This window comes from Sulfuricurvum sp. (genome assembly GCF_028713855.1).
Classification (GTDB): Bacteria; Campylobacterota; Campylobacteria; order Campylobacterales; family Sulfurimonadaceae; genus Sulfuricurvum.
Window position 1 is genome coordinate 1 of record NZ_JAQTNN010000001.1, and the last position, 115,343, is coordinate 115,343.

122 protein-coding genes and 6 tRNA genes (1 of these 128 running past the window's edge) are annotated in these 115,343 nt (G+C 43.7%); 87 read left to right on the forward strand and 41 right to left on the reverse strand.

What is annotated here, in order from left to right; translation table 11 throughout:
- Positions 1–11: 11 nt before the first annotated feature.
- The 26 genes from rpmA to PHI47_RS00130 all read left to right on the forward strand — a co-directional run bounded on the left by rpmA (position 12) and on the right by PHI47_RS00130 (position 20,274).
- The gene (rpmA, locus tag PHI47_RS00005; protein ID WP_015654103.1) at positions 12–269 is read left to right on the forward strand and encodes a 50S ribosomal protein L27; all 258 of its coding nucleotides are present in this window, start codon (positions 12–14) and stop codon (positions 267–269) included.
- 156 nt (positions 270–425) lie between these two features.
- The gene (obgE, locus tag PHI47_RS00010) at positions 426–1,523 is read left to right on the forward strand and encodes a GTPase ObgE (protein WP_299932106.1); all 1,098 of its coding nucleotides are present in this window, start codon (positions 426–428) and stop codon (positions 1,521–1,523) included.
- Positions 1,520–2,290: a glutamate 5-kinase gene (gene proB / locus PHI47_RS00015; RefSeq protein WP_299932109.1), complete on the forward strand. Its 771-nt coding sequence runs from the start codon at positions 1,520–1,522 to the stop codon at positions 2,288–2,290. The genes obgE and proB overlap by 4 nt, the downstream gene beginning before the upstream one ends.
- Positions 2,290–3,201 carry a methionyl-tRNA formyltransferase gene (fmt, locus tag PHI47_RS00020; RefSeq protein ID WP_299932112.1) on the forward strand — a complete coding sequence of 304 codons (912 nt, stop codon included), beginning with the start codon at positions 2,290–2,292 and terminating at the stop codon, positions 3,199–3,201. The genes proB and fmt overlap by 1 nt, the downstream gene beginning before the upstream one ends.
- Entirely contained in the window at positions 3,182–3,817 is a 636-nt protein-coding gene (locus PHI47_RS00025) for a biotin--[acetyl-CoA-carboxylase] ligase (RefSeq protein WP_299932115.1), read from the forward strand. Before fmt ends, PHI47_RS00025 begins: the two co-directional genes overlap by 20 nt.
- Positions 3,814–4,599 (forward strand): AAA family ATPase, encoded by a 786-nt coding sequence (locus PHI47_RS00030; RefSeq protein ID WP_299932118.1) that lies wholly within the window; start codon positions 3,814–3,816, stop codon positions 4,597–4,599. The genes PHI47_RS00025 and PHI47_RS00030 overlap by 4 nt, the downstream gene beginning before the upstream one ends.
- Before the next feature lie 9 nt (positions 4,600–4,608).
- Positions 4,609–5,451 (forward strand): ParB/RepB/Spo0J family partition protein, encoded by an 843-nt coding sequence (locus PHI47_RS00035; RefSeq protein ID WP_299932121.1) that lies wholly within the window; start codon positions 4,609–4,611, stop codon positions 5,449–5,451.
- 68 nt (positions 5,452–5,519) lie between these two features.
- Complete coding sequence (locus tag PHI47_RS00040; protein ID WP_299932124.1) at positions 5,520–5,942, forward strand: F0F1 ATP synthase subunit B'; 423 nt, start codon at positions 5,520–5,522, stop codon at positions 5,940–5,942.
- 8 nt (positions 5,943–5,950) lie between these two features.
- Complete coding sequence (locus PHI47_RS00045) at positions 5,951–6,466, forward strand: F0F1 ATP synthase subunit B (RefSeq protein ID WP_299932127.1); 516 nt, start codon at positions 5,951–5,953, stop codon at positions 6,464–6,466.
- A complete protein-coding gene (locus PHI47_RS00050; protein WP_299932130.1) occupies positions 6,467–7,003 on the forward strand; it encodes a F0F1 ATP synthase subunit delta in 537 nt (178 codons plus the stop codon).
- A 20-nt stretch (positions 7,004–7,023) separates the two neighbouring features.
- A complete protein-coding gene (atpA, locus tag PHI47_RS00055) occupies positions 7,024–8,541 on the forward strand; it encodes a F0F1 ATP synthase subunit alpha (protein WP_299932133.1) in 1,518 nt (505 codons plus the stop codon).
- An 8-nt stretch (positions 8,542–8,549) separates the two neighbouring features.
- Positions 8,550–9,437, forward strand: a complete 888-nt coding sequence (atpG, locus tag PHI47_RS00060) for an ATP synthase F1 subunit gamma (RefSeq protein WP_299932136.1) — start codon at positions 8,550–8,552, stop codon at positions 9,435–9,437.
- A 14-nt stretch (positions 9,438–9,451) separates the two neighbouring features.
- Complete coding sequence (gene atpD / locus PHI47_RS00065; protein ID WP_299932139.1) at positions 9,452–10,852, forward strand: F0F1 ATP synthase subunit beta; 1,401 nt, start codon at positions 9,452–9,454, stop codon at positions 10,850–10,852.
- Between the two features lie 27 nt (positions 10,853–10,879).
- Complete coding sequence (gene atpC, locus PHI47_RS00070) at positions 10,880–11,272, forward strand: ATP synthase F1 subunit epsilon (protein ID WP_299932142.1); 393 nt, start codon at positions 10,880–10,882, stop codon at positions 11,270–11,272.
- A 4-nt stretch (positions 11,273–11,276) separates the two neighbouring features.
- Positions 11,277–11,843: a MotA/TolQ/ExbB proton channel family protein gene (locus PHI47_RS00075; protein WP_299932145.1), complete on the forward strand. Its 567-nt coding sequence runs from the start codon at positions 11,277–11,279 to the stop codon at positions 11,841–11,843.
- A 3-nt stretch (positions 11,844–11,846) separates the two neighbouring features.
- On the forward strand, positions 11,847–12,236 hold the full coding sequence (locus PHI47_RS00080) for a biopolymer transporter ExbD (protein WP_299932148.1): 390 nt from the start codon (positions 11,847–11,849) through the stop codon (positions 12,234–12,236).
- A 40-nt stretch (positions 12,237–12,276) separates the two neighbouring features.
- A complete protein-coding gene (locus tag PHI47_RS00085) occupies positions 12,277–13,029 on the forward strand; it encodes a TonB C-terminal domain-containing protein (RefSeq protein ID WP_299932151.1) in 753 nt (250 codons plus the stop codon).
- Positions 13,030–13,032: 3 nt separating this feature from the next.
- Positions 13,033–14,280, forward strand: coding sequence for a Tol-Pal system protein TolB (gene tolB, locus PHI47_RS00090; protein WP_299932153.1), 1,248 nt, complete (start codon positions 13,033–13,035; stop codon positions 14,278–14,280).
- A gap of 54 nt (positions 14,281–14,334) precedes the next feature.
- Complete coding sequence (locus tag PHI47_RS00095) at positions 14,335–14,895, forward strand: OmpA family protein (RefSeq protein ID WP_299932156.1); 561 nt, start codon at positions 14,335–14,337, stop codon at positions 14,893–14,895.
- Positions 14,896–15,780 carry a tetratricopeptide repeat protein gene (locus PHI47_RS00100; RefSeq protein WP_299932159.1) on the forward strand — a complete coding sequence of 295 codons (885 nt, stop codon included), beginning with the start codon at positions 14,896–14,898 and terminating at the stop codon, positions 15,778–15,780.
- A gap of 72 nt (positions 15,781–15,852) precedes the next feature.
- A complete protein-coding gene (locus tag PHI47_RS00105) occupies positions 15,853–16,374 on the forward strand; it encodes a peptidylprolyl isomerase (RefSeq protein WP_299932162.1) in 522 nt (173 codons plus the stop codon).
- Positions 16,319–17,131, forward strand: a complete 813-nt coding sequence (locus PHI47_RS00110) for a Fis family transcriptional regulator (protein ID WP_299932165.1) — start codon at positions 16,319–16,321, stop codon at positions 17,129–17,131. The genes PHI47_RS00105 and PHI47_RS00110 overlap by 56 nt, the downstream gene beginning before the upstream one ends.
- A complete protein-coding gene (fabD, locus tag PHI47_RS00115; protein WP_299932168.1) occupies positions 17,131–18,063 on the forward strand; it encodes an ACP S-malonyltransferase in 933 nt (310 codons plus the stop codon). Before PHI47_RS00110 ends, fabD begins: the two co-directional genes overlap by 1 nt.
- Positions 18,063–18,821, forward strand: coding sequence for a nitrilase-related carbon-nitrogen hydrolase (locus PHI47_RS00120; RefSeq protein WP_299932171.1), 759 nt, complete (start codon positions 18,063–18,065; stop codon positions 18,819–18,821). Before fabD ends, PHI47_RS00120 begins: the two co-directional genes overlap by 1 nt.
- A 12-nt stretch (positions 18,822–18,833) precedes the next feature.
- On the forward strand, positions 18,834–19,526 hold the full coding sequence (locus PHI47_RS00125) for a 5'-methylthioadenosine/adenosylhomocysteine nucleosidase (protein ID WP_299932174.1): 693 nt from the start codon (positions 18,834–18,836) through the stop codon (positions 19,524–19,526).
- 16 nt (positions 19,527–19,542) lie between these two features.
- Entirely contained in the window at positions 19,543–20,274 is a 732-nt protein-coding gene (locus PHI47_RS00130) for an ATP-binding protein (RefSeq protein WP_299932177.1), read from the forward strand.
- Here PHI47_RS00130 and mutY read toward each other — a convergent pair.
- A complete protein-coding gene (gene mutY, locus PHI47_RS00135) occupies positions 20,269–21,216 on the reverse strand; it encodes an A/G-specific adenine glycosylase (RefSeq protein WP_299932180.1) in 948 nt (315 codons plus the stop codon). The two genes, PHI47_RS00130 and mutY, sit on opposite strands and share 6 nt — an antisense overlap.
- 38 nt (positions 21,217–21,254) lie before the next feature.
- On the opposite strand from mutY, the gene PHI47_RS00140 reads away from it, so the two are divergent.
- Positions 21,255–21,830, forward strand: coding sequence for a YigZ family protein (locus tag PHI47_RS00140; protein WP_299932183.1), 576 nt, complete (start codon positions 21,255–21,257; stop codon positions 21,828–21,830).
- Here PHI47_RS00140 and PHI47_RS00145 read toward each other — a convergent pair whose 3' ends face one another.
- Together PHI47_RS00145 and PHI47_RS00150 are read right to left on the reverse strand one after the other, a co-directional pair.
- Positions 21,831–22,796: a DUF3137 domain-containing protein gene (locus PHI47_RS00145; protein ID WP_299932185.1), complete on the reverse strand. Its 966-nt coding sequence runs from the start codon at positions 22,794–22,796 to the stop codon at positions 21,831–21,833.
- The gene (locus PHI47_RS00150) at positions 22,793–23,353 is read right to left on the reverse strand and encodes a LemA family protein (protein WP_366882301.1); all 561 of its coding nucleotides are present in this window, start codon (positions 23,351–23,353) and stop codon (positions 22,793–22,795) included. The genes PHI47_RS00145 and PHI47_RS00150 overlap by 4 nt, the downstream gene beginning before the upstream one ends.
- Before the next feature lie 92 nt (positions 23,354–23,445).
- On the opposite strand from PHI47_RS00150, the gene PHI47_RS00155 reads away from it, so the two are divergent.
- From PHI47_RS00155 to PHI47_RS00170, 4 genes are all read left to right on the forward strand, one after another.
- On the forward strand, positions 23,446–23,730 hold the full coding sequence (locus PHI47_RS00155; RefSeq protein WP_299932188.1) for a hypothetical protein: 285 nt from the start codon (positions 23,446–23,448) through the stop codon (positions 23,728–23,730).
- Positions 23,731–23,744: 14 nt separating this feature from the next.
- A complete protein-coding gene (locus tag PHI47_RS00160) occupies positions 23,745–23,945 on the forward strand; it encodes a hypothetical protein (RefSeq protein WP_299932191.1) in 201 nt (66 codons plus the stop codon).
- A 64-nt stretch (positions 23,946–24,009) separates the two neighbouring features.
- Positions 24,010–25,005 carry a MoxR family ATPase gene (locus tag PHI47_RS00165; protein WP_299932193.1) on the forward strand — a complete coding sequence of 332 codons (996 nt, stop codon included), beginning with the start codon at positions 24,010–24,012 and terminating at the stop codon, positions 25,003–25,005.
- A complete protein-coding gene (locus tag PHI47_RS00170; protein ID WP_299932196.1) occupies positions 25,005–26,153 on the forward strand; it encodes a VWA-like domain-containing protein in 1,149 nt (382 codons plus the stop codon). Before PHI47_RS00165 ends, PHI47_RS00170 begins: the two co-directional genes overlap by 1 nt.
- A gap of 57 nt (positions 26,154–26,210) precedes the next feature.
- Here PHI47_RS00170 and PHI47_RS00175 read toward each other — a convergent pair.
- The 7 genes from PHI47_RS00175 to PHI47_RS00205 all read right to left on the reverse strand — a co-directional run bounded on the left by PHI47_RS00175 (position 26,211) and on the right by PHI47_RS00205 (position 27,967).
- Positions 26,211–26,287, reverse strand: a tRNA-Asp gene (locus tag PHI47_RS00175).
- Between the two features lie 12 nt (positions 26,288–26,299).
- A tRNA-Val gene (locus PHI47_RS00180) sits at positions 26,300–26,375 on the reverse strand.
- A 31-nt stretch (positions 26,376–26,406) separates the two neighbouring features.
- Positions 26,407–26,483, reverse strand: a tRNA-Asp gene (locus tag PHI47_RS00185).
- Positions 26,484–26,495: 12 nt separating this feature from the next.
- Positions 26,496–26,571 (reverse strand) — tRNA-Val (locus tag PHI47_RS00190).
- 55 nt (positions 26,572–26,626) lie between these two features.
- Positions 26,627–26,702, reverse strand: a tRNA-Glu gene (locus PHI47_RS00195).
- 16 nt (positions 26,703–26,718) lie between these two features.
- A tRNA-Lys gene (locus PHI47_RS00200) sits at positions 26,719–26,794 on the reverse strand.
- Positions 26,795–26,875: 81 nt separating this feature from the next.
- Entirely contained in the window at positions 26,876–27,967 is a 1,092-nt protein-coding gene (locus PHI47_RS00205) for a CinA family protein (RefSeq protein ID WP_299932199.1), read from the reverse strand.
- Between the two features lie 98 nt (positions 27,968–28,065).
- On the opposite strand from PHI47_RS00205, the gene ileS reads away from it, so the two are divergent.
- From ileS to PHI47_RS00255, 10 genes are all read left to right on the forward strand, one after another.
- Positions 28,066–30,840 (forward strand): isoleucine--tRNA ligase, encoded by a 2,775-nt coding sequence (gene ileS / locus PHI47_RS00210; RefSeq protein WP_299932202.1) that lies wholly within the window; start codon positions 28,066–28,068, stop codon positions 30,838–30,840.
- Complete coding sequence (locus tag PHI47_RS00215; protein ID WP_299932205.1) at positions 30,822–30,962, forward strand: hypothetical protein; 141 nt, start codon at positions 30,822–30,824, stop codon at positions 30,960–30,962. Before ileS ends, PHI47_RS00215 begins: the two co-directional genes overlap by 19 nt.
- Positions 30,959–32,299 (forward strand): Asp-tRNA(Asn)/Glu-tRNA(Gln) amidotransferase subunit GatA, encoded by a 1,341-nt coding sequence (gene gatA / locus PHI47_RS00220; protein WP_299932208.1) that lies wholly within the window; start codon positions 30,959–30,961, stop codon positions 32,297–32,299. Before PHI47_RS00215 ends, gatA begins: the two co-directional genes overlap by 4 nt.
- Before the next feature lie 4 nt (positions 32,300–32,303).
- Positions 32,304–33,749: an IMP dehydrogenase gene (guaB, locus tag PHI47_RS00225; RefSeq protein WP_299932211.1), complete on the forward strand. Its 1,446-nt coding sequence runs from the start codon at positions 32,304–32,306 to the stop codon at positions 33,747–33,749.
- A 100-nt stretch (positions 33,750–33,849) separates the two neighbouring features.
- Positions 33,850–35,115, forward strand: a complete 1,266-nt coding sequence (locus PHI47_RS00230) for an O-acetylhomoserine aminocarboxypropyltransferase/cysteine synthase family protein (RefSeq protein ID WP_299932214.1) — start codon at positions 33,850–33,852, stop codon at positions 35,113–35,115.
- A gap of 8 nt (positions 35,116–35,123) precedes the next feature.
- Positions 35,124–36,221, forward strand: coding sequence for a homoserine O-acetyltransferase (locus tag PHI47_RS00235; RefSeq protein WP_299932219.1), 1,098 nt, complete (start codon positions 35,124–35,126; stop codon positions 36,219–36,221).
- Positions 36,218–36,412 (forward strand): exodeoxyribonuclease VII small subunit, encoded by a 195-nt coding sequence (gene xseB / locus PHI47_RS00240; protein WP_299932222.1) that lies wholly within the window; start codon positions 36,218–36,220, stop codon positions 36,410–36,412. Before PHI47_RS00235 ends, xseB begins: the two co-directional genes overlap by 4 nt.
- Positions 36,412–37,203 carry a carbon-nitrogen hydrolase family protein gene (locus PHI47_RS00245; RefSeq protein ID WP_299932225.1) on the forward strand — a complete coding sequence of 264 codons (792 nt, stop codon included), beginning with the start codon at positions 36,412–36,414 and terminating at the stop codon, positions 37,201–37,203. The genes xseB and PHI47_RS00245 overlap by 1 nt, the downstream gene beginning before the upstream one ends.
- 1 nt (position 37,204) lies before the next feature.
- Positions 37,205–39,193 carry a sensor histidine kinase gene (locus PHI47_RS00250; protein ID WP_299932228.1) on the forward strand — a complete coding sequence of 663 codons (1,989 nt, stop codon included), beginning with the start codon at positions 37,205–37,207 and terminating at the stop codon, positions 39,191–39,193.
- Positions 39,190–39,867 (forward strand): ThiF family adenylyltransferase, encoded by a 678-nt coding sequence (locus PHI47_RS00255; RefSeq protein ID WP_299932231.1) that lies wholly within the window; start codon positions 39,190–39,192, stop codon positions 39,865–39,867. The genes PHI47_RS00250 and PHI47_RS00255 overlap by 4 nt, the downstream gene beginning before the upstream one ends.
- Here PHI47_RS00255 and PHI47_RS00260 read toward each other — a convergent pair.
- From PHI47_RS00260 to PHI47_RS00285, 6 genes are all read right to left on the reverse strand, one after another.
- Entirely contained in the window at positions 39,864–40,322 is a 459-nt protein-coding gene (locus tag PHI47_RS00260; protein ID WP_299932234.1) for a c-type cytochrome, read from the reverse strand. The genes PHI47_RS00255 and PHI47_RS00260 overlap by 4 nt on opposite strands.
- 124 nt (positions 40,323–40,446) lie before the next feature.
- Positions 40,447–40,647, reverse strand: coding sequence for a hypothetical protein (locus tag PHI47_RS00265; protein WP_299932237.1), 201 nt, complete (start codon positions 40,645–40,647; stop codon positions 40,447–40,449).
- A gap of 394 nt (positions 40,648–41,041) precedes the next feature.
- Complete coding sequence (locus PHI47_RS00270; protein ID WP_299932240.1) at positions 41,042–42,481, reverse strand: efflux transporter outer membrane subunit; 1,440 nt, start codon at positions 42,479–42,481, stop codon at positions 41,042–41,044.
- Complete coding sequence (locus PHI47_RS00275) at positions 42,474–45,605, reverse strand: multidrug efflux RND transporter permease subunit (RefSeq protein ID WP_299932243.1); 3,132 nt, start codon at positions 45,603–45,605, stop codon at positions 42,474–42,476. Before PHI47_RS00275 ends, PHI47_RS00270 begins: the two co-directional genes overlap by 8 nt.
- A gap of 96 nt (positions 45,606–45,701) precedes the next feature.
- Positions 45,702–46,832, reverse strand: a complete 1,131-nt coding sequence (locus PHI47_RS00280; RefSeq protein ID WP_299932246.1) for an efflux RND transporter periplasmic adaptor subunit — start codon at positions 46,830–46,832, stop codon at positions 45,702–45,704.
- On the reverse strand, positions 46,829–47,290 hold the full coding sequence (locus PHI47_RS00285) for a MarR family winged helix-turn-helix transcriptional regulator (protein ID WP_299932249.1): 462 nt from the start codon (positions 47,288–47,290) through the stop codon (positions 46,829–46,831). Before PHI47_RS00285 ends, PHI47_RS00280 begins: the two co-directional genes overlap by 4 nt.
- A 157-nt stretch (positions 47,291–47,447) precedes the next feature.
- On the opposite strand from PHI47_RS00285, the gene PHI47_RS00290 reads away from it, so the two are divergent.
- The 10 genes from PHI47_RS00290 (at position 47,448) to PHI47_RS00335 (ending at position 57,059) form a co-directional block, all read left to right on the forward strand.
- Positions 47,448–48,242, forward strand: a complete 795-nt coding sequence (locus PHI47_RS00290) for a polysaccharide deacetylase family protein (protein WP_299932252.1) — start codon at positions 47,448–47,450, stop codon at positions 48,240–48,242.
- 56 nt (positions 48,243–48,298) lie between these two features.
- Positions 48,299–49,435 (forward strand): succinyldiaminopimelate transaminase, encoded by a 1,137-nt coding sequence (locus PHI47_RS00295; RefSeq protein WP_299932255.1) that lies wholly within the window; start codon positions 48,299–48,301, stop codon positions 49,433–49,435.
- Entirely contained in the window at positions 49,432–49,896 is a 465-nt protein-coding gene (locus tag PHI47_RS00300) for a hypothetical protein (protein WP_299932258.1), read from the forward strand. The genes PHI47_RS00295 and PHI47_RS00300 overlap by 4 nt, the downstream gene beginning before the upstream one ends.
- Positions 49,893–51,203, forward strand: coding sequence for a UDP-N-acetylmuramate--L-alanine ligase (gene murC / locus PHI47_RS00305; protein WP_299932261.1), 1,311 nt, complete (start codon positions 49,893–49,895; stop codon positions 51,201–51,203). The genes PHI47_RS00300 and murC overlap by 4 nt, the downstream gene beginning before the upstream one ends.
- Entirely contained in the window at positions 51,190–53,436 is a 2,247-nt protein-coding gene (locus PHI47_RS00310) for an endonuclease MutS2 (protein WP_366882310.1), read from the forward strand. Before murC ends, PHI47_RS00310 begins: the two co-directional genes overlap by 14 nt.
- 275 nt (positions 53,437–53,711) lie before the next feature.
- Entirely contained in the window at positions 53,712–53,999 is a 288-nt protein-coding gene (locus PHI47_RS00315) for a hypothetical protein (protein WP_299932264.1), read from the forward strand.
- 139 nt (positions 54,000–54,138) lie between these two features.
- The gene (locus PHI47_RS00320) at positions 54,139–54,444 is read left to right on the forward strand and encodes a hypothetical protein (protein ID WP_299932267.1); all 306 of its coding nucleotides are present in this window, start codon (positions 54,139–54,141) and stop codon (positions 54,442–54,444) included.
- Positions 54,404–54,724 carry a type II toxin-antitoxin system RelE/ParE family toxin gene (locus PHI47_RS00325; RefSeq protein ID WP_299932269.1) on the forward strand — a complete coding sequence of 107 codons (321 nt, stop codon included), beginning with the start codon at positions 54,404–54,406 and terminating at the stop codon, positions 54,722–54,724. Before PHI47_RS00320 ends, PHI47_RS00325 begins: the two co-directional genes overlap by 41 nt.
- A 142-nt stretch (positions 54,725–54,866) precedes the next feature.
- The gene (locus tag PHI47_RS00330; protein WP_299932271.1) at positions 54,867–55,304 is read left to right on the forward strand and encodes a hypothetical protein; all 438 of its coding nucleotides are present in this window, start codon (positions 54,867–54,869) and stop codon (positions 55,302–55,304) included.
- A 243-nt stretch (positions 55,305–55,547) separates the two neighbouring features.
- Entirely contained in the window at positions 55,548–57,059 is a 1,512-nt protein-coding gene (locus tag PHI47_RS00335; protein WP_299932273.1) for a diguanylate cyclase, read from the forward strand.
- A 115-nt stretch (positions 57,060–57,174) separates the two neighbouring features.
- Here the strand turns inward: PHI47_RS00335 and PHI47_RS00340 are convergent, their stop codons facing one another.
- Positions 57,175–57,603 carry a hypothetical protein gene (locus tag PHI47_RS00340; protein ID WP_299932275.1) on the reverse strand — a complete coding sequence of 143 codons (429 nt, stop codon included), beginning with the start codon at positions 57,601–57,603 and terminating at the stop codon, positions 57,175–57,177.
- A gap of 11 nt (positions 57,604–57,614) precedes the next feature.
- The gene (locus PHI47_RS00345; protein WP_299932278.1) at positions 57,615–58,841 is read right to left on the reverse strand and encodes a porin; all 1,227 of its coding nucleotides are present in this window, start codon (positions 58,839–58,841) and stop codon (positions 57,615–57,617) included.
- Between the two features lie 420 nt (positions 58,842–59,261).
- Between PHI47_RS00345 and PHI47_RS00350 the strand changes: the two genes are divergently transcribed.
- The gene (locus PHI47_RS00350; RefSeq protein ID WP_299932281.1) at positions 59,262–60,212 is read left to right on the forward strand and encodes a tetratricopeptide repeat protein; all 951 of its coding nucleotides are present in this window, start codon (positions 59,262–59,264) and stop codon (positions 60,210–60,212) included.
- Between the two features lie 48 nt (positions 60,213–60,260).
- On the forward strand, positions 60,261–62,273 hold the full coding sequence (gene ligA / locus PHI47_RS00355; RefSeq protein ID WP_299932284.1) for an NAD-dependent DNA ligase LigA: 2,013 nt from the start codon (positions 60,261–60,263) through the stop codon (positions 62,271–62,273).
- Here ligA and PHI47_RS00360 read toward each other — a convergent pair.
- Positions 62,199–63,392, reverse strand: coding sequence for an NAD(P)/FAD-dependent oxidoreductase (locus tag PHI47_RS00360; RefSeq protein WP_299932287.1), 1,194 nt, complete (start codon positions 63,390–63,392; stop codon positions 62,199–62,201). The two genes, ligA and PHI47_RS00360, sit on opposite strands and share 75 nt — an antisense overlap.
- Before the next feature lie 145 nt (positions 63,393–63,537).
- Between PHI47_RS00360 and PHI47_RS00365 the strand changes: the two genes are divergently transcribed.
- The 13 genes from PHI47_RS00365 (at position 63,538) to PHI47_RS00425 (ending at position 74,910) form a co-directional block, all read left to right on the forward strand.
- Positions 63,538–65,808, forward strand: a complete 2,271-nt coding sequence (locus PHI47_RS00365; protein WP_299932290.1) for an EAL domain-containing protein — start codon at positions 63,538–63,540, stop codon at positions 65,806–65,808.
- Positions 65,805–66,515, forward strand: coding sequence for a TlyA family RNA methyltransferase (locus PHI47_RS00370; protein WP_299932293.1), 711 nt, complete (start codon positions 65,805–65,807; stop codon positions 66,513–66,515). The genes PHI47_RS00365 and PHI47_RS00370 overlap by 4 nt, the downstream gene beginning before the upstream one ends.
- Positions 66,496–67,323, forward strand: a complete 828-nt coding sequence (locus PHI47_RS00375) for a bifunctional riboflavin kinase/FAD synthetase (RefSeq protein ID WP_299932296.1) — start codon at positions 66,496–66,498, stop codon at positions 67,321–67,323. The genes PHI47_RS00370 and PHI47_RS00375 overlap by 20 nt, the downstream gene beginning before the upstream one ends.
- Positions 67,324–67,386: 63 nt before the next feature.
- The gene (locus PHI47_RS00380; protein ID WP_299932299.1) at positions 67,387–67,803 is read left to right on the forward strand and encodes a c-type cytochrome; all 417 of its coding nucleotides are present in this window, start codon (positions 67,387–67,389) and stop codon (positions 67,801–67,803) included.
- A gap of 202 nt (positions 67,804–68,005) precedes the next feature.
- Positions 68,006–68,683, forward strand: a complete 678-nt coding sequence (locus PHI47_RS00385; RefSeq protein WP_299932302.1) for a F0F1 ATP synthase subunit A — start codon at positions 68,006–68,008, stop codon at positions 68,681–68,683.
- Positions 68,684–68,692: 9 nt separating this feature from the next.
- The gene (locus tag PHI47_RS00390) at positions 68,693–68,971 is read left to right on the forward strand and encodes a hypothetical protein (protein WP_299932304.1); all 279 of its coding nucleotides are present in this window, start codon (positions 68,693–68,695) and stop codon (positions 68,969–68,971) included.
- On the forward strand, positions 68,968–69,519 hold the full coding sequence (locus PHI47_RS00395) for a thiamine phosphate synthase (protein WP_299932307.1): 552 nt from the start codon (positions 68,968–68,970) through the stop codon (positions 69,517–69,519). Before PHI47_RS00390 ends, PHI47_RS00395 begins: the two co-directional genes overlap by 4 nt.
- A 17-nt stretch (positions 69,520–69,536) precedes the next feature.
- Positions 69,537–70,967, forward strand: coding sequence for an Asp-tRNA(Asn)/Glu-tRNA(Gln) amidotransferase subunit GatB (gatB, locus tag PHI47_RS00400; protein WP_299932310.1), 1,431 nt, complete (start codon positions 69,537–69,539; stop codon positions 70,965–70,967).
- Between the two features lie 9 nt (positions 70,968–70,976).
- A complete protein-coding gene (locus tag PHI47_RS00405) occupies positions 70,977–72,536 on the forward strand; it encodes an ion transporter (protein ID WP_299932313.1) in 1,560 nt (519 codons plus the stop codon).
- Positions 72,533–73,234: an NAD-binding protein gene (locus PHI47_RS00410; RefSeq protein WP_299932316.1), complete on the forward strand. Its 702-nt coding sequence runs from the start codon at positions 72,533–72,535 to the stop codon at positions 73,232–73,234. Before PHI47_RS00405 ends, PHI47_RS00410 begins: the two co-directional genes overlap by 4 nt.
- Complete coding sequence (locus PHI47_RS00415) at positions 73,231–74,121, forward strand: NAD(P)H-dependent glycerol-3-phosphate dehydrogenase (protein WP_299932319.1); 891 nt, start codon at positions 73,231–73,233, stop codon at positions 74,119–74,121. The genes PHI47_RS00410 and PHI47_RS00415 overlap by 4 nt, the downstream gene beginning before the upstream one ends.
- Before the next feature lie 12 nt (positions 74,122–74,133).
- On the forward strand, positions 74,134–74,424 hold the full coding sequence (locus PHI47_RS00420; protein WP_299932322.1) for a Dabb family protein: 291 nt from the start codon (positions 74,134–74,136) through the stop codon (positions 74,422–74,424).
- Positions 74,425–74,523: 99 nt separating this feature from the next.
- Positions 74,524–74,910 (forward strand): hypothetical protein, encoded by a 387-nt coding sequence (locus PHI47_RS00425; RefSeq protein WP_299932325.1) that lies wholly within the window; start codon positions 74,524–74,526, stop codon positions 74,908–74,910.
- 24 nt (positions 74,911–74,934) lie between these two features.
- Here PHI47_RS00425 and PHI47_RS00430 read toward each other — a convergent pair whose 3' ends face one another.
- The 6 genes from PHI47_RS00430 to cobA are packed head-to-tail and all read right to left on the reverse strand — an operon-like array spanning position 74,935 to position 82,842.
- Positions 74,935–75,834: a D-hexose-6-phosphate mutarotase gene (locus tag PHI47_RS00430; RefSeq protein ID WP_299932328.1), complete on the reverse strand. Its 900-nt coding sequence runs from the start codon at positions 75,832–75,834 to the stop codon at positions 74,935–74,937.
- Between the two features lie 10 nt (positions 75,835–75,844).
- Positions 75,845–77,803, reverse strand: coding sequence for an ABC-F family ATP-binding cassette domain-containing protein (locus PHI47_RS00435; RefSeq protein WP_299932331.1), 1,959 nt, complete (start codon positions 77,801–77,803; stop codon positions 75,845–75,847).
- Between the two features lie 5 nt (positions 77,804–77,808).
- Positions 77,809–78,126, reverse strand: coding sequence for a hypothetical protein (locus PHI47_RS00440; protein WP_299932333.1), 318 nt, complete (start codon positions 78,124–78,126; stop codon positions 77,809–77,811).
- Positions 78,127–78,151: 25 nt separating this feature from the next.
- The gene (locus tag PHI47_RS00445) at positions 78,152–80,188 is read right to left on the reverse strand and encodes a molybdopterin-dependent oxidoreductase (protein ID WP_299932335.1); all 2,037 of its coding nucleotides are present in this window, start codon (positions 80,186–80,188) and stop codon (positions 78,152–78,154) included.
- Complete coding sequence (locus PHI47_RS00450; RefSeq protein WP_299932337.1) at positions 80,175–82,085, reverse strand: ferredoxin--nitrite reductase; 1,911 nt, start codon at positions 82,083–82,085, stop codon at positions 80,175–80,177. Before PHI47_RS00450 ends, PHI47_RS00445 begins: the two co-directional genes overlap by 14 nt.
- On the reverse strand, positions 82,063–82,842 hold the full coding sequence (gene cobA / locus PHI47_RS00455) for a uroporphyrinogen-III C-methyltransferase (protein WP_299932339.1): 780 nt from the start codon (positions 82,840–82,842) through the stop codon (positions 82,063–82,065). Before cobA ends, PHI47_RS00450 begins: the two co-directional genes overlap by 23 nt.
- Before the next feature lie 126 nt (positions 82,843–82,968).
- On the opposite strand from cobA, the gene PHI47_RS00460 reads away from it, so the two are divergent.
- Entirely contained in the window at positions 82,969–83,538 is a 570-nt protein-coding gene (locus tag PHI47_RS00460; RefSeq protein ID WP_299932341.1) for a bifunctional precorrin-2 dehydrogenase/sirohydrochlorin ferrochelatase, read from the forward strand.
- 3 nt (positions 83,539–83,541) lie between these two features.
- On the opposite strand, the gene PHI47_RS00465 is transcribed toward PHI47_RS00460, so the two are convergent.
- The 5 genes from PHI47_RS00465 to PHI47_RS00485 form a co-directional block, all read right to left on the reverse strand.
- Entirely contained in the window at positions 83,542–84,762 is a 1,221-nt protein-coding gene (locus PHI47_RS00465; protein WP_299932344.1) for an alginate export family protein, read from the reverse strand.
- 23 nt (positions 84,763–84,785) lie between these two features.
- Positions 84,786–85,586 carry an ABC transporter ATP-binding protein gene (locus PHI47_RS00470; RefSeq protein ID WP_299932347.1) on the reverse strand — a complete coding sequence of 267 codons (801 nt, stop codon included), beginning with the start codon at positions 85,584–85,586 and terminating at the stop codon, positions 84,786–84,788.
- Complete coding sequence (gene ntrB, locus PHI47_RS00475; protein ID WP_299932349.1) at positions 85,583–86,365, reverse strand: nitrate ABC transporter permease; 783 nt, start codon at positions 86,363–86,365, stop codon at positions 85,583–85,585. Before ntrB ends, PHI47_RS00470 begins: the two co-directional genes overlap by 4 nt.
- 16 nt (positions 86,366–86,381) lie before the next feature.
- Entirely contained in the window at positions 86,382–87,665 is a 1,284-nt protein-coding gene (locus PHI47_RS00480) for a CmpA/NrtA family ABC transporter substrate-binding protein (RefSeq protein ID WP_299932351.1), read from the reverse strand.
- A 213-nt stretch (positions 87,666–87,878) separates the two neighbouring features.
- Positions 87,879–88,304, reverse strand: a complete 426-nt coding sequence (locus PHI47_RS00485; protein ID WP_299932353.1) for an Rrf2 family transcriptional regulator — start codon at positions 88,302–88,304, stop codon at positions 87,879–87,881.
- A gap of 115 nt (positions 88,305–88,419) precedes the next feature.
- Between PHI47_RS00485 and PHI47_RS00490 the strand changes: the two genes are divergently transcribed.
- Together PHI47_RS00490 and PHI47_RS00495 are read left to right on the forward strand one after the other, a co-directional pair.
- Positions 88,420–89,145, forward strand: coding sequence for a hypothetical protein (locus tag PHI47_RS00490; RefSeq protein ID WP_299932355.1), 726 nt, complete (start codon positions 88,420–88,422; stop codon positions 89,143–89,145).
- A 240-nt stretch (positions 89,146–89,385) separates the two neighbouring features.
- On the forward strand, positions 89,386–91,620 hold the full coding sequence (locus tag PHI47_RS00495; RefSeq protein ID WP_299932358.1) for a diguanylate cyclase: 2,235 nt from the start codon (positions 89,386–89,388) through the stop codon (positions 91,618–91,620).
- A gap of 11 nt (positions 91,621–91,631) precedes the next feature.
- Here PHI47_RS00495 and PHI47_RS00500 read toward each other — a convergent pair whose 3' ends face one another.
- Together PHI47_RS00500 and PHI47_RS00505 are read right to left on the reverse strand one after the other, a co-directional pair.
- Entirely contained in the window at positions 91,632–93,269 is a 1,638-nt protein-coding gene (locus tag PHI47_RS00500) for a bifunctional protein-serine/threonine kinase/phosphatase (protein WP_299932361.1), read from the reverse strand.
- On the reverse strand, positions 93,270–94,547 hold the full coding sequence (locus tag PHI47_RS00505) for an MFS transporter (protein ID WP_299932364.1): 1,278 nt from the start codon (positions 94,545–94,547) through the stop codon (positions 93,270–93,272). It lies immediately after the preceding gene.
- Positions 94,548–94,714: 167 nt separating this feature from the next.
- Here PHI47_RS00505 and PHI47_RS00510 point away from each other — a divergent pair, with 167 nt between their 5' ends.
- Both PHI47_RS00510 and mscL read left to right on the forward strand, forming a co-directional pair.
- Positions 94,715–95,008: a glycine zipper domain-containing protein gene (locus tag PHI47_RS00510; protein WP_299932367.1), complete on the forward strand. Its 294-nt coding sequence runs from the start codon at positions 94,715–94,717 to the stop codon at positions 95,006–95,008.
- A 61-nt stretch (positions 95,009–95,069) separates the two neighbouring features.
- Positions 95,070–95,507, forward strand: a complete 438-nt coding sequence (mscL, locus tag PHI47_RS00515; protein ID WP_299932370.1) for a large conductance mechanosensitive channel protein MscL — start codon at positions 95,070–95,072, stop codon at positions 95,505–95,507.
- Positions 95,508–95,509: 2 nt separating this feature from the next.
- Here the strand turns inward: mscL and PHI47_RS00520 are convergent, their stop codons facing one another.
- Genes PHI47_RS00520 through PHI47_RS00540 form a run of 5 tightly spaced genes read right to left on the reverse strand, consistent with a single transcriptional unit; the run spans position 95,510 to position 100,448 of the window.
- Positions 95,510–96,067, reverse strand: a complete 558-nt coding sequence (locus tag PHI47_RS00520) for a hydrogenase-4 component G (protein ID WP_299932373.1) — start codon at positions 96,065–96,067, stop codon at positions 95,510–95,512.
- A 40-nt stretch (positions 96,068–96,107) separates the two neighbouring features.
- Positions 96,108–97,316 (reverse strand): ABC transporter permease, encoded by a 1,209-nt coding sequence (locus PHI47_RS00525; protein ID WP_299932376.1) that lies wholly within the window; start codon positions 97,314–97,316, stop codon positions 96,108–96,110.
- The gene (locus PHI47_RS00530) at positions 97,313–98,011 is read right to left on the reverse strand and encodes an ABC transporter ATP-binding protein (RefSeq protein ID WP_299932379.1); all 699 of its coding nucleotides are present in this window, start codon (positions 98,009–98,011) and stop codon (positions 97,313–97,315) included. The genes PHI47_RS00525 and PHI47_RS00530 overlap by 4 nt, the downstream gene beginning before the upstream one ends.
- Before the next feature lie 2 nt (positions 98,012–98,013).
- Positions 98,014–99,237, reverse strand: a complete 1,224-nt coding sequence (locus tag PHI47_RS00535) for an efflux RND transporter periplasmic adaptor subunit (protein WP_299932382.1) — start codon at positions 99,235–99,237, stop codon at positions 98,014–98,016.
- Positions 99,234–100,448, reverse strand: a complete 1,215-nt coding sequence (locus PHI47_RS00540) for a TolC family protein (RefSeq protein ID WP_299932384.1) — start codon at positions 100,446–100,448, stop codon at positions 99,234–99,236. Before PHI47_RS00540 ends, PHI47_RS00535 begins: the two co-directional genes overlap by 4 nt.
- A gap of 145 nt (positions 100,449–100,593) precedes the next feature.
- On the opposite strand from PHI47_RS00540, the gene PHI47_RS00545 reads away from it, so the two are divergent.
- Positions 100,594–101,478 carry a rhodanese-like domain-containing protein gene (locus tag PHI47_RS00545; protein WP_299932387.1) on the forward strand — a complete coding sequence of 295 codons (885 nt, stop codon included), beginning with the start codon at positions 100,594–100,596 and terminating at the stop codon, positions 101,476–101,478.
- A gap of 2 nt (positions 101,479–101,480) precedes the next feature.
- Here PHI47_RS00545 and PHI47_RS00550 read toward each other — a convergent pair whose 3' ends face one another.
- The gene (locus PHI47_RS00550; protein WP_299932397.1) at positions 101,481–101,636 is read right to left on the reverse strand and encodes a hypothetical protein; all 156 of its coding nucleotides are present in this window, start codon (positions 101,634–101,636) and stop codon (positions 101,481–101,483) included.
- A 73-nt stretch (positions 101,637–101,709) separates the two neighbouring features.
- Positions 101,710–102,357, reverse strand: coding sequence for a ferritin family protein (locus PHI47_RS00555; RefSeq protein ID WP_299932400.1), 648 nt, complete (start codon positions 102,355–102,357; stop codon positions 101,710–101,712).
- Between the two features lie 149 nt (positions 102,358–102,506).
- Between PHI47_RS00555 and PHI47_RS00560 the strand changes: the two genes are divergently transcribed.
- The 15 genes from PHI47_RS00560 to PHI47_RS00625 all read left to right on the forward strand — a co-directional run bounded on the left by PHI47_RS00560 (position 102,507) and on the right by PHI47_RS00625 (position 114,765).
- Complete coding sequence (locus PHI47_RS00560; protein ID WP_299932403.1) at positions 102,507–103,295, forward strand: hypothetical protein; 789 nt, start codon at positions 102,507–102,509, stop codon at positions 103,293–103,295.
- 57 nt (positions 103,296–103,352) lie between these two features.
- Positions 103,353–103,523 carry a hemin uptake protein HemP gene (locus tag PHI47_RS14545; protein WP_366882326.1) on the forward strand — a complete coding sequence of 57 codons (171 nt, stop codon included), beginning with the start codon at positions 103,353–103,355 and terminating at the stop codon, positions 103,521–103,523.
- A gap of 34 nt (positions 103,524–103,557) precedes the next feature.
- Positions 103,558–105,585: a TonB-dependent receptor gene (locus tag PHI47_RS00565; protein ID WP_299932406.1), complete on the forward strand. Its 2,028-nt coding sequence runs from the start codon at positions 103,558–103,560 to the stop codon at positions 105,583–105,585.
- 233 nt (positions 105,586–105,818) lie between these two features.
- Positions 105,819–108,110, forward strand: a complete 2,292-nt coding sequence (locus tag PHI47_RS00570; RefSeq protein ID WP_299932408.1) for a TonB-dependent siderophore receptor — start codon at positions 105,819–105,821, stop codon at positions 108,108–108,110.
- Positions 108,111–108,191: 81 nt separating this feature from the next.
- Positions 108,192–108,875, forward strand: a complete 684-nt coding sequence (locus PHI47_RS00575; RefSeq protein WP_299932410.1) for a Fe2+-dependent dioxygenase — start codon at positions 108,192–108,194, stop codon at positions 108,873–108,875.
- 25 nt (positions 108,876–108,900) lie between these two features.
- A complete protein-coding gene (gene exbB / locus PHI47_RS00580) occupies positions 108,901–109,323 on the forward strand; it encodes a TonB-system energizer ExbB (protein ID WP_299932413.1) in 423 nt (140 codons plus the stop codon).
- Positions 109,310–109,693, forward strand: a complete 384-nt coding sequence (locus PHI47_RS00585; protein ID WP_299932416.1) for a biopolymer transporter ExbD — start codon at positions 109,310–109,312, stop codon at positions 109,691–109,693. The genes exbB and PHI47_RS00585 overlap by 14 nt, the downstream gene beginning before the upstream one ends.
- Positions 109,690–110,367 (forward strand): energy transducer TonB, encoded by a 678-nt coding sequence (locus PHI47_RS00590; protein ID WP_299932419.1) that lies wholly within the window; start codon positions 109,690–109,692, stop codon positions 110,365–110,367. Before PHI47_RS00585 ends, PHI47_RS00590 begins: the two co-directional genes overlap by 4 nt.
- A 109-nt stretch (positions 110,368–110,476) precedes the next feature.
- Complete coding sequence (locus PHI47_RS00595) at positions 110,477–110,674, forward strand: hypothetical protein (RefSeq protein ID WP_299932422.1); 198 nt, start codon at positions 110,477–110,479, stop codon at positions 110,672–110,674.
- A gap of 34 nt (positions 110,675–110,708) precedes the next feature.
- The gene (locus tag PHI47_RS00600) at positions 110,709–111,953 is read left to right on the forward strand and encodes a M48 family metallopeptidase (protein WP_299932428.1); all 1,245 of its coding nucleotides are present in this window, start codon (positions 110,709–110,711) and stop codon (positions 111,951–111,953) included.
- Entirely contained in the window at positions 111,938–112,771 is an 834-nt protein-coding gene (prmC, locus tag PHI47_RS00605) for a peptide chain release factor N(5)-glutamine methyltransferase (protein WP_299932431.1), read from the forward strand. Before PHI47_RS00600 ends, prmC begins: the two co-directional genes overlap by 16 nt.
- Positions 112,764–113,246 carry a DUF4149 domain-containing protein gene (locus tag PHI47_RS00610; protein WP_299932434.1) on the forward strand — a complete coding sequence of 161 codons (483 nt, stop codon included), beginning with the start codon at positions 112,764–112,766 and terminating at the stop codon, positions 113,244–113,246. The genes prmC and PHI47_RS00610 overlap by 8 nt, the downstream gene beginning before the upstream one ends.
- The gene (locus tag PHI47_RS00615; RefSeq protein WP_299932437.1) at positions 113,243–113,995 is read left to right on the forward strand and encodes an ABC transporter ATP-binding protein; all 753 of its coding nucleotides are present in this window, start codon (positions 113,243–113,245) and stop codon (positions 113,993–113,995) included. The genes PHI47_RS00610 and PHI47_RS00615 overlap by 4 nt, the downstream gene beginning before the upstream one ends.
- Before the next feature lie 43 nt (positions 113,996–114,038).
- On the forward strand, positions 114,039–114,326 hold the full coding sequence (locus tag PHI47_RS00620; RefSeq protein ID WP_299932440.1) for a nucleotidyltransferase domain-containing protein: 288 nt from the start codon (positions 114,039–114,041) through the stop codon (positions 114,324–114,326).
- A complete protein-coding gene (locus PHI47_RS00625) occupies positions 114,319–114,765 on the forward strand; it encodes a HepT-like ribonuclease domain-containing protein (protein ID WP_299932442.1) in 447 nt (148 codons plus the stop codon). Before PHI47_RS00620 ends, PHI47_RS00625 begins: the two co-directional genes overlap by 8 nt.
- 6 nt (positions 114,766–114,771) lie before the next feature.
- Here the strand turns inward: PHI47_RS00625 and PHI47_RS00630 are convergent, their stop codons facing one another.
- On the reverse strand, positions 114,772–115,062 hold the full coding sequence (locus tag PHI47_RS00630) for a J domain-containing protein (protein ID WP_299932445.1): 291 nt from the start codon (positions 115,060–115,062) through the stop codon (positions 114,772–114,774).
- A gap of 11 nt (positions 115,063–115,073) precedes the next feature.
- Positions 115,074–115,343, reverse strand: partial view of a cell division protein FtsZ gene (gene ftsZ, locus PHI47_RS00635; RefSeq protein ID WP_299932447.1) — the end only. 861 nt of this gene lie beyond the right edge of the window; the window shows 270 of its 1,131 coding nt (coding positions 862–1,131); the start codon falls outside the window, past its right edge — the gene reads right to left on this strand; its stop codon occupies positions 115,074–115,076.

A 115,343-nucleotide genomic window follows, 5' to 3' on the forward strand; every position in this document is an offset into this window, starting at 1 on the left:
AGGAGGACAGCATGGCTCATAAGAAAGGTCAGGGTAGTACACAGAATAACCGCGACTCAGCGGGACGTAGACTCGGTGTCAAAAAATACGGTGGTGAATTCGTAAGAGCAGGTAACATCGTTATCCGTCAACGCGGAACAAAAGTTCACCCGGGTAAAAACATGGGTATGGGTAAAGACCACACGTTGTATGCATTGGTTGACGGTGTCGTTGCGTTCGAACGTAAAGACAAAAAACGCAAACAAGTTTCTATCATCCCTGCCGCTTAATTTTCTCATAGACTCACATCGGGCATTCGCCCGATTTTTGATACAATTTCCAAAATTATCTTTTTAATTGTGTACTTTTGTGATGAAGTATAGTGTTAAGCAAATAATAGTTGTCTCGTCACGAGGCAAACGTTCAAAACAACTTTAAGGACATCCATGTTTAGTGATAGTGTAGAAATTACCGTCTCATCCGGAAAAGGGGGAGCAGGGTGTGTTGCTTTCCGACGGGAGAAATATGTCCTTCAAGGGGGACCGAACGGCGGTGACGGCGGTCGTGGCGGTGATGTCTATTTTAGAGTGGATAACAATACCCATACATTGGCCCACTTTCAAGGGAATAAAAACCTAAAAGCTGATAAAGGGCAACCCGGTTCAGGCTCAAATATGGCCGGTAAAGCGGGCAAACGTCTTGTTGTTGTTGTTCCTCCTGGAACTCAGGTAGTCGACGTTGAGAGCGGTGAAGTACTCCTTGACTTACTCGAAGACGGTAAAGAAATCCTCTTTTTAGAAGGGGGACGCGGCGGTCTTGGAAATGTTCACTTCAAATCCTCTACCAACCAAAAACCGATGTACGCTCAACCGGGTGAGCCTGCGGTTACTCGCGTGGTAAGACTCGATCTTAAATTGATCGCGGATGTGGGACTGGTAGGATTTCCGAATGTCGGTAAATCGACGTTGATCTCTACTGTCTCTAACGCTCGTCCCGAAGTAGCCAACTATGAGTTTACGACACTGACTCCGAAACTCGGACAGATCAATATCGGTGAATTCGATTCCTATATTATGGCGGATATTCCAGGTATTATCGGCGGAGCATCTGAGGGCAAAGGGCTTGGGCTTAAATTCCTTCGTCATATTGAGCGAACCAAAACGCTTTTGTTTATGATCGATTTGGCATCGTACCATGAGCTTGAGTATCAATATGAAACCCTCAAGCAAGAGCTTGAAAAATTCTCACCTCTGTTGGCGGAACGAAATTTTGCGATTGCATTGACTCGTGCCGATGCGATGACTCCGGAAGAGGCGATCGAAAAAACCAATGCATTTTTAAAGCTGGTCAATCTTAATCCGGTTAAAAAAAGCCGATTTGCTTTCAGCGATGAGTATCCGGTGTATGAGCAGGAAGATTTTGACAAAGCATTTTATGATCGTAGCAAACCGGCATTTATCGCTCCGATTTCTTCGGCGATCAATCTCAATATCAAACCATTAACATACGCACTCTATCAAATGGTCGTAACGGAGCGCAAATGAAGCGAATCGTTGTCAAAGTCGGAAGTGCGGTTTTAAGCGAACAAAACCGTATCGCAAAAGATCGGATGCAAAATCTCGTCGATTTTATTGCGGAACTCAAAAAAAGCTATGAAGTTATCCTTGTCTCTTCGGGGGCGGTTGCGGCTGGCTATACAGAACTTAAACTCGATAAAAAGATTTTGGCGAACAAACAAGCCCTTGCATCCATCGGTCAGCCGATTTTGATGAACAAATACCGTAAAATGTTTGAACAGCATAATATTCTCCCTTCCCAAGTATTGGTCACGGCCGCCAATTTCAATACCATTGAAGAGTCCCAAAAAGCAAAAGATACCATTGAGACATTGCTTAAACACAATGTTATTCCTATCATTAATGAAAATGATGCAACGGCTACGGAAGAGTTGATTCTCGGCGATAACGATCAACTATCAGCCTATGCAGCGTATCATTTCGGGGCTGAACTACTGGTTATCTTATCCGACATCGATGCTTATTATGACAAAGATCCCCGCAGTCATAATGATGCGAAAGTTCGTACTCGAATTGAGAATATCACTACTGAGGAACTTTCTTTGGAAGTAACTCCGAATCATAATTTTGCGACGGGGGGGATAGTGACGAAACTCAAAGCGGCCGATTTCCTCCTCAAACGAGACGGTGCTATGTTTTTGGCAAGCGGATTTGATCTGAGTGACGCTAAAAGCTTTTTAATTGCCGGAGAACATCGCGGAGGCAGCCTGTTTAAAGCTGTTGAGGTGAATTAATGACCCGTATTATTTTTATGGGGACTCCCGATTATGCGTCTTCTATTTTGGAAGCTTTGATCACAGCCGATGATATTGAAGTTGTAAGTGTTTATACACAGCCTGATAAGCCGGTAGGCCGGAAAGCGGTATTGACTCCTCCAATCGTGAAAGTAGTGGCAGAAAAAGCAAATATCCCAGTACTTCAACCGGTTAGGCTACGTGATGAATCAGTGGTGAATGAGGTGTTGTCAACACCCTGCGATATGATTATTGTTGCCGCCTACGGGCAGATTTTGCCTAAAGCGATTCTTGAACACGCTCCGTGTGTAAACCTCCATGCCTCAATCCTTCCACACTATCGCGGTGCGAGTCCGATTCAACAAAGTTTGTTGAACAACGATACTCAAAGCGGCGTTACAGCCATGTGGATGGATGAAGGACTTGATACCGGTGCAATTATCAAAATCGAAATGCTCCCTATCGGTGCAGATGAAATGGTCTCCTCTTTATATGAACGTCTTACGGATACGGCAGTGAATCTTACGCTGGATGTTATTCGCAATTGGGATCGACGCAGTGCCGTGGAACAAAAGGATGCCGACTCAACAAGTTGTACTAAGATTACCAAATTAGACGGTTTGATCGATTTTTCGGATGCGCGCTCAATTTACAATCGCTATCGTGCATTTACGCCATGGCCGGGTATTTATCTTGATTCCGGTTTGAAAATCAAAGAGATGCGTTTGGAAGAATCAGAAAGCTGCGGGGTGGCAGGTACAATTATACAAATCGATAAAGAGAGTATTGTGGTTCAGTGCACAAAAGGCTCTCTTCGTATTATACGGGTTCAAGCTCCTTCCAAACAAGAGACATTAGTCGTTGATTATCTCAACGGAAAACGGATAGGGTGTGGACATACATTGGTTTGAGTCACTTGAATCGACTCAAAGCTATCTGGTAAATGAGCTTAAAGCGTCTACATTACATGCTCCGGTGTGTATAGGTACCTCGTCTCAAACGATGGGAAAGGGGTCACGCGGCAATAGCTGGATAGGAGAAGATGGGAACCTTTTTATCTCCGTTGCGATTGAACGTTCCATGCTCCCCTCAGATTTAAGACTTGAATCTTCGTCGATCTATCTGGCTTTTTTGATGAAAGAATGCTTAGTTTCTCTCGGCTCAAAGGTATGGCTCAAGTGGCCGAATGATTTTTATCTGGGTAATAAGAAAGTCGGTGGTGTCATTACGAATTTAGTAGGCGAAACACTCGTATGCGGGATCGGGATGAATTTAGTTTCTGCTCCCGAACATTTTGCAAAAATCGATATGGATATAACCCCATACGATTTAACAAAAGCATATAGTGAGTTGTTTAAAAATTTACCATCGTGGAAGCAGATTTTTAGTAATTACCAGATAGAATTTGAAAACAGTAGAGATTTTTTTACGCACGACAATAATGAAAAAATTGCATTAAAACGGGCCGTTTTACTAGAAGACGGATCCTTGGAATGCGATGGCCAAAGGATATTTAGTTTACGATGAGTGAAGTTATTGTTATCGCCAACCAAAAAGGGGGTGTGGGTAAAACCACAACTGCCGTCAACTTAGCCGCTTCCCTAGCTGTTGCTGAAAAAAAAGTATTGCTGATCGATGCCGATCCGCAGGCAAATGCAACAACCTCATTGGGGTATCATCGTAACAATTACGAGTTTAATATCTATCATGTTTTGATCGGTGCCAAAAAACTTCGTGAAATCATTTTAAAAACCTCATTACCGAAGCTTTTTTTGGCACCTTCGAATATAGGTCTTGTCGGTGTTGAAAAAGAGTATTACGATGCCGATAATGCCAAAGGGCGTGAACTGATCTTAAAACGCGCTATTGCACAGGTCAAAGATGAATACGACTATGTGATTATTGATTCACCTCCGGCCCTTGGACCGATGACGATTAATGCCCTTTCCGCATCCAACTCGGTCATTATTCCGATCCAATGTGAATTCTTCGCCCTCGAGGGATTGGCTCAATTATTGAATACCGTGAAGCTTGTCCGCAAAACGATTAATCCGAAGTTGACGATTAAAGGATTTTTGCCGACAATGTACAGTGCGCAGAATAATCTTTCGCGTCAGGTATTTGCCGATTTACGTCAACACTTTCAAGCTAAATTATTTAAATCGGGGGGGAGCGATGATTATATTGTTATCCCTCGTAATGTAAAATTAGCGGAATCTCCAAGTTTCGGAAAACCGGCAATTTTGTATGATGTAAAATCGAGCGGCTCTATGGCGTACCAAGATTTGGCACACGCCATCATCGCCTAAAGGAAAAGAATGGCGAAAGCATCTGCATTGGGACGAGGTCTTGGAGCGCTTCTAAGTGAAATCGAAGAAGCATATGATAATGAGCTTCCGAAGAAAGGGGGAGTCGAAGAGATTGCTGTAAGCAAAATTCGTCCTAATCCTTATCAGCCCCGTAAGCATTTTGATTCAGAATCATTGGCTGAACTTGCTGAATCAATCAAAACGCACGGTTTACTTCAGCCGATTGTGGTCAAAGAAGATCTTGACGGTTACATTCTCATTGCTGGCGAGCGCCGTCTTCGTGCCAGTAAATTAGCTAAGAATAAAACCATTAAAGCAATAGTCGTTTCCGTGAGTGACGAGCAGATGCGTGAGCAGGCATTGATCGAAAACATTCAGCGTGATGAGCTGAATGTTGTTGATTTAGCCCAAGCGTATCAAGAACTTATCGATATTCATGAACTAACCCATGAACAACTCTCTCAAACCGTTCATAAAAGCCGAACACAGATTACCAATACTTTGCGTCTTTTACAGCTGAGTGAAAAAGGGCGCAAAGCTTTGGTTGAGGGGAAAATTACCGCCGGTCATGCAAAAGTGATTATTGGGTTGGAACCGAATGAACAAACGATGATGATCGATTCGATTATCGGACAGAAGTTGAGTGTTCGTGATGTAGAGAGCATGGTTAAAAAAATCAAAGTTCCTTCAACGGCTCAACATCATTCAAATGAAATAGAAGAATTGAATTTTTCTGCACTGAAAAAACATTTGTCTTCTCTTGGTTATAAATGTGGCACAAAAGGTTACAAAGTTACCATTGAATTTGAAGATAATGGACAAATTGAATCATTTTTAGACCTACTTTCTTAATATCTCTTGACGTTTAACTGTCCCTTCAATTTATAAGTTGTATAATCACGCAACTTTTAGGAGGTGGTATGTTAGATATAAGTCCGATGCTGCTTGGCAGCACACTGATTGTCTTCCTTGTCCTTATTGCCCTACTAAACAGTTTGCTTTACAAACCTCTTTTCAGTTATATGGAAAAAAGGGATGCGGATCTTAAAAAAGATTTGGAACAAGTTGGAAACAACGATTCTGAAATTGCCGCATTTCATGCCAAAGCTGAAAAGATTATAAGTGATGCTAAACTGGAAGCAGCGGCATTAAGAGAAAAAGTTATTGCTGAGGCCAAAGCGCTGGCAAATAGCAAAATAGAGACAAAACGTGCTGAATTAGCACTTGAGTACATAACGTTCGAAGGCGAATTGTCGCAAGAGAGAACACGGTTGATTGCTGAGCTTCACAATGAAGTTCCAGCATTCCAATCTGCTGTATCAGCAAAACTAAGTAAGATATGAGGTACGCAATGGGTAAAATAATCGTTACAGTATTACTGCTCAGCGCATATCTATTTGGATCAGATGCTGGTGCAGAGGCTTCTACGGACATTGTTCAACGAACGGTAAACTTCCTGATTTTTGCCGGAATTTTGTTTTATGTTTTGGCTGAACCGCTTAAAAATTATTTTAGCGGCAGAAGTTCGGGGATTGCGGATGAACTTGAAAAAGTTCAAGAGCGTCTTCGAGAATCAAAACGTCTTAAAGAGGCGGCTGAACACAAAGTTGAAGAAGCAGAACGGTTCGCGAGCGAATTAGCTGAATCGAGTAAAAAAGAGAACAAACTTTTATCAGACAAAATTTTGTCTCATTGTGAGCAAGAGCTTGAGATTATTGAAAAGCAAAATGCATCACTAATGGAACTCGATAAACGTAAAATGGTTCGTGAAGTTGTTGCAGATGTAATGAATGATGTGATGAACAGCAGCAGTGAAGCTCTGGGCAAAGAAGCTATGACCGAAATCTTGAAAAAGAAGGTGGCTTAAATGCAGTATGAACTAATTGCAAAGCGTTATATTAAATCATTGATGAGTGTATGTGATCAAAATTCATTGGAAAACATTGCAGATTTATTTGCAAATGTTGCCAAAGCTTTTGAAAATGAAAAATTTCTCCTCATTATGAGTAGTAATGATGTTAAAAAAGAAGCTAAGCAACAATTAATTCTGGATATGGTTGCTCCCGCAAAGAGTACAACCGTGAACAACCTCATTAAATTATTGGCTGAAAACGGGCGTTTACCTTTAATCCCAGTTCTAGCGTCAGAGTTGAAACGCTCAATCGCAAGTTCAAAACGGATGTATAAAGGGCGTATCTACAGCAATAGCGTTGTCGATCAAGCTTCAGTTGATTTGATCGCACGTGATCTCGGTACTAAAACAAGTTCTACAATCACATTAGATTACGTTGCATCCGATTTTGATGGTATCCGTGTTGAAGTTGATGATTTGAACGTAGAGATTAATTTTTCAAAAAGCCGCCTCAATGCTCAACTCGTTGAGCACATTTTAAAAGCAATTTAACCCTCGGGAAAGGAGAAATAGTGGTAGCAAAAGTACAAGCAGACGAAATCAGTTCGATCATTAAAGAACGAATTGAGAATTTCGAACTTAATGTAGACATTAATGAAACCGGTAAAATCATCTCATACGGAGATGGCATCGCTCAAGTTTATGGCTTGAACAATGTAATGGCTGGAGAGATGGTTGAATTCGATGACGGTTCACGCGGTTTGGTCATGAACCTTGAGGAGAGCAGCGTCGGTGTTGTTATCCTTGGTAAAGGGAAAGATCTTCGTGAAGGTATGACCGTAAAACGTCTTGGACGTCTTTTACGTGTTCCTGTCGGTAAAGCTCTTCTTGGTCGTGTTGTAAATGCTCTTGGTGAGCCGATCGACGGAAAAGGGCCAATCGAAACAACTGAAATGCGTTTCGTAGAAGAGAAAGCTCCTGGTATTATGGCCCGTAAATCGGTGCATGAACCAATGGCAACCGGTATTAAAGCGATTGATGCTCTTGTTCCGATCGGACGTGGTCAACGTGAGTTGATCATCGGTGACCGTCAAACTGGTAAAACTACCGTTGCTTTGGATACGATCATTAACCAAAAAGGCAACGGTGTTCTTTGTGTTTATGTTGCTATCGGACAAAAAGAATCAACTGTTGCTCAAGTCGTTCGTCGTCTTGAAGAAGCTGGCGCGATGGATTATACAATTATCGTTTCTTCACCGGCTTCTGAAGCAGCAGCGCTTCAATTCCTTGCGCCGTATACCGGTGTAACAATGGGTGAATATTTCCGTGACAATGCACAACACGGTTTGATCATTTATGATGACCTCTCTAAACATGCGGTAGCTTACCGTGAAATGTCATTGATCCTTCGCCGTCCTCCAGGCCGTGAAGCATATCCGGGTGACGTTTTCTATCTACACTCTCGTTTATTAGAGCGTGCAGCTAAATTGAACGATGAGTTGGGTGCCGGTTCTTTGACCGCTCTTCCAATCATTGAAACTCAAGCGGGTGACGTTGCGGCGTATATCCCTACCAACGTTATTTCGATCACTGACGGTCAAATTTTCTTGGAAACAGACTTGTTCAACTCAGGTATCCGTCCTGCGATCAACGTCGGTCTTTCGGTTTCACGTGTCGGTGGTGCGGCGCAAATTAAAGCAACGAAACAAGTTGCCGGAACATTGCGTCTTGACCTTGCACAATATCGTGAGCTGCAAGCGTTTGCTCAGTTTGCATCTGACCTTGACGAAGTGAGCCGTAAACAGCTCGAGCGTGGACAACGTATGGTGGAAGTGTTGAAACAACCTCCGTATTCTCCACTTTCAGCTGAGAAACAATCATTGATTATTTTCGCAGGTAACGAAGGTTTCCTCGATGATATGGCTGCTTCTAACGTTGTTAGATTCGAATCGGATCTTTATCCGTTCGTAGAGGCATCTTATCCTCAAATTTTTGAAAATATCGCAAAAACATCTAAAATTGATGATGAAACGATGGCAATGATGAAAAAAGCACTCGAAGAGTTTAAATCTACTTTCGTTGCTGAATAAGGATCTTTATGGCTAACTTGAAAGAGATTCAACGACAGATTAAGAGCGTCTCCAATACGCAAAAAACTACCCGTGCAATGAAGCTTGTCTCTACGGCAAAGCTTCGTCGTGCGGAAGAGCTTGCAAAGCGCTCACGTCTGTTTGCCCAAAAAACGAATCAAGTGATAGCTGAAATCGCAGGTCGTATCAAATGCAATAAAGTAGGCGGGATTGAAAATCGCTGTTTTATTGAAAATGATGCTCCTGAAACGATCGATATTATTTTTGTAACTGCGGACAAAGGTCTATGCGGCGGTTTCAATATGCAAACCATCAAAGCGGTTAAACGTCTGATGAGCGGATACAAAAATAAAAATGTCAAAATCCGTCTTCGCGGTATCGGGAAAAAAGGGATTGAATTTTTTAGCTACAACCAAGTAGAGATGCTTGATGAAGTTAAAAATCTTAGTTCTGCTCCTGATATGCAACGTTCTAGCGAATTTATGACACGATCGATTGAAGATTTCAAAGAGGGTAAAATCGATGCTGTATACCTTGTGTATAACGGATATAAAAACGTAATTACCCAAGAGTTGCATGTTAACCGTGTACTTCCGGTCAATGTAGAAGAATATGATTGTGAAAAATCAAAAAATACTATGCTTGAACTTGAAGCGCAAGATGAAGAGAAAATGCTCGATTCATTGGTTACAAAATACGCTGAATACAATATGTATTACGCGTTAATTGATTCATTGGCAGCAGAGCACAGTGCGCGTATGCAAGCAATGGATGCGGCAACTAACAATGCGAAAGAGATGGTTAATTCGTTGAAAGTCAAGTTTAATAAAGCGCGACAAGAATCGATTACAACCGAACTTATCGAGATTATCAGCGGCGTCGAGTCGATGAAATAATTATGGAGGAAAGAATGATTGGTAAAATTGCTCAAGTAATTGGTCCGGTTGTTGACGTTGATTTTGAAGGGTATTTACCTGCGGTCAATGATGCAATCGAAGTAAGTGTAAGTGTAGAAGGGAATACGACTCGTCTTGTTCTTGAAGTAGCATCTCACCTCGGTAACGGTCGTGTACGTACGATCGCTATGGATATGTCCGAAGGTCTTGTTCGTGGAATGGCTGCTCATGCAACCGGCGCTCCGATCAAAGTTCCGGTTGGAGAAAAAGTTCTTGGACGTATCTTCAATGTAATCGGTGAAACCATCGATGGCGGAGATCAAGTAACTGATTGTGATACATGGTCTATTCACCGTGATCCTCCTCCATTAGTTGATCAAAGTACAAAAACTGAGATGTTCGAAACGGGTATCAAAGTTGTTGACCTTTTGGCTCCGTACGCTAAAGGTGGTAAAGTTGGACTATTCGGTGGTGCGGGTGTTGGTAAAACCGTTATCATCATGGAATTGATTCACAACGTTGCACACGGGCATGACGGTCTTTCTGTTTTCGCCGGTGTCGGTGAGCGTACTCGTGAGGGGAATGACCTTTACCACGAGATGAAAGAATCAAGCGTTTTGGACAAAGTAGCACTGTGCTATGGTCAAATGTCTGAACCACCGGGAGCACGTAACCGTATCGCTCTTACCGGTCTTACCATGGCGGAATATTTCCGTGATGAGAAAGGGCTTGACGTATTGATGTTTATCGACAACATCTTCCGTTTTGCACAATCAGGATCTGAGATGTCAGCACTTCTTGGACGTATCCCATCAGCCGTTGGTTACCAACCGACATTGGCTCGTGAGATGGGTGCTCTTCAAGACCGTATTACATCAACCAAAAAAGGTTCAATCACGTCGGTTCAAGCGGTATACGTACCTGCGGATGACTTGACTGACCCGGCTCCGGCTTCGGTTTTTGCTCACTTGGATGCGACAACGGTTCTTAACCGTAAAATCGCTGAGAAAGGGATCTATCCTGCGGTTGATCCATTGGATTCAACATCACGCTTGCTTGACCCGCAAATCATTGGTGAAGAGCATTACAATGTAGCACGCGGTGTTCAAAAAACACTTCAAAAATACAAAGATTTGCAAGATATTATCGCGATTCTCGGTATGGATGAGCTTTCTGAAGATGATAAATCCGTTGTTGAACGAGCACGTAAAATTGAGAAATTCCTTTCTCAGCCGTTCTTCGTTGCAGAAGTATTTACCGGTTCTCCAGGGAAATACGTTTCACTTGAAAACACCATCAAAGGATTCAAAGGAATTCTTGAAGGTGATTACGATCATATGCCAGAAGGTGCCTTCTACATGGTCGGTGATATGAATGAGGCGATTGAAAAAGCTGCTAAAATGAAAAGCAAGTAATTGCTTCTCGCCTTATAAGGAAACACAATGGAAACACTCCAATTAGAAGTGCTAACGCCAAGCGGGCCGATCTTTAACGGTCTTGCTAAAAGCGTCACCCTTCCGGGTGAAGAGGGAGAATTTGGTGTTCTCCCTGAACACGTCTCTTTGACAACATTGCTCCAAGCCGGAGTGGTTGACATTCAAAAAGAGAATGGTAAAACTGAATCGATTGTTGTAAACTGGGGTGTCGTCCAAATCACTGATAACAAAGTAGTGGTTTTGGTTGACGGTGCAGTCGCAATTCGCGGTGAAAGTGAAGGGGATATCGCTAAAGCACTTGATGAAGCGAAATCTCTAATCAACAGTGTTGCCGATTCCAGTGCTATGATCGCTTCGGTATCAGCACGTATTGAATCTGCGGCACACCATTTAGTTTAACTCTATGCTTCAGACATTTGCCAGTTTTTATGACAAAAGTCATCCGGTAACACTTATTGTGTTGCTGGTTCTTTCCCTTTATTTTATTTCTGTTAATTGGGTATTTTTCTACCGTTTTTTTTCTCTTAACCAATGGATCTCTTCTGAAAATCAATCTCTTGAATCACTTCTTATGGGATCACATCAAATTCCGGATTTCGCTTATTTGAGTCATTTTGCTAAATCATCTTCTCGTTTGTCAACATCTTTATTTGATATGGCAACGTATGCAGCAACCAAAGAAGCCACAAAAGGGTTAATGTTCTTATCCGTAGTCGCATCGACAACACCGTTTATCGGATTGTTCGGTACGGTTGTCTCTATCTTGGACACGTTTGATCATATCGGTCAAGCGAGCGGTACGATGAGTGTTATTGCTTCAGGTGTATCGGACGCACTGGTTGCTACGGCTTCGGGAATTTTTGTTGCCATTTTTGCCTATACGTATCATCAGATACTTAAACGCCGTGCGTTTGAGTTGACTGGCTTGATCCGTATGCAAGGTGATGCACTCCTGTCAAAAGAAGTATAAAACGTGTTTGATTGGGATGAAAAACCGGAACTGAACATCACACCGCTTGTGGATGTGATGTTGGTTTTATTGGCGATATTAATGGTAATTTCTCCTAATATCGTTTATGAAGAGCTGATTCGTCTCCCAAAAGGTTCTGCGCAAAAAGAGATTACAAAAAAAGAGTCAATAGAAATTTCGATTTCAAATGATAGAAATGTCAAAGTAGGGAATGATCAGTTTAAATTTGATACATTTGCTGATGATTTTATCCGTTTGGCACCTTCTTATAAGTCAGATTCTACCGTACGTATCAGTGCAGACGGGAGATTGAATTACAGTGATGTTATGAATGTTTTAGCGGTAGTAAAAAAAGCCGGCTTTCAAAATGTTTCTCTTGTCACAGCGCAATAATCAATTTATTTCTAAAGTTTTTACTATGAGGACTTTGTAAATGGATTTGAATCAAGAACGCTACTTTTTTATAAGCGGTTTGATCTCCCTTTCTCTTTTTGTTGCTTTTTTATTTTTAGCGGGATATAGCCTAATTGTGTCACCTAAAATTGAGCAATTTGCAATGGTACAAAGTGATGTAATTAATGTTTCGATTGCACTCTCTGAAATCAAGGCGACGGAACAGATTGATCCTGAGCCGAAAGTTGAACCGCTAAAGGCTGATCCCGTCCCTGATACAGCAACACAGCCAGTAGAACAACCGGAAAAAGTTCCTGAAATATCAGATCTTTTTGCGCAGGTCAAACCGCAAAAAATACCGAAGAAACCTCTCGAAGTGACAAAGCAAAATGAGCAGTTAAATGCATTGGAAAAAGAACTTTTGAAGCACAAAGAGACACCTCGATTTTCGGATAAAGTGAGTAAGGTTGAATTGGCGAAACCATCAGTAAAAATGGTTATTCAAGGGGGCTCAACCGGGCCGCTCGTTAACGAATACCATGCTAAGATTCAAGCGTTGGTTTATGCCAATTTTCATCCTCCTGCAGGCACGGCAGGTGAGGCGGCACGGGTCCGGATGAACATTAGTGCATCGGGTAAATTAATCGGATATAAGGTAATCAGTTATTCGGGCAATGGAACATTTAACGGTGAAGTTGACTGGTTAAGTGATCGGCTTAATGCACTCCGTTTTCCGGAACACCCCGAGGGGAAAGATACCGTATTAGAATTTATATTAACAGCTAAGGGGTAGTTTTTGAAAATCATTAGTATTTTTTTTATGTTGGTTCAGCTTTTATGGGGAACGGATGCCACTATTGAAATAGTTAAAGGGGTTGAGGGACTCTCTCCTTTGGCCATTGAAGACGCATCCCCCGTAAGTAATGAAATGTCTCAAAAAATTTTTCAGATGTTGGCGGCAGATATGAATGTTGTCTCTTTATTCACCGTCGATGAAAGTTATGCTACTGCTCCTTACGAGGCACTTACACCGGCGGCGAATCATAAAAATGCGCAGTATCTGCTCCGCTACCGTTTGGTTAATGATGGAATGGGAGGGATAAAAGCGGATATTAAATTACTCCGAAACGGCTCTGAAATGTTTATTAAGAGTTATGTCTTAAAACAGAGTGAAATGATGGTATTTTTATCGCATACGGTTGCCTACGATATAAATTCTAAATTAGGCGGATCACCGATCGATTGGATTAAACGAAAAGTTCTTTTTATTCGTCAAAGCAGTCCAAGACATTCGGATATTATTGCCGCAGATTACACACTTTCCTACCAAAAAGTAATTCTTAAAGGGGGAATGTACGGATTCGCAAAATGGGCGAATCGCGAACAAACTGATTTATACTATACAGCTCTTTCCGATTACAGACCTACCATTTATAAAATGAATCTCCTGAACGGAAATAAGGAAAAACTCATTAGTTCCGATGGAATGGCTGTATGTTCAGATGTAAGTGAAGACGGAAGACGTCTTTTGCTAACACTGGCACCCGAAGGGCAGCCGGATATTTATCTTTACGATTTGAATAATCAAAGTAAGACAAGAATTACCGATTATTCGGGGATTGATGTAAACGGACAGTTTATGGGAGACGGATCAATTGCCTTTGTTTCCAATCGTATGGGATATCCGAATATTTTTTCGACTCGCCCTAACAGCACGGCAGTTACACCCTTGGTGTACCAGGGTAAAAATAATTCTTCATTAAGCTCATACAAAAATTTTCTTGTTTATAAAGCGCGTGAAAACAGTGCAACGTTTACGGGCAATTCGTTTAATCTTCACTTGCTATCATTAAACTCTGGAGCCGTAAAACGGTTGACTGCGAGTGGTGAGAATGATTTCCCCCGTTTCTCAGCTGATGGTGAAGCGATACTGTATATCAAGCAGGAGGGTTCACGCAGTTCAATCGGTGTGATACGTTTTGGGGTTAATAAAAGCTTTGCATTTCCTCTTAAAATAGGAAGAATACAGTCAATCGATTGGTAGCGTTAATAATTTTTTCGGTATCATAACGCTATATTTATTTCCTGAGGAGATGTCATGATAAAAAATGTTGCTTTTTTAAGCGCAACGGTTGCAATGTTGATTTTGAGCGGATGTAGTTCAAAAGAGCCTGCAATTGATGCAACAGCAAACGGAAACGGAACGTCAGTTGGAACAGCAAATGCCAATACAAACGGTACGACTGGAACTGATAGTGGTGCGGTAATCGCTCCGATTACGAATGCGAATGCAAACGATGCCGGTGCGGCAGGTGCAAATGGTGCTAATGGATCTGACGGTCAATTGGTAAGCATTTTATTTGACTATGACAAATTTGATATTCGTGAAAATATGCAAGATTCTATGGCAAAAGATGCCCTTTTAGTTAAAGGCAAAACTTTCAAACTTGAAGGAAACTGTGACGAATTCGGAAGTGATGAGTATAACTATGCTCTTGGTCTTAAACGTACTAATGCGGTTAAATCAGCATTGGTAAACAGCGGTGTTAATGCTGATTCGATCACAATGGTAAGCTTTGGTGAAGGAAATCCGGTTTGTTTGGAAAAAACTCAAGAGTGCTGGGCAAAAAATCGTCGTGTAGACTTTAAACTTCCATAAATGCGCTCTTTTGTAACCCTTTCGCTTTTACTTTCAATTATCGCTTCTGCTGCCGAGCCCTCGGTATTCGGAGCAGGCGATCTGAATGCTCCCAACCCTTACGGTCTTACCCATGAAGAGAAATTGATTCTTGAAAATAAAAAAGAGCTTCAGAACGTAATCCAAAAAAATAATGCCCAAAACGCTAAGGTAGAAACGGTTACTGAACGGCTTGACGGTATGCAGGGGATTATTGAGGGATTGAGTCAAAGAAGTAATGAGAATACACTTGCACTACGAAATCTTAACGAGAAATATGCCGCAGAAAGCAATACATCGCTGAATGTAGAACAACTTGGAAAACAGGTTGCCGCCAATACTGAAAATATTGCCCAGTTTAAGACATTGCTTGAAGAACTGTCGCATGTTGTGGATGGGATCAATGCCAATTACGTTACCAAAGAGCAGTTTAGTGCATTGATCAAACAGCTCAAGGTGAGTGTACCTGGTACTTTGGCTGTATCAGCTCCTTCTGAAAAAATGGATAGTTCCTCGATAGAGCAGCAGGCAAATAAACTTTTTACACAAAAAAAATACCTTGAAGCACAAACTTATTTTGAAAAAATGGTTCAAAAAAAATATAAAACTTCCGAAGCATTATTTATGATCGGGGAGACTCTTTTTGAGAGACAATCCTACAAAGAGGCAATTTCATATTATAAAGATAGTGCATCTCGTAACGACAAGGCGCTCTTTATGCCTACTCTTTTACTTCATTCGGGTATTTCAATGGAGAAAACCGGTGATAGTGCCACCGCAAAAGCGTTTTATCAGGCAACCGTATCAAAATACGGCGGAAGTGGTGCTGCTAAAGAGGCGAACGAAAGACTCTCTAAGCTCAAATAGCTATATGGCTATTTTCAGAATGGTTAGAGGTAAATGTGCTAAAATCGCACAATCTAAATTTAAGGCATTAAAATGGCAATTGAAAATAATCAAATCGTATCGATTGAATACGAAGTACGTGACGGCGGAAACGTTGTAGATAGTAATGTCGGTGGTCATCCGTTGACGTTTATGTTCGGAAAAGGGCAAATTATTCCTGGTCTTGAAGCAGGTATCGCGCATATGAATATGGGTGATAAAGGTGACGTTCTCGTAAAAGCGGCGGATGCATACGGCGACTATAACGAAGAAGCGCAACAAGAACTTCCCCGTGAGCAATTTGCGGGAATCGATTTGAACGTAGGTATGACCCTTTACGGTCAAGGTGAAGACGGTGGAACGGTTCAAGTTATGGTTAAAGAAGTTCAAGAAGATACTGTCATCATTGATTTTAATCACCCGCTCGCAGGGAAAGATTTGATGTTTAGCGTTACTATTTCTAATGTACGTGATGCATCTCCTGAAGAGGCAATGACAGGTATTGCTGCTGAAAATAAAGTTGACGATAGCGGATGTTGTGGAAGCGGCGGTAATCACGGCTGTGGATGTCACTAATTTTTTAACGGCTTCAAACGCTTCGATCGAAGCGTTTAAAACGGCAAATTTACTCAAGGGTCTTGGCGTAAATGCTATTATTTTCGGAGAACGCGGCACGGGTAAATTAACCCTTGCCCGCTATATCCTTCCTCATGCACCTATTATTGATGCCGGTCATTTTGATGAGCTCTTAGACGCACTTGAATCGCACAGTGATGTAATTATTCATCGTCTCGATAATGTTGCCAATCTTAAACGTCTTATTGAAACAATCCAAAAAACACGCACTCGTGTTATTGCAACCGGTGGTTTCCGTTATTCCCAAGACCAATTGGATGAGATTTTTACAATACGGCTCGCTTTACCTCCATTGAGTGAGAGAATTGAAGATGTGGAGGTTTTGATTGATGCTTTTGTCAAAGAAGCACGTCAGACACTTGGAAAATCTGAGCCATTTGATCTAAGTGGATTTATCCCCGATCTAAGTGAAAATGCAATTTCACTGCGGCGGCAGGTTTATTTGCACTATCTTTTTGACAGCATCAACGAGAATGATTTGATGGGAATTATGGAGCATTATCTCATCGATAAACTGGGCAGCAATAATGACTATCGACAGTTTTTGCATCTGTATGAAGTGCCTCTTATCCGAGCGGGGATTAAACGGTATAAATCACAATTGCAGCTTTCAGAGCGCTTAGGGCTCAACCGAAATACGTTACGTAAAAAAATTGCGGATCATTCTGAGTATCAATTAGAAATCAAGGAGAATTAATGTCAAAAAAAATCGCAATGATTTTTCCCGGTCAAGGGTCTCAAAGCATCGGGATGGGGAAATCGTTTTATGAAAACAGTTCGCTTGCACGCGAAATGTTTGAAAAAGCCGGTGAACGGATCGGAGTTGATTTTACCAAACTTTTATTTGAAGCAAATGAACAACTGGATCAAACTGAGTATACTCAGCCTGCTATTTTACTTGTATCGATGATTGCCTATAAATTATTTCAAGAAGCGCACCCTACAACTGCCATAATGTTTTTAGGGCACTCTTTAGGTGAATTTAGTGCTTTGTGCGCATCCGGAGCGATTGATTATGTTGATGCGGTTGAGTTAGTACATCAACGTGGAAAACTGATGTCTCAAGCGTGCGAAAGCATTAATGCCGGAATGATGGCGATTTTGGGTCTTGATGATGCGGTCGTTGAAGAACTGTGTGCGAAAGCCAATGCTGAAGGTAAGCAGGTATGGCCGGCAAACTTTAATCAAAACGGACAATTGGTTGTTGCCGGTATCAAAGAAGACCTACAATCAATGGAAAGTGTCTTTAAAGAAGCAGGAGCGAAGCGCGCATTACTCCTTAATATGTCGATTGCCAGCCATTGTCCGCTTCTCTCATCGGCAATGGAACCGCTTGGCGTTGCGATGGAAAAAACGGTTTGTGATAGCTTTAGCGCTCCTATCGTTTCAAACGTGACAACTGAAAAATATGCGACTAAAGAGGATGCGTTAAAACTGCTCAAAATCCAGTTGATTCAACCGGTTAAATATAAACAATCGATCGAAGCAATCGCCGGTGAGATCGATGCAATGATTGAGTTTGGCAACGGGGCTGTACTCAAAGGTCTTAATAAACGTAATGCTCCGGATGTTGAGACATTCGGAATTTCAGATATGGATTCACTCGCCAAGGTATGTGAAGCACTGTAATGAAAATTTCACTCATTCAATCTGCACCAAAGCTGAACAGAATAAATCTAACAGAGGTGTTAGCCATCGTTGAAACGCATTCGGATGCCGATGTCGTAGTATTCCCTGAACTGGCTTTGAGCGGCTATATGCTTCAGGATAAGCTGTTTGAAGATGCGTGGAGAGTTGATGAACTGGAAGGGTTGGCACATGCCAGTCAAAAATGCGATATCGTGATTGGAGCGGCATTGTGGGATGACGGGCGTGTGTACAACAGTGCTCTTTATTTTTCCGAAGGCAAATTGATTCACATTCACCATAAAAATCACCTTCCGACCTATGGCATGTTCGAAGAGGGGCGGTATTTTGCATCAGGTGATGAGATACGCTCCTTTAAGACTCCGCAGGGCAATGCTGTGATGGTGATTTGTGAAGATATATGGCGTGCAGAGTCTATTGCCGCGATAGCCGCATCGGAGGCTGAGATTGTTTATGTTCTTGCAGCTTCTCCGGCGCGTGATTTTGGTGAAAACGGGATTGGTATTGAAGCCCAATGGAATGCGTTACTTACATCAACGGCCCTTTTAAGTCATAACTACGTTGTTTTTGTTAATCGCGTCGGATTTGAAGACGGTTTGGGATTCTGGGGTGGAAGCCGTGTTATCTCTCCTATTGGAGATATTGAGCAGGTACTACCGCTTTTTGATAGTGCGGCAGTATCGGTTGAACTGAATAACAGTCTCCAAAAAGTGGGACGTTATATAGCCAAAAATTTCTGATCAAGGGTTACAATGAAAATAGCCATTATGGGTGCAATGCGTGAAGAAATCGATCCGATTTTAGAAACAATCGGTGAATATACATCCGAAGAGCATGCCGGAAATATTTTTTATAAATGCAGTTATGCAGGGCATGACCTGACCATTGCGTATTCGAAAATCGGTAAAGTGTTTTCGGCAATTACCGCTTCGGTCATGATTGAGCGTTTTGGTGCACAGGCACTGCTGTTTAGTGGGGTTGCTGGAGGAATCAGCAAAGAACTCAAAATCGGTGATCTGATTATGGCAAGCGCTTTGTGTCAACATGATGTTGATATTACTGCATTCGGGCATCCGTTCGGGTTTATTCCGGAAGGATCGGTTATGATCGAAACGGACAATGATCTTCGCTCCCTTGCGGCAGAGATTGCGGTCGATATGGACGTTGAACTCTATGAGGGAATTATTGCCACGGGAGATCAGTTTGTCGCCAGCTCTGAGCGTAAAGAGTGGATTGAAAAAACGTTTAACGCTGATGCTTTGGAGATGGAAGGCGGTAGTGTCGCTTGCGTGTGCCACAATTTCGGCATACCGTTTTTTGTTCTTCGTTCTATCAGTGACAGTGCCGATGGAGAAGCAGGAGTTGATTTTGATACTTTTCTCCAAAGTTCGGCAAAAGTAAGCGCAAAATTTATTTTAGAGATGGTAAAACGAATTGGCGATTAAACTTAGCAAGAAGATTATGCGCCAAATTGGGCGTACCAATGGAACATTCGGGCTGATCGAAGAAGGGGATAAAATCCTCGTTGGACTGAGCGGCGGTAAAGATTCCCTCACAATGGTCCATGCAATGATGGAACAGCAGCGGCGTGCCCCGTTTAAATTTGAAATAGTTGCTGTGACGGTGACGTACGGTATGGGTGAAGATTTATCGGCGTTAATCGCTCATTGTACAGAACATGGAATTCCTCATAAGATACATGAGACCAATACCTATGAAATTGCAGGGGAAAAAATACGCCAAAATTCATCCTTTTGCAGTTTTTTCTCGCGAATGCGACGTGGTGCTTTGTACAGTGCTGCAGAGAAACATGGGTGTAATAAAGTAGCATTGGGGCACCATCTTGATGATGCGGCAGAGAGCTTTTTTATGAATATGATTTATAACGGTCATTTGCGTGCCCTTGCGCCGAAATATAAAGCTGGAAATGGGTTGATCGTCATTCGTCCGTTGATTCAATTACGTGAGCGTCAGCTTGCGGCTTGTGCTTTGGATAATGAGATGCCTACCATCGGAGATGAGGCGTGTCCGTCGATGCGGTTTGATGTCAAGATGCCTCATGCGCGTGCTTCTATGAAAACAATGCTGTTTGAGATGGAACAAAAATACCCGGATCTGTTTGTCTCAATCAACTCGGCATTCGGTCATATCAGTGATGATACTTTTTTTGACCCTTCACGGTTTAATTTATAACAAACTTACTACTTTATGGTCGGCGCGGCTGAGTGAGAGCTGTGCGATCTCTTCTTTACTGAACCATTCAAACCCTTCCTCATGCATATCATTAAGACTCAGATAAACGTCAGCTTCGAGGGTAAAATGGCTGTAGGTCTGTGTAATGTGTCCTAAGCTTTTGATATGAGAATTCCTTAATTCTTCACACTCGTAAAATCCCCATAGTCCCGATAAAAATCGTGTCTGACGCTGTATGAGAGCGTAACGGTTTTCTCTTTGGTAGACAATAATGTTTCGGTGTCGTATCGGTTTGGTTGTTTTATTTTTAGGTGTCGGATAGAGGAGGGGAGTGGACTTTCCTTGGCATGTTGTTTCAAAGGGACAAAATGCACATAATGGTTTTTTACTCAAACAAACTGATGCTCCAACATCCATCATCGCTTGATTAAACTCAAAGGGGTGGTCGAAATCGAAGAGGGTATAGGCATATTCCCACAGTCTTTTCTCATCACGCTCTTTTAGTACAAAATAGCGGTGCAAGATCCGTTTCACATTGGCATCCAGAATCGGTAATGGCTCTTTGTAGGCAAAAGAGGCAATCGCGTGGGCAGTGGAACGTCCGATACCCGGCAGTGCGATGAGTTCATGTGCCGTGGTTGGTAATTCTCTATTGCACAGTCGTGCAGCAGCATGTAGATTGCGAGCGCGGGTGTAGTATCCTAACCCTTCCCACATTTTTAGAACATCATCCACCTCGGCTTTGGCTAAATCATTAAGAGTTGGAAACCGCTCCAAAAAGGGGAAATAAAACCGCTCTAACACTGTTTTAACCTGTGTTTGCTGGAGCATAATCTCGCTGAGATAGATGTGATAGGGATTATTTGTCGTTCGCCATGGCAAATCGTGTCTGCCGTTTTTCTCGTACCAACGCAATAAAGAGTGTTGAGGGGTAAGTATCATGGCGATATTATATAATTGCACTATTAAGAAGGGGTTTTATGATAACGGTAAGTGCGATTAGTTCAGATACAATCGAGATCAAAGGGTCGAAATTTATCGCTCATCTCATGCCGATGTCAATGTATGCAGATGAGATGAAACGTTTGAAGGAACTTAATCCCAAAGCGGTTCATTGGGTAAGTGCATACCGTTATCTGAATAAATTTGATCAGATCGTTGAATACAGTGGTGATGATGGTGAGCCTAAAGGGACATCGGGTAAACCAACATTATCAGTATTACAAGGGCATGAACTTATCAATGCTGCTATTATCACGGTACGTTATTTTGGCGGGACGAAGCTGGGCCCCGGCGGATTGGTACGTGCCTATGCAGAAGCGGCGAATGCGGCGTACGCACAAGCAAAGTTCCTTCCCTATGAAAAATTATTTATCCAAAAAATCGAATGCGACTACTCGAGTGTCTCAATGGTTGAATATGAAAGCACTCAAAAAAATATCCGAATCCTCTCCAAAGAGTTCGGAGAGAAGGGGGCGATTTTTGAGATTGAGGGGACGGGGGAAAATAGTGAAGCCTTTTTTGCCGTTTTGGGACGCTCAATCCAAAAGCTCTAGTTATTCTTTACTCCACAATTTCTCATTGAGTTTCAACTCTTCTATTAGTCCTATTGTATTTTGGAGGGTATTTACATACTCCATTGCCTGTTTGTAGTCGAGTAGCGAGGTAAAGACAGCCGGTTCAAAGAGATCTTTCCCCGTCCCGATTCCTATATGGATATGGTTATGGACGAATGAGATAAACAAGGGATGAGAAACTCGACGCTGAAAATCTAAAATCCGTTTCATCATTGAGTGGGAGAGGATATAGTGTGTTTCGATTTGGTCGCTTCCATAGACAACAAAATATTTTTCAAATTCAGGATCATCAAGGCGGATGAGATCATCACGGCTGAAATTGATCGATTGGAGCCATCCGCCGATAAGTGAGCCGAAATTCTTTTCCGCTTGGTCGGGGAGGATTACCGTTTTACTTTTGAAATTTTTATTGAATTCGGAAACTAAAAAAAGCCCCCGAAAGAGGGTATGCCACTGAGTCCGTCCCTTCGAATCGCGGGTTTGATACTCGGCATGGACATCGGAAAATTCAAGCGGTACTCCATCGATGGAACCTTTAACATAATCGTTTCCGCTGTAGCGGTCTATGGAGTGCTGAAACAGATTGGAGCGTTCAAAAAGATATTGCGAAATCATAAAATCAGGGTTGTAAAGAAGATGGGGATCGATTGCACCGATAAGAGGTGTGATGACGCGGGCTTTAAAGTCTTTGGCGTATCCGCTGGTCATAAAACGGTAGGTGATTGAGGCAATAACGATGAATCCGATGACGACGGCGATCATAAGAGGGTGAAGTAAACCGAAGTTTTTCCCCATCCACAATGCGGTAATACTAAATACTACAAGACCCATTCCTCCGTACCATTTGAGCTGAGAAACGATTCGTTTACGTGTTTCTTCGAGCTCATTGAGGGATGGATAGAGTTCTTTGTAATAAAAACCGGTGAGTTCTGAGGTCGATTTCATCGATTAAAAAGGGCATTAACATCTACATTTTGCCGCTCAGTAGCGGTGATTTCAAATACGGCACGACGTTGTAGATTCATCCATCCCGCTATGAGGTTGGTCGGGAACATTTCGATGGCATTGTTGAGATCGGTAACCGCTTGGTTGTAGGCACGGCGTGCGGCGGAAATTTGCTCTTCGATTTCGTTGAGGGAGCGCATCAGGTGCATGACATTTTCGTTGGCTTTTAGATCGGGATAGGCTTCCATCGCTACGGTGATCGATCCCAATGCGGCGGAGAGTTTGGCATCGAGGGCAATTTTTTGATCTTCACTGATCCCCGGTTTCATGGCTTGCGCGCGAAGTTCGGTTACTTTTTCCAATGTTGATTTTTCATGTTCCATATACTGTGAAACAGAGGCAACAAGGTTAGGGATGAGGTCGAAGCGTTTTTTGAGTACCGCATCGACTCCGGCGAAAATATTATCGACCTGATTTTTTTTGCCGATAAGAGAGTTATACATTAAAATAGCGATTAAAACGACGACACCGAGAACGATTAGTAAAACACTCATCATATTTCCTTTGGATGTAATCCTCTATTTTAAGGGAACTTTTCTAAAAATAGGTTTATAGTATTTCAATTAAGTATGTTTAAAAGGAGGAAAGAATGAGAGTCAATTCCTATCTTTTTCAAAGTCCCTATTCACAGCCTGTTCAAGTGGGACGTCCTGATCCGATGGCCAAAGAACAAAAGGTGGAACTTACTTCGCAAAATCCGGTGCAAGAGCTTAAATCGACCGTTCCTGAACAGGCAAAGATCAAACCTACGCTAGATTCCGGAGTATCCATTAATATTACTGCGCTAGCGGGTAGTGAGGGGCAAAAAGCGGTGGATACCTTTAATAATGCAAATATAAAAGTTCAGGCACAAAGCACATATCAAAACAGTTAAATAATAGGATTTGAATGAAAAAATATATTAGTGCGTTATTGTTTATATCATTAGTATTATGTGGAAGTGAATTACCCAAAGAGGTAAAAAGTCATCAAAAGATTCAGAAACAAGTATTACAAGCGCCTCAAGCGATTAATATTAAATCCGTTAAGAAAAATGAAGAACAGATAAAAAGAAAGTCGTATCCACGTGGGGTCATCGAAACGCATTAAGAGTTGGTGTTTGATCGTACAATAATTGCAATCTCTTTGGCACTGATAGCCAAAGGAATATGTTATGAATCCTCAGAGTGCCAAACGATCTCTAGCCCATTTATGTGAACGTAAAGTTCCCGTTTTTTTGTGGGGCCCTCCTGGGATCGGTAAATCCTCCATTGTTGCTCAAATTGCTCGTGAAGCTGGGATCGGTTTTATCGATCTGCGTCTTTCTCTTTTAGATCCTACCGACCTTCGCGGTATCCCATTTTTTAACGCTAAAAACGATACTGCCATTTGGGCACCACCGGCATTCTTACCGGATGGAAAACAAGAACGGGGAATACTGTTTCTTGATGAACTAAATACCGCTGCACCGATGGTTCAGGCTTCGGCTTATCAGCTGATTTTAGATCGCAAGATCGGTGAATATCATCTACCCGATGGATGGGCGATTGTTGCTGCCGGAAATCGTGAGAGTGACCGTGGTGTTGTTTTTCGAATGGCCGCTCCGTTGGCAAATCGGTTTGTCCATTTGGAAATGGAAGCAAACGTCGAGGATTGGAGAAACTGGGCGATTGGCTCAGGAATCGAGTCATCCATTATCGCTTATATCTCACACCGTCCCGATGCCCTGTTTGTCTTTAATTCTGAAAGCAGATCTTTTGCTACACCGCGAACATGGCAGTATGTTCATGACATTATGGCCTCAAATCCTGAACCTGATTTAGTGATGGCGATGGTTTCAGGAGCAATCGGCGAGGAGTTAGCCGCGTCATATCTTGGATTTAGAATGGTTGCATCGCAGCTGCCTGATCTGGATGCGATACTAGATGGAACATGCTTTGATATACCGAGTGACCCTTCCGCCTTACATATCCTCTGCACCGCACTCACAATGCGGATTAACGACTATACGGGGAGCAAAAAACTGAATAATCTCATCAGCTATTCACTAAAACTCCCCGGAGAGTTTGCGGTGATGATTATCCAAGATCTTCGTGCCCGTAAAATCGAACTCGATCATGTCGAGAGTTGGCCATTGTGGATGCGTCAATTTAATACATTGCTACGATAATGTCACACGAACAACTGCTCCTCAAAGCAAAATCTCTTTTAACTGTCAAATATCCCTATTTCGGGATGCTCGCTTCGCGACTTAATTTTGAGCCTAGTGAGGGTGTTTCAGGATATGCCAGTAATGGAAAGCGGTTTATCTACAATGTCGCATTTTTAGAGCGTCGAAGTGTCGAGGAAGTGATGTTTATCCTCACCAATGCCGTAATGCACCATGTCCTCTCTCATCAGCAGAGAAAACTAAATCGCAGAGGTCGGTTGTGGCAGTTAGCGACCGATTATGCTATCAATAACTTACTCTTAAAAAGTGGTCTGCATATTCCTGTAGGGGCAAATTACAACAAAGAGTATGAGGAGATGTACGCCGAAGAGATCTATGATGCTTTGAAAAATGATTTGAATCACGGGGAAGAGGATGCATTCGGTGAAAGTGGTGATAGTGTGCCGCAATCAGAATCTATCTCTCAAGACGCAGATGACTTGTCAGGCTTTGCCAATATCGACGGGATAGCAGATGAGATGGATACCGCTGATGAGTCGCAGTGGCAATATGCAGCGTCGATCGCTCAGGAGGTGGCACAGCGCAAGGGGGCTATGCCGCTAGGGTTAGAGAGACTTGGAAAAAAGGTAAAGCCTAGTGAGGTGGATTGGCGGTTTGAGCTCTATAACGCCGTTAATCGTCACATGCGTAATAACTATGCCTTTATGCCTCCGAATAAAAAGCATATTCATCGCGGTATCGCCCTACCATCACTTACCAGCGATACCCTAAGTCTTTGTGTCGCGATCGATACCTCAGGTTCCATCGATGATCAACTTTTGGGAGCATTTATGGAGGAGTTTAAAACCATCATGCAAAATTTCCCCTCGCTCAAAATAGAGCTGATTATAGCCGATGCCAAAGTACACGCTCATCATACGTTTCAAGGGGGAGAGCGAATGGATTTCAGGCTTAAAGGAGGAGGGGGAACGGACTATCGTCCAACCTTTGACTACGTCGAAGCCAACTTGCCGATGACGACGATGTTGCTCTATTTTACTGATGGAGAAGGCTCATACCCGCGTATTCCGCCGAATTATGAAGTGTTATGGGCATTATCACGAAAAGCAAAAGTTCCGTTTGGACGGGGATTAGTCATTTTCGATTAAGAGCATAAATTATTTAAGTGAATTTTGAATTGTTAAGAAAGAGTTAGAAGGTAAAGGTGGCGCAGCGGACGGGACTCGAACCCGCGACCTCCTGCGTGACAGGCAGGCATTCTAACCAACTGAACTACCGCTGCAACCTAAACGAATGGTGGGAATTACAAGACTCGAACTTGTGACATCTACCTTGTAAGGGTAGCGCTCTACCAACTGAGCTAAACTCCCGAGAGTTTTAAAAAAAAATCGAAATAACATATGGCGCAGCGGACGGGACTCGAACCCGCGACCTCCTGCGTGACAGGCAGGCATTCTAACCAACTGAACTACCGCTGCAGCCAAAAATTATGGTGGGAATTACAAGACTCGAACTTGTGACATCTACCTTGTAAGGGTAGCGCTCTACCAACTGAGCTAAACTCCCAAATTAAGATGAAAATCATCTCATTTGTAAAATCAAATAACATTTTTGAAACAAGTGGCGACCCCTAAAGGATTTGAACCTCTGTTCCTACCATGAAGTGATAGTGTCCTTGGCCACTAGACGAAAGGGTCACTGAAATCAACAATATGGTGTCCCGTGATGGATTCGAACCATCGACCCCTTCATTAAAAGTGAAATGCTCTACCAGCTGAGCTAACGGGACCTCTTCAACCATCGAAACTCGGTGATTGTGAGGGCGAAATTATAGGGGAAAGAACTCAGTTTGTCAAGGAAAAATGAACGATTAACTAAAAAACAATTCTCGATCAACATTGAGGAGCATTTTTACCGCCATGAGAACACTTTGTTCTTGGATGTAATTACGATCTCCCTCGAAATGAAATCGCTCGGTATGAACCGATGTTTTAGAGCGTGCACTGATATAAACCGTACCTACCGGCTTAGCGTCTGTTCCTCCGGTAGGCCCAGCAACACCGCTGATGGCTAAAGAAAAATCGGCATAGCTGACGTTCATAGAACCTTCTGACATTTGGAGAACGACTTCTGCACTTACCGCTCCGTGGTCCTCGATAGAGTCATCATCGACGGCGAGCCAGTTCGCTTTTAGGGTATTGGAATAGGTGATAAGTGAACCCTCAAAAATATTGGATGCTCCGCTTTGGGAAGTAAAAAAGTGGGCTAAGGAACCTCCACTGCAGCTTTCGGCAAAGGAGAGCTTTTTATGATGGGAACTGAGCCGTTCGATGATAAATGCGGCAATATTCGTTGCACTGATTACTTTATGGTGCATAAGTCCGCGCGCGGAAGCGATGAACTGAGATAGGTTTCCGTGGCGGCGGGTATGAATACGGATTTTGAGCCACCCTTCAACGAGTTCACTAAATTCCAACTTTACATCGAAGTTCTGTGCTAACGGTTCGAGAAGGGTTTGGGCACTGAGAAGCTCTTCGTTAAAGAGGTGAATGGTTGCTTGACGTGATTCATCATCGATAAGAATCGGTGGAAGCGTTTTACCCTCTGTTGCCAAGATTACATTGATTTCAGAGCTGTTGTGACTCAGTAGATAGCTACCGTTTTCGAGGATACTGGCACGGGAGGGAATGAGCATCTGTTCTTTTAGTATTTGGTTATCAGCAGTAACTGTACTAAGGAGTTTCCCGACAATAGTAAAGGTATTTTTGCTTGTGATAATGATGAGCTTGGATTCGCTTTTTAAAAGCCCTTCGAGGTGTAAAAAAAGTCCCTTATCCGATTCTTCGAAATAACTGATTGAATCAATGGAAGCGAGGCGGTTTTTGATACTACGGAGTATATAACGCTCGAATGCTTCATTCAAAATCAGTCGATTACCTACGAAAATAACATCACGTTTCATGGTTTTCCCGAATATAAATTTGAGATAGTATAGCACAGTGACAGCAAAATTTAATCACCTGAGCGCTATAATGCACCACTTTTTATGTAAGGTAACAGATGGATTATAAAGAGACCCTCCTTCTACCTCAGACCGAATTTCCGATGCGCGGAAACTTGGTTCAAAATGAGCCAGCACGTTATGCTGCGTGGATTGCCAACGATGTTTACGGCAAGATGAAAGCTAATCGCAAAGGTGCAGAGAGCTTCACCTTGCATGATGGACCTCCATATGCCAACGGTCATACCCATATTGGTCATGCCCTCAATAAAATTCTCAAAGATATTATTGTCAAATACCACTATTTCAACGGTAAATCAGTCCGTTTTACTCCGGGTTGGGATTGTCATGGTTTGCCGATCGAACAGCAAGTTGAGAAAAAACTGGGCGGTAAACAGAAAAAAGAGCTTCTCAGCACCGCAGAAGTGCGCCAAATGTGTCGCGATCACGCAAGTGAATTTGTCGATATTCAACGCGCGGAGTTTAAAAAACTGGGTGTTATTGCCGATTGGGACAATCCGTATCTGACAATGGATTCCAAATTCGAAGCAAATATCTACCGTACTTTGTGCTCCGTTGCCAAAAAAGGGTTATTGATCGAGCGTTCAAAACCTGTGTACTGGAGCTGGGCTGAACGCACGGCGCTTGCCGAAGCGGAAGTTGAATACGAAGACAAAGAAGATTATTCGATCTACGTAGCCTTTGAACTAAATGATGATGCAAAAGTGCGTGCCGGGATCGAAGGAAATGCGGCTATTGTGATCTGGACTACAACACCGTGGACACTTCCGGCGAATACAGGAATTTCACTAAACCCGGATGAAATGTATGTTCGAACCAGCGATGGGTATATCGTGGCTGAAAAACGCTATAACGCACTTATCGAAGAGGGTGTATTCAGCGGCAGTATTGTTCAAAAAATCGAAGCGAAAAAGTTTGAAAATCTTTATGCGATCAATCCTCTGAACGGCCGTGGTTCGCACTTGGTCTTGGGTGAGCATGTTTTGATGGAGAACGGTTCTGGATGTGTTCATACGGCACCTGGTCACGGGGAAGATGACTACCGTATCGGTCTTCGCTACAATCTCGAAGTGGTAATGCCGGTCGATGAGACGGGATGTTATGACAATACGATCGTTCGTGAAAAACTTCTTCCCAATGCCGAAGAATTTGTCGGAATGCATATCTTTAAAGCCAATGAGCCGATTATTGCTCTTTTGGGTGAAAGTGCGTTAAAAGTTTCAAAATTCCGTCACTCCTATCCGCACTGCTGGCGTTCTCATACCCCATTGATCTACCGTGCAACGAAGCAATGGTTTATTAGTGTGGACGGGACTCCTGAAGGTGAAACAAAGACCCTTCGCGAGATTGCACAGGCTGAAGTGGCCAAAACAGCTTTTTACCCTGAAAGCGGACGTAACCGTTTAGGTTCAATGGTTGAAAATCGTCCCGACTGGTGTATTTCACGGCAGCGTGATTGGGGTGTACCGATCGCATTTTTTCGTATCAAAGCGACCGGTGAAGTAATTCTCGATGAGAAAGTTCTCAACTTTATCGCGATGATTTTCGAGATGCACAGTACTGATGCATGGTACTCTATGAGTATTGAAGAACTTCTCTATCCGGGATGTTCGTATAAAGCGGATGAACTCGAAAAAGTCTCTGATATTCTCGATGTATGGTTTGACAGCGGTTCAACGTGGAATGCGGTGCTTAAATCACGCAACTACGATGCAGGAACATATCCCGCCGATTTGTATATCGAAGGGTCAGACCAGCATCGCGGATGGTTCCAATCTTCTCTTTTCTTGAGTACGGCAGTTGAGCATATCGCTCCGTACAAAGCGCTTCTTACCCACGGGTTCACCGTTGATGAGAAGGGTGAGAAGATGTCGAAATCCAAAGGGAATGTTGTCGCTCCCGAATCGGTTCTTAAAGAATACGGTTCAGAAATTTTACGTCTGTGGGTGGCAATGAGCGATTATCAGGGAGATTTGAAAATCTCCGGTAATATCCTCAAACAAACGGCGGATCAATACCGTAAACTGCGCAATACCTTCCGTATTATGCTTGCCAATCTTGACGGACTCGAAGCGATTGTACCGTACAGTGAAATGGGTGAGATCGATAAATGGATCGTATCCAAAGCGAAAGAAGTATTTGATGAAACGCATCGTCTTTTCGGAGAATATAACTTTGTTCAAGGTATGAGCGGTTTGAATTATTTCATCGTGAATGAACTCAGCGGAGTCTATATTGATATTACCAAAGATCGTATGTACTGTGATGCAGAGAGTTCAATGGAACGTCGCTCCACTCAAAGTGCGATGGCGATTATCGCTAAATCAATGCTTGGACTTATCGCTCCGATTTTGACCTATACCGCTGACGAGATTTTTGAAAACGCTCCAGCGATTTTAAAAGGATCGGCAAACGATATTTTCGATGTTACCTATGTTTCTATCGAGAGTGTTGAGAGCAGTTGGGATGACGCAACGATGAAAGTTATCCGTGAAAAATTCAATGAAGTCGTGGACGGATTGAAAAAAGAGAAAGTGATCAAAAATACTCTTGAACTCGTTATCTCAACCACGTCATCGTGTGCTAAAGCGATGAAAAAAGCGGATATTGAAGAGTATTTGGTTATCTCTAAATGGTGTGCCTGTGAATTGAAAGATATTTTAGGATCGTTTGAGTATGAGGGGGATAGATTTAATATTGCCCTTGCGTCCAAAGCTAAATGCCCTCGCTGTTGGAAATATCACAGCGAAAAAGAAGAAATGGTATGTCTACGCTGTGCTTCTGTCGTTTCGAGATGGATGGTCGCGGAATGATCGATGTATCTCAACCTGTACCGATGAGCTTTGTTTTTGAAACGATCGGTGTAATTTTCGCTGTCATTGCCTTGGGTATTATGATGGTAAAACAAGCAAAACGTAGAAAGGAAAGTGTATGATAACACTCAAAGAGGCGTTAAAGCTCTCAAAAGAAGAACTTAACTCACTCAAAGAAGAGTTGAAAACCAAAATTGCCGCGAATCCAGATCTTAATGCTTATATCGATGTCCTAAACGTCGGTGAAGGGATTCCGATCGCGATAAAAGATAACATCCAAGTTACGGGATGGTCGGTAACATCTGGATCAAATATCCTCAAAGGGTATATTGCTCCGTACAATGCAACGGTTATTGAAAAACTATTGGCTGCCAATATGTCCCCGTTTGGGCGTACCAATATGGATGAGTTTGCGATGGGCTCAACCACTGAGAGCAGCTGTTACGGTAAAACGCTTAACCCTTTGAATCATAACTGTGTTCCGGGAGGAAGTTCAGGCGGTTCCGCTGCGGCTGTGGCAGCAGGACTTGCAGTTGCGGCTTTGGGAAGTGATACGGGTGGGTCGATCCGTCAACCGGCGGCATTTTGCGGAATCGTCGGGATGAAACCGACTTATGGACGTGTCAGCCGTTACGGTTTGGGTGCATATGCGAGTTCCCTCGATCAAATTGGACCGATGACCCAAAACGTCGAAGATGCGGCAATTTTGTATGACATTATTCAAGGTTACGATCCAAAAGATTCGACAAGTGCGGATCGTAATGACGAAACGGTGAGTGATAAGCTTGATGCTAACGTTAAACTCACGATCGCAATTGTCCCTGATTATGTCAAAGATGCCTCCGAAGATGTTCGCAAAGCGTATGCCAAAGCGGTAGAAGCGCTTAAAAATTCCGGACATACAATCGTCGAAAAATCGCTTATGGACCCGAAATACGATATCTCAGCCTACTATATTACGGCGACGGCTGAAGCAACGACAAATCTTGCCCGTTATGACGGTATCCGTTACGGTAATCGTGTAGAGGGTGATAATCTCAAAGATACCTTCCTTCAAACCCGTTCGCAAGGTTTCGGTGCCGAAGTGCAACGTCGTATTATGCTCGGAAACTTCGTCCTCTCTTCAGGCTACTATGATGCGTATTACGTTAAAGCGCAAAAGGTACGTACGTTGATTCAAGAGGAGTATAATAAGATCTTTGAAGAGGTCGATTTGATACTTACTCCAGTCGCTCCGCGAACAGCGTACGAATTCGGTGCTCTCAATGATCCGCTTGAGATGTATTTGAGCGATATTTATACCATTTCGGTTAATCTCGCCGGTCTTCCTGCGATCTCTTTGCCAATTGATACAGCTGAAAATGGGATGCCTGTAGGTCTTCAACTGATAGCCGCTCCGTATGCGGAGCAAACACTCTTTAACGGGGCACTTAGCCTCGAAACTCAATTACAAGGATAAACTCATGAATATTCGTAAACGCGCCCTCACTTTTGAAGATGTATTGCTCATCCCGAAATACTCTGAGGTTCTTCCTAGAGAGGTGAGTTTAAAAACCATGTTGACTCGCAATATTTCCCTTAATATTCCGATGGTCTCTGCGGCGATGGATACGGTAACCGAATATCGTGCGGCGATCGCAATGGCCCATTTGGGCGGTATCGGAATTATCCATAAAAATATGGATATTGAAACCCAAGTAAAGCAGATTAAAAAAGTAAAAAAATCTGAAAGCGGTATCATTATCGATCCGATTTTTGTCCATCCGAACGCTACATTGGAAGATGCCGAAGCCCTCATGAATGAGTTTAAAATATCCGGTGTTCCGGTTGTAGATGAACATAATAAATTGCTCGGAATCTTGACTAATCGTGATATGCGTTTTGAAAAAGACTTGTCGAAGTTGGCTATCGACGCGATGACTCCTATGCCGCTTATTACTGCAAAAGCAGGGATCACTTTGGCGGATGCTGAGCAAATGATGCACGTTAATAAAATCGAAAAACTTCCTATCATCGATGATAACGGGTTGCTAAAAGGATTAGTAACAATTAAAGACATCAAAAAGCGTATCGAATATCCTCATGCTAACAAAGATGATTTCGGTCGTCTTCGTGTCGGTGCCGCAATCGGTGTGGGACAGCTTGATCGAGCTCGTGCTCTTGTTGATGCCGGTGTCGATGTTTTGGTTCTCGATTCGGCTCACGGTCACTCAAAAGGGATTTTAGACACCGTTAAAGCAATCAAAAAAGAGATGGTCGTTGATATTATCGCAGGAAATGTTGCAACGGGTGAAGCGACATTGGCACTTATCGAAGCTGGTGCTGACGGTGTCAAAGTAGGTATCGGACCGGGGTCTATCTGTACGACCCGTATCGTAGCCGGTGTCGGCGTTCCTCAAATCTCGGCTATTGATGAGTGTGCAGCGGTAGGACGACAACATGGAGTACCGATCATCGCCGATGGCGGTATTCGTTATTCGGGTGACATTGCTAAAGCGCTTGCCGTTGGTGCGAGCGTTATTATGGCTGGCTCACTTCTCGCCGGAACCGAAGAATCACCGGGCGATACCATCATGTATCAAGGGCGTCAGTACAAATCATACCGCGGTATGGGTTCTATCGGTGCGATGACCAAAGGTTCAACTGATCGTTATTTCCAAGAAGGGACAGCGGCTGATAAATTGGTTCCGGAAGGGATTGAGGGGCGCGTACCGTTTCGTGGAAGTATTGCTGCGGTAGTTCATCAAATGATGGGTGGTTTACGCTCTTCTATGGGGTATTGCGGATCAGAGAGTATTGAAGCTTTCTGGGACAAAGCGGAATTTGTTGAAATTACCAGTGCAGGGCTTAAAGAGTCTCATGTTCATGATGTTATCATTACACAAGAAGCACCAAACTACCACGTATAAACTCCATTTATATGGCTTAATCCTACTAAAATAGTAGGATTACTTGGGAAAAGTGTAAAATCACGATACAATAATTTACAAAACAATGTAAAGGATGATTATGCAACTTCAAACTGAAGCGCTTCACGCAGGATATGACAAAGACTCTCAAAGTACGATGGCAGTGCCCATTTATCAAACGACTGCATACGAGTTTCGTGATGTTGAACATGCGGCAAATTTATTTGCTCTTAAAGAGTTGGGAAATATTTATACACGTCTGAATAATCCGACAACCGATGTTTTTGAAAAACGGTTTGCGCAACTTGAAGGAGGTGCTGCAGCTTTAGCCGGTGCAAGCGGTATGGCCTCTATCTTTTATGCAATTGCCAATGCGGCTGAATCGGGAGATAACATTATCTGTGCCCGTCAACTCTACGGCGGGACATTGACTCAAGCGTCGTACACGTTAAAACGTTTCGGAATTCAAGCCCGTTATTTCGATGTGCAAAATCCAATTGAGATCGAAGCACTGGTCGATGATAAAACCAAAGCGATTTTCTTTGAATCATTAACCAACCCTAGCATCGATGTGGCTGATATTTCTGCAATTACCGCGATTGCGAAAAAACACGGCATCCTCACTATCGTTGATAACACGGTAGCGACTCCGGTCCTTTGCCGTCCATTCGAACATGGTGTCGATGTCGTAGTTCACAGTGCTAGTAAATATACGACGGGACAAGGGCTTGCTATCGGTGGGATTATGGTTGAGCGTAACGGTTTGATCGATTTGATCAAAGGAAATGCACGCTATCCGCAGTTTAATGAGCCGGATGAGAGTTATCACGGTTTAGTCTATGTAGATGTACCGTTGCCTCTCTTTACCCTTCGTGCGCGTCTTTCGCTTTTGCGTGATTTGGGTGCAGTAGTATCCCCGTTTAACTCATGGCTTTTTATCCAAGGGATCGAAACACTCTCTCTTCGTATGCGTGAACATTCACGTAACGCTCAAGTGGTTGCAGAGTTTTTAGAGTCTCATCCGATGGTCAAAAAAGTGAACTATCCGGGGTTGAAAAGCAATAGCAATTATGCTAATGCACAGCGTTATTTTGATAACGGTATGGCAAGCGGCTTGCTTAGTTTTGAAGTGGAGAGTTTTGAAGCGGCGAAAAAAATCGTTGATGCTACAAAGCTATTTTCACTGGTTGTGAATATCGGCGATTCCAAATCAATCATTACCCATCCGGCATCGACAACTCATCAGCAATTATCTCAAGAAGAGTTAGTGGCATGCGGTGTCCCATCAGGGCTTATTCGTCTGAGCATCGGGCTTGAAGCATCGTCCGATTTGATTGATGATTTAACTCAGGCATTGAACGCGTAAAGGGTCTTATGTTAAATCTGCAAATTCACAGTGAGCATTTTACCAACCCTCTCTATTTGGAGAGCGGGCGTATCTTGGAACCGTATGACATCGTTTATGAGACGTACGGGGAGCTCAATGAAGCACGGGATAATGTGATTGTGATTTGCCATGCCCTCACAGGTTCTCATCATGCGGCTGGGACGTATGAAGGGGACAATAAAAGTGGTTGGTGGGATGGACTCATAGGTCAGGGAAAAGCGGTCGATACCGACAAATTTTTCGTGATCTGCACCAATGTTATAGGGAGCTGTTTCGGCTCAACCGGGCCGATGTCACCTCGTTATCCGTACAATGAACCGTACCGTTATAAATTTCCGGTTGTTACAATTTTGGATATGGTTAAAGCACAGCGGATTTTGTTTGACCGTTTGGGAATCCATCAGGTGCATGCCGTGATCGGAGGATCGATGGGAGGGATGCAAGCCCTCGCATTCGCTGTCTATTTCCCGAATTTCGCCAAAAAGATCATCGCTATGGCGACGACTGCAGCAACGCAAGCATGGGCGATAGCATTTAATAAAGTAGCCCAAGAGGCAATCCTCAAAGATCCTGAGTTTAAAAATGGCTATTATGATCCCGAGGTGATTCATGAAAACGGTCTTTCAGGTATGGCAATAGGACGTATGGCGGGACATATCAGCTTTTTGTCCCATCAGTCAATGGAGAAAAAATTCGGACGTGAATACAAACGAACGGACGGTTTGTATGAGCTGTTCGGCAAATTTCAGGTCGAGTCGTATTTGGAATATAACGGCTATAACTTTACAAAGTGGTTTGATCCACTATCGTATCTGTATATCACCAAAGCAATCAATATCTATGATCTCTCACGGGGATTTGATTCACTCGAAGAGGCGTTGAATAAGATTAATGCCGAACTTTATTTGGTAGGGTTTGAAAAAGATATTCTTTTTCTCCCCTCAGAGATGGAAGCGATACATACGTCTATGCGAGCATTAGGGAAAACCAACAGTGATTATCTAGAAGTTACGAGTGATTACGGTCATGACGCTTTTTTAGTGGAAATTGATAAAATAGAGAATTACATTCGGGAGGCACTATGAAGAGCGAAGAAAGTTTTGAGACGAAGATTAGCAATGCTAAAGCAGTTTTAGAAAAACTGATGGATCCTGCATTACCAATGAACGAGAGTGTCAAAGCGTATGAAGAGGGAATGAAAGAACTCCGCGCTGCGGAAACGATGCTCCAAAACGCTCAAATGCAGATCCAAATTATCAAGAATCAGGAGCAATAATGCGCGTAGCCATACTCCAACTTCCTTCCATCGGCATGGGGAGCAATAAACTCGAAAATTATGCTCGTGTCGCGAGTCAAAAAGGGGTAAAACTCATTTTAATGGGTGAATATCTCTTAAACCCATTTTTTAAAGAGTTGATTCAAACCCCTGTGAGTATGATTGCTGAACAAAGTACACATCAAATAGAAACACTAAAAGCACTGGCTCTCAAATACGATCTTACCTTTGTCGCTCCTATCGTCACGGTGAAGAAAAAAGAGTGTACTAAAATGATTGCAAAAATCAATGGACGAAGTGTTATGTATTATCCTCAGCAATTTTTGATCAACTACCCTCACTGGAATGAAGAAAAGTTTTTTAATAACCCGATAGAGGCGGTAAAGCCTCCTATGGTTTTTGCGTGTGAAGGGTTTAAATTTGCTGTTATGGGCGGTTTCGAGACCCATTTTGATCCGTTGTGGGAAGCTGTCAGTGCAAAAGCAGTCGACGTTGTATTAATCCCGAGCGCTTCAACATTTGAATCGCATAACCGATGGCGTGAGTTGATTAAAACACGGGCGTTTACCCACAATTGCTATATTTTGCGTGCCAATCGCGTTGGAGAATATTGTGATGAGAAACATGCATGGAAGTTTTACGGTGACTCAATGGTTGTCTCTCCTGATGGCGAAATAGAAGCAGATTTGGGGAATACCGAAGAACTTTTAATTATGGACTTGGATCGTAAAAGTCTTACCGAATCACGAAAAGGCTGGGGGTTTAAAGAGGCGTTACGAAAACGGAAATAGGGTGAAAAAGTTAATTTTTCTCATTATTATTTTTACCGCAAGTCTTTATGCTTACCTTTTGCCAGCAAATCAGTATATGTTGGTCCCGGTTGAGAAGTCCATATCGTACATGGAGGATAAGCAGGGAAATTTAACGTACCGGCAGGTACAACATGAGTCTTTTACTCCCTATAATGAAGAACACAGTATAAACTTTGGATTTACAAAATCCGTATACTGGTTTAAAATGGATATTCAAAACTTTTCTTCCGGCGACATCTGCTGGTGGATGAAAATCGATTATCCTCTTTTAGAGCTAATTGATATCTATCTTATTGCTCCCGATGATCATTTGATCAAACACCAACGGATGGGGACGTCTCAACCTTTTGCCTCACGTGAAATTGCATCTCATCATTTTATTTCTGAGCTTCCTCTTCATGATATTGCGAATGCAACTTTATTGATACGGGTTAAAACGCAAAGCTCGATGCAGCTGCCTCTCTTGATACTTCCCTCCAGTGGTCTCACGGAAGATATTGAGCAGAATAATTTGTTTGTGGGGATATATTACGGTATCTTTTTTATTGTTCTACTGTATAACATAGTTCTATTTGTATATACTAGAGACCGTAATTATCTCCGATACATCCTTTTTATCGTCTCTTTTATCCTTTGGCAACTCTCATTTGACGGTCTAGGGATCAAATATATTTGGGGAGATACACGGTGGTTGATTGATCATGGATCGAGTGCATTGATTGCTTTTACCGCGTTTTGTGCCCTCTATTTTAGCCGCCATTTTTTAAATACCCCTTTGTACTCACCCAAAACAGATAAAGTGATTGTTTTTGTTATGGTGATTAGTCTGTTGATGTCAGCAGCATCTTTGATATTTCCCTATGGAGATGTTATTCCTATCAATGCTGCTCTAGCTTCGTTGATACCGATTATTTTGTTGATTGCCGGATTGGCTGTTATGCGACACGAGTACAGAGCTGCCCGTTTTTATGTTGCCGGATGGAGTTCGTTTTTAATTGCAACCATCATTTTTGCTTTTAATAAATTTGATTTGATTCCTACTTTTTACGGTGTAAACCATGCACAGCAGATCGGATCGGCAATTGAGATGATTTTTCTTTCCCTTGCTCTTGCAGATCGGGTTTATCTTTTACAGCGCGAATACATCGGAAAGCTCAATCGGCTCAATGATATGCTTAGAGAAAAAGTTGAGATAGCCTTGAATGAAGCACGCCTTAAAGACCGTCTTTTCGTACAGCAATCCAGACTGGCGGCCATGGGGGAGATGATCGAACAAATTGCCCATCAATGGCGTCAACCGTTGCATACTCTGGCCCTCATCAATCAAGATATGTATGTCAAGCACAAACTTGGGGTATGCGATGACCTCTGCTTTGAAAAAAGTCATGAGAGTGTTGATGAACATTTACAATATCTTTCTAAAACGATCGATGATTTCCGTAATTTTTACAAAACCGATAAATCCAAATCACTTGAAGATATTGGGGATTTGGCACTGGATGCACTGCGGCTTAGTGACGTATTTTTAAAATATGCAAAGATTAAAACGGATTTGAATATTTCATCATCGCATAAAGTAAATATTGCCAAAAATGAAATGCTTCAGGTTTTGATGAATCTGATTAAAAATGCACATGATGCGATTGTGGAACAACGGATAACGGATGGAAAAATCAATATAAACGTTGAAGATGATGGTAGCGGTGTAAAAGTGAGTGTAGAGGATAACGCAGGAGGGATTCCTCCGAATGTAATGGAGAAAATTTTCGATATCTATTTTACGACAAAAGATCCGGAATATGGAACCGGGTTAGGATTGCATATGTCTAAATATATTATTGAAGAGAGTTTTGGTGGTAAAATAACGGTAGAAAATATTCCGGGAGGAGTCCGTTTTATTATTTTTCTTTTAGGGGAAGAGGGACAGGCATTACCTATTAACGATGATATTCACAGGAGAAACGTATGATACATTATTTCCACCGTCAAGTTCAATTATGGGGAGAAGAGACACAAAAGTCACTTCAGTTAAAACGAATTGCGATTATTGGTAGTGGCGGGCTTGGAAGCTCGTTAGCCTTTGCCCTGGGTGCATCTGGGATCGGAGAGATCCATATGGTGGATTTTGATGAAGTGAGTCTGCATAATATTCATCGCCAGATTGCTTTTAAAATGGGGGATGAAGGGAAATACAAGGCCGAAGTATGTGCAACATTGATTGAAGAACGCTGTCCTTATGTTAAAGCATTTGCGCACGTTTGTAATTTTGATGAATTTACCCAAAAAAATATAGAAGTAGATTTAATTATTGATGCTACCGATAACCTTCCCTCTCGCGGTGCAATTAATATGTATGCAAAAGGTAAAAATTTACCATGGCTTTATGGATCGGTTGAAGCATTTAACGGTCAGGTGTGCTTTTTTGAGGAAGCCTCGTTTAATGAGCTTTTTAAGATTACACAGAAAACTCCTGCCGGGATTGCTGCGCCGATTGTCATGCATATTGCATCACTTCAGGCAAACTTGGCATTACGCTATTTAGCAGGGCTTAGTGTTAAAAAAGACACGTTGTATTATCTTTTCTTTAATAATGAAGGAGAACTGGTAACGCAGAAATTCGCGTTACCTAAATGTGAAGCTTAAAGGGTAGAAATATATTTGGCTAATGCGTCGATTTGCACGTCATTAAGCCCTTTGGCTTGACCTTGCATAACAGCTTTCATCTCTTTGCCATATGTACCGGACTGGTACCCTTTTAGAGCATCTTTACTTTGAGTTTCTTTCCATCCTGCAATTATTTGTGACTTCCCTAATGCTGATTTCTCTGCTTTGCTTCCATGACAGGCAGCGCATTTCTGTCCAAATAATCCTCCGCCATCAACAGAAGCTGTTTCCGTAGTGACAGAGGCCTTTACTATTGTAGGTGCTGATGTGGTTTTGGCTGGTTCTGTAACAGGAGTTGAACTTTCATTAGCTTCTAATGCTGGAACGATTGACTGGGTTGTTGTTTGAGGTACTGCAGTCGCTACTTCTGTCTGTGTAGAATCACTGCATCCAATTAAAAGAAGGGAACAAAGAATGGGAAGAAAAGTTTTCATAAAGAATACTCCTAAAATAATTTAGGACAGTTTACGATAAGTTAGATTGATTTTGTTTTAAGAGAGAGAAGTAAAACGGGAAAGTTTCGCACCGAAGTGCGAAACACTCATACTAAGTAAAAACTTATTTAGCAGGAGTTGCAGCAGCGTCAGCAGCAGGCGCAGCAGCGTCAACAGGCGCAGCAGCGTCAACAGGTGCAGCAGCGTCAGCAGCAGGTGCAGCAGCGTCAGCAGCAGGTGCAGCTTCTTCAGCAGGCATAGCAGCTTCAGCTACTGGTGCAGCAGCTTCTTCAGTTTTAGCAGCATCGCTGCATCCGATAAACATTGCAGCTAAAAGTAGTGCAGAAACGATTTTCATCATGTAAGGCTCCTTAAAAAATATGACGGAAGTATACCACTACTCCCCCCATTCTTGTCAAGTGGTTTTGAGTAAATTTACAAATATTTTTTAGAAGTCCCTAAAATAGGGGGTTCTAAAAGATTATATTTTTATCAAATTAACCAAATAAAGGGGATAATCGGTGACAATCTAAAGATAAAATCTTAGTTTTTTTGGGTTTTTGAGCTCTGTTTACCTATGGTTGTCTTTTCAGAGGCATTTAAGGTTAAGGGAAAAGGTTGTTTTTACGATTAGAATTTACCCTTTTTGAGTAAATAAATTTTGTATTTTGAAAAATATACTACTACTCTGAGAGTAGTAATAATTAATCTTAGAGGTTTTAACGTCCGGCGGGAAGGAAATTAGGTAATGGAGGTGTTTGCTCCTGATTCCACCCTCCTCCTAACGCTTTATAGAGGGCGATAGTCGAAATGAGAGCGTTTTGTTTGGCAATGAGTAGCTGTTGAGATGCTTGCAGCCATTGTTGCTGAACCAAGAGCATATCACTATAGGCGATTGTTCCGACTTGATAGCGCAGTTTACTTTGCATAAGCGCTTTTTGTATTGCTGCTGCACGTGCTGTTTGAAATGTAATCTGCTCTTTAGCTTTAGAAGCTTGCCCGATTGCATTGTCTGTGTCGTTAAAAGCACTCACAATGGTTTTTTTGTACACGGCAAGGGTCTGGTTTCGATCTGCTTCTGCGGTTTTGATTTGTCCTGCTATTAAACCTGCTGAAAAAATAGGGATGCTAACAGAGGGTGCAATCTCCCATATTTTTGCGGGATTAGAAACGAAATTGCTTAATTCCATACTCTGAACTCCCAACATTCCTGTTAGTTTAATGCTGGGGAAGTATGCGGCTCGAGCAACACCGATTTGGGCATTCGCTGCAATCAAGTTTTGCTCTGCTGAAGCAATATCAGGCCGTTTGTTTAAAATATCAGACGGCAAGGCAGCAGGGACGTCAGGAAGAGCAATGGTTTTTAATGTTGACACCGTGACTTTCGACGGATTACGCCCTAAGAGGAGATTGAAAGTTGCTTCTTCAGCAATCTTGGTCGCTTCGAGTTGGGATAAGGTAGCTTTAGCACTTTCTACTTCTGAAAGCGATTGGAGCAACACACTCTCAGCAATAACACCGTGTTTGTATTTAAATTCATTAAGGTTAGCAATGTCCTGAGTGACTGTAGCGTTTTCACGTGCTAAAGCGATTTGTCCCTGAATCGATGAGAGTTTAATATAAGATGCCGCAACATTGGATACTATGGAGAGTTTGAGTGTTTGTGAAGCGTATTGTGTAGAAAGAAGTGTTGCGCGGGCCGCTTCATTAGCACGGCGTACTTTTCCAAACAAGTCAATCTCATAACTTGCTAGCGATAACGATCCGGCATAGGTCGATGTGATCCCTTCTCGGAGCTGATAACCACCGGTAGAAGCATTATCAACCGATTTCCGATCCAATGAGCTGGACGCATTAATCTGAGGATAGAGATACGATTTGGCCTGATCAAATTTTCCCAAAATAGCATCTACGGATGCTTGGGACGCTTGGATATCGTAGTTTGCGGAGAGTGCATTTTCTATCGATTGTGTCAAACTTGGATCATTAAACTGTTTCCACCATTGTGTATCCATCGTGTTTGTAACGGTTTTGTTAGTATCGTTATAGCTAAATGTATCAGGAACGATAATTTCAGGCCGTGCATAATCAGGGCCGATCGCACATCCTCCCAAATAGAGGGAAGATAGAACGGCAAGGCTTAGCGTATAGTTATTCATGGATAGCTCCTTTGTCCGGGGCAATTTTTTCTTTGATGGTTGAAACCCAATAATACAAGAACGGGATGAAATAACGCTCGATAAAGGTTGCCGCCAGCATCCCGCCAAACATGGCTACCCCGATCGAGAAGCGTCCCGCAGCTCCGGCACCGGAACTGAAGATGAGCGGCAACATCCCTGCCAAAAAGGCAAAAGAAGTCATCATCATCGGACGGTAACGCAAACGTGCCGCTTCCATCGCTGAATCATAAATACTCTTGCCGCTGTGTCGTTGCTCTTCGGCAAATTCGACGACCAAAATCGCATTTTTTGCCGAAAGGGCGATAAGTGTAAGCAATCCGATCTGGAAAAAGACGTTGTTATTGAGAAATGGAATCAACCATACTACCGTATATGCCCCCATAATACCATACGGTACGGCGAGCATAATCGAAATTGGCAATGTCCAGCGCTCATATAATGCCGCGAGGATAAGATAGACCATTACCAACGCAAATGCCATGATCATGAGTGCTTTGGAACCGACGAGTTTTTCTTGGAGGTATAGCCCTTCCCAGTCATAGCTTACAGTGGAGGGGAGAACACTATCCCCTTTGGCTTCCAAAATTTTGATCAGATCACCTGAACTGTATCCCGGTGCAGGTGAACCCATAACCGTAGTACAGAGAACACCGTTAAAGTGTTCGATCGACGAGGGTGCACTCGACATTTTAGCTGTGACAACGGAAGAGAGAGGGATCAACTGACCGCTGGAAGAGCGGACCCATGCACGTCCGATATCCTCAGGGGTTGCACGATAGGGTGAATCGGACTGCATCTGTACCCAGTAGGTTTTTCCGTTTTTATCGAACTGGTTGATATACATCGTTCCGATTGTCGCTTGGAGTGTTTGGAACACATCGCTGATGGAGAGTCCCATCATCTTCGCTTTTTCACGATTTACTTCAATAGAGAGTGTCGGAGTGTTAATATTCATCGTCGTCATCGGATTTTTCATACTCGGCTCGGTGCGCAAATCAGCGACAAATGCGTTGGTTGCATCAGCAAGGGAGTTAAAATCATTACTGCCCGGTTGCAGGAGTCGAAGGCTGAACATATCGGATGGTCCCATACCGCGAATCGACGGCGGAGGCATGGCGAATACTTTTGCCTCTTTGATACTACCGAGTTTTGGACCGAGCGAATTTAGGATACCAAAAACTGCCAATTCCTTTGTTGTTCTCTCTGACCACGGTTTGAGTCGGGTAAAAATAACGGCGGAGTTGGGCTCTTGGGAAAAGGTAAGGATGTTAAGCCCTGTGATAGCCGTGTATTTGTAAATACCCTCTTGTTTCCCAAGAATCGCTTCTACTTGTTTGACAACCTCTAAGGTACGGTTGGCCGTGGCCCCTTCAGGAAGGTTGACGCTGGTGATAAAGTATCCCTGATCTTCCATCGGCAAAAAGGCACTTGGAAGGGTTTTATGGAAAAATCCGATGAAAAAGTAGGTTGAAAGATAAATAATCAAAAAGATAAATGATTTGCGAATCATGAAACCGGATCGGCGGACATAATTATCGGTCATATTTGCAAATTTACGGTTAAACCAGCGGAAAAAGCGAGCCGGTTCTTTCTCATGATGTTTGAGAATCAGGGCACCGATAGAGGGAGCAAAGGTGAGTGCCATAAACCCTGAGAATACGACGGAGATCGCGATGGTTGCGGCGAATTGTTTATAAAGCTGACCCGTCATACCTCCCAAAAAGGTGGCAGGGATAAAGACGGCACACATAACGAGGACGATGGCGACAACGGGACCGGAGATTTGACCCATCGCCTTGATCGCCGCTTCACGAGGAGAGAGCTTCTCATGCTGGAGTATCCGTTCCATATTCTCAATAACGACGATGGCATCGTCGACGACAATTCCGATGGCGAGTACCAGCCCAAAAAGGGTAAGGGTGTTTATCGAATACCCTAAGAGATACATCCCGATAAAGGCACCCGTGAGAGAGATCGGGATTGAGAGGATCGGGATCATCGCGGCGCGGGAACTTTGTAAAAAGAGATAAATGACCAAGCTGACCAAAACGATCGATGCAAGAAGCGTAAAGACAACCTCTTCGATCGAAATTTTGACGAAATCGGTTGTGTCGTAGGGGATGTTGTACTCAATCCCTTTAGGAAATTTTTTGGAGAGTTTTTCCATTTTGGCGGCGACGGCGGCAGAGGTATCGAGTGCATTGGCATTGGTATCGGCAAAAATTCCGATCATTGCTGCCGGTTTACCGTTGACCCGTCCGAAAAATTCGTAGTTTTGGCTCCCGAGTTCAACACGTGCAACATCTTTAAGCCGAATCATAGAACCATCGGTTTTTGAGCGAATGATGATATTCCGGAACTCTTCCGGAGTCGAAAAACGTCCTTTTGAGGTAAGCTGAAGTGTCCACATTTGCTCATCGTTCGTCGGTGCTTGACCTAAACGCCCGGGTGAGACTTGGAGATTCTGATCTTTGATCGCCGTAGCGATTTCGGAAGTACTTATTCCCAATGATGCCATTTTGTCAGGATTGAGCCATACGCGCATCGCGTAATCACGTTGACCGAAGATTTGGCTTCTCCCCGCACCGGGGATTTTTTTAACCTCATCGAGGAGATTGGCGGAGATGTAGTTACTGATCCCTGTTGCATCATAGCTTCCATCCGGTGAGGTGATAGCCACGATCAGCAAAATATCGGAGGTTTTTTTCTGTACGGTTACCCCAAGATCACGGGTCGTTTGAGGAAGTTGCGCGATAACGGAGTTGATTCGATTTTGAACGTCAACGGCTGCCAAATCTTGATTGACTCCGATGTTGAACGTACAGGTGATCGTAGCGCTCCCCGGAAGGGCTGCCGCTTTGGAAGACATGTACATCAACCCGTCTGCTCCCGAGATTTGAGATTCGAGAGGCGTGAGAATGTTGTTCGCTATGGTTTGCGCATCGGCACCCGGATACTGTGCCGAGACGACAACGGTAGGAGGGGTGAGATTCGGCAACTGTGAGATAGGGAGCGTTTTAATCGCCACAAATCCCAGCAACATGATCATCATTGCGATAACAGTTGATAAAATAGGGCGGTTGATAAAATATTTACTAAACATTACTTATACCTTAATTTGAACGCTACAGGAATAAAATCCCTGTAGCTACGCTGGCCGCTATGGCACTAAAGCTTGCCTCTGACGAGTCAGAAGTTTTTATTTGCCGCTCGGAATGATTTCCGCTCCCGGTTTGAGTTTAGGAAGGGAGTCGGCAGCAATCTTATCACCTGCCGAAACACCGCTCTCGATCAGGATATTCTCACCGACCCATTCTCCTGCTATGACCGGTTTTGGGCTAACCGTATTATTGGCTTCGATGGCGTAGACAAATTTCCCTTTTTCACCCGTTAAAAGCGTTTTCTGAGGAACATATAGGGCGTTTTTCCACTCCATCCCTTTGACTTTGACTTGGACAAACTGTCCCGGGAGAAGTTTATGATCACTGTTGTCGATCACGGCGCGATAGGTGATGTTTCCGGTGGTCGAATCAACGAACGGTGCGACAAAATTGATCTCTCCTTTGCGTGCTAGGAGTGAACCGTCACTGAGAATCAGCTCGATTTCGTATTTACCGTCTTTTGGTGCGATGAGTTTACCTGCGGCAATCGCATTTTGTCGGGCAAGTTTTTCGTTTTCGCTAAAAGTAAAGTTAACGTACATCGGATCGGTTTGGTAGAGTGTTGTAAGTAACCCGTTTGCTCCGGCGGCGACGTAAGTACCGACATCGATTTTGGATTTATCGACAAATCCGCTCATCGGAGCTTTGATTACGGTATAACTGAGATTTAATTTTGCCTGTTCCAAGGATGCCTTCGCCGCAGATAGTGCCGCAGCAGCGTTTCGCTCGTTGGCAGTTGCGGTATCGAGTTCTTGCTGACTAGCTGCGTTAGCCTGTGCCAGCGGTTTGATTCGGTTTAAGATTGCTTTGGCATTGGTGTAGTTGGCGGATGCAAGTTCATAGGCCGCTTTGGCACTCTCAAGAGAATTTTTTAAATCCGATGGATCGATAACAAATAATGTATCTCCTTTGTTTACCGCTGAACCCTCAGTGTAGGAGCGCTTTTGGAGGTATCCGTTTACACGAGCGAAAACTTGTACGGTATTAAAGGCCTGAGTTTGCCCTGTTGCTCGCAGAACAGCCGGAAAATTACCGGCTTTTACTTCGGTAGTCGTTACGGGAACCGGACCTTCCGGCGGTTTCTCCATCCCTTTTGCTTTGGGGCGTTCGCATCCGCTCATGGCAATGATTAGAGCACTGGATAGGGCGATAGTGGTTAGACGATTCATTCGGATTCCTTTGAGGTGTAATTAAGCATGAGACACATTTGTTTTAAGACGCGTAGAGTAATGGCAAGTTCTTCGGGATCAATCCCTCGATGGATATAGCAAGTTGCTTCAGCTAAAACAGCCATCGTTGGTTTTTCTAAAGCAATTCCTTGAGGAGTAAGGGTGACAAGATTACACCGTTTGTCCTGACAGGCTATTGCTCTTTGAATAAGGGAGCGTTTTTCCAATCCTACGATCAGACGGGTAATACTTGTTTTGTCTTTACCGACAAAATCAGCAATATTTTGTTGGGTTGAGCTCCCTTCTTTCCATAAAAAGACCATCACTTTAAACTGTTCAATCGTCATATCGATTCCGTGTAAGGCAAGTTGACGAGTGAGAAAGTTGCGTGCGGCCATAGCGGAATGATTGGTCATACATCCCAATGATTCTTCGGTCGGGCATTCGCATCGATTCATGAAATTCTCCTAAATAGTTGAATATGCAACTAATTGATCGAATTCTATTTTATTTGGGTACTGAAAGTCAAGAGCAATATGTTAATAATGTTAATACTTAAGCTAATGATATGCGCTATAATCCGCCGATTTTTATATAACAAGGGTTTTAAAAAATATGTTTCGATTTATAGTAATTGTGTTTATGTTGATAGGCTCGTTGTGGAGTGCAGGATTAGAAAAAAAAGTTCCGATTTTGTGTTATCACCGTTTTGGTGCTGAGGTTGCTGATTCGATGACGATCAAAAACTCTTCGTTTTCGGAACAGATGGAGTGGCTTAGAACGCACGGGTATACGGTTGTTTCTCTCGATACGGCCATGGGCTATTTATCGGGTAAAGTGAAAACAATCCCTGCAAAATCGGTTGTTATTACGGTAGATGACGGACATAAAAGCGTCTACAGCGATATGGCTCCAATGGTCAAAAAATACAAAATTCCTGTTACTCTCTTTATCTACCCGAGTGCGATTTCTAACGCCAAATATGCGATGACGTGGGAACAGCTACGCGAGCTTGAGACGACGAAACTCTTCCGTGTCGAGTCACATACCTACTGGCATCCGAATTTCAAACATGAGAAGAAAAAACTCTCAAGCGAAGAGTATGCCAAATTTGTCGACAAACAGCTCGGCGGCGCGAAGAAAAAACTTGAAGAAAATATGGGACATGAGATCAAATATCTCGCATGGGTGTTTGGGATTTACGATGATGCATTACTCATCGATGCTAAGAGAGCGGGATATGCGGCGGCGTTTACAATTGATCGCAAGCATGCTGCTTCAAGCGCTAATATGATGACTGAGGGGCGTTATATGGTTATCAGCAAACACACGATCAAAGATTTCGAGAGAATGGTGGACGGGAGCGAAGATCGGATGCCCAAAGGTAAAAAAGAGGGTGCAAAGTATTAAATTACAGACTCTTATCGCTATAATATAGGCAACTATTCCATTATAAAGACCGTCCTTTGCATTTTGAACCGTACCCATTTGAAAAACTCAGCTCCCTTTTAGAGGGAATTACCCCCAATAGTGCCTATTCTCCGATCGCATTGACCATCGGTGAGCCGCAGTTCGAGACCCCTGCATTTATCCAAAAATCGATTTGTAAGCACTCCGAAGAGCTTCGCCGCTATCCGAAAACGGCGGGTGAAGCATACCTGAATGACTCGATGCGCGGTTTCGTCGAACGCCGTTTCGGGGTAAAATTGAAAGCCGATGAATTGGTCAGCTCATTCGGGACCAGAGAAGTGCTCTTTAATTTCCCTCAGTACTATTTGTTCGATAAAAAAGAGCCAGTCATGGCGTATACCAACCCGTTTTATCAGATTTACGAAGGGGCGGCGATTGCATCACGCGCAAAAGTAATTCACCTCAATTTGACGGAACAAAACGGCTTCAAACCGATCATTAATGAAGCTGAGCTCGCTGAATGCGATCTCGTGATTTTGAACTTCCCGAACAACCCTACGGCATCGATTCTCGGCCTCGAAGAGCTGGGACAATGGGTAAAACTTGCCCTCAAACACGATTTCTGTCTCATCAACGACGAATGCTACAGTGAGATCTATACGGCTGAAAAAGTCCCTTCGCTTCTCGAAGCTTCGGTATATGTCGGTAATACCTCATTTAAAAATGTCCTCGTCATCAATTCGATCTCCAAACGCTCTTCCGCACCGGGACTTCGCAGTGGATTTATTGCGGGGGACGCGGAGATTTTAAAAGGGTATGCACAGTATCGCACCTACGTTGGATGCGCTTCACCTCTACCGCTTCAAGCGGCTTCGGCGATGGCATGGGCGGACGAGTATCATGTAGAACGTGCCCGCGCGGTGTATGCTGAAAACTTCAAAGCGGCGCAGGAAATTTTGGGTATTGAAACGTCCGATGCGACGTTTTATGTTTGGCTCAAAGTACCTAACGCACTCGAATTTACCCAAAGATTGTATCGTGACTATAACGTCAAGGTATTACCGGGAGAGTTTTTGGCACGTGAAGATGCAAACGGTGAAAATCCCGGCATCGGCTATATCCGTATAGCCCTCGTCGAAGAGACGGTTCGCACTATACAAGCACTTAATCGCCTGAAGGAGGCATTGTCATGAACGAGTTAAAAGATAAAATTTTCCAAGCGCAAAGTGAGGGGGATATCGCCTCGTTGTACGTTCTTGAATCCCAAGTCCATGAGAGTTTTGATGAAGATACGTTAATGGCCTATTATGCCAATATTCTCGATTTGGCGTTGGAGCGTCTCACGAATGCGCTGGAAAATCTCGAAAAACTCGATATGAATGAAGTGCAGGATTTTGCGACCCTTCGAGCCTTGTACGAATACGCGATCGAGCATTACAGTGCGGGAAGTGCGACCGATGCAAGTGCCTTGTTCGAAGTTATCGGCGGAATCACCAATGACGAGCCTTTTACTAAAGCTATGGCAATCCATCGTGCCGCTTGCGATGCACAAATCCCGTTTGATGATTTTATCGACGAGTATGTTGATATGCTTGCAACCCAAAACGGCGGGAAATTTTATATCAGTTTTTTCAAAAAGGAGATCGGAGCATGAAAATTTATTTCATCGGGATCGGCGGGATCGGGATTTCGGGTCTGGCAAAATACATGCGTTTTAGCGGCCACGAGGTAAGCGGATCGGATATGAAAGCAACCCACATTACCCAACGTCTCCTTGATCGCGGTATCACGGTCACCATCGGACATGATGCGGCTAACATCCCGCAGGAGTGCGATCTCGTTATCCACTCGGCGATTATTCGTGACACGAATGTGGAAGTGATCGAAGCTAAAAACAGAGGGATCGTCGTTTTGCACCGTCGTGATGCACTCTTGCGTATCCTCAAAGAGAAAAAAGTTTACGCAGTATGCGGTGCGCACGGTAAAAGTACGACAACGGCGATTTTAGCCTCGATCATGAGCGGAAGTGCGATCATCGGTGCGGAGTCCAAAGATTTCGGCTCCAATGTCCGATATGACGGAAGCACCGACGTGATGCTCTTCGAAGCCGATGAAAGCGACGGAAGTTTTCTCAACTCCAACCCGTACTGTTCCATCGTCACCAACGCCGAGCCGGAGCACATGGAGTATTACCACTACAACATCGACGAGTTTCATAACGCCTACCGCCATTTCGTCGAGATGGCACCGATCCGTGTGATCAATGCGGAAGATCCGTTTATGGCGACATTGGAGTGTGAGGCGATCCGTCTCTATCCGAGTCAGGATATCTCTAACATCCGCTATACCCTCCTCGATGATGAGCCTTACACCCGCTTTACCCTTAAAAATATGGGTGAATTCGAAGTGTGGGGATTCGGAGAACATATCGCGATGGATGCGTCGTTAGCGATTTTAGCGGCGGCTCAGACGATGAGTGTTGCGGCTATCCGTGCGAATATCCTCCATTTCAAAGGGATCAAAAAACGGTTCGACGTGATTTTCAAAGGGTCAGACCGTGTTATCATCGACGATTACGCCCACCACCCGACCGAGATCAAAGCGACAATGGAATCTCTCAAAATCTATGCAGAACTCAAAGGGTTCAAACGTATCATCGCCATTTGGCAACCGCACAAATACTCTCGTACTATCGATAACCTCGATGCGTTTGTCGCGTGTTTCGAAGGGTGTGCTGAACTCGTTATCCTCCCTGTATGGGCGGCGAGCGAAGAGCCACGTGAGATCGATTTTGCAGGTCGTTTCGGACACTATAACCTCACGATGAGTGACAAACTTCACCGCGCAGGCGATACCATCGAATCGATCATCGGCGATGCCGTGGTTCAAACGTACGATCACGATCTCATCGTTGGATTCGGGGCAGGGGACTTGACCTATCAGCTTCGTGGAACCAAGTGAGATTGTGCGTTCAATGAGTTCCCTTTCTTCCAACCTCGCCGAGCTTTTCGGCAAGCTTGATCTTCTCCCTCATATCACCTCATTAGAGCAGTTTTTCTCCCGTGAACAAAATATCGCTATCCCAGGAGATCAGGAACGGCACTACCGCTATATTCAAGCCCTCGATGCGTTGGAGTTCAAAGCCCCGCCCAAGAGCGTAGGATTTGAATCTATCATCAACCACCTCAAAAAGCAGGGGGTTTTACGCTTCGAAGAGATCCATGAACTCCTCAAAGTGGTTCGCTATTTTAGATTGATGCGTAACCACGAGTTCGCAGGCCTTATCGGCGAATGGATGGAGACGATTATCATCCCCGAAGTGTTCAGTGAGATCGATGAGTATTTCGATCATGAGGGGAACTTCATCGAATCCCGTGACGAGGAACTCCATAAAATCGCACAGCGGATCAAAGCAATCAAAACGGAGATTAACGAGTCGATCAAACGGCTCTTTCACACTCAAAAGCTCACTCCCTATCTCGTCGACACCCAAATCCACTACATCAACGATGAAGAGTGTTTGTTGGTGCGCGGCGGATTTAACCACGTCCTGAAAGGCTCAGTCGTCGGACGGACGGGGGCGGGATTTTTCTACGTCGCCCCTGATTCGGTGCTCCGTTCCAAAGAGCAGTTGCGTTATGTGTTGCAGGAGCGGGAAACGAAGCTCTATGAATATGCCAAGCGCTTTAGTGCGAAACTCTCTAATCTTGTCCCTTTTATCGGATTTATTGACCGTGAGTTCGACCGATATGATCACTATCAAGCGCGGGTGTTGTTTGCCCGAGCGAGGGATTTTGCGATTCTCAAACCCCAAAACAACACCGACATCGTCCTCGAAGAGTTCTCCCATCCCGCCATCCACAAACCCAAACCGATCAGCGTCGATTTTCGCTCCAATCTCCTGATGATTACGGGGGTTAATGCTGGGGGTAAAACGATGCTCCTCAAATCGCTCCTCTCGGCGGCATTGATGGCGAAATATCTCATCCCGATGAAGATTAACCCTCACAAATCGCGCATCGGTAGTTTCAAGCGGATCGAAGCGGTCATCGACGATCCCCAAAGCGTGAGCAACGACATCTCCACCTTTGCAGGGCGGATGGTGCAGTTTAGCCATCTCTTCGAGCATAAAAGCGCCCTCGTCGGAGTCGATGAAATCGAGCTGGGAACCGACAGCGACGAGGCGGCGGCACTCTTTGCCATTGTCCTCGATGAGCTGATCAAACGGGGTCAGAAGATCATCGTCACCACCCACCACAAACGTCTCGCCGCACTAATGGCGGATCGAGATGATGTGGAGCTAATGGCGGCGTTGTATGACGAAGAGCGGCGACTTCCGACCTATGAGTTTTTACAAGGGGTGATCGGTAAGAGCTATGCGTTCGAGACGGCGTCACGCTACGGGATCAACCCCGCCATCATCACCCGCGCCAAATCGCTCTACGGTGAAAACCACGAAAAACTGAGCGTCCTCATCGAGAGGGGGAGTGAGTTGGAGCGTGAGCTGAAACGGAAAAACCGCGAAGTAGACGAACGACTCGAATCGCTCAAATCGCAAGAGCGCGATCTCAAAGAGGCGCGGGAGTATCTCAGAACCGAGCTGGATCACGAGAAAGCGAAACTTCGTACAGGTTATGATGAAGCAATCCGTGAAGCTAAAGAGGCGGCTAAGGGGATGGATATGGCGGCAATCCACCGTCAGCTCAACAAGGCGCAGGCGAAACTCCCTAAACCTGAACCGATCAAAATCGCCGAACCTGAACCGATCAAATACGAAATAGGGCAGAGCGTGAAATACCGCACTCAGCGGGGAACGGTCGTGAGTGTCGGAGCCAAAGATGCGATGATCGAGGTGGAGGGGATGCGTTTACGGGTCAAACTTACGGATCTTAAACCCAGTGGTAACCTCCCGAAAAAGCCCAAGGTCACCGTGACTTCACAGATCGACCAAAAAAGCGGTCTCAAACTCGATCTTCACGGTCTACGAGGGGAAGAGGCGTGCGAGCGGATGGATAAATTTCTCTCCGATGCCCTTTTGCAGGGGTTTGATGAGGTTATTATCTATCACGGGATCGGAACGGGGAAACTCTCTTATGCCGTCAAAGAGTTTCTAAAAGCTCATCCGAGTGTGAAAAGCTTTGTCGATGCTCCTCAACATTTGGGTGGATTTGGGGCGAAGATTGTTCGTCTTTAAATATTCGTTCGTCCTGAGTTAGTCGAAGGGTGCTTCGTAATCCATTTCTCCGTCATCCCGTGCTTGATACGGGATCTAATATACACTTTAGATGCTGAATCAAGTTCAGCATGACAAAATATCTTGCTAGGGATCTATCTCCATTCCCTTGCAAACTTTTACATTTCACAGTACAATCTTTAAAAATATTTCATTTTGTTTAATTTTGATAGTTAAATTTTAAATTTAGGTATATTTTTGAAAAAATAAGACAATTAAATATTATGGAGAGTTAAATGATCAAAACCCCTATATATTTATTCTATTTTTCTTTAGTTTTCGGAATATTTCCACTATTAGTTACATTAATATCAGGTGCAATTGCAAGCCTTTTTGGATGTCAACTGAATGAAGCTACATGTATTTGTGTTATATTAGGACTAAATATTGGACCATTGCTTGGTAGTATGGGTGTAGTGGGTTGGTTTTCTTTTTATACTATACCTTTAGCTTTAGGTGGAATTTTATTTTCATTTATTTGGGCTATTGCCAATAAATTTTCCAAAAAAAATGATAGAAAATAGGTAAAAAAGGGAGAAGCTACTTTTTAAAAGATAGATTTACCCTAAAGGGCACTTCGCCCGATCATGTCGGAAATGACGGAATGTATAAACTTTCTAAAATTCCTGTATAATATTCCGTAAGATTACACGGGAGATTACGATGGTAGCCTATAAATCCAACGAAATGATGAGTTCGACCGATGTTGCGAAAAACTTCGGAGCAGTCCTCTCCAAACTCGCAAACCACGAAGTCGATAAAATCTGCGTACTGCGTAACAACAAACCCGAAGCGGTCGTCCTCAGCGCACTCGAATATGAACAACTCCGTGATTATCGCTATTGGAACACGATGAGCGAAAAAGAGTATCTGCAAAAAGCACATGAGAGTATCGACAGTTCACGGAGCTATTCGATAGAAGAAGTTGATGCCTATCTCGAACGGATCATCGACACGTATGAACGTTAGAATTCTCCCCTCTTTTATCGCCAAACTTCAGTTTGTTTTGGAAAAGATTGCCGAGGATAAAAAAAGCGCGGCACATACATTTCGTCGAGAGATTTTGCGTGAGTGCTATAGCCTCAGCGATTTTCCCTACCGTTGCCGCCGCTCGATTCATTATAACGATGACAATATACGCGATTTGGTTTTTAAAGGGTATACGATTATTTATAAAATCAAAGATGATGAGATAAAAGTGTTTGCGCTGACAAAATATGAAGATTACAAAGATGAAATTGGCTCATAAGCCTATATTTCCCTCGTTCCCACTTTCCAAGTGGGAATGCAGTTCTTTAGTATTGATAATTTTTTTCTTTCATAGTAAAATCTATATTGAAATATATAATTTTATGTTATAGTAAAAAAATATTATAAAAAAAGGGGTCATCATGAAACGTTTTCTCCTATCAGCGGTAATTGCCGCTGCAACTCTCACAGCTTCGGCACAAGCTGCCGATGTTGGTGTTTCGATTAGCATCGGGCAGCCCGGCTTTTATGGCCAAATTGACATCGGCGATTTCCCACAACCAAGAGTCCTCTACGCTCAACCGATAATCGTTGAACGGGGGATAATGATGAATCGCCCGCCAGTCTATCTGCGCGTTCCGCCTGGGCACGCCAGACATTGGAGTAAACATTGTCATGAATACCATGCCTGCGGCGAGCGGGTCTTATTTGTGCGCGATGACTGGTACGAACGCGAGTATGTTCCCCGTTATCAAGAAAGACACTATGATCGCGGGTATGACAACCGTGATCATGGAGATAGAGGCCGGGGTAATGATCATGGGGACAGAGGTCACGGCAATAAGCATGAAAGAGACTAAAAAGTAAGGGGTAGAGACTACTTTTAGTATCTCTCGTCCCCACTTTCCAAGTGGGAATCCATCCCTTTTCCCCATTCACCTCCCCTTGTAAACTTTCTTATTTCACAGTAGAATCTTTACAAGTCTGTCATTGTGTTAAATATTGAGTACCAATTTCTAATATTTGGATATTTTGAATATCCTTTTATCTATTGAGTTTTCGGTAAAAGGCATACTATAGGAATGAAGAAATGAGAATCAATAATGAAAAATCCTGATATGGACGACTTGTCCGTCGATCAAGCACCATTGAATGACACTGGAATTCCAACTTCTTCGACACGGATTCATTGGTTTAGTCATGTAATAGAATCGCCCATCCTGTTTCCGACAATTATCGTTCTTGTACTAGCCACGATCTGGGGGACGACCCTGAGCCTGATCAAAGTCGAACAAACCACGGCCAAGCAAACCGCAGTGGCATCGAGCCATGAACTGTCCGAGACTTATGAATCACAGGTCGTGCGCGCACTGCGCGAAATCGACCATACACTGAAAGTCGTCAAATATGCAAATGATTTCTTTAGTACACAGGACGTATTGCCGAAGTTGAAAGCTAGGGATCTATTGCCGCCGCCGTTGGTGTTCGTCGTCAGTATGGCGGACAGGAAAGGCGATGTCGTGACCAGCACCAGTCCCTCCGAAAACGCCAATGTTGCCGACCGGGATTTTTTCCGTAGCCAACTCCAGACGGATTCCATCTCGGTCGGTCGTCCGCAACTTGACCCCGATACCGGAAGGTGGAGTCTGACATTCAGTCGCAGGCTTGACTCGGTCAATGGAAAGTTTGCCGGTATTGTGATGGTCTCGGTCGACGCGGCCTATTTTGTCAGTGGCTATGAATCCTCGAAACTAGGAGCGCATGGCATGCTCGGCATTTTCGGTGAGGATGGTATATTCCTTGTCAGGCGCAGTGGGGAAACAGTCACTGCCAACGAGAAATCTAACGTCTGGGATGGCGTGCGGCGCTACACCAATACACATAGGCTCTATGGTTTCCCACTGAGCGTGATCGTTGGATTATCCGTAGACGAACAATTGGCGTCTGCTCAGCGGAAGAAACAAGTCTATCTTTGGCGGGCGGCAGCCGGCAGTTTTATAATGATCCTGATTATCGCGGTGATGTGGCGTATGAGCCATCAGCTTGCGTTAAGCCGTCAGCGTGCCGTCGAGGAAGATATGGCTCATACAGCGCGTGTCGAATACCTTGCCTATCACGATGGTCTCACGACGTTGCCGAATCGCAGCCTATTCAGTAAGCTGTTGAGCCATTGTATTTATCAGGCGCAACGCTATAACCGGAAATTTGCGGTGCTATATTTCGACTTGGATCATTTTAAAAATGTTAACGATACCCTCGGACACGAGGCTGGTGACCAACTGTTACAAGAAGTCTCAATAAGAGTAAGGGCTTGTCTGCGTGACAGTGACACTGTCGCCCGTATGGGCGGCGACGAGTTTGTTGCCTTGCTGCCGGAACTAAGTGAGGAAAAGTACGTAGTGACTGTGGCCCAGAAAATCCTTACCGCCGTCGCTTCGCCATTCATCCTGCAAGGCCAGGAAGTCCACGTGACAGCAAGTATCGGCATCAGCATCTATCCGCAAGATGGTATGGACGAGCAAACGCTGCAAAAAAATGCCGATATAGCGATGTATCAGGTGAAGGAAGAAGGCCGGAATAACTTCCAGTTTTATTCCGAGAAACAGAACGCGTAGTTGCTTGAACGGCTCATATTGGAAGCGGTTCGACGGCAAGCAGCACTAAAAATGCCATTATCGCTATGGGCAGGGCGTTAAAACAAAGAAACTCTTGCGGGAGAGACGAATCGGATTATTTGAGGATCGCCTTGACACTGTCATCCATCAACTTTTGATCGATGTAGCCGATGGCATCGGGATGTTCGACAATGAACTTTTTTACCTCTATATCATTTGATACTTCCTGCGGCGGCTGGCCCCGGCCGGTGAAAATAATCTTTGACCAGAATGCCTTTATCTGCGAGGGGGACTTGCCGGCGAATTTGAAGTAAAACTCCTCGCGGGCGGCAGAACCTTCGTTCTGATCGACCGGCACGGCTTGATGGCCATTAGGAAAGCGGTTTGCTTTGCCCAAAAATATATCCACGACTTGGTTTTTGCTCAGCGTGCTCATGGGACTTTTGGCTGAAACCACAGCCACTATATCGGCCATAGCCTCAGCTGAGACTAAACTCAGGGAGAATGCGATGATGATAGATCCTATGCGATTCATATTAATCATAATCGGCCTCATCAGAATACGAAATCAATTGAGGTGCTGAACACGTTGAAACTGCCGCCCGTCTGAAAACCCGGCTGGAGGTTGATCAATACACCATTTGAGCCGGTGTCGATACGGGTGTGATCGTATTGCAGTTTGAGGGCGGCATTAGTCATGAAATCCCATCGCCCACCGATGGAAATAGTCTGCTGAGACGGAATGGATTCGAGGACAGCGCTCAGACCTGCGTTAAGGGCTGCAGCAGCAGGGGCAGCTAAACCAGGGTCGGAACTATTGATATGGGTCTTCACATGGGCGAAAGTGAGATAGGGCGTGAACTTGTCAATCCGGTAACCGCCGCTGGCATACCAGGCATTTCTTTGGATAGTTACAACCTTACTGTTGATAACACACCATTCACCCATCACGAACCAGTCGCCCGGATCGTATATTCCGCCGAGACTGATGACGGAAAGGTGCACTTTGCTGAGATCATATTTATCTGCGAGAGCGATTCCTTCCGCCCCGAATTGTCTGAACCCATCAAATAGCGGTTTGTAGGCATCGACGATTGCGTTGGATTGGAGATACGAAATGTGTGCGGTTGCGGCATCGTATTCGCCTGTATAGGTTATGCCCAACACGTCCTTTGCTTTGGCGGTACCGCCGCCGGAGGGAAGGTTGACTTCGTTTTGTCCGTAAATTCCCTGCAGGGTATTCGTAAATTCACCGATGCGCATTCGGTAACTGGTATCTATGCCATCACTGTTGCTGACAGGTAAAAGGCCATAGATTTCAACCGGTGTCCGCGCCCAAGGATTGGCATAGCCCACCTTGCGAAAGTCGGAAACTAGAAAAACCGGTAATACGATCCTGCCAATACGCACATTGAAATCCGGCGTAACCTGATACTTGATATTTGCCCACTCTACATGGGGCCGGTAGGTGTTGTCGTAATTCTGCTCCGCGATGACCTGCAAGACGGACGAGAGCTTTGGGCTGAGATCGACGGTGACCTGTCCCCCAATCAGGCTGTCAACATCTGCGCTCCAGTCATGGCTGTAACCGGCGCCGTTTGGCTTGAATGCGGAAGAGGTAAAATCCGCCTGATTCTCGCTGGAATGAACCACACCCAAAGTGCCGAAACCGCTGAACGAAAACATCGGCGTTTCTAGTTCGTCGGCGCTCGCACCGGCCACGTGCAACGCCGTCGCAAGCAGCGCGATGTATGTCAGTTTATTCGATATGCTTTTAATCATATTTGCTCCCGTGAAGGTATCAGCCACCTATGGTAACTGAATCAAACTGAGTCGTTACCACTGTTCAAACTCGACCGGCAAGAGGTTACCATTTCATTATAGCCACGCTTTCTGAGTGGTGCAGTTCTTTATACGCTTAGTGAATTATTGTACCTAAATAATCTTCAATTCTATGCAATAGACCAATTTTATGAACGAAAAAGATTACACCCCCATGAATAACTCTCCACTTCTAAAACAGTATAAATAAGGTTTGACAGAGTCAGTCTTTATAATGTTAAAAAACTTTTATTCCAAAAACTTTTAAAAGGTTGATGTGCTATTGGATTCGAGGCAAAAATCCTTAGTCTTTGATTTAGGTTTGAAAAAGATAAAATCATAGTAGCAAAAATGGATACCTCTAAAAAGTAGGAGAATAGTGTGTTTAAAACCCTTTTTCGACCTTTATTCAATGCCATAAACTTTAATAAAATCGAAAAACTTGCCGAATCGGGAGACTCAGATGCCCAAAATAAACTGGGGGTTATGTATCATTTAGGCTCTTATGTCCCTCAAGATTATAAAAAAGCAGTTCTGTGGTATACCAAAGCAGCTAATCAAGCGCATGTTCAAGCACAGGCCAATTTGGGTGAAATGTATGAGTATGGCAATGGGGTTATACGTGATGATACAAAGGCGGTATTTTGGTACACCAAAGCTGCCGGAGCTGGAGATGTAAATGCCCAAAATGCACTGGGTTGGATGTATGAAAAAGGCAAAGGGGTAGAACAAGATTATGCCGAGGCCGTAGAGTGGTACAGTAAAGCTGCCTCTCAGGGAACGGCTGATGCTCAGTACAATCTCGGTGTAATGTATGATGCCGGTAGAGGGGTATCACAAGATTACCGTAAAGCATTGAATCTGTTCCAAAAATCTGCCGAACAAGGATACGCCCCCGGTCAAACGAGCTTAGGGATGATGTATGCTGAAGGGCATGGTTTAGAGAAAAATATACCCATAGCTATTGAATGGTATCATAAAGCAGCAGAACAAGGATATGTGCTCGCTCAAAGGTTGTTGGGTGATTACTATGAGGCAAAGAAAAATATTGCAAGAGCAGTTCATTGGTATCTATTGGCAGCAAAACAAGGTGAATCTACCGCACAAACGAATCTTGGATTGATGTATGGTGTCGGGCAGGACATTATGAAAAATGCGGTTATATCCTATGCGCTGTTGGAAATGGCTTCAGCAGGCGGAAACGAAACGGCGATGGATATCCGATATGTGATTGCCAAAGAACTCAATTCCGCACAAATTGATGAAGCCCATTTACTGGCACAAGAACCTGAAGAATTGTGGAAACGGATTGAGAATACAGTCCAAAAATGATTCCAGTATAGATAAAATAAAAAAATATTTAGATGATGAGATTGACGAATGACATATAACGACTACAAAACGGCCGTAGAACAACTTAAAAAATACTCGTACCACTATTACGTCCTCGATGATCCGATCACGACCGATGAAGAGTACGATATTCTCTATCACAAGGTGGTAGCGTATGAGCAAGAACACCCGAGCGAAATCATTCCCGATTCACCGACACAGCGGGTAGGGGATATCCCACAGGACAAGTTTGACAAAGCACAGCATCTCAGCCGTATGTGGAGCCTCGAAGATCTCTTTAATCGCGAGGAGTTGGAGACGTGGGTAAACCGTATCACGAAAGGGTACGGGGATGTCCGTTTTTACTGCGAGCCGAAATTCGACGGTGCGAGTCTAAATTTGATTTATGATAACGGCGTACTCACTCAGGCGATTACCCGAGGCGACGGTGTCGAGGGGGAAGAGGTTACCCAAAACGCCAAAACGATCCAGAGTATCCCCCTCACCATCGAGTATAAAGGGCGTATCGAGATTCGGGGGGAAGTGGTCATTTTCAAAGAGGATTTTGAGAAGATCAATCTGGAACGATCCCGTAACGGCGAATCGCTGTTTGCTAATCCGCGTAATGCGGCGGCGGGGAGTCTCCGTCAGCTCGATACCCGCATCACGGCGTCGCGCCGTTTGGTCTTTATGCCCTATGGAATCGGAGCCAACACGTTGGAGATCAAAAACCTCTCAGAGCGGATGGAGTGGGTGTACGCTCTAGGGTTCCGAAATCCGCACATGACCCATTTGTGCGAGAGTGCGGATCAAATTGAGACCTTTTACCATGAGATGCGTATTGAACGGGATAACTTTGCGATGCTTCTGGATGGGATGGTGATCAAGGTGGATGCGATTGCCGTGCAGGACGAACTGGGCTATACGGTCAAAAATCCCCGTTGGGCGGCAGCGTATAAATTTCCCGCTATCGAGAAATTGACAACGCTCAAAGAGGTCATCATGCAAGTAGGGCGCAGCGGCGTCGTCACCCCGGTTGCTATCGTCGAACCGGTCGATATCGAAGGGGTTACGGTCGAGCGTTCAACGCTTCATAATTTCGATGAGATTGAGCGAAAAGATATCCGTATCGGGGACAAGGTCATAATACTCCGAAGCGGTGATGTCATCCCGAAAATTGTCAAGGTGATCGCAAGTGAGCGCAACGGAAGTGAGCAAATTATTCACCGTCCGCTTCATTGTCCCGTGTGTAATTCAGAGCTTCTCGATGAGGGGGCATTGATCAAATGCCAAAATCTCGGATGCGAAGCGCGGGTGGTTAATTCCATCATCTATTTTGCCTCTAAACAATGCCTTAACATCGACGGGCTTGGGGATAAGATCGTCGAAGCGTTACACAGTGTGGGGATGGTGAGAGAGCTAAGTGATCTCTTTAGCCTCTCGATGGAACAACTCTTATCTCTTGAAGGATTCAAAGAGAAAAAGAGCCGCAATCTGATCGATGCGATAGCGGCGGTTAAGGGGTGCGATTGTTGGCGGTTTATCAATGCATTGGGGATCGAGCATATCGGCGAAGTGGCTTCAAAAACACTGTGCGGTGCATTTGGAACGGCGTTTGATACGGCAACGCGCGAAGAGATTTTGGCATTGGAGGGGTTTGGAGGTGAGATGGTCGAATCGATCCTCGAATTTGTCCGTGTCAATCAGGAAAAAATAGAAACACTGAGAGATATTTTAAATCCTGTTGCACCGATAAAAGTGGAAGCGGCAGAAAATCCGTTTAAAGGGAAAAGTGTCGTTATTACGGGATCGATGTCGGTGCCGCGCGATAGCATTAAAGCGATACTCGAAGAGCTTGGGGCAAAAGTTGCTTCGTCGGTTTCGAAAAAGACCGATTATGTAGTGTACGGCGAAGATGCGGGGAGTAAGTACGATAAAGCGGTGGAACTCGGAGTTACTTTGCTCACTGAGCGTGAGTTTCGTGCGCTAACGTCGCTTTCCGATAGTACCCCGACGGCGCAAGGGAGCAGTGTACATCCAAAAAATAGCCTTTTTGATTAAATAGGCGAGATACCCTTTGACCTTGATCCCTCCGGGGAGCAATCCTGCTCCATATTCCCCTCCGAGGGCGATCATCACCCCTTGATTTTTAAATCTAAACGTGCGTTTTGGTTTTCCACTGAGGGAACGTAGAATATTTTTTGCTACGTGTTCAGCTCCCCGTTCCGCAAGCTGCGCGGTAGGTGGGATGAATTTCCCGTTTTCATCGAGAGCTTGGGTAATATCACCGATGGCATAGATATTGTCATGTGAAGGGATATTGAGCATCTCATCGATGACTAAATGCCCTTTCTGATTGGTTTCAAAACCCAGATATTGAGTGATGGTTGATGCGGCGATTCCCCCCGTAAAGATCATAAATTCGAAATCGAGCGTTTTGCCGTTATCGAGAAGAATTGCATTTTCACGTACTTCGCTGATTCGGTTGTTGTGCCATACATGAACCCCCAGTTTAATGAGTCGCTCATAGGCACTGTCGATGAGAAAAGAATCCATTCCAAACAGGATGCTTTCATAGGCATCGATGAGGTACACATCGATCCCGCGACATCCGAAATTACCGTTTTGATAGAATCGGTTTGCATACGCGGCCATTTCAGCGGCGATTTCTACCCCTGAAAGTCCTGCTCCTCCAATGACAATATTAAACGGTTCGACATCACATCCTCGTGTTTGTGCTTCGATACGGTTGAGCAGTGCTTTCTCAAATTGCTGTTTGAAATCAAGCGCAGCGGGGATACTTTTAACGCCGTGAGCATGTTCACGAAGACCTTTGATGAAATCGGGAAAATAGGTTCGGCTTCCGGTTGCGATGATGAGGTAATCGTATTGAATGTTTTGTGTTGGAGTAGAGAGAGTATTCGACTTCGTATCAATTGCGTTTACTTCTTCACAAACGAACTTTACCAGCTCGAAGCTTTTGCATAGCGAGGGGAGATCGATCATCACTTGTGACATATCGACTTTGTTGGCGATAAAATCGTACACTTCAGCTTGCATGTAATGGTAAGGGTTTTTATCAATTAGAGTGATGGAAACACGACTGTTGTTAGCTAAATGCTCTGCTGCACGTATACCGCCGTATCCGCCCCCGATGATAGCGACATGAACGCTCTTCATATAGATTTCCCCAATATTTTTGTGCAATGGTATCGCATTTTCAGAGGTTCTCAACTGTTATTGATAGGTAAATGGCTATAATTAAAATAAGATTTAAAAAAGAAGCTCCTTGTATACTTGTGAGGGATTAGGTAGAAGAGACGATATGCATGAAACAATACAACCGTTATCTTGTTCGATTGAAGATCTCGCAATAGAGGCAGAGTCGTTTCCATCTTCACAATACCTCGAAATTTTTACCCTTCAAAACCAAATATTAGAATTGATAGCATTGGGTGTAAATGATTCTGAAGTCTTGCATCGTTTGTGTGAACTTGAAGAAAAACTGGTTCCCGGAGCGGTAGCATCGATCATGATTCTGGATGAAGCTACAGGATTGATGAACGTTTTGGAAGCTCCTAGCATTCCTCAATCAGGTATCGAAATGTTAAACGGGTTGCGTCCCGGTCCAGGTGGCGGATCATGTGGGAATGTTTTGTATACCCAACAAGCCCAATTTGTCACGGATATCGAAAATGATGTGCGTTGGGACGAACTCAGATCGGTTGCGGAAGCTTTCGGGTTAGGTGCATGCTGGTCAATGCCGGTACGAAGCGAGGGAAATATCATTATTGGAACGTTTGCCCTTTCATCGTTTGAAAAACGTATTCCCGATGCTTTTCATAAGAGTCTCCTCGAAATCGGAGCTTTTATCGTCGGTATTGTCTTAAAGCGGCGTGAACATGGTATCCAGATAAAAGCACACAAAGAACGAATCCGTATTTTAGGTGCCGCTTTTGAAAAAGCGCGTGAAGGGATTATGATTTCCAATGAATGCAATCAGATTATTGAAGTCAATCAAGCCTTTGTCGATGCATTCGGATATACGTATGAAGAAGTACTCGGGAAAAACCCGAAAATCCTTGCCTCAGGCCGACATAATCATATTTATTACGAACAGATGTGGAAAGCGATCAATGAAGAGGGTTATTGGAGCGGAGAGATATGGAATCGTCGTAAAGATGGTTCAGAGGTTGTCCAGTGGATGAGTATCTCGGTTATTCATGATTCTCAGACAAAAGCGAAAAGTTATTTAGCGCTGACTCTCGATATCAGTCAACTCAAAGCGAGTGAAGAGAAACTCTCTTATATGGCATTCCATGATCCACTTACCGGATTGGCAAATCGGACTAAGCTTTTTGATCGGATTGATCAATTCATTAAACGTTCCCGACGCAGTCATGCGATCGGGGCATTACTGTATCTTGATCTTGATCGGTTTAAAAATCTAAACGATTCCTTAGGGCACACGGTAGGCGATCAGATGTTGGTTGAAGTGGCGCAACGGCTTTCCTCACGTATCCGTTCACACGATCTTATTGCACGGGTCGGAGGAGATGAATTCGTTTTGTGGCTGGAAGATCTTCAAAGCGTCAATGAAGCGGAGATTGTTGCGGAGAAGTTTTTAAGTATTTTTAACGAACCGTTTGAAATAAACGCTCATGAGTATCTATTGCAGGGGAGTATCGGAATCGCATTGTACCCCCAAGACGCTCGTGAACGGGATTCATTGCTCAAAAATGCCGATGCGGCAATGTATCGTGCAAAAGAAGACACAAAACGTCATATTGCGTTTTATCGTGCACAGATGACTCAGCAGGCAAAAACCTCTCTTCGACTCGAAACCGAACTGTATCAAGCGTTGAAAAATCGCGATTTTGAGCTTTATTATCAGCCTAAAATCGATGCACACAGCGGAAAAATCAGAGGTGCTGAAGCGCTGATTCGATGGAATCACCCTACCCGTGGTCTTGTCATGCCAGGAGATTTTATCCCTTTTGCCGAACAAACATCGCTTATCTCACAGTTGGGTGAATACGTTTTGGAACGAGCATTCGAGCAGTTGCGTATTTGGCGAAAACATTCGAATGTAGAGATGTCAATGTCAGTCAATATCTCAGGACGACAACTCAACGATGATGATGTCAATTCGCTTTTACGGATTATAGGGATAAATATCGATTTAGCCCCATTGATCGTGATTGAACTCACCGAAACCTTTTTGATGCATCATGCTCACAGTGCGGTTGGGATGCTAGAGAGGTTGAAAAACTCCGGAGTTAAACTCTCCATCGATGATTTCGGAACCGGATATTCATCACTGGGATATCTCAAACGCTTTAAAGTGGATGAGCTCAAAATCGATCGGTTGCTGATCAACGATATTGAAATCGATCCGAATGACAGAGTGATTTCCAGTGCAGTGATTGCGATGGCTCATACTCTTGGGCTAGAGGTTGTGGCTGAGGGAGTTGAAACATTGGCTCAGATTGAGATCCTTCGTGAGAGCGGATGTGATCTGTTTCAGGGATTTTATTTTGACCGTCCACTCGATGCGGAGACATTTTTTGAGCATTATTTACAAGGAAATGTATGAGACTTGATAGTTATTTGGTTGAAATGGGGCTGGTAGAGAGCCGTAACAAAGCGCAGCAGCTGATAAAAGAGCATGCCGTAAGTGTGGATGGGAAGATTGTTGATAAAGTTTCATTTGACATAACAGAGGGGATGAAGGCTGAGATAGCGGACACAGAGATGTACGTGAGCCGTGCGGCTATCAAGCTCAAAGGCTTTCTCCCTTATACCGAATGGAATATTCGGGGATTTAGAGCACTCGATATCGGTTCAAGTACGGGAGGTTTTACCCAAATTCTTTTAGAAAACGGTGTATCAAGCGTAACATGTGTCGATGTCGGAAGTGATCAGCTGCATACGAGTTTACGAAATGATGCACGTATCAGCGTTTATGAAAATACGGATATACGGACATTTTCGAGTGAAGTACCGTTTGAGATCGTGACGTGTGACGTTGCCTTCATTCCATTGGAATTGATACTCGAATCGATAGATCGATTAGCGTCAAACTATATTATCGTACTTTTCAAACCGCAGTTTCAAGTTGGGCGTGAGGTAAAGAGGGATAAAAATGGTGTTGTCAAAGATGATAAAGCAATTGGAAAAGCGATGATTCGCTTCGAAGATACCTGCGCTTTGATGGGATGGTTATGTATTGCTAAAGAGGTTGCCCATATAGCGGGTAAAGAGGGGAATCAGGAGACGTGTTATGCCTTTATCAAAGGTTGATTCGATTAGTATCGGCGGATTTGACGGGATGCACATCGGACATCAGTCCCTTTTTGATGAGTTAGGGGATAACGGTGCGATAGTGGTGATCGAAACGGGGTATGCAAACCTGACACCGGGGCGTGATCGCGAGCACTATACGCATTATCCGATCATTTATTATTCGCTCGAAGATATCCGTCATATGGATGGAGAAGAATTTGTTAATATGCTTAAACAACGATTTCCTCGTTTGGCGAAAATAGTTGTCGGATATGATTTTCATTTCGGTAAAAATCGCCGTTATTCGCATGCTAACTTGCATGAACTTTTTAAAGGAGATATTCGGGTCATCGAACAGGTTTGCCTTGATGATGATTCGGTTCATTCGCATAAAATACGAAACAAAATCCAAATCGGAGATATTAGCGGAGCAAACCGTTTTTTGGGACATAATTATACGATTAAAGGATTGGTGGTAAAGGGGCAGGGGATCGGTAAAACCGATCTTGTCCCAACCATTAATTTGGAGTGTAAGGGCTACTTACTCCCTTATGAAGGGGTTTATGCGGCGTTTACACGCATCGATAATGAAGAACATTTTCATCCCTCTGTCGTATTTGTCGGGCATCGTGTAACGACGGACGGGAGTTATGCAATCGAGAGCCATATTTTAAGTGAGACTATTGAACCGTGTTCAAAAGCTTCCGTCAGTTTTGTTAAATTTTTGCGCAAAAATCAGAAATTTGAATCACTCGATGCACTGAAAGAAGCTATTAAAAATGATATTGTATTGGCCAAAACGGAGCTGCGTCATTTGAGTTTATAAAAGTATAAGATATTTTTTAAATCTAAAGTGCTACTATTAATCATATCGATTAAGGAGCTGTAGATGAAAACACGTGGTTTACTTATGATCGGGCTTGCATCATTATTGATGTCAAATGTATACGGTGCCAAAACCGTCAATAAAATGGATAAAATTTATAAAGAACGATGTGCGAACTGTCACGGTGTAAAAGCAAACGGGGTTCCGAAACTTCATGAACAAGCAGGAACGACGGTAGAAGAAGCCGCTGCCCAGGGGGCTGCTTCCCAAGAGAAAAATAATATCTACGGTCCTCCTCTCAATGTTTACACCAAAGATGAACTTTATCATAAACTGATGGACTTGAGAAACAAAGATTTTGACAGCGGTACTTATCACTCGGTGATGCGTAAAAATTTGAAAGTCATTGAAGATCGTGAAGGTAAAATTTCCGATGAAAAAATGGCTGATTACATTTTTACGACGTTTGGTTCCAAATAAGCTTCCCTTTTTCCCCGGTTTATCTGGGGTCTTCTATCGTATGCCTCTTTTTTCTTCCATTTATGTCGTATCAATTACTTTAAAAATGGATCGATGATGATAATATAAGCGCAAAATAGGAGTTTCGTTATCTGAGTTTATAGGAATTTAATCTCAATAAGGATAGAATTCCACTAATTTTCTATGCAAAGGAACACTACTTATGGGTGAGTTGTTTACCTTCTTCGGCCTTATCAGCCACGAACACACGTTTATTTTTCTCACGCACATGTTGCTGACTGCGACAATTGTTCTTGTGATCGCAAAAATGGCGACGTCAAATCTTCGTCTTGTTCCTACCGGAACTCAAAATGTTATGGAAGCGTATCTTAGCGGCGTTCTTGCTATGGGTGCTGATGTTATGGGTAAAGCGGAAGCACGCCGCTACCTTCCTCTTGTTGCGACTATCGGTCTTTTCGTCGGTATTGCGAACGTTATCGGAGTTATTCCCGGTTTTGAAGCACCGAGTGCGTTTTTGGATTTTACCCTTGCTTTGGCATTGGTAGTATTCACATACTATAACTTCGAAGGTATTCGCCGTAACGGTATCATCAGTTATTTCAAACACTTTATGGGTCCTGTATGGTGGTTGGCATGGTTGATGTTCCCGATCGAGATCGTTTCACATATCTCTCGTATCATTTCTTTGAGCTTCCGATTGTTCGGTAACGTCAAAGGGGATGACATGTTCTTGATGGTATTGTTGATGTTGGCTCCTTGGGTTCTTCCAATCGTTCCATTTGCATTGTTGACATTTATGGCATTCTTGCAAGCGTTCATTTTCATGATGCTCACGTACGTTTACCTCGGCGGTGCAGTTCTTCTTCACGACGACCACTAAGCCACTGCTATGAAGCGAAGTACGTATGACGCACTTTTAAGCTTCCTTGGCGGGGTCTCCTGGGCTTTCGTTATCATTGGAGCCTTGATCACCTTTAAGTCGTTTCTCTTTTTAGGTCTTGTCCCCGCATTGATGTTTACATTCGTTTTTCTGTTTTTGGCACTTTTTTTGATCTTAGTATTGGAAACAATGTCAATGTATCGTGATCGCCATGACATAATGCTCAAACAAACGGCACTTCTCGAAGAGATTCGAGACAGTGTAAAGGAAGTTTCAGAGGAAGCGTGAAAACTTATCTAATCACCGATCCTATCTACTATGGCAGTGAGCATTCTGCGCTCACTGCTTCTCTCGAAAATATTTTTATTCGTACAATTCCTGATTTTACCCTTTTCCGTGATAAACAAACGATCAATTATCCAATCCTTGCACAGGCTTTTATTTCGGTATGCCGTCATAATAATGTTTCTAATGTTCTCTTGCATAGTGATTATCGTCTTGCGCACGATTTGGGTGCGGACGGGATACATCTCACTTCGACACAGTTTGACGAGATAACAGACGCGAAAGCCTTAGGACTTTATGTTATCATCAGTACCCATACTTACGACGAAGCACTAAAGGCTCAGAATTTAGGTGCTGATGCGATCACTTACAGCCCGATATTCACCTCTCCGAACAAAGGAGAACCCAAGGGTTTAGAGGATTTAAAAGAAATAGTGGATAAAATAGAAGTACCTATTTTTGCGTTGGGCGGAATTGTTACCCAAGAGCAGATAAAAGCGGTCGAAGAGTGCGGAGCCTACGGCTTTGCCTCCATCCGCTATTTTATATAAACCAAGGAATTTTTCGTATGTTTGAAACCATTATCGGTTTGGAAGTTCACGTCCAGCTCAACACTCAGTCTAAACTTTTTTGCTCATGCCCTACCAGCTTTAACCATACTCAAAACACGAACACCTGTCCGACTTGTCTCGCATTGCCGGGTGCATTGCCTGTTCTCAACAAAGAGGCAGTTCGTAAAGCCGGGATGTTCGGTACAGCGGTGGGTGCAACGATCAACCGTACCTCTTTTTTCGACCGTAAGAGCTATTTCTATCCTGACAGCCCAAGTGCCTATCAAATTACCCAACTTTATACCCCGATCGTTGAACACGGAACATTAGTTATCGATTTTGAAGACGGAACCCATAAAACCATCCGTATCAACCGTGCGCACATTGAAGCAGATGCGGGAAAAAACATTCATGACGGTGCTATTTCAAAAGTGGATCTAAACCGTGCAGGGACACCGTTGCTAGAAATTGTCTCTGAACCCGATATGCGTTCTGCCGAAGATGCAATACTGTATCTCAAAAAGCTCCACTCTATCGTTCGTTATATCGATATCTCGGATGCTAATATGCAAGAGGGATCATTCCGCGTCGATGTTAATGTTTCTATCCGTCCAAAGGGAGATGAAAAACTTTACACTCGTGTTGAGATCAAAAATATCAATAGCTTTCGCTTTATTCAGCGTGCGATTGAGCTCGAAGTAGCACGCCAACGTGAAGCGTGGGAAGATGGTATTTATGAGCAAGAGATTGTCCAAGAAACCCGTTTGTTTGACCAAGTGAAACAAGAGACCCGTTCAATGCGCGGTAAAGAGGAAGCAGCCGATTATCGCTATTTCCCTGAACCCGATTTGCTCAAAGTGATCGTAGATGATGCAATGTATGCTGATGTTATCTCAATCCCTGAACTTCCCGATGCAAAAAAAGAGCGTTTTGTCAGTGAATTCGGTCTTCGTGAATACGATGCAGCCGTTATCACGGCAGATTTGGAGAGTGCTCACTATTTTGAGTCGATGCTACAGGAAGGGATTACAGCCAAGAATGCTGTTACATGGCTCACCGTTGAGTTACAAGGACGTCTCAAAGGGGGAATGGGTGCGCACGAATCAGCCGTTAGTGCAAAAACCCTAGGAACCCTCGTCAAGCGAATCGAAGAGAGTGTGATCAGCGGAAAAGCGGCTAAAGAAGTTCTCGATTACCTTCTTGAGAACAATGGCGGCGATATCGATGACGTTATCGGGAAATTGGGACTCAAACAGGTGAGTGACACGGGTGCTCTCGAAGCGTTGATCGATGAGATTTTGGCAGCCAATACCGATAAAGTGCACGAGTATAAATCAGGTAAAGATAAACTGTTCGGTTTCTTCGTCGGGCAGGCAATGAAAGCGTCAAAAGGTTCGGCAAATCCTAATACGCTGAATGAGATACTCCAATCTAAATTAGCGCAATAAGGGAAAGGGATGTTCAGCCAATGGATGGTAGGAATCGCCTTTTTTCTTCACGCGTCTTCCCGCTATCGGCATGTGAAAAAGTTTTTTCACAACCTTCTCGAAAATCCTTCCTACCCCTATAAAAAGTTTTTTGATTATACGATGATGGTATTGATCATCATCAGTGTCTATATCTTGATCTTGCATGTCAAACATGATGTGAGTCCTAAATGGATTTTTTTCAATAACTATGTTGTCTCGTTTATCTTTTTTATTGAGTATTTACTTCGCTTATGGATATTCAGTGACACCTCAAAAATAGTTATAGAACAGTATGAGCATGACGTATTTATACAACGCCGTTTTAACTATTTCGACGCATTCCGTTCTATAGTAAAAAATAAACTTTCTTTTGTCACTTCCACATCGGCCATTATCGATATGCTGGCAATCATGCCATTTTTCCACGAATTTAGGATACTTCGGGTATTTATCTTATTCCGTGTTTTTAAGCTATTCCGTTATTCCAGAAGTTTGACGCAGCTTGTTTCGATCCTCTCGTCTAAAAAGTTTGAGATTTTCACCCTTGGCATTTTTGCTACGGTTATTATCATGGTCTCCTCGGTATTGATCTACGTCATGGAAGCACATAATCCCGAATCGAAGATCAATACGCTCTTTGATGCCGTTTATTGGTCGGTTGTGACCATCTTTACCGTAGGGTACGGTGATTTTGTTCCGGTAACAGATGAGGGACGTATCGTTGCTATGGCGATTATCGTAGCAGGGATTGCGGTTATCTCTTTTGCAACATCGATCGTGGTATCGGCATTTACCGAAAAACTCGATGAGATCAAAGAAGAAAAATTGATCGATGATGTGGGCAAGATTGACCAGTTTTATCTGATATGCGGCTATTCTCCCCTCTCAGCAGAGGTGGCTCGGCAGTTTATACGCCACGGGAATAAGATTGTAATATTGGAACGGGATAAGGAAAAAGTTCAACAAGCGCACAAAGACGGTTTTACCGCATTGGCGTATGATTCCGGATCGTTGCACTCCTATAAAGCGATTAAGATTGATATTCCCACTCAGGTGAAAGCGGTCATATTACTGCGGGATAGCGATGTTTTAAATGTCTATACGGCTTTGACGATTAGGGAAATCTCACCAACTGTTATTCTGCTTTCAATTTTGCATCAGGATGAGAACCGCCGTAAACTCTCTTTGGCAGGAATTAATGAGGTTGTATACACGCAAGAATTAATCGGCCTTATCAGCAAAGAAGTGAGCGGACGACCGGTTGCATTTGAGGTTATTCATGCGTTAAGATCTGAAAACAGCGGTGTATTTATCGAAGAGATCGGATTGGATAGGATGATGGCAGAACGTTTTTTTGAGGTTGCCAGGCTCCCGTTGTTTTACAAACGATTGATTGTATTGGGAATATACAAAACATCGGAGAGTAAATTTTTATTTAATCCATCGACAGACTTGACAATCAATGAGGGGGATGTCGGTATTGTCATCGCTACACGCTCCTTGATCGATGAGTTTAAAACGCTCATGTACCAAAAGGGGAAAAAATGATCCATAACAGTGCATTGGTGTTTGGATTTAATGAGTATGCCAAACAAATCACTTTGCAAATATCATCTGAATATCCTTCATTTACAGTATTTGTAATGAATGAAACGGAAAAAGCGGCAGCTCGATTAGCCGGTTTTGAAGCAGAACTTTTTGATCTGAGTGAAGATTGGAAGAGTATTGAAGATCGTTTCGATATTAATGATTTGATTATCTTTTGCGCTTTGGATAACGATGCCGAAAATGTCTTTTTAACGATTTCATTGCGTGCAACGTTTGAGCATATTCCTATTATTGCTTTAGCCGGAGATCATGAGAGTGCCGAAAAAATGAAAAGTGCCGGAGCGAATAAAGTCATGCCTATTTTGCAGATTACTGCCGGCATTATCAGTGAAATGCTTGAAAAGCCGACGGTTACCGAAGTTCTGCATGATATTTTTTATGAAGATTCCGCACTCAAAATCGCTCAGATTACTATTCCGGAAGAGAGTTTTGTGGTGGGAAAACATTTGCATGATATTGACTGGGGAAGTGAGTATGACGTATTGGTATTAGCTATTGTGGATCACCAGTTGGGTGCAACCTTTAGTTTCACCTCACGTGGTCATAACCACCATATCGATCCCGATGACATCTTAGTGGTTATCGGGTATGAAGATAAAATAGCTACATTTTCGAGGGCAATGGGAGTAATGATATGAAAAAAGTGGGGGTCATCGGAGCAGGTAAATGGGGTGAAGCCCTTAGCTTTGCGATGAGCGAAAAAAATGATGTTATCATTACCTCTCGTACCCATCGGGATTGGACTAATTTTAGAACACTCGAAGAAGTTCTTGCGTGTGAATATCTCATCATTACCGTTCCAGCTCAACAGATCGGGAAATGGCTGGAAGAGAATTTTATCTTTAGCGGACAAAAAATCCTCGTAGCGGCAAAAGGGATAGAAGCCTCAAGCGGGCGGTTTTTGAACGAAATCTACATGCAATACGTTCCGAGTGAAAATCTTTGTTTCTTATCTGGGCCTTCATTTGCGGCGGAAGTGATCCTCTCTCTTCCCACCGCATTGGTTATTAACTCGACTTCTCTCTCTACCGCCCGAGAATTTGCCGCATTGTTTCCGAAGTTTATCCGTACGTATGTGAGTGAGGATGTAATCGGTGCCGAGATTACCGGGGCCTATAAAAATGTCATTGCTATTGCAGCAGGGATTTGTGAGGGGCTGGGACTTGGGCATAATGCGGCAGCCAGTTTGATTGCACGCGGCCTTGTAGAAATGGAGCGTTTTGGTCGGGCATACGGTGCCAGTACCGAGAGTTTTTTAGGCTTAAGCGGTGCAGGAGATTTGTTTTTGACGGCGAGTTCATCGATGTCACGTAACTATCGTGTGGGCTTAGGACTTGCACAAGGATTGAGTAAAGAGACGGTGTGCGAACAAATCGGAGAAGTGAGTGAAGGGATCGGAACAGCATATGCTCTCCATGAAATCGCCGCTTCACGCGGTGTTTATCTTCCCATTGCGGCAGAAGTATATGCTATTTTAGAGGGGAAATCTCCTCGACAAAGTTTACAAGATTTAATAGAAAGGTAAAAGGTAATAAAAATGCTCGTTCATATCGTCATGTTTCAGTTTAAAGAAGAGAATAAAGAGGCCAATATGTCTCGGGTCAAAGAGATGCTTGAAGCATTGCCCTCTAAAATAGAGACGCTTAAAAGTATGGAAGTCGGGATCGACATCAGCCGCTCTGAGCGATCATTTGATTTGGCACTTATTTCAACGTTTGATGATCAGGCAGGATTGGATATATATGCTCCGCATTCGGCGCATCAAGAGGTTGTCAGTTTCATAAAAGAGGTAACGACGCTTTCTAAAGTGGTAGATTACATAAAATAATTTTTTCTCACTCTTATTATTGGGTATCAGTTAGCTAGTTATTAATGTTTTTGTAACAATATCGTCCTATAATGGTACAAACCACTCAAGGAGTATCACATGAAAACGTTACTAACTGTTGTATCGGCTGTAGCCGTATTGTCTACATTTGCTTACGGTGAAACTGCCGCAATGAACCAAGAAAGGGTACAAGTTCAAAACGAAATTCAAAACAAATTTCGAACGATGAGTACGGATGAACTGTTGGAAAAACGGGGAACGATGACCACTCAGCAGGAGCGTGAACAGCTTCATAATGAGCTTATGAGCCGTCAGAAAACAATGACGAAAGAACAAGCTGAGAAGTTTATGAACAAACCGGAAAATCGTGTTCCGAAAATGAAAAACCAAGGTTCAGGCAAAGGGATGATGCAAGGCGGCGGTATGGGCTCAGGCATGGGCGGTGGCGGAATGGGTGGTGGCGGAATGGGTGGCGGAGGGCGTTAATCGCCTCCACTAAATATCTACTTCCTACTCGAGTGAATATACTGCCTTTAAAGTATAATCTTCATTCGATTGCAGTGTGATGATGTCATCACCTGCATTTGCCGTTTCAACACAAACCATTTTTTTGTAGTCTTCCAGCGCTAAATCTGCTTTTTGCTCACACACCCGTATCCACGGATTCCACACGACCGCAGTTTTACTCCTCTCGGATTCAATACGTATGTTTCGCTTTAGTGTATCGTCTTGAATCACGATATCACCGCCAGCAGTGGGATAGACACGGTCGGTTTCGGCATCGATGCGGATGGCTATACCCTCTCTCTTGTCATGTCCGTTATCGGTTTGATCGGCATAGACCAATCCCTCTAGCCCTGTAATACTGACATGGGTGATATCTCCTATCGCAAAATAGGTATGTAGCGCCTGTGTAAGTTCCAATGGTGTATCTCCGAGATTGCGTGTCGTGAGCTCCATAGTGAGTTGTTTGCCTACGGTGACTTTTAGAGTTAGGCGAAAACGGTGCGGCCAAAGCGCATAGGTTTCAGGGGTATCGGTAATCTCAAACGTAATAATGCACTCTCGATCCTGAGTAATGACTGAGGATGCAACACGCCACATACGGGTACGAACTAATCCGTGATCCGGACGATTTAGCTGTTTCGGATCGGGTCCGAACCATGGCCAGCAGATCGGTACACCGCCTCGGATGGGAGTCCCCTCTTGGAAAATCGCTTTTTCGCTGAGAAACAGCAGTCCATTGTCGTTGTTAGCAAAACGGCATGATAGGAGTTGAGCACCGTACGGAGTGATTGCGGCAGTAGCGTCAGGCGTTGTGATGAGGGCGACAGGTATGCCTCCGGGACCTTCTTTAAAGACGAGATAACCTGCATTGAAGTGCAGTGAGTTGAGAGTCTCGATATCCATAAAATAATCCTTAGCTGTTTTTAAGCGCTTCGATCTCTTCGGCTTTTTCTTCGATAGTAAGCAGTTCGTCCACTTTTTCTTCATAGAGGGCTTTGGTCTTTTCCAGCTCTTCGGCTAACACACTGATCCCGATTTTTTCGTATTTTTTCGGATCGGCGAGGGAAGCATTTAGCTCATCGATCTTGGCTTCGAGTGCTTCGATTTCAGCAGGGAGTTTTTCAAGTGCGCGTTGTTCGTTGAAGGTGAGTTTGAATACTTTCGGCTTTTCGGTTTGCACCGTAACTGTAGCAGTTGAAGACTTGGAAAACTCGGCCTCCATCGCATCCATTTCAAGTAACTCTTTTTCATCTTCGAGATATTCGCTGTAAGGCTTATAACTCTCTTCGATGGTGCCGTCGCCTTTGAAGATAAAGAGTTTTTTCGCAATCTTATCGACGAAATACCTATCATGGCTTACGAGGATAACCGCTCCCGGGAAGTTTTGAAGTTTCTCTTCGAGAATGTTGATGGTGGGGATATCGAGATCATTGGTCGGTTCATCGAGTATCAGACAATCTACTTTTTTGGTAAATAGCAGGGCGAGGGCAACGCGGTTTTTCTCTCCGCCGCTGAGAACTCCTATTTTTTTATCGAGAAATTCACGCGGAAAGAGGAAATTTTTGAGATAACCGTAAACGTGATAATCCTGCCCTTGCGCATCGACACGATCTCCTCCATGAGGACAGAAGGTTTCGATGAGGTTGAGATTATCGTCCAGCATCTCACGGTGCTGATCGAAATAGCCGATGGTGAGTTCTCCTATCTTGATGATTCCGTTGGTCGGTTTGAGACGTCCGAGGAGTGCTTTGAGGAGGGTTGATTTACCGCTTCCGTTGGGACCGACGACGGCGATGACGTCTTTTTGCAAAATCCGCGTCGAGAAATCTTTAATGAGAGTTTTGTCCCCGAGTGTAAGCCCCAAATGTTCAATCTCAAAAAGCATCTTTTGTCGGTTTACCCCTTCTCCACGATTGAAGTGTTTTGCTTCGCGCTCCAACTCCAGTTTCATTTTTCGGATACGGCTTGGATTGTTTTTGGCATCTTCTCGTAGCTGCAATACGCGCTGTTTCCGTCCTTCATTCCGTTTCAGACGCGCTTTTACCCCTCTGCGGAGCCACTCATTTTCACTTTTTAGGAGTTTGAGGAGATTGTCGTGCTGCTGCGCCATGGTGCGAAGCAACTCCTGCTTTTGTTCGAGGTAGTTGCTGTAACCGCCGCTAAACTCGCGCAAGGTGCAATCCTCGACTTCGATTGTTTTGGTGGCGATTTGATCTATGAAATAACGGTCATGGGAGATAAAGAGGAGGGTAAAGCGCTCTTTGAGGATTAGCTCTTCGAGAAATTCAACCATGTAGACATCGAGGTGGTTGGTCGGTTCATCGAGCAATAAAATATCAGGTTTAAGGAGGAGTAATGAAGCTAGGGCGACACGGCGTTGTTCCCCTCCGCTGAGGAGTTCGACGTTTTTTGTTTCATACTCTTTGAGCATAAAATGGTGCATAATACGCTCGATTTTATCATCAAGATTCCACGCATTGTGATGATCGAGAAAGGTAGTGAGCTGGGATTGTTCTTGGAGCAAAAATTCATTATCGAACGCTTCTGCGAGGAGGATGGAAATCTCATCGAAACGGACTTTCGCCGATTTGAGTTCCCCTAACCCCGCTTCGATCGCTTCACGGACGTTGTGGCTTGGATCAAATTTTGGTACTTGGGAAAGCATTTTGATCTCGATTCCCTGACGGTTGATACGCTCCCCTTCATCAGCATCGAGCGAGCCGTGGACGATTTTCATCAGGGTTGATTTGCCGCTGCCATTTTTACCGACAATGACGACCCGTTCCCCTTCGTCGATATGGAAGTTGATATTCTCTAAAATTTTTTGGGCTTCGTAGTGTTTACTGACACCCAGGAGATCGACTAATGCCATTAAAATTATTCCTTAGGGAGAGTAAAACAATGATTGCGTGATAAATACCATGTTGCAATCGCGTAATCATTGTAGGGAGTTTCGCGTTGAGCTGGAGGGATTGAGTCATTCCGGAGTTTGGATCGGATGATCCCAAAGACGATGAATCCTAATAATAAAGTTCCAAGAGCTATAAACCAGTCGCTCATCCACCAGGTGAGCAGGGCAATGAAGTAGTTCCCGTAGCTAAGGGTATATCCCATCATTCGCGCTAGTAGTCTACACTGGCGTGTTGGTAATGTGGGGGTTGGATCAATATAAAAGGTTAAATGCTCATTATTCATGTCTGGAATTATAGCGGATAGGAGTTTAACGGCGGTTAATAGGCTTTGGTTTTACTGTTACCTGTGCTGATTTAAGGGCGCTTTGAGATGAAAAAGGGTCGTTCAAGACAGGAACCAGAGTGTTGATCGGAGTTTGCGGATAGCCAAAGGGAGCAAAGAGGTGCTTTGGTGCTAATGTTCCAAAACGAATAGGGAGTTCCAATGATCCAAGTTCATTGTAAATTACAGCAATATCTCCTTCTTTTAGCCCTTTTTCTTTTGCATCAGATTCATTGATCAGAAGATAGGCTGCTTCTTCGTCTTTGAGCAGTTCGGCGACGTTTCCGGTGCGGGTCATTGTATGCCACTGCTTTTTGGTTCGTCCAGTGAGGAGGATGAATTCATTCTCATTTAACTGTGGGGCAGACGAGATGATCGGATGAAATTGCGCTTTATGGGTCGGTGTAGCAAAGCGTTCATCTGCATAGAGACGTTTATCTCCCCATTGGTAAGAAAGGGATTCGTATTCTTGGGTACTTTGATCGCATAGCCGAGACTCAGTCAGTACTTTGTACTCATCATAAATTGCTTTAGTATTTGGATATTCAAAACCATTAAATCCAAGTCTCTTAGCAACCTCACAAACGATTTCACTGTCACTTTTAGCACTGATTGGTAATGGTTTAAAGACTCTAACTCGTTTGATAAAACGCTCCGAATTGGTCATGCTTCCCTCTTTTTCTCCCCATGAGAAGGTAGGAAGAACGAGATTGGCAAGAGATGCCGTCTCACTGAGAACACAATCTTGGACAACCAAAAAGAGCTCTGAATTGTTGAATGCACGCTCCGTTTTTTTCATATCAGGAAGGGTAAGAAGCGGATTGGTACAAGCAACCCATAAAAAGCGGATTTCATCGGCCAATATAGCGTCAATGGCATCGGTGATGGTGATGCCGGGAGTAGGGGAAATCGTATTTTCGGGAAGATTCCAATGTTTCTCACACGTTTCTCTGTCGTCCGAATTGCGTACATCGCGATATCCCGGAAGAGCGTTAGAGAGATATCCGACTTCCCGTCCACCCATGGCATTGGGTTGACCTGTGAGCGAGAGGGGAAGCCCCTTTTGAGCATTAACACGTCCTGTAGCTAAAAATAGATTGATGAAACCGAGATTACGCATGACACCATCGACAGCCTGATTGAGCCCTTGACACCATAGCCCGAGTATTTTTTTCTGGGATGCAAAGAGTTCAACAAGTGCTTTAGCATCGTTAAGGGAGAGTCCGCAGGATGCGATGGATTCGGCAAACGGTATTTCTATGGCAGGATTAAGCGTTTGTTCAAATCCTTCGGTAGCACGATCAATAAATACGGTATCACATGCACTTCGTCGATAGAGCTCGGCTAAGAGAGCGTTGTAAAGCGTTGTATCGCTTCCGCTGGAGAGACCGATCCATAGATCGCTCTTTTGGGCTGTTTCGGTATATATCGGATCGATGACAATGATTTTTGTATCCGGATGGGCTTTTTTACGAGCCAATATCCGACGGAAGATGACCGGATGTGCCCATGCAGGGTTGGAGCCGCTGATGATAATGGCATCGGCATCATCGATATCGGCGTAATTGCCCACTGGGCCGTCACTTCCGAAGGCCATTTTATGGGCGACGACAGCGGTTGCCATGCAAAGGCGGGAGTTCGCATCGACGTTGTTAATTCTCAAATATCCTTTGATGAGTTTTGTAAAGAGATAGCTTTCCTCGGTAAGGAGCTGTCCTGAGAGATAAAAATAAAGGGCGTTTCTTGGAAGATCGGAAATATTTTGGGCGAGGATGGTGATCGCTTCATCCCACGAGATCTCCTGAAAAGGTTTTGTCTTATCCGAGCGATAGAGCGGGGAGGTCAGACGATGGATATCGAGCGCTTTGGCCATCTGAACCGGTTTGAAACATAAATCCCCTTGGGTAGAGGAGTTTGTTTTATCCCCTTTGACTTTGTACCCGTTCTCAGTACACTCAACATTAAGTGCACATCCCGTACCGCAAAACGGGCAGCCGGTTAAGGCAGTGCTATTTGCTTTCATGGGCTGTTTTCTCGATATCGTTAGTGATCTCGGTAAAAACTTGATACCGATTGATAGGATTGGGATGGATCATTTTCTCGATAATTGCTTTAAAAGGCAGATAGCGTTTATCCAATACTTTTAAATCAAAAGCAAACGGTTTTTTCCCTTCCAATAAGGGGTCTTCAACATCATAGGCTTTGCCTCCGGTGATGGATTGAACGAGGGCCAAACCAAAGGCATAAATTTCATCACTCTCTTTATGGTTTCCACCATGGGTTTTGAGATTAAAATGAAGTATAGATTCAAGAGATTGAAGCGTAATAAAACGGTTCCATCGCATCAAAAACCCGATCGCGTAGTTGCTGTAGCGGATTTGCAGGCGGTGGATAAAATGTTCTAAACTCTCTTTAGAGACTCGTAGATCACGGTATTCACGCATTAACTCGGCAACAAATTCACGAGCCTCTTCGAGGACGATCCCTTTGAGCAACAGATGAGCTTCTTCCCCCTCACCGCTCAAGCTTCCGCCGATGAATATATCGACTCCGAGTACCGTTTTTCCGTTGCGCGGCACTTTGCATCCGACAAACCCCAAATCTCCGGCACCATGTACTCCGCACCCTTTGATACATGCTGACCAGTAAAGGCGTACTTTTGCATCCTCTAAAGGGACTTCACGACTCAAATATTCACCCATATCAATTGCATCGGGTTTCCCCGGAATGACACCGAAAGGACAGTGTTCTGATCCTGCACAGGCGATGAGGTTCGCCATATAGGGTGAGGGACGGTTCGGATATTTGAGAAAGAGAGGGGAATCTAACGCCTCGCTCTCATTACTGATTCCGGTGATGATGAGGTTTTGCTCGATCGTGAGGCGGATGCCTCCCCCTTGCGATTGTGCAATATGAGCGGCATGGAAGAGATCGGTACCGCTAAAAACACCGGAGGGGACAGCGGCATAGAGGGCAAATGTACCATCATTCAGCGCAATTTTTCCGTAATGATCCCCCCCTTCGAGTTGGGCAAGACCCATACCCGCTTTAGGCATCGGATGACCTAACTGCTCTTCAATTGCATCTCTAAAGGTATTCATTCCTACGGCTTCGATCAGAAACTTCAAACGGTTTTTATTACGGTTATCTCGAAATCCATAGGTTTTAAAGAGTGTTGCCACCGCTTCGAATACGGTTGCCGCTTCGTCCGGTGCGACAAACATATCGGCGTCATGCGCCAAACTTCCTACCCGTCCTCCCAGATAAAGGTTGAACCCGTACATTCCCTCTTTTTGTGCGAGGGAAAGGGCGAAATCCTGACCAAAAATATTACAACGGTTGCTAAGAGAACCGTTAAGCCCGATGTTGAATTTGCGAGGCAGTGTCGTAATCCAGTCAGGATTTTTTAAAAAGATCGATTGAATCTGCTCCATAATCGCTTTAGTGGAGATAATATTATCCATCGCCAAGCCATCGAGTGGATCGATGAGGATATTGCGGAAATTATCCACTCCGGTTTGATAGCTTGTGAGTCCGACGTCTTCTAACAATTTCAACGCTTCAGGGATATCTTCGATACGCAGGTAACGTAGCTCGATTTGCTGGCGGGTGGTGATATCGATGTAGTCTTGACCGAATGTCTTTGCCACATACGCAACGACCAGTGCTTGTTCAACACTGAGTCCGCCTCCGGCGATCCGTACACGAATCATAAACCTCTCAGGTGTGGCGGGACGATCGAAAACTCCGAAACTTTTAAGGACAAAATCTTTATCCTCATCACTGATCGAAGCGTAACCGCTTTTGGAATAACCAATTAGCCGTTCCCATGCTTCGGTTGCACTAAAAGAATCTTTGATCGTTTCGGTTTTGTGCCGTTTGGCACTGCGCTCGGCATTAGCTTGAGAGAGCGATGTCATGACATTCCTCCTTGGATTCATATTGGTAGGTTGGGAGAACCTGTGCTAAATTAACGACATTGCCGAACACCAAAATAGCCGGTTTAGGAGCTCCTTTGGCAGCAGTAATCAGTTCACCGAGCGTCGTGATAACAGAGCTTTGGTAGGCAGTTGTAGCATTAGAGATGATAGCAACAGGCAATGAAGAATCAATCCCTTTATCCAATGCCTCTTTGACAATCTGACGGGTACGGCTTAATCCCATTAGGACAACGGTGGTGTGATCTTCGACACTTAACATAGGAATCCATGAAAGATTTACCCGATCCCCTGAGAGATGGGCAGAAACTACCGATACACCCGTACTAACGCCACGAGCAGTGGGGGCAATTCCGGCTGAGAGAGGAGCTGAGAGTGCCGATGAAATTCCCGGGATTACTTCGGTCTCAATGGCATTTTGAGAAGCGTATATAGCTTCTTCCGTTCCTCGTCCAAAGATGTAAGGGTCACCGCATTTGAGCCGTCCTACTGTGAGACCCTGCAGTGCATATTCAGTAATCATGGCATTGATCTGATCCTGAGGAAAACTGTGTTTCCCTTTCTCTTTTCCTACAAACACAACTTTTGTTCGTGAAGGGATCAGTGCGATGATTTCATCGGTGAGAAGATGATCGATCAGAGCGACATCAAGCTTATTGATGGTTTTAAGTGCTTTGAGGGTTAGCAAATCTGCATCACCCGGACCGCATCCGATCAAATAAAGTTTTCCGTTCATCATAACTTCCTTGCAGTCTATATTCAGACTTTTTTATCTGTAAAAATAATAGTGTAAAATATCAATAAGTAAAACAAATTTATGATTATTTTTTAATCAATACATTGACTTAATTTAAAGGATCAAAAAATGGCGCTGTTTCCGATGTTTGTTGATATAAAAGATCAAGATTGTTTAGTGATCGGGGGAGGGGAAGTCGCATTGCGTAAAATCGAGCAATTGGTGAAGTTTTCTCCCAAATTGAGTGTTATTGCTCCGTCGATTCATGAAGAGATTCGCTCTATCGCAGAGGAATATCCGATTACACTGATAGAGAGAGCCTATGAACTGCAGGATTTAGAGGGACGCTTTTTGGTCATCGGGGCGTTGGATGATATAAAGGAGCAGGAAAGAATCTATGAAACGTGTATGGCAACCAAAACTCCCGTCAATTGCGTCGATTCCCCTATGTTGTGCAGTTTTATTTTTCCGGCATTGATCGTCGAGGGCGATTTGTGTGTGGGGATAAACACGGCGGGGCGTGCACCGGCAGTAAGCTCGGCATTGCGTAAATTCTTAACGTCGGTTATACCTGAGGGGATTCATGATCTGATCGATAAGGTACATGCAATTCGTCAAAACGAGCCGGTAGGTAAAGCTCGTCAAGAGAAGATTATAGGGATTTGTCGGGAGTTTTTTGATTTTCACCCCAAGGGGTGAGGATTAGAATTTATATCCGAGTTGAAGCCAAATTTTAGTGACGTTTTTGGTATAAGTAGCGACATCGCCGCCTTGGAAATAGGCAGCCTTAGCTAAGCCAGTCAAACCTTTAACTCCCGGAATGGCATTGGTATACAAAGCGTCCCACTCCGAACCTAAATCACTTTTGCCGCCCATAGCAACATCGGTCTCAAAATCATGATAAACGAGCATCGCTTTCCCAAGACCCGCAGCCGTATAACCTAGGGTTGCACTCGCATCGCATAATCCGCCGGTCGGGGTTACGAGGAACTTGTCTGCCCATCCGTTGAATTTATGCAAAGTTGCCAACGGTGTTTGAAATGCTGTTTTCCCATCACTACCGGTTGATCCGCTCAAGAACTCATATCCCGCACCGACGAGAAGTCCGTTGATATTGGCTAGTGCATCGAGATTGTAATACGTGGCATCGGCTTGAGCATTGGCTACTCCTTCGGTCGTATCACGGGATGCATCCCCTTGACTTGCATACTCGGCACGATAATCGATTTTAGCCATCGATACCGGAATATTACCCGTTAGTGCCAATCCCATAGTATCATGAAGTGAAGAGAGCATATAGTCATACGCCGTTACTTTGAGCATATCATTTACTTTATACGAACCGTTTAAAAGAATCGAATCGGTTTCGCTTACCGGAAGATTGGTGATCCCTTTGATCCCCCATACATAGCCGCCGATCAAGGTTAAATTATTGATGGTGGTATCACTGATAACTGCTGCATCAAAGCTCTGCATCATCTGTCTCCAGTCCACTGAACCGACAAAACGTTCATTATCCAAGTTAACAATCTGACGACCTACTTTAGCCGCAGTTTTTCCCAGTTTGTATTGGAGATACGCTTGTGAAAAACGGGTAGTTTCGGGATCTTTAACGATCTCGTAACCTGTATGCCCATTGGTTGAACTGTTATAGTTTTCAGCTCCGATACTTTGTACGGTTGTACCGTCAAGTTTCATGCTTAATCCATCGATCCCGAGCACTTTGGCTTCTAAACCGAGAGTTGCACGAACAGTAAACGCATCCGCATCTTTTTTAGTCGAATCCTGTATGGAAACACTCTCATAACGAGGACGAATCTCTCCATTCACTTTTGCATCACTAAAGAGGGTAAATCCCTCTGCACTGAGTGCATTTGGCAACAATGTTAAAACAGCTACAGCTGATAATGTGATTCTTTTCATCTTTATATTCCTTGTTTAAATGTTTATTCGTCATCTTTGGCAAATTTTGAGTAGAGAAACTCGATAATTGCTCCACGGCACCGAAGGTACTCCTCGTTATGCTGTAATTCCAAACGATTACGGGGACGCGGAAGATTGACTTCCAATATCTCTCCGATGGTTGCCTCAGGGCCATTGGTCATCATGATGACCCGATCACTGAGAAGTACTGCTTCATCCACATCATGGGTGATGATGACGACGGTATTACCCGTTTGCATCTGTATCCGCATTAAGTGGTCTTGGAGATTGGCGCGGGTGAGAGAATCAAGCGCGCCAAACGGCTCATCCATCAACAACACTTTCGGCTCTATCGAAAGAGCCCGTGCAATCCCGACACGCTGTTTCATCCCTCCGCTGATCTCACCGGGGTATTTGTCTTTGGCGTGATCGAGATTGACCATATCGATGTATTTCATCACATGATCCCGAATTTCAGAGGGGGACAAATCTTCACCCAGAACTTTGCGAACCGCCATCTCAATGTTTTGATAGACACTCAGCCACGGAAGTAAGGAGTGATTTTGAAACACTACAGCACGTTCCGGTCCGGGAGCGGTGATGTGTTGGTCTTCGAGTAAAATCGTTCCGTTACTGATCGTATCCAAGCCCGCTATGAGGTTGAGGATCGTCGATTTTCCGCATCCTGAGTGTCCGATGATCGAGACGATCTCGTTTTCACGGATATCGAGCTGAACGTCTCGAAGAGCAACGTACTCTTTGCCGCCGCCGAGAGGAAAAATCTTATCGACGTGATCGATCTTTAAAAAAGGTTTTGCACTCATTTGAGTCCTCGCTTGCGATAATCAAAGAAATCGGCGATAAGCCCCATCAAGGTATCGAGAATATACCCGATAACCCCGATGAGAATGATGCCGATGATAATATGGGCATAGTTGAGATTGTTGTACTCATCCCAAATCCAAAAACCGATTCCTACCCCGCCGGTGAGCATTTCTGCCGCGACGATAACCAGCCATGCAATCCCCAGTGAGAGACGCATTCCCGTAAAGATAAACGGTACGGCTACGGGGAGAATGATCTGAAAGACTCTCTCAAACGGGGTGAGTTGAAGTACCCGAGCCACGTTGAGATAATCTTCACTCACACTGCGTACCCCCAGCGCCGTATTGATAATGATCGGCCAGATTGAGGTGATAAATATGACGAAAATCGCCGTCGTATTGACCTCTTTAAACACGAACAATGCCAACGGAAGCCACGCAAGCGGCGATACCGGTTTGAGAATCTGGATGTAGGGATTGAACGCGGTATACGCGTTTTTAGACATACCGATCAACAACCCTACGGGAACACCTACCGCGATAGCGATGGCAAATCCTCCGAAAACACGTGCGAGTGAATTCCCCAACTGTAACGCGATCCCCTGATCTCCCGCTCCGTTGTTATAAAACGGATTGGAAAGGACGACGAGAAGTTCTCTCCACACATCTGAGGGGGTAGGAAACCCTGGAATTTTTATCGCGGTATAGGACCATATCCCAAGCACGACCCCCAGAAGGAGTAAGGGAAGGAAAACGGCATTTAAATATTTTGGAACCATTGTTTCTCCTTTAGACTTATTTCGCGGATACTTTCCACGTATTCACTTTCATAAGTGCTTCTTTGGTAATTTTCGGCGATTTGATCGGGGCGTTAAAGATATAATCGACCGATTTGTTCGGATCAAATGTTACGCCGTCGATAAATTTCTTTTCCACTTTCCACTGGGTGGCAGGGAGGGCGTAATTGACCTCTTTAGCCGCTTTAGCAAACAGATCGGGACGGTAGACGCTTTCAACCGCTTTTTTCATGTCAATCGCGTGATCGAGTTGTCCCCAACGGATCATTTGAGTCACTTGCCATAAACCATGGCTGTAATAGGGATAAAGAGCCTGTTTCTTACCGAAAACGTTGAAGTTCGGCATCGGCGTATTGACACCGTTGGTGAACATATAGGTTCCCGTCATCGAGTTGTCGATAACATCCGACGGTGCGTTAACGTAAGATTTACTTGAGAGGATTTTAGACGCCTCACGACGGTTATCCCATGAGGCATCGAGCCACATCCCCGCTTCGATGACCGCTTCGATCATTTGTTTGGTGGTTTCGGGATATTTATCGACAAACTCTTTTTGAACACCGAGCACTTTCTCCGGACCATCTTCCCAGAGTTGGTATCCTGTAATCAAAGTTTTACCGACATTTCCCATAACTGTACGTTGATTCCACGGTTCACCGACACAAAATCCGTCGATATTTCCGGCGGTCATGTTCGCGACCATTTGAGGCGGTGGAACGACTTTGAGGGCAACATCGGCGTCAGGATTAACTCCTCCGGCTGCCATCCAGTAACGGAGATGGTAGTTGTGCGTACCCGTCGGAAAGGTCATACCAAATTCAGGAACTCCCATGGTTTTGGAAGCGATTACTTTTTTAAGCGCTGCGGCAGAACCTTTTTTCGTAGCAACCGGATCGGCCGCCATCATGGCGTCATACATTTTATTCGATACGCTGATGGCATCGCCGTTTTGCCCCAATGCCATCAAGGCAACCATGTTTTTTTGACTGCTTCCGACACCCAGCGTCGATGCGATCGGCATTGCCGCGAGCATGTGCGATGCATCGAGCTCTCCGACGGTCATTTTGTCACGAACGTTTGCCCAAGAAGCTTCTTTACTTAGCTCAACATTGAGACCGTGTTTGGCAAAGAATCCTTTTTCTTTCGCGATAACCAGTGCCGCACAATCGGTGAGGGGAATAAACCCAATTTTGAGATCTGTTTTCTCCGGTGCCGCCATGGCGATAGTGGCAGCGAGGGATAGCAATAATGCACCTTTTCCTAAAACATTCAAACCTTTCATATGAAAGCTCCTTAATAAGATTTTTTTGTCCGAAATAATTGTAGAGCAAAATATACGAAATAGATACAACTTTATGATTAAAAAATAATCAATATACTGTTTATAGTTTGTTATCTGCTACAGAAGTGTTTGAACCGATCTATTGGTGGGCGGTTGCAGCTGTTAGTGTGATTGTTTTATTGGCAGAAGAAGGGAGAAAGTGACTGGTACGTCTTAAAGCCGTTTAATTTTGCGAAGCATTACATCATCCACAATTTCATTCAAACGCATGGCAGAGTACATTTCTAACATTTCTTGACGCCATTTATCCCATTGTGCGTGAAGCGCACACGGAGTTTCAGCTTCGCATTCACCGATCCCAAGTACGCACGCATCGAAAAACACCGATCCATCCACCGCTTCGATAATCGAGAGAAGGGTAATCTCTGCGGGGTCACGAGCAAGAGTAACTCCCCCTGACGCTCCCCGTTGAGAGATTAAAATACCGCCATGGACGAGTTTCTGAAGTGATTTTGCCATAAAAGGAAATGGCAGCCCTAACGCATCACTGATCACTTGTATTCGATGAAATTCTCCGGCAGGGTGGGTCGAGAGCCATACGGCGGCACGGATCGTATCTTGGCAAGCGGAGGAGAGCATGGAAAACCTTTAAAAGAATGTGATGGAGAATTGTGACATATAAAAAGAAATTTTGGGTATTGGATAGGAAAAATATCGAAGTGAGAACTAAGTTGCGATCAGTAAAATGCGAATCATGCAAAAAATAATTATTAATCAAAAATTTTATGGTTCTATCGAACTGGAAAATAGCGAAGAAGCTGCGCGCGTTTTTTCCAGAGTAAAAAATGCTTTTGGAGCGGGAAAGAGGATGGAAATCGGTATTATTTTCCCTCCCTATAAGCTCAAAGCATTGGAGAGTTATCAAAAGGGTGGGGCAAGGGAGGAATTGGCAGATATTGAGCTTTATATTGAGCTTGGCAGAATATTGAAATTTGATACATCGGATGCTTTGAAACTCAAAAATAAGATTGAACTGACCAACGATATCGCCCATAATCACTATAATATATCCAAACGTCTGACCCTTATCAATAAACAAAAAGCGACACAAAATGAGGGGCACTATTTATTTTGGGATATCGAAAATTTTTCCAATATTGGATCGATGTTTAATGACGTTATTGAAAAGTTTACTATCCCGGATAACCGAATTTACGTAGCTGCCAATCCCGATTCACTTTATTTGTTTAAAAGTACGTGGGAGGCAGATTTATATGATTACAAAAAAACACTCAATTCCTTCAACTTTACCAAGTGCAATCATGGGAAAAACGTCGCTGATGATGTGTTATTAGGATCTTTTTTAGGATTGTCACTTAAAAATACCAATGTGTATCTAATGACATTTGATCGCGAACTCAAAGAGCGATTTTCGGCGGTTACCGATCCAAGCAATAATCTCTATATCCTAGAAAAATAAGGTCACTTTTTTCTTGAAGATTATTTGTAGCTTAGATTATCACCTCATGGGGCTTTCCATTGGAGTTGTAGATCATATTTATCCATAAAATGTCGATATAAATAGACATTATGGTATATTTTAAGAACTAGGACGGAGAAAGTTGGTTTTATGTTAAAAAAATTTATCAAATGCTGTCGTAGAAATTTTTTCTTACAGATAACCGTTCTATTTCTTCCTATAGCGATTGGGATTATAGGGATGGCTATTTACAGTTATGATGCTGAAAAAAAACGAGAATATACCCTTAATGCATCGAATCAATTAGCCATTCTAAATATGGGAAGAAATTCTATCCGCCAAGCTTTGGATAGAGTCAAGTATGATGTTCAATATCTTTCCCATTATCATGAGTTTGAGGATTATGTTATGACCGGCTCGTCTGAAATGGTGGTGCATCTGAGTCATGATTTCAAATTTGTGATGGGAAATCGTCGTGTTTATGATCAGATTCGTTGGATCGATGAAACTGGAATGGAGCAGTTTCGGATTAATTTTAATAGCGGTTCTCCTGCCCTTATCTCTTCTCAATATCTTCAAAATAAAAAAGGGCGTTACTATTTTTCGGATGCGATGCGCTATCACGAAGGGGAAACTTATTTTTCTCTATTTGATTTAAATGTGGAGAATGAAAAAATAGAAATTCCCTATAAGCCGATGATACGTGCCGCTACACCGGTTATAGATAAAAACGGTCATAAAAAAGGGATATTTATCATCAATTATCTAGGGGATGAATTGATTCGTAAATTTATTGATGCAACCGCTATCTCTAACGGGGATGTAATGTTGCTCAATAGTGAGGGATATTGGCTCAAAGGGATAAAAAATAGCGATGAATGGGGGTTCATGTTCAATCGTAACGATTTGTCTCTCGCACATCGCAATCCGTCTGTGTGGCAACGAATTAGCAAAGAGGAAGAGGGACAATTTGTCGATGAAAAAGGATTATGGACATTTATGACGATTCATCCACCGGTAAATACGCGGGAGGAAACCGAAAAATCGACATGGAAAGCCGTTATACTGCTTTCCACTGACAAACTTTATGCCAAATCCGATACTCTTTTTTTCCATCTCTCTATATTTGCGGTGCTGGGGTTGATCACGGCAGGGATTGGGAGCTTCACTCTGGCATATCTATACCGGAAAAAGCAGTTGACACTCAAAGAACTTTCCAAACTGCATCAAAGAACGGAAGGGATTTTACGCGCTGTTCCTGACATGATTATGCAAGTCGATAAGGATAAACGGTATGTATGGGCTAATGATATAGGGATCGAGTTTTTCGGCGAAGATGTAATTGGAAAAGAGGCGCCGTATTATTTCGAAGGGGAACAAGATACTTATACGATTGTTCAGCCTCTCTTTAGCGGTGAAAATCATGCCGTTTATGTCGAAAGCTGGCAGCGGCGACGTGACGGTGAAAAACGTCTTTTAGCGTGGTGGTGCCAAACACTTAGAGATGAAGAGGGCACCGTCACCGGAGTCCTCTCGACAGCTCGGGATATTACCGACGAATATCAAATTCAGAAGAACCTGAAAGAGTCTGAAAAAAAATATAAAAATCTTGCTCAAGCGATGGAACAGGTCGATGATATTTTGTACATCACCGATAAGTTCGGAAATATTTCGTATGTAAACGGTGCGTATTGCCGTCATACCGGCTACACCCAAGCGGAAGTTCTCGGACAAAATGCGCGCATTTCAAAATCGGGAATGCATGATCGTGAGTTTTATAAGGGATTGTGGACAACGATCCTCAGCGAAGAGGTGTATCGCAATACGCTGATAAACCGAAAGAAAAACGGTGATTTGTATTATGAGAAAAAAACTATTACTCCTCTCAAAGATGATAACCAGCAAATAGTTGGGTTTATTTCAAGCGGAAAAGATGTTACACAAGAAACGATGCTGCATCAGGAGGTCGAGCGTATCGCTACGATCGATAGTCTTACGGGCATCTATAACCGTCGTAAATTTGAAGAGCTTTTTACCCTCGAAAGTGAGCAATCACGTCGATTTTACTATCCTCTTTCTATGATAATGATTGATATTGACCATTTCAAATCGGTTAATGACACGTATGGCCATAATGTTGGAGATGAGGTACTGAAACAGCTAGTAAATATTGTGCAGGAGAATATTCGTATAATCGATATATTTGCGCGATGGGGTGGTGAAGAGTTTCTAATATTAAGCCCGAATACGAATTTGGACAATATCCGAACATTGGCTGAAAAATTACGTATAGCGGTTGAAAAAGCAGTTTTTCCAACGATCGGGCATGTAACGATCAGTTTGGGAATCAGTACTTTTGGTAAAGAGGATTCTTTCAGCGGATTATTCAAACGCGTTGATCATAGCTTATATTATGCAAAAAAGCATGGAAGAAATCAGATAGGGATAGAATCGTACGATGAGACTTTTGATTGAATCCAGCTATCTTATTTTGAGACATAAAGCCAAAAAGTCAAAGTTTCGAGTGCCAAAAGGATAAAAAAACCGATTTTGTAAAACGTTACAGGGGAGCGTTCGATGAGCTGCGTCTCTTTGCAGAAGAAAGGTTTCACTTTTTCGGGTGATTTAAGTTCGTAAAAAAACTCAGAATAGTGACGATAGCGCATATCCGGTGTGATCGCGATGGAGCGCATAATGACGGAATCCAGCCACAGCGGAATATTGCTGTTGAGTTTGATCGGATTCTTCGCTTTTTTAAACGTCGGATTCTGGAACGGTTCAATCTCTCCATAGGGGAATTCTCCCGTGAGCGCCCAATAGAGTGTCACCCCGATCGAGAAAATCTCAGTCGATTCGTTGATAACGCTTCCGCTAAAGCGCTCAGGTGCGAGGTAGGTTGGTGTTCCTGCACGGGAATTCGTCGAAAAAATCTCGACAATAGAGCCGAAATCAACCATTTTAAATTCGACTCCAGCTTCACCATCTCGTTGGTATACGAGAATATTTTCAGGTTTGATATCACCGTGCACGAGACCTAAATGCAGCAGATGTGCTTCGGCACGATGGAGGAATTTTCCCAGTGCGATGGCATTGTCCACCGAAAGAGGGCGGTTTTTAAGATACTCTTGCAAATTTACCCCCTCCACCAGCTCCATCAGATAATAGCGCATACTTCGCACCTCAGGAACCCACGCATGACCGAACGCTTTGTGGGTGATCTGTTTGGCAACCCATGCTTCACGGACAAAGGCATCAAGAGCTTCTTCATCATTCGACATGGGGAATTTCATCACGTATGTTTGCTCTTCTTTGGTTACTTTCCAAATACGGCCATGTTCCATCATAGGGCTGATGAGCGTGTATCCGTCGATAATTTCCCCGACACTGAGAGTTTCAGGGATGGGAAGGGGGATATTTTTGATGGCATGAAGGGGATCGAGGGATTCGATGCGGAAAATCTGGAGTGACATATCATCGCGATCACTCGGCTCACACGTTTGGGCTGCATGTTGGATAATCGTGGAGGAACCCAACCCTTTTTTCAGCAGTTCGAAAAAACTCTTTTCATCCAGCAGATTGTAAACCCCATCACTGCAAAGAATGAGCGTATCCCCGATCGCAATAGGGGTGGACATGATAACAGGATCAATATTTTCACTCAGTCCGCACGCCTGCGTTAAGACATGAGATAAGTATTCATCGTCCATCGTGTGATCGTTGCTGAGGCGGCGAAACTCTCCTTCTGCGGTGAGGAGATAAATGCGTGAATCTCCGAGGTTGAGGGTATAGAGGGTTTCCCCTTCGATGATGGCGAGGCAGAGTGTCGTGAGGAGTTCGATTTGGCCGTATTGAGCCATTGATTCTTTGAAAAGGAGACTGTTGATGTGGCGGGTAAACACTTCCATCGTTTTGGGAATATCCCACGCTTTGGGACGATTTTTGAACTGATCGATAAAAAATTTGACGCATTGGCGTGCGGCAGTCCCACCCCGCTTGGCACTTCCGACCCCATCGCACAAAACACTCACCAAAAGAGCATTATCGATGATGGTGTAAGCACACGCATCGTCTCCGGTGGTGTGCGGTTTGGGGAAAAGGTATTCGGAAGCTTGTACTGCGAGCATTTAAATCCTTGCGCCGGTGTTTGCGCCCCACGTTGTTCTCCAACGTGTTTTGACTAAGCTGATCCCTGAAATGGCGATCATCACCATTCCTGAAAAGATCAAAAATCCGGTTCCGTAGCCATCAAACGTGCTCTGGGACCATCCGAAGGTTTTGATAAGCGCAGATCCGCCCAGACCGCCTGCCGCACCGATAAGTCCCGTCATAATACCGATATCTTTACCGAATCGCTGCGGCACGAGCTGAAATACCGAACCGTTTGCCATTCCGAGATTTGCCATAATCAAAAACATCACCACAATCGCTGCCCAAAACGGCAGAGCAACAAACGCACTGATCAGGGAGAGAACGACAATCATACCGAAAAAAATGTAAAGCGATTTAATTCCACCCATCTTATCGGCGAAAGCACCGCCTACAGGGCGAAGCATCGCACCGGCAAAGATACAAAGCGCGCCGAAATAGCCGGCGATTACTTTGACATTCCCTTCATTCATCACATCCAGTCCGAATGCAGACATGTCCGTTTGATAGGTATTCATCAAATAGACTTTCATATAGTTGGCGAATCCGATGAACCCTCCGAATGAGACCGCGTAAAAAAGGTTAAACCACCAGGTATCACGATCTCTCATCAGTTTCATATAATCACGCAGTTTCTTCGGATTAGGTTTATAGACATTTGCGGGAGCATCTTTTGCTAAAAATACATACGCTACCAATACAATCGTAGAGAGGACGGCACCGACGAGAAAAACCGATTGCCATCCCCAAATCTCTGCAATTTTAGGGGCGAACAAAAAGTCGATGACAACACCGATATTTCCAGCCCCTGCAATACCTAAAACCGTCCCTTGAAGACGGGGAGGGTACCATTGACCCGCTTGCGGTAAGGCTACGGCAAACGATGCACCTGCAAATCCAAGACCCAGCGCTACCCACAACAGTTGGTTATACGTGATCGAGTCAGCACTCGCATAGGCAAAAAAGAGGGTGCAAATCACGATTATCTGAGAGACCAACGCCGTTTTCTTCGGTCCGAACTTATCGACAAAGACTCCCAATACAATCCGTAACAATGCTCCAGCTAGAACCGGAACGGCCAACAAGGTCGCTTGTTGCGCATCATTGAGGGCAAAGCCGCGTGAGTTGAGTGTTTCTGCGATCTCGGTTGCTAATGGCCCCAGCATGGTCCACATCATAAAACTAAAGTCGAAATATAAGAAGGCGGCGAGCAGTGACGGCCAATGCCCCTCTTTTTTTAAATCTCCGAATTTCACTCTATACTCCTATTTAGGATTTTTTTATCTTGATAATTGTAGCAGTTTTAAAATACTAAGTAATCAGTATGATGGTTAAAAAATAATCAATCAAAAAATTAGTGTCACTGTTGTTTATACGTTAATACTTCTAAAGATAAAATTCTGAAAAGCAAAAGGATGCCAATATGACAAATAAAACAGTGATATCTTTTATTTCAGTACTTTTTATTACAATGGGAGCGAACGCAGGACAAATCGATGGTAATGCCGTACTAGGCAGTATGGTGGGTGCCGGTGTCGGTTCGGCTGTAGGATCTTCAGCAGGCGGTAGAGACGGAGCAATCATCGGCGGAGGATTGGGCGGTGCCCTCGGTGCAGCAATCGGTAGCAGGAGAGAGCCTGCACGCGTAGAGAGTCGGTATGATCATCGAAGACATCATAGACATCATGAACACAGACATGAATATGATCGAGATTAATTCAACGATTCACGAACAATTTCACGGTATAGTATAAGGATTACATGTAAGGGAGTCTCTTATGCTCAGTGAATTTAAAAAGTTTCTTATTTCAGGAAATGTTGTTGATATGGCAGTTGGATTTATTTTCGGTGCGGCGTTTGCGACCGTTATAAAATCATTGGTTGCCAATATCATTATGCCTCCGATCGGATTATTGATGGGCGGTGTTGACTTTTCATCGCTGTTTATCGCACTGGACGGAAAAGAATACGTTTCATTGGCAGCTTTGGATGCGGCTGGCGCTCCGGCCATCAAACTCGGCCTTTTTGTAAATGATGCGATTTCGTTTACCATTTTGGGATTTGTAATGTTTATGATGGTAAAAGCCTATAATAAGCTCAAATCTGCCGAACCTGAAGCCGAACCAGCCGTTGTGACAACCAAAGTATGTCCTGAATGTGCTATGGAGATTCCGTTGGCGGCAAAAACATGTCCGCACTGTCATACAGCGCAATAAAATTACGCTTTTGTATCGAGTACGTTTCCGCCTAAGGCAGTGATTTTTTCATCGATTTTTGCTAATGCTTTATCGAGTGTCTCGTAGGAGATATCGGGGAGTTTGCCTCCCCATAACTTTTCTGCTTCTGTAAAACCGCGAATAATACCTTCTCGACCTGCTCTGAGTTTTTCGAGATCGTCGCCTCCTGCGTTTAATACAAAATCCGATAATCGTGCCGAGGTTTGGGGTACACCGAAATAGCCTTCCTCACTCACTAAGGCTTTGGCCTCATCCGGGGTCAGATCCGTGATCGGTTTGCCGCTGTATCCGATCGCATTGAAATCGACATCTTTTAAAATATCACGAATTTTTGTCAGATCGAGTGTTGCGTTTTGAGCTTTGATATTGTCAGAAGAATAGCTCTGTACTTTCAAACTGTATTCGACAAGATAGGCTTGTGAGATGGCTTTCGCTGATACCTCACCACTTTGGATTTTTTCTTTGAGCGTTTTTGTATCTGTTTCGCTCATCGTATTTTGGAGATAGGTATTAACGGCTGTTGAACTATTAACCTGCATAAGAACTCCTTTTTAACTGTAGATGGTAATATCGTCAAAATCACTCATACCGTAAAGCATCGATCGGGTTAAGACGGGCCGCTTTTCGTGCAGGAAAGTATCCGAATACGATCCCAACAAGTGTCGAAAATAAAAATGCGATGACTACTATTGTCGAATTAAATACAAATGGGAGATCAAAAAAGAGATTGATCCCTACACCGACCCCGATGCCCAAAGCCATACCGATAATACCTCCCAGGGATGATAGAACTACTGCTTCAACCAAGAACTGAAGCAATACTTCCCGTTCGAGCGCGCCGATGGCGAGACGAATACCGATTTCACGTGTTCGTTCTGTGACGGAAACCAGCATGATATTCATAATACCGATCCCTCCGACTAAGAGACTAATCGCTGCAACCGCACCCAATAAGAGGGTAAGCATTTTCGTTGTTGAGGAGAGAGTTTGAACCACTTCACGCAAATCTCGGACATTGAAATCATCTTCATCTCCCGTATGAATATGACGCCGCTCCCGCATAAGCGATGTGACAGCCGATTTTATATTTTCGATTCCTGAGGCATTTTTAGCTGAGAGCATGATGATGGAAATGTCTTGGTTGCCACTGATGCGGCGTTGGAACATACGCAGAGGAACGACGATAATATCATCTTGATCCATACCGAACATAGATGCTCCTTTGGGATGAAGCACTCCGATCACTTGGCAGGAAAAATTTTCCAACCGAATGGATGCATCGAGAGGGTCTTGGTCGCCGAAAAGCTCTTTGTGTACTGTTTCACCGATGATACATACCGATTTCCCCCCCTTTAGCTCTGCTTGAGTAAAGGGGCGGCCTTCATCAAATTGCCAATCTTTAACGGTGAAATAATCATTATCGCTTCCATCGATGGAGGTGGAATAATTCTGGTTGCCATAAACCGCCTGCATCCCTTTTGACGCGGCAGGTGCGACCCCTTTTAGTCCACCAATTTCACGACGGATAGCAATAATGTCATCATGGGTAAACCGTTTAGCCGTGTTGTCTCCGCCGGGACCGTGCCGATCTTGTCCCGGACGGATAATGAGCATGTTACTGCCGAGTTTGGAGATACTATTAGTGACATAAGCAGTCGTTGCATCTCCGAGCATCACCATAGCGATGACGGATGCGACACCAATCACAATTCCCAATGTTGTGAGAATAGAGCGCATTGCACTGCGTCGGATTTCGCGTAATGCCAAGAGAAAAGCATTCCAAATCATGATATACCTTTGGTATCGAGCAACCCGTCGCGAAAGTGGATCGTACGGGAGGCATATGCCGCCATATCGACTTCGTGCGTGACCATAATGATGGTAATTCCTTTATCACGGTTAAATGATTGCAGCAACTCCATAACTTCAATGCTTTTAGCGGTATCGAGATTTCCCGTAGGTTCATCGGCAAGCAAGATGAGCGGATTTGTCACAATCGCTCTTGCGATGGCGACCCGCTGCTGTTGACCGCCGGAGAGTTCGGCGGGAGTGTGATGCGCGACATATTCGAGTCCGACGTTGCGGAGAGCGTCCATCGCCATTCTTCGACGTTCATTAGCGGGAATACCGCGATAGAGGAGGGGAAGTTCAACATTTTCAACCGCAGAGGTTTTCCCCAGCAAATTGAAGCCTTGAAAGATGAATCCGATGTAGTTGCGCCGGAGTAAAGCTAGCTGATCTCGGCTGAGCATTCCGACATCGATCCCTTCAAATAGGTATTTTCCTTCGCTTGGGGTATCCAGACACCCAACGATATTCATGGCGGTCGATTTACCGGAGCCGCTGGGTCCCATAATGGCAACGAATTCACCTTGACGGATTGTAAAATCTACCCCTCGCAAGGCGTATGCTGTGGCCTCTCCTGAACCGTAATATTTTTTGACCTCTTTAAACTCGATTACGCAAGAGTCTATATCCTTCATGGCTACTCTTCGATTCCGGTGATCAGAAGATCGCCGATTTTGAGCGGTGAATCCAATAAGATTGTTGAAATGCCGTCTGTTTGTCCGATCTGAACTTTGACCTGTGTCGGTACCCCTTTTTTCAAAATCCAGACATGATCCCCTTTATTGTTTTCATCGGTTGCGTGTTTTTTCTTATCATTGTCATCGCCGTTTTTAGAGACAGGAGGGATAAAACGCAATGCGGCATTCGGTACTACTGTGACATGCTTTTGGGTACCGGTAATAATAGAAGCATTTGCCGTCATACCGGGGCGTAAGAGCAGATCATTATTTTCTACTTCGACGACCGCTTCATAACTTACGACACCGTTCACGACTTCGGAGTTTAACCGCAGTTGCGTAATTTTTCCTTCAAACTCGCGATTCTGATACGCATCGACACTGAATTTTACGCTTTGATTTTCTTTCACACCGCCGATATCCGCTTCATCGACACTGACGATCGCTTTCATTTTTGTCAAATCTTCCGCCAGTGTAAACAAGACAGGTGTTTGCATCGCGGCAACAACGGTTTGTCCCGGTTCGACTTTTCGGGCTAAGACGATCCCCTCGATCGGGGAGACGACCAGAGCTTTTTTGAGGTTTTCTTCATCGGTTTTAAGTTGTGCAAACGATTGATCCACTTGCGCTCTTGCGGCGGCAAGGGATGCTTTTGCCTGTGCAACAGCCGTAACAGATGATTGCATCTCTTTTCGTGATGGGTAATTTCCTTGTGTGGATGCGTACATAGTCAATGCACGATCGTTTTCAATATTAGCATTGTCCAATCCGGCTTTTGCACTCTCTTCATTGGCTTTTGATTTCATCCAATTGGCTTTGGAACTGGTAACGACGGCACTTAGTTTGGTGGTATCGAGCCGTGCCATGGGTTGATTGATATGGACGCGATCGTTATAATCGACCAAAACTTCACTGATCGTACCGGAAACTTCGATCCCGACATCAACGGTATTGGTAGGTTCTAAATTGCCGGTTGCCGAAACCGTTGTTGTGAGGTCTTGAACTTTGAGTGCGACAGTCGTGTAGGTAACGTCATTTTTGGCATTACGCTTCATACCGATTACCACGACAGCTATAATAATAAGAAGGAGCAAAAGGGCTAATGAAATTTTTTTCCACCGTTTTGGAGTGGTGTTTTCACCTATTCCGAGGGTTTTTTCAATAGCGGTCGGATTGGATTTCATAACGGATTCTCCTGTGATTGTCGCATTTTATAGTGCAATGATGATAGTTCGGTTTGGATATTGACTTCATTGATTTTAATTTCAAGTTCTTCGATTGATTTGGTGTTTTTCAATGTTTGCAGATCGTACCCGGCTTTGTATCCGGCCTTGACAGCGGCTTGGGTAGCATTGATTAATTCATCGTAAAATTTGAGATTGTCATGCGTAATAGAAATAACACGCGTATAACTCTCAATCTTGGCAACCGACTGTTCATAGATCCCTTCCATTTGTCTTTTCGTATCGGCGACGAGCGCTTGTTGTTTCAAGTAAATGCTTTGGGCTTCTTGGGTAGCGGCAGAGGCATTATAGGTCAGCGGCATCGAAAGTTGTAACCCAAAATCGTAAAAATTACCGTGATAATCGGCAGAAGAGAGTTCTTGTGCATTATAACGCTGATGTCCGGCATCCGCGATCAGAGTGAGTTTGGGGAGATAGGAACTTTTAATCTGACCGTATTGCTGTGCACTGCTTTGGCTTTGGGCATACGCATAACGGATATCCCATTCCTCGTCTAAAAAGTTCTCTTTTTTGCTCAGTGTAAATGTTGGGAGTTGAATTGATTCGATGGGTTGATTGCTTAGTTTGGAGGCTTCGAGACGTTGTTGGGCGAGGGTAAAGCGAATTGATGTATTGTTTTTAAGTTCACTGCTTTGATTCATCAATGCATTATTGAGCAACGTGATATCGATATCACCCGCTTCATATTGCTTGCGTTTTAGAAAAATTTCGATTTGGGCATTTTTGAGTTTGAGTTCGCTTTGCTCCAGCAGCAGAATGTTTTTTTGATAGGTTAAAACCGCAACGGCCAACTCTTGACGAATTCCTGCAATCTCTTTTTGCATCCCAATAGTATCGGCATTTTTTTTGGCATCGGCATATCCGATCGAATACATGATACCGCCCGATCTGAAAATATCCTGTGCAATACCGGCACTGAGACTTTGACGGCTATCATGCATACCCAATGAAGCCGATTTTTCGTAGGTATCAGATCCTTTTAGATTGATCGGAGAGAGCCAGTCATAATAGAGCTTTTCATATCCGGCACCGATTTGCTGCTGTTGTTGTTCATAGTAATGCTGCTTCTCCGGTGAAAGGAGGAAATCTTCCTCCCCCAAGAGGTTGGCAGTGATAAGAAAAGGGAGTATCGTTAAGTATCGTTTTTCCATGCCATCATAGTATTCCTTTTTCGGTAACAAAAAAGTAAATCGTATCAATGAAATATAAACGGATAAAAAATAGTTAATAAAGGAAAAAAATTATCCTTTAAGTATAAAACTTTTATGATTGATAAAATTTTTTAAAAGGACAAGTATGAAAATTATTGTTGCCTTGATCAGTGCTGCCGCAACGCTTTTGGCGATTGAGCCGATTGTTACCGTGCAGTGGCTGAATGAACATAAAAATGATACCAATTTACGAATTGTTGAAGTCTCAGACGGAGATATGTACGCTTTGGAACATATTCCGGGAGCTGCCCATACGGCTATCGGTAAATGGCGCTTTGATAACGGTACCTTTCTCTCTGTCCGTCCGGAAGGAGAAATTGAAAAAGAGATTGGCGCTCTGGGGATTGATACAAACGCTGATGTGGTATTGTATGCTCCGATCAATGAACCCAAAGATGTTCTTAAAACCAGTTATATCTATTGGGCACTTAACTATCACGGGATTAAAAATGTTGCACTTTTAGACGGTGGACTTAACGCATGGAAAAATAGTAAATTAGACTTAACCCAAGCAGAACCCTCTATCAAACCGACCGCGTTTAAAGCCTCAGTGGATCAATCGAAAATCGCCGATATCACCTACGTCAAAAACCACCTCGGCAAACTTCCGATGATCGATGCCCGTCCGAGTGATATGTATCTGGGTGTCACGCCGACACCTACGGTACAACGTAACGGACATATCAAAGGGGGGATGAGTTACTCATGGAACTATTCGGTGGACAAAGAGTATAGGCTCAAACCTAAAATGATGTTGGAATCGGTATTTAAAGAGGGATACGATCTGGATAAAAACAAAGAGGTACTTGTCTATTGCACAGGGGGGTTAGAGACATCGTTTAACTATTTCGTCCTTAGCGGCGTTCTTGGCTATAAAAACGTTCGACTCTATGATGCGTCGATGAAAGAGTGGGGAAACCGCGAGGATACCCCTATGGTACAGTACCGTTATGAGATGTTTAAAAAATAATTTTACTTCTTTAACGCCGTCGGGTTGCAGAGATATTCTTTATCTTTAGCAACCCGCGCGCATTTCTCACAGATAAATTTTGGCTTTTTGACAATCTTGATGATTTTTTTGAAATCGGTAGTCAATTCGTTTTTTGTGAGTTTGCATAGTGTTTTCATTATAAGCTCCTACTCATTCGTGGTGAGCTTGTCGAAACAAGAATACCCTTCGACAAGCTCATGGTGAACGGAATCAGTTTAAACACTCTCGTTTAAAATATTCACGTCCTACTTTGCACAATGGACACGCAACCGGCGGTTTTTTCCCTCGGTGGATATGTCCGCACACTTCGCAGACCCAAATTTCATCTTCATCACTGGCAAAGAATCCATCGGCGATGAGTGCCTCTTTGAGCGCGGCATATTCGCGTTCGTGTTCGACTTCGACTTTGCCGATGGCAGTAAACAGCCGTGCGAGATCGTTATGCCCTTCGGCTTTTGCAATCTCCGAAAATCCCGGATACATGAAGGTGTGCTCATAGTTTTCTCCACCCATCGCGCTGTCGAGATTTGCAGCCGTTGTATCCACTTCGCAGCCGTGTATGAGTTTATGATATGCTTTGTACTGCGCACGGGCATGATACATCTCGTTAAATGCCGCTTCACGGAAATGGCGCTCTATAGCATGCCACCCCTCATCATGGGCAATATCGGCAAACAACTCGTATTTGTTGCGTGCCATACTCTCTCCGCCGAACGCTTTCATCAGATTCACTGCGGTGAGACTTTCCGTAATCATCTCCATCTCATTGCCGCAGCAGACGAGGGTCCCCCCTCCGACATTTTGAACTTCGACTTCGTTTCCACAGGTGTTACAGTGGTAGGTTTCATATTGGCGCATGGTGACTCCTCTTACTTCGTACATGAGCAAATGATAGCAGAAGAATTAAAAATAGAAGCAACTATTTAAATAATAATGCTTATCACTATTGACAAGCCATATCCCTTTTTGATATTATGATACTAATTATCAATAAAAGGAGTTTCGGCATGCGAAAGATCGGATTTACCCTCACGAATCATCGTACAAAAGAGATATTGCCTCACAGTTACCATATCCATTCTCTAAGTGATCGACGAAAGATGTTTTTTTCAATGCTTAATACGATGTTGCCTCAAAAGGCTCAGATGAACGTAAGTCATTGTAAAAAAGTGAAGCAAGATGTTTATACATTATTGCGTGAGAAAGTGATGTCATTTTTACCGATGCATCGCTTGGGTCCTGAGATTTCTCAACCGATTATGAGGATTCTTATTCATGAGAGCGGTGTGATCAACCGGTTTCTCTATCGCATCGATACTCCTCTGGGGGATTATCTTTCTTCACGGGGCTACAAAGGGATTTTGTATTCAACCTCCGGATTCGATCATCCTGCAACAGCATTGGCTGCATTAATGATGCAGAATGGGAAAATCGAGATGATGCTTGATTTGGACGAACTCTTTACCCAAACGGTCTTTAAACGGATCAAACCACAAGACGGTGCTGTGATTACGCGTGAGAATAGTTTTATTCATATCTCTTCGGGTGGACAGATTACACGTCTGCATCCTAGATGGAAACGGATGAATTCTGATTCTTTGGCTCTACGTCGCAATCATATTGAGACGGCTTTTGATGAACTAAACCGTGATGCAATTGATTCGTATTATCTCATCTACCCCAAAATGGATGACTTTACACGTCATATCCTTATTAAAAATTCAGATGAAAATCCGATCAAAATTATTCCCTATTCATTTACATTCTGCACAAAGGTAAAACATGGAATCCAATAATGTGAACAAGCCGGTCGGTAATCTTAAAATACATCGTCTCATACGGAGCGGACGAGCGTGTTAAAAGAAGAACAAGTAATTGTTTCGTCATCTTCAACTGAGTATAATGTCACGGTTATAGACGCTAAAGTGCTGTTTAAAAATGATAATTCGATACGTATCGTTCATGGCAATGAAATCTATACCTTGAGAATTACCAAAGGCAATAAGCTTATTCTCACCAAATAATCGGTGCATTTGCACCGACTCTCCAAGGAATATTGTGTTTTATCGTCCCCTGATACTTTTTACCTGTACCTTTTCTCTTGCATGTGCACAGGAGATTATTCAACTCGATAAAATCGCAGTCGAAGAGAGCTATAGCGTCATCGAAGAGCGTAAAGACAATTCCATAGCTAAACGTATTATCAAAGGTGAAGAACTGACTCAATACGGTGATATGAATGCTTTGGAGATACTTAAACGTACACCGGGCGTGACGATCAGCGATGGCAAGGGAAAAAAAGGTTCTCCCGGTAAGGGGTACACGAAAGTGTTGATCGACGGAGAAGAGGTATCTTCGACAAAACGGGGTAATCCGCTGGAGCAGATCAGCCCCGAGATGATTGAACGTGTGGAAGTTATGACCAACGGTTCAGCCGAATATACCGCCGAATCAATGGGGGGAATTGTCAACATCGTCCTTAAAACCCCCTCTTCGGAAACCAAAACAATGGCTAAACTCACTGCAGGAGCCTATGCAGGTGAGCCGATGAGCTCACTGTTTGCACAGCAAGAGGGGAAGAACGGGAAACTCTCTTACCTTTTTAATACGACTCTCGCGGATAATTCGCAAGACGATACCACCTCAATCCATACCAATACCTATGATGAAAATACCGATACCGACGGACGCTTCCGATCCCTCAGTTTGAATGGTAAACTCATCTATACCCCCTCATCGAGCGATAAATATATGTTTGACGGCGCTCTCAATCGAAGTGACTACCATAAAAACAGTCTCAAAAACCGATACGGCGGTGTCAATGAAGTTATTCACCAAAGTGATGACGGAGATGCTTTAATGGTTTGGAGCAAGTTATCGGGTACACATAATCTCTCGGGAACCGAGCTCGTTGAGTGGAAACTCAAATATCATGAAAACGATTCAGACGGGATAACCCGCAGTGATAACGGGACAATACTGCGTGAGCAGAATGATGAAGGCTCATTTCGGGTGCTTGGCGCAGAGGGAAGTTACTCACTGGCGTTAGATGAGCATTTTATCAAAACAGGGGCTGAGATCAAGCAACTGCATCAGCGCGATGATGTTGTCAACTATACGAGCGGTATAGTGAGCTCGAACGATCATCAGCGTCTTCGTGAAGACAAAGGTGCATGGTATGTTCAAGATGAAATCAGTGTCGGTGAAAAAATGGTTATCACTCCAGGGATTCGTTTTGAGCGATCGGTTCGGCATTTTGATCAGACGGTCAATGTCGGTTATGTTGCCCCTTCGCTTCATGCCCTTTACAAACTGAGTGAGAACGATAACCTTCGTGCAAGCGTTGCCAAAACGGTGAAATTGCCCCGTTTGAGTGAACTTTCCGCTTCCATAGACAGTTCACTGGATCAAAATGATCTAAATCACCCCGATGTCACCGGAAATGCAAATCTCAAAGAGGAAAAAGCCCTCAGTTACGAGGTGCGTTATGAACACTTTTTTGACGATAAAGGGATCGTGAGTATCGGCGGATTTTATCGCAATATCAGCGACAAGATTGAAAAAATGACCACCTTTGAATCGGGGCGATACGTACAACGTCCTTATAACTCGGGAGAGGGGAAACTGTGGAGTTTGGAATTGGAACTCAAAAAATCGCTTGATCGTTATGTGAGTGGTTTGGGAATTTTTGGAAATGCGACGTTACAAGACTCATCCCTGGTTAGTAATGGGGTGAAGCGTACTATCAAAGGAACCAACGATTATCTCTACAATGTCGGGATCGATCACACCCTCAAAGAGTATCGTATCACCTACGGCGCGGCGTATCGCTATGTCAGCGGATACGATGACCCTATCGATGAGAACGGTGTGTCTGAATCGCAAGCGGGGTACGGAACCCTCGATTTGTATGCGACCAAACGGTTGAGTCCGACCTATAAGCTGGGGCTAAACCTCAAAAATATTACCCAAGAGAGTATCACTACCACCTCTAAACGCTATAGCGGAGGCGTTCTAAGTGAAACCCAGATCGACAATGAAAACTCCCGATTCCATTTCCTCGTTACTCTAGAGGGGCGCTGGTAAGCGCCCCTTCTCCTTTTTGGAACATCTTCTACTCTCATTAATGGAGTCTTAACGTTTACGATTGATTTAATTAATAATGCTTATCGATATTGACAAAAAAAGCTATATTGGTTAAAGTTCTGCAATTGAAAGTTATTATCATTAACTTTTTCCATAACCTATTTAGCCAGCAAACGCTTTTAATTCTCCTTTCAAGCTTGTAGCCAGCCACTTCCATAACTTAAGGAGTGCCTATGGCCTATCACAACCGTTTTTTAAATACACAAATGCTCCCTATCGGAGCGATGTTGCTTAGTATGAGTGCGAGCTCGTTGTTGGCATCTAACAGTGATTCCAATGCTACGATCAAAGCGATCGATATTCAAGATACGATAGAGGTAGAACTTCCTCGCTATCAACCGGGAGTCTCTAAAACGGCTAAAACCGGTCAATTAGCACATGATGTCCCTCAAGCGATCACGGTAGTAACGAAAGAGTTACTGCACGATAAATCAGAATTTACCCTCAAAGAAGCTCTTAGTAACGTCTCCGGTCTTACTTTCAATGCTGCAGAAGGTGGTCGTATCGGGGACAATATGAATTTGCGAGGGTTTTATACCTTTGGTGATTTATATCTCGACGGGATTCGTGATGTTGCTCAGTACAATCGTGATACGTTTAACCTCGAATCGGTTGATGTACTGCGTGGTGGCGCGGCGATGCTGTTTGGCCGAGGTCAAGCAGGTGGTGTTATTAACCAAGTTAGTAAAGATGCCGAAGCAGAAAATTTTGGAAAACTATCAATCACTGCCGGCACGGAGGATTATAAACGTGCGTCGACAGACATTAATGTGATGATAAATGATACGACGGCGTTAAGACTTAATGCGATGGGAATGGACTCGGGGAGTACTCGTAATGATGTCTATAATGAAACGACAGGTATCGCTCCGACGATTACCTTTGGTCTCAATACCGATAACGAGTTTAGTCTATCCCATATGTATATGAAAACCCATATTACACCTGATTACGGTGTTCCGTTTGATAGAGCGACACAGCGTCCGGCAGACGTAGGCAATGAAGTCTATTATGGATTTACAGATGATTATGAAGATAATCGCGTCAATATAACCACTGCGAGCTATACACATAAATTTTCCAAAGATACCCAGCTGCGTACCGTAATTCGACATGCTGACTATCTACGTGATAACTGGGCAACGGCACCGGGCGGATACGATACAACCAGCGGAGCAGATAATGAGATTACCCGTGGAACCAAAGGAAACGGTGCTAAAGAGAAAACCGATACATGGCAAAATGATTTTACGACCAAATTTGAAGCCCTAGGATTTAAACATGAAGCCCTTGTCGGGACAGAATTTTTGAAAGAAGAGCAAGTACGTTGGGGACATGATGGATTGTCCTCGTATTATCCAAATATTACCGATGCTAATGGTCCTGCCAATGGATTACCCGATAGCGCTACCGGTCGATATGTGGCAAGCAATGGAATAATCTATTCACGTACCAGCGCAACAGGTGCATGGGCAGCACAAATGCCAACTACAGCGGAATCAGGCTCAACTTTGCCGGATGCGTATAAGGCAATTTACGGAAATAAAGAGCGTAACATCAGCGGCGGATACAAAGGGCGTACATGGGCAGTCTATGCTCAGGATATTGTTGAAGTGGTACCGAACTGGAAAGTGATGGCTGGTTTTAGAAAAGACTGGCTAAATATGGACTATTACACCGGAGCAGATATGGTTCAAAACGGTGAGTTGCATTTTAACGAGATGAGTTACCGTGCCGGATTATCGTATCAACCGAACAAGCAACAGCACTATTATTTCGCATGGAATAACTCGTTTAATACGACAGGGGATCTGTACTCCTTTTCAAATGCGTATGATCCTGAACGCAGTGAAACCTATGAATTAGGAGCTAAATTCGAGCTTTTTGAAGGTGATCTTTCATTGCGTACAGCGATTTATCGTACGATCAAAGAGTGGGAACGCAATACTGACGTCGCCAGCGCCTCAAGTAACCCGATTTTATCGAAAGAGCGTCATACCGATGGGATAGAGGTTGAAGTGGCAGGACGCCTATCTGATAACTGGGATATTTTCGGTGGAATTGCTCTGATGGATCCTGAAGTAGACGAAGTTACTCCGGGTAAAGATGATATGTACATCGGTCAAAAACCGCCGAACTCTACGGATTATACCTTTAATCTTTGGACAACGTATACGTTACCGCTTGGCTGGAAAATTGGTGCCGGTTTAGAAGGAAAAGGGGATCGTGCAGTTTACAGCTATGCCAATGAGAGTGCATCGAATGTGTTTAACCCAAATACAGCTGTGAGTTATATCCGATACGATGCGATGATCGCGTATATCCAAAAAAACTATGCAGTGCAACTGAATGTGAAAAATCTCTTAGATACAACGTATTATGAATCCGTATATATCAATGGCGGTTTCGCAGTACCGGGAACGGGACGTACGGCACAAGTGACACTGGATTATAAATTCTTTTAAAAGATATTACTCCCCCAGCGGGAGTTTTGGATTGAGAAGATAGCGATTTTTTCACTTCAAAACTTAGGCAAAGGAAAATAAATGTTACTCCATATACCCAATGTTCTTACTCAAGAACAAGTAGCACAATGCCGTGAAATACTAACATCCTCTACATGGGTAGACGGTAATGTTACCAGCGGTACACAGGCGGCGAAAGCTAAAAATAATTTACAGCTCCCCGAAGAATCCGAAAGAGCAATTGCGTTGCAAAAAATCGTCTTGGACGCACTGAGCAATAACGCGCTGTTTTTTACGGCGGCATTGCCAAAAAAGATTTTTCCACCGTTATTTAACTGTTATACGGGTGAGTTTAACACGTTCGGAAACCATGTAGACAATGCAGTACGCACTATGCGTGGCGGTGGGAAGAGGGTGCGGAGCGATCTCTCTTTTACCCTCTTTTTTTCCGATCCTGAGGAATACGATGGGGGAGAATTGGTAATCGAAGATACGTTTGGGTCTCAAGTGGTCAAACTCCCTGCTGGAGATTTGGTTCTCTACCCCTCATCGAGCGTCCATCGGGTTGAACCGGTGACACGCGGAGCACGTATTTCGTGTTTTACGTGGTTGGAGAGCATGATTCGCGAAACGGATCGCAGGCGATTGCTGTTTGATTTGGATATGTCGATCATGGCGTTTCGTGAGCGGCTAGGGGATGATCAAGATACAGTAAAACTGACCAGTATCTATCATAATCTGCTTCGTACGTGGGCCGATACCTAAACAATAGAAAAAAAAGGAGATAAAAATGGAAGAGTTAAAATTAGTGGTCGATTATGCGACATTGGGAATTTTAGGTTTGATGAGTGTTATCGCGTTTGCGTATGGGTTTGAACGATTTTTTTATTACCGTTCTATTGATATAGCTGAATATAAAACGAAAAATGAAGCAGAGGGAGAGTTGACCAAAAATCTCACATCTATCTCTGTAATCGGCTCAAATGCTCCTTATGTTGGGCTTCTGGGCACGGTTGCTGGGATCATGGTCGTTTTTTATGAGATAGGTCAGGGTGGTGGGATGGAGCCCTCACAGGTAGTCATCGGTCTCTCTTTAGCACTCAAAGCAACGGCATTAGGACTGTTAGTCGCGATTCCGTCGATGATGATTTACAGTGCATGTTTGCGTAAAGTTGATTTACTGATGGGAGCGTGGGAAGATGCGCGCGCTTAAAAGAGTAGAGGGGATCAATGTTGTTCCTCTGATTGATGTTGTTTTGGTCCTTTTGGCAATCGTTTTAACGATTTCTACGTTTGTAGCATCGGGTGCCATAAAACTTGATTTACCGAAAGCAGCGAGTGCGAAGGAGACTCCACCGCAGAAAATTGAAATCGCAATCAATGAAAACGGGAGTATGTTTTACAATGGTAAAGAGATGAGCCAACGTGAGGTAACACAAGCTATTGCGACTCTGGGCAGTGATTCGAGGGTCAGTGTTTTAGGGGATAAAAAAGCATTTTTTAATGATTTTATTTTTATTCTGGATCAATTGAAACTTCAACACATCGAAAAAATTTCGATTATTACGAAGAGGGAATCATGAAAACGAAACGCTCTTTTCTCCTCTCCTTATTTTTACATGCAGGTATTATTACAGGTGCCGTTGCTCTTTCAACTCTCCCCCTGGAGGAAAAAGAAGCGGAGGTTGTTTTAGAACTTTCTCTTAGTGAGCCTTCGCCCTCTAGCGAGGTACAACCCGTCGTGAAACAAACGGTATCACAGCCGCAAAAAAATCAGCTTGCACAGAACAATATCACCCCCTCTGTGACACCTGAACCCATTGTAGATGAAAAACCTGAGCCGATAGTTCAAAAAGAGGTTGTTGTACCTCCTCAACCAGTTGCTATAACACAAGTGACGCAAAATGAGCCAAAAATTATTTCTATGATCAAACCAGCACCAGTCACTCCTAGCATTGACATAGATGAGCAGTATTTAGAGGATCATCTCTCAACGATTCGCGATGTTTTGGTGAAATATCGTAAATATCCTTCACAAGCCGTCCGTTTAAAGCAAGAAGGAGCTGTGAAAGTAACGTTTCGACTAAAACAAAACGGAGAAGTGGAAGATATCAAAATTGTAGGCAGCTCAGGATATGAATTATTAGACGAAGATGCATTAAGATTGATCCAAAAAACAGCAGAATATTTTCCAAAACCTCCAAAAGCAGTAAGAATTACCGTCCCATTAAACTATGCGCTGAAAGTTCGTGCTTAGTTAGCGTAAAAATAATCAAACTTAAGCTGTCAATTTAGGGATAAATCGTTAACCATTTGTAGGTTAAGATGGTTAAGATTCTTTTAATATCATTTATAAGGAGATACCTATGAAAGACAATGAGCCTACCCTCGAATCGATTGATGACTACAATACTTTAAAGGGTTCTAAAAAACGGGTTGTATGGACCGTTATCCTCGTAGGATTGATGATCGGAGTTATTCTCCTTGTGGCCAAAAGCTATTACGGCAGTGTAAACGATTCTATTCCCGTGCAGGAGACTATCGGTAAAGTTCCCGTAAAATAATGGTAAAATCACGTTTTTTTTACCAAGGAAGTTTATGATCGCAACCATTATCGGTATCTATACCCTTTATATTTTCATCAGAGTGTATGTAAGTGTCATGCAGATCGGTTATATCAATCAGGTTAAACGCAAAGGCGCTGTACTGATGGGTGAAGTAGAGTACCGTGATGCTGCAAATTATGCCGTTGCCAAAGAGAAACTCGGTATTGTAGAAACTTTTGTCGAATTTCTCCTTTTCTTAGTCTGGATGGGCGGGATGATGGCATGGTTGGATAGTGCGTTAGCGATAGAGAATGCAGCGCTTCATACGATCATTGCGGTGATCGGAATGATCATGATTAATTCACTGGTTCAGCTCCCTTTCGGATGGATCACTAAATTCAAAATTGATGCACAATACGGTTTTAACCGCTCTACGAGTGCGCAATTTATCAAAGACACCCTTATCGGAACGGTTTTGACGATTGTAATCGGAAGTTTGATGGTGTGGATTGTTTCAATGATTATTACGTCGAGTGCATTGTGGTGGTTATGGAGTTTTGCCTTTATCTTTGCCGTAGTGATCGCCATCAATATGTTTTTCCCGACGATTCGGGCCCTTTTCTTTGATAAAGTGACTCCGTTAGAGAACGGTGAATTACGCGAAAAGATCGAAGAGCTGATGGCTAAAACGGGGTTTGTGAGCAGCGGTGTGTTTGTGAGTGATGCCAGCAAACGTGATGCGCGATTAAATGCCTATTTCGGCGGACTAGGGAAAACGAAACGGGTCGTTTTGTTTGATACATTGATTGAAAAACTCTCTCCGACCGAACTGATAGCGGTATTGGGGCATGAGCTTGGGCACTTTGCCCACGGTGATTTGTACAAAAATATCGCGATGGTGGGGGTTATGCTTTTTGGGATGTTTGCGTTGTTTGGCAATCTTCCGGAAACTCTTTATATGGAACTCGGCGTGGCACAATCTCCGCAGATCGTGATGATGCTTTTTATTCTCCTTCTTCCGGTTGTTAGTTTTATTATGATGCCGCTGATGGGGATGATGAGCCGTCATAACGAGTATGAAGCCGATCGTACCGGTGCGGAACTCGGCGGTGCGGAGTATCTCGTCAATGCGCTTAAAAAACTGGTTGCTGAGAATAAAAGTTTTCCCCTTTCTCATCCTCTTTACCGTTTTTTCCATACGACTCATCCCCCGGTAGTTGATCGGCTTCGGGCTTTGGGGTATGATATCCATGCAACGGTTGATGAAGGATATCCCGATCCATGTCCAAAAGATTAAAAGAACTTCACGAAGAGATTACCCAAACTCTTAATGGGGTTGTCGAATCTCCGCGACGTGAAGCGGAACTCATGTTAATGGCATATTTGGGTAAAGATCAGCTCTATTTCATTACCCATCAAGATGAGATGATTGATGAGAATTCCCCTGAGCTTTTAGAGTGGATAGAGAAACGAAGCTGTAATGTTCCTCTCGAATATCTTACTAACCGTGTCAGTTTCTACTCCAGAGAGTTCTATATTGATGAAGGTGCATTAATTCCACGTCCCGAAACAGAGCACCTGATTGATGAAGTGTTGGCGTGTACTGCAGCGGATGAAGCGATAACAGTTGTCGAAGTAGGGGTTGGGAGCGGTATTATCTCTATTATGTTAGCTCTTCATCTCCCTAACGCCCGTTTTATCGCCGTAGATATCTCTCCGAGAGCGTTAGCGGTAGCACGCCGTAATATCGAACTGTTTGGACTCAGTGATCGAATCGAACTGCGTGAGGGGGATTTACTCTCCTGTGTTAGCGAAAAAATTGATTTGCTTGTCTCTAACCCTCCCTACATTGCGCAGGATGCACCACTGGAATCGAACCTCTCGTATGAGCCGCAAAATGCTCTTTTCGGAGGAGAAATTGGGGATGAGATCATTCGTCGTTTGATGGATGAAGTGTATGTTCGCCATATCCCACTATTTGTGTGTGAGATGGGATATGATCAACGGATAAAAGTGCAGGAATATCTAAAACCATTTTCGGTACAATCGTTGGAATTTTACAAAGATTTAGCCTCGTTTGACCGAGGATTTGTATTAAAGGCAATTCATGAATAAAAAAGCACTTATTGACAGTACGTATCTCTTATTGGTCGGTATGACGGCCGGAGCAGTTTTCATCTTGGGTGTATTTGTCGCCGCAGTCGTTTTTCACTCCGAGATGTATTTGACACTGCCGCTTCTTTCTCGATACGAAGAGGGAAAAATCATGGGTGAGATTTTTCGCCGGTTCACGTACTGGGCCTATTTTATGACAGCCGTTATTGCGATTTATGAAGTCTCCCGATACAAAGTGATGCAGATAGATAAAATATCGATTTTAAGCGCATTAGGATCGATCGGAACACTGCTTTTGTTTAGTGCCGTATATACTCCAAAAATTTTGGAATATCAAACGCAAGGCGAAGCGGTAATGATGCAAAACTCTTTTGAAGCGTTGCACAAAGCAAGTGAAATCGATTTTAAAATTCTTCTGGTGAGCCTCTTAATTTTATTTATGCGTCGAGCGTATGTAATGGTGGCCAAAAAATGATCCGTTTTGAAAATGTGACCAAACGCTTCGGCAAGCGGGAGATTCTCAAAGGGGTAAACCTTGAGATTGAGAAAGGTAAAACAACGGTAATTTTTGGAGTATCTGGAGGGGGAAAATCGACGATTATAAAACATATGGTCGGTTTGCTAAAACCCGATAGCGGTACGATTAGTTATAACGGAGCACGGATTGATAATGTTGATGAGACAACATTGCGGGAGATTCGTAAAAAGATCGGATTCTTATTTCAAAGCGGTGCCTTATTTGACAGTATGAACATTAGTGAAAACGTTGCCTTTCCTATGCTCGAACACCAAAAATTGACTCCAAAAGAGTTAGTCTACAAAATCGATGAAAAACTCACTATGGTTGGGCTTGATCCCAAAATCGTCAAATCCCTTTACCCTGAAGAACTCAGCGGCGGAATGCGTAAACGGGTAGGGCTTGCCCGCACACTCGCATTAGAACCGGAGGTTATTTTATACGATGAACCTACTTCGGGTCTTGACCCGGTTACAAGTGATTTTATAACCCAGATGATTTGTCGTTTGCGTGATGAGATCGGTATGACTTCAGTCCTAATCAGCCATGACATTGCCGAGAGTTTCAAAGCAGGAGATAATTACGCGATGTTATTTGATGGCGTCATTGTCGAAGCAGGGGACAAAGAATCGTTTCAGAACTCAACGAATGCAGTTGTTCAACAGTTTATCCATGCACGTTCCGAAGGACCGATAGCGTTTCATTAGAATAATTTGATACAATGACATATTATGATCTAAAAGAGGATATATGACAAAACAGGATGTTTTGAACTATTTATCATCACACAAAGAAAAATTTCAAAAAGACTTTGGCATCAATAAAATAGGACTTTTTGGCAGTTTTGCGCGTGATCAAGCAACGCAATACAGTGATATAGATTTGGTTATTGAAATGAATCCTAAGAGTTTAGAGAGACGTATTGCATTTAAAAAACAGGTAGAGTCGGATTTAAACCGATCATCTGATGTGGGTTATATGAGCACATTGCGTAGTTTTATAGCTAAAGAAGTCTCAAAAGATATAATTTATGTCTAAAAGAGTCGTAGAGTTTTTTATCGTTGATATTTTGATCGCTATTGAGAAAGTCAAACGCTACACCTCTGAATTTAATCATTCTCAAGATTTTATGCACGATGAAAAAAGTTTTGATGCGACGATGCGAGAATTGGAAATTATCGGTGAAGCAACAAAGCATCTGATCCGTGGAAATCTTTTAGATAATGAGTGGCAGATTGTTGTCGATTTTCGTAACGTTATAGCGCATGAATATTTTGGAATAGATAGTGATGAGATTTGGGAAGTGATAACGATTTATTTGGATAAATTTGGAAATGAAATTACCAAGTTATTTGAAAATAGCGATAAAGAAATTTTGGATGACGTTATAAAAAGTAATCTTGAAGATTTTAAATACAGTACGAAAACAGTTGCATTATTAGAAAATTTATTGAGAATTGTAGAAATTAAAAAATAGAAGATTTTATCTCCCTCCAAACTTCTTAGCCCACCACTCTTGCGGTGTAAGGGTCTGCTCTTTTAAAAAGCTTTCTTCGAGATTATATTCATAGTTGGAACAGTATTCGAGCAATAGGGCATAGGCTTCATTGATTTGGGTGCTCATAGCATGCGCAGTATCGGGATCGTCGGGATGCTTGTCGGGATGCCATTGCTGCATCATAGATTTGTAACGGGATTTGATATCGGAGAGGGTAGCTTTGTCGTGGAGGCCAAGGAGCGTTTTGGCCTTCACTAATGTGTCAAAAGAGAGCATGGAGAGGTGAATTAATCTTTTTGTTGACGCATAAACGTCGGAACATCCAAGAAATCTTCACTGTAATCGCCATTGGCTACCATTGCAGGGCGTACAACGACGCGAGGTTTAATAGCGGCAAGAACCTCTTTGTTTTCAAATTCGTGGTTATTGATTCCCATCGCCGCTTTTTTCTCAAAACCGGTAGCTACAAGAGTGATACGGATGAAATCTTTTGGAAGTGAGTCATCGGTAGTTGTACCGAAGATAACATCAGCAGACTCATCAACACTTGTATGTAC

Excerpts from the sequence above, each read along its gene's own strand:
- PHI47_RS00390 (WP_299932304.1), top strand. The coding sequence starts at position 68,693 with ATGAAGCGAAGTACGTATGACGCACTTTTAAGCTTCCTTGGCGGGGTC.
- PHI47_RS00330 (WP_299932271.1), top strand. The coding sequence starts at position 54,867 with ATGAAACGTTTTCTCCTATCAGCGGTAATTGCCGCTGCAACTCTCACA.
- PHI47_RS00555 (WP_299932400.1), bottom strand. The coding sequence starts at position 102,357 with ATGCGCCAATATGAAACCTACCACTGTAACACCTGTGGAAACGAAGTC.
- PHI47_RS00290 (WP_299932252.1), top strand. The coding sequence starts at position 47,448 with ATGTTTCGATTTATAGTAATTGTGTTTATGTTGATAGGCTCGTTGTGG.
- PHI47_RS00535 (WP_299932382.1), bottom strand. The coding sequence starts at position 99,237 with ATGAAATCCAATCCGACCGCTATTGAAAAAACCCTCGGAATAGGTGAA.
- PHI47_RS00420 (WP_299932322.1), top strand. The coding sequence starts at position 74,134 with ATGCTCGTTCATATCGTCATGTTTCAGTTTAAAGAAGAGAATAAAGAG.
- PHI47_RS00375 (WP_299932296.1), top strand. The coding sequence starts at position 66,496 with ATGCCTTTATCAAAGGTTGATTCGATTAGTATCGGCGGATTTGACGGG.
- PHI47_RS00230 (WP_299932214.1), top strand. The coding sequence starts at position 33,850 with ATGCAACTTCAAACTGAAGCGCTTCACGCAGGATATGACAAAGACTCT.
- PHI47_RS00160 (WP_299932191.1), top strand. The coding sequence starts at position 23,745 with ATGAAAAAATATATTAGTGCGTTATTGTTTATATCATTAGTATTATGT.
- PHI47_RS00520 (WP_299932373.1), bottom strand. The coding sequence starts at position 96,067 with ATGCAGGTTAATAGTTCAACAGCCGTTAATACCTATCTCCAAAATACG.
- ntrB (WP_299932349.1), bottom strand. The coding sequence starts at position 86,365 with ATGGTTCCAAAATATTTAAATGCCGTTTTCCTTCCCTTACTCCTTCTG.
- PHI47_RS00365 (WP_299932290.1), top strand. The coding sequence starts at position 63,538 with ATGCATGAAACAATACAACCGTTATCTTGTTCGATTGAAGATCTCGCA.
- PHI47_RS00320 (WP_299932267.1), top strand. The coding sequence starts at position 54,139 with ATGGTAGCCTATAAATCCAACGAAATGATGAGTTCGACCGATGTTGCG.
- atpG (WP_299932136.1), top strand. The coding sequence starts at position 8,550 with ATGGCTAACTTGAAAGAGATTCAACGACAGATTAAGAGCGTCTCCAAT.
- PHI47_RS00575 (WP_299932410.1), top strand. The coding sequence starts at position 108,192 with ATGTTACTCCATATACCCAATGTTCTTACTCAAGAACAAGTAGCACAA.
- PHI47_RS00625 (WP_299932442.1), top strand. The coding sequence starts at position 114,319 with ATGTCTAAAAGAGTCGTAGAGTTTTTTATCGTTGATATTTTGATCGCT.
- PHI47_RS00590 (WP_299932419.1), top strand. The coding sequence starts at position 109,690 with ATGAAAACGAAACGCTCTTTTCTCCTCTCCTTATTTTTACATGCAGGT.
- PHI47_RS00500 (WP_299932361.1), bottom strand. The coding sequence starts at position 93,269 with ATGCTCGCAGTACAAGCTTCCGAATACCTTTTCCCCAAACCGCACACC.
- PHI47_RS00560 (WP_299932403.1), top strand. The coding sequence starts at position 102,507 with ATGCGAAAGATCGGATTTACCCTCACGAATCATCGTACAAAAGAGATA.
- PHI47_RS00415 (WP_299932319.1), top strand. The coding sequence starts at position 73,231 with ATGAAAAAAGTGGGGGTCATCGGAGCAGGTAAATGGGGTGAAGCCCTT.
- PHI47_RS00245 (WP_299932225.1), top strand. The coding sequence starts at position 36,412 with ATGCGCGTAGCCATACTCCAACTTCCTTCCATCGGCATGGGGAGCAAT.
- PHI47_RS00480 (WP_299932351.1), bottom strand. The coding sequence starts at position 87,665 with ATGAAAGGTTTGAATGTTTTAGGAAAAGGTGCATTATTGCTATCCCTC.
- cobA (WP_299932339.1), bottom strand. The coding sequence starts at position 82,842 with ATGATGAACGGAAAACTTTATTTGATCGGATGCGGTCCGGGTGATGCA.
- PHI47_RS00095 (WP_299932156.1), top strand. The coding sequence starts at position 14,335 with ATGATAAAAAATGTTGCTTTTTTAAGCGCAACGGTTGCAATGTTGATT.
- prmC (WP_299932431.1), top strand. The coding sequence starts at position 111,938 with ATGTCCAAAAGATTAAAAGAACTTCACGAAGAGATTACCCAAACTCTT.
- PHI47_RS00620 (WP_299932440.1), top strand. The coding sequence starts at position 114,039 with ATGACAAAACAGGATGTTTTGAACTATTTATCATCACACAAAGAAAAA.
- murC (WP_299932261.1), top strand. The coding sequence starts at position 49,893 with ATGAAAATTTATTTCATCGGGATCGGCGGGATCGGGATTTCGGGTCTG.
- PHI47_RS00450 (WP_299932337.1), bottom strand. The coding sequence starts at position 82,085 with ATGACATCGCTCTCTCAAGCTAATGCCGAGCGCAGTGCCAAACGGCAC.
- PHI47_RS00265 (WP_299932237.1), bottom strand. The coding sequence starts at position 40,647 with ATGTTTATCGGATGCAGCGATGCTGCTAAAACTGAAGAAGCTGCTGCA.
- PHI47_RS00465 (WP_299932344.1), bottom strand. The coding sequence starts at position 84,762 with ATGAAAAGAATCACATTATCAGCTGTAGCTGTTTTAACATTGTTGCCA.
- PHI47_RS00030 (WP_299932118.1), top strand. The coding sequence starts at position 3,814 with ATGAGTGAAGTTATTGTTATCGCCAACCAAAAAGGGGGTGTGGGTAAA.
- atpC (WP_299932142.1), top strand. The coding sequence starts at position 10,880 with ATGGAAACACTCCAATTAGAAGTGCTAACGCCAAGCGGGCCGATCTTT.
- PHI47_RS00545 (WP_299932387.1), top strand. The coding sequence starts at position 100,594 with ATGAAAATTATTGTTGCCTTGATCAGTGCTGCCGCAACGCTTTTGGCG.
- PHI47_RS00235 (WP_299932219.1), top strand. The coding sequence starts at position 35,124 with ATGTTAAATCTGCAAATTCACAGTGAGCATTTTACCAACCCTCTCTAT.
- mutY (WP_299932180.1), bottom strand. The coding sequence starts at position 21,216 with ATGATACTTACCCCTCAACACTCTTTATTGCGTTGGTACGAGAAAAAC.
- atpD (WP_299932139.1), top strand. The coding sequence starts at position 9,452 with ATGATTGGTAAAATTGCTCAAGTAATTGGTCCGGTTGTTGACGTTGAT.
- PHI47_RS00470 (WP_299932347.1), bottom strand. The coding sequence starts at position 85,586 with ATGAGTGCAAAACCTTTTTTAAAGATCGATCACGTCGATAAGATTTTT.
- PHI47_RS00610 (WP_299932434.1), top strand. The coding sequence starts at position 112,764 with ATGAATAAAAAAGCACTTATTGACAGTACGTATCTCTTATTGGTCGGT.
- PHI47_RS00280 (WP_299932246.1), bottom strand. The coding sequence starts at position 46,832 with ATGAATCGTCTAACCACTATCGCCCTATCCAGTGCTCTAATCATTGCC.
- PHI47_RS00205 (WP_299932199.1), bottom strand. The coding sequence starts at position 27,967 with ATGAAACGTGATGTTATTTTCGTAGGTAATCGACTGATTTTGAATGAA.
- PHI47_RS00040 (WP_299932124.1), top strand. The coding sequence starts at position 5,520 with ATGTTAGATATAAGTCCGATGCTGCTTGGCAGCACACTGATTGTCTTC.
- PHI47_RS00085 (WP_299932151.1), top strand. The coding sequence starts at position 12,277 with ATGGATTTGAATCAAGAACGCTACTTTTTTATAAGCGGTTTGATCTCC.
- PHI47_RS00325 (WP_299932269.1), top strand. The coding sequence starts at position 54,404 with ATGCCTATCTCGAACGGATCATCGACACGTATGAACGTTAGAATTCTC.
- mscL (WP_299932370.1), top strand. The coding sequence starts at position 95,070 with ATGCTCAGTGAATTTAAAAAGTTTCTTATTTCAGGAAATGTTGTTGAT.
- PHI47_RS00125 (WP_299932174.1), top strand. The coding sequence starts at position 18,834 with ATGAAAATAGCCATTATGGGTGCAATGCGTGAAGAAATCGATCCGATT.
- PHI47_RS00075 (WP_299932145.1), top strand. The coding sequence starts at position 11,277 with ATGCTTCAGACATTTGCCAGTTTTTATGACAAAAGTCATCCGGTAACA.
- PHI47_RS00430 (WP_299932328.1), bottom strand. The coding sequence starts at position 75,834 with ATGGATATCGAGACTCTCAACTCACTGCACTTCAATGCAGGTTATCTC.
- PHI47_RS00335 (WP_299932273.1), top strand. The coding sequence starts at position 55,548 with ATGAAAAATCCTGATATGGACGACTTGTCCGTCGATCAAGCACCATTG.
- PHI47_RS00445 (WP_299932335.1), bottom strand. The coding sequence starts at position 80,188 with ATGAAAGCAAATAGCACTGCCTTAACCGGCTGCCCGTTTTGCGGTACG.
- PHI47_RS00155 (WP_299932188.1), top strand. The coding sequence starts at position 23,446 with ATGAGAGTCAATTCCTATCTTTTTCAAAGTCCCTATTCACAGCCTGTT.
- PHI47_RS00460 (WP_299932341.1), top strand. The coding sequence starts at position 82,969 with ATGGCGCTGTTTCCGATGTTTGTTGATATAAAAGATCAAGATTGTTTA.
- PHI47_RS00215 (WP_299932205.1), top strand. The coding sequence starts at position 30,822 with ATGGATGGTCGCGGAATGATCGATGTATCTCAACCTGTACCGATGAGC.
- PHI47_RS00385 (WP_299932302.1), top strand. The coding sequence starts at position 68,006 with ATGGGTGAGTTGTTTACCTTCTTCGGCCTTATCAGCCACGAACACACG.
- PHI47_RS00105 (WP_299932162.1), top strand. The coding sequence starts at position 15,853 with ATGGCAATTGAAAATAATCAAATCGTATCGATTGAATACGAAGTACGT.
- PHI47_RS00490 (WP_299932355.1), top strand. The coding sequence starts at position 88,420 with ATGCAAAAAATAATTATTAATCAAAAATTTTATGGTTCTATCGAACTG.
- PHI47_RS00440 (WP_299932333.1), bottom strand. The coding sequence starts at position 78,126 with ATGAATAATGAGCATTTAACCTTTTATATTGATCCAACCCCCACATTA.
- PHI47_RS00495 (WP_299932358.1), top strand. The coding sequence starts at position 89,386 with ATGGCTATTTACAGTTATGATGCTGAAAAAAAACGAGAATATACCCTT.
- PHI47_RS00260 (WP_299932234.1), bottom strand. The coding sequence starts at position 40,322 with ATGAAAACTTTTCTTCCCATTCTTTGTTCCCTTCTTTTAATTGGATGC.
- ileS (WP_299932202.1), top strand. The coding sequence starts at position 28,066 with ATGGATTATAAAGAGACCCTCCTTCTACCTCAGACCGAATTTCCGATG.
- PHI47_RS00285 (WP_299932249.1), bottom strand. The coding sequence starts at position 47,290 with ATGAATCGATGCGAATGCCCGACCGAAGAATCATTGGGATGTATGACC.
- PHI47_RS00275 (WP_299932243.1), bottom strand. The coding sequence starts at position 45,605 with ATGTTTAGTAAATATTTTATCAACCGCCCTATTTTATCAACTGTTATC.
- PHI47_RS00485 (WP_299932353.1), bottom strand. The coding sequence starts at position 88,304 with ATGCTCTCCTCCGCTTGCCAAGATACGATCCGTGCCGCCGTATGGCTC.
- PHI47_RS00600 (WP_299932428.1), top strand. The coding sequence starts at position 110,709 with ATGATCGCAACCATTATCGGTATCTATACCCTTTATATTTTCATCAGA.
- PHI47_RS00630 (WP_299932445.1), bottom strand. The coding sequence starts at position 115,062 with ATGCTCTCTTTTGACACATTAGTGAAGGCCAAAACGCTCCTTGGCCTC.
- PHI47_RS00525 (WP_299932376.1), bottom strand. The coding sequence starts at position 97,316 with ATGATTTGGAATGCTTTTCTCTTGGCATTACGCGAAATCCGACGCAGT.
- proB (WP_299932109.1), top strand. The coding sequence starts at position 1,520 with ATGAAGCGAATCGTTGTCAAAGTCGGAAGTGCGGTTTTAAGCGAACAA.
- ligA (WP_299932284.1), top strand. The coding sequence starts at position 60,261 with ATGACATATAACGACTACAAAACGGCCGTAGAACAACTTAAAAAATAC.
- fabD (WP_299932168.1), top strand. The coding sequence starts at position 17,131 with ATGTCAAAAAAAATCGCAATGATTTTTCCCGGTCAAGGGTCTCAAAGC.
- PHI47_RS00120 (WP_299932171.1), top strand. The coding sequence starts at position 18,063 with ATGAAAATTTCACTCATTCAATCTGCACCAAAGCTGAACAGAATAAAT.
- PHI47_RS00550 (WP_299932397.1), bottom strand. The coding sequence starts at position 101,636 with ATGAAAACACTATGCAAACTCACAAAAAACGAATTGACTACCGATTTC.
- PHI47_RS00140 (WP_299932183.1), top strand. The coding sequence starts at position 21,255 with ATGATAACGGTAAGTGCGATTAGTTCAGATACAATCGAGATCAAAGGG.
- guaB (WP_299932211.1), top strand. The coding sequence starts at position 32,304 with ATGAATATTCGTAAACGCGCCCTCACTTTTGAAGATGTATTGCTCATC.
- PHI47_RS00045 (WP_299932127.1), top strand. The coding sequence starts at position 5,951 with ATGGGTAAAATAATCGTTACAGTATTACTGCTCAGCGCATATCTATTT.
- PHI47_RS00270 (WP_299932240.1), bottom strand. The coding sequence starts at position 42,481 with ATGAATAACTATACGCTAAGCCTTGCCGTTCTATCTTCCCTCTATTTG.
- PHI47_RS00570 (WP_299932408.1), top strand. The coding sequence starts at position 105,819 with ATGGCCTATCACAACCGTTTTTTAAATACACAAATGCTCCCTATCGGA.
- PHI47_RS00300 (WP_299932258.1), top strand. The coding sequence starts at position 49,432 with ATGAACGAGTTAAAAGATAAAATTTTCCAAGCGCAAAGTGAGGGGGAT.
- PHI47_RS00255 (WP_299932231.1), top strand. The coding sequence starts at position 39,190 with ATGATACATTATTTCCACCGTCAAGTTCAATTATGGGGAGAAGAGACA.
- PHI47_RS00405 (WP_299932313.1), top strand. The coding sequence starts at position 70,977 with ATGTTCAGCCAATGGATGGTAGGAATCGCCTTTTTTCTTCACGCGTCT.
- PHI47_RS00370 (WP_299932293.1), top strand. The coding sequence starts at position 65,805 with ATGAGACTTGATAGTTATTTGGTTGAAATGGGGCTGGTAGAGAGCCGT.
- gatB (WP_299932310.1), top strand. The coding sequence starts at position 69,537 with ATGTTTGAAACCATTATCGGTTTGGAAGTTCACGTCCAGCTCAACACT.
- PHI47_RS00100 (WP_299932159.1), top strand. The coding sequence starts at position 14,896 with ATGCGCTCTTTTGTAACCCTTTCGCTTTTACTTTCAATTATCGCTTCT.
- PHI47_RS00340 (WP_299932275.1), bottom strand. The coding sequence starts at position 57,603 with ATGATTAATATGAATCGCATAGGATCTATCATCATCGCATTCTCCCTG.
- PHI47_RS00540 (WP_299932384.1), bottom strand. The coding sequence starts at position 100,448 with ATGGAAAAACGATACTTAACGATACTCCCTTTTCTTATCACTGCCAAC.
- xseB (WP_299932222.1), top strand. The coding sequence starts at position 36,218 with ATGAAGAGCGAAGAAAGTTTTGAGACGAAGATTAGCAATGCTAAAGCA.
- PHI47_RS00130 (WP_299932177.1), top strand. The coding sequence starts at position 19,543 with ATGCGCCAAATTGGGCGTACCAATGGAACATTCGGGCTGATCGAAGAA.
- PHI47_RS00360 (WP_299932287.1), bottom strand. The coding sequence starts at position 63,392 with ATGAAGAGCGTTCATGTCGCTATCATCGGGGGCGGATACGGCGGTATA.
- PHI47_RS00145 (WP_299932185.1), bottom strand. The coding sequence starts at position 22,796 with ATGAAATCGACCTCAGAACTCACCGGTTTTTATTACAAAGAACTCTAT.
- rpmA (WP_015654103.1), top strand. The coding sequence starts at position 12 with ATGGCTCATAAGAAAGGTCAGGGTAGTACACAGAATAACCGCGACTCA.
- PHI47_RS00150 (WP_366882301.1), bottom strand. The coding sequence starts at position 23,353 with ATGATGAGTGTTTTACTAATCGTTCTCGGTGTCGTCGTTTTAATCGCT.
- PHI47_RS00345 (WP_299932278.1), bottom strand. The coding sequence starts at position 58,841 with ATGATTAAAAGCATATCGAATAAACTGACATACATCGCGCTGCTTGCG.
- PHI47_RS00425 (WP_299932325.1), top strand. The coding sequence starts at position 74,524 with ATGAAAACGTTACTAACTGTTGTATCGGCTGTAGCCGTATTGTCTACA.
- PHI47_RS00380 (WP_299932299.1), top strand. The coding sequence starts at position 67,387 with ATGAAAACACGTGGTTTACTTATGATCGGGCTTGCATCATTATTGATG.
- exbB (WP_299932413.1), top strand. The coding sequence starts at position 108,901 with ATGGAAGAGTTAAAATTAGTGGTCGATTATGCGACATTGGGAATTTTA.
- obgE (WP_299932106.1), top strand. The coding sequence starts at position 426 with ATGTTTAGTGATAGTGTAGAAATTACCGTCTCATCCGGAAAAGGGGGA.
- PHI47_RS00585 (WP_299932416.1), top strand. The coding sequence starts at position 109,310 with ATGCGCGCGCTTAAAAGAGTAGAGGGGATCAATGTTGTTCCTCTGATT.
- PHI47_RS00595 (WP_299932422.1), top strand. The coding sequence starts at position 110,477 with ATGAAAGACAATGAGCCTACCCTCGAATCGATTGATGACTACAATACT.
- PHI47_RS00615 (WP_299932437.1), top strand. The coding sequence starts at position 113,243 with ATGATCCGTTTTGAAAATGTGACCAAACGCTTCGGCAAGCGGGAGATT.
- PHI47_RS00315 (WP_299932264.1), top strand. The coding sequence starts at position 53,712 with ATGATCAAAACCCCTATATATTTATTCTATTTTTCTTTAGTTTTCGGA.
- PHI47_RS00170 (WP_299932196.1), top strand. The coding sequence starts at position 25,005 with ATGTCACACGAACAACTGCTCCTCAAAGCAAAATCTCTTTTAACTGTC.
- PHI47_RS00435 (WP_299932331.1), bottom strand. The coding sequence starts at position 77,803 with ATGGCATTAGTCGATCTCCTGGGTGTCAGTAAACACTACGAAGCCCAA.
- PHI47_RS00035 (WP_299932121.1), top strand. The coding sequence starts at position 4,609 with ATGGCGAAAGCATCTGCATTGGGACGAGGTCTTGGAGCGCTTCTAAGT.
- gatA (WP_299932208.1), top strand. The coding sequence starts at position 30,959 with ATGATAACACTCAAAGAGGCGTTAAAGCTCTCAAAAGAAGAACTTAAC.
- PHI47_RS00050 (WP_299932130.1), top strand. The coding sequence starts at position 6,467 with ATGCAGTATGAACTAATTGCAAAGCGTTATATTAAATCATTGATGAGT.
- PHI47_RS00165 (WP_299932193.1), top strand. The coding sequence starts at position 24,010 with ATGAATCCTCAGAGTGCCAAACGATCTCTAGCCCATTTATGTGAACGT.
- PHI47_RS00510 (WP_299932367.1), top strand. The coding sequence starts at position 94,715 with ATGACAAATAAAACAGTGATATCTTTTATTTCAGTACTTTTTATTACA.
- PHI47_RS00410 (WP_299932316.1), top strand. The coding sequence starts at position 72,533 with ATGATCCATAACAGTGCATTGGTGTTTGGATTTAATGAGTATGCCAAA.
- fmt (WP_299932112.1), top strand. The coding sequence starts at position 2,290 with ATGACCCGTATTATTTTTATGGGGACTCCCGATTATGCGTCTTCTATT.
- PHI47_RS00530 (WP_299932379.1), bottom strand. The coding sequence starts at position 98,011 with ATGAAGGATATAGACTCTTGCGTAATCGAGTTTAAAGAGGTCAAAAAA.